The organism is Legionella bozemanae (genome assembly GCF_900450575.1).
GTDB classification, from domain to species: Bacteria; Pseudomonadota; Gammaproteobacteria; order Legionellales; family Legionellaceae; genus Legionella; species Legionella bozemanae.
In genome coordinates, this window is record NZ_UGGY01000001.1 from 1,962,465 (window position 1) to 2,077,807 (window position 115,343).

The following is a 115,343-nucleotide window of genomic DNA, read 5'->3' on the forward strand; positions in this document are numbered from 1 at the left end:
TTTTGTATTATTTATAACCGAAATGATGTTTATTTTATTGAAAAAATGAATACTCTAAATTTAGTTGCGTCTATTAATGAAAGAAAAGGAATGATTTTTATAGGATAATGATAAAAGCTGCTATGTAATATATTAGTACTACCCTGTTTCGTAGTTCTTCACCTCCGTTCTAAGATATTCTTAACCCAATTTTTTAATTTAATATAGTGTGAGCCTTCCCAATAAATTTTTTTACAGGACTGGCATTGCATGAAAGTTTGATAGTATTTTTTTGCTAGCTCAGGAATATCTTGAATAATTTTTAATTTATCTGCTTTTTTTAGTAACCCATTACACATGAGGCATCGAGTCAATGGTCTGCACTGTTTTGTTAACTGAAAGTGCATTAAAACCTCTTCCACTTGCTTTTTCGGATTGGTATTGTGCATCCAGCGACCATGGGTAATGCTTTTATTTTTTAAAATGCCGATATCACGTGTTAACACAATTCGGTGTTCTTTTTTACTTCTCTGGATGATGGTTTCATCGGTTAGATTGTTTTCATAAATCACATCAAATCCAAGTAAACGCAAATAACGGGCAAGTTTTCCAAGATGAACATCGAGAATAAAGCGAGGCGTTCTTAAAGGTTTCGGACGAAGTCGAATCAACTCACCCACATCAAAGGCTTCGAAAACAGGATATACGGAAATATAATCCTGATCGTGGACGAGATAATTAAAGTCAACTGATTTCCCATTAACTAAAATCACTTCAACTTCAGTATGTGGAACTCCAAGTGATTCGATTAGGTCTTTAATTGAAGTTTTTTGAGGGACGCTATGAGTAAAGCTCACTTTACGCCTCTCTGGAGGAATGAAATCATTTAACTCTTCATAAAAACGCAACTGTAAGGAGATCATGCTTTGATTCGATTGCTCGCTTCGTTTTAATTTATGGCATAAAAATTTGAAAAAGAAAAATGAACGTAAAATAAAGTTAATTTAGTTTATGGCTCAAGAAACTTAAAAAGATCTTTTTTATACATTTTTATCCTCAAATAAGTCATCAAAATATATATCTATAAACAACTAAAAATTTAACCATGGCGAGATCCAAATAGTGCTAGGCCCTGAGTACGAAACCAGTATTTATCTTCGCCAATAACATACTTTTTTAATTCAGGTATCGCTTGAATATCTGTGTAACCTGTTGTTACAAAATAACTTTTTCCCGTGAAATAATACTCCTTAGTAGCTCTTGATGGAGTAACGAGTATACGGCCATCAGGAACAATTTTGATTAGTTGCTCAATAAAGTGTGTTATATCCTTTTCTTTTTCTATTCCGTTCTCAACTCCTAAAAGATAAGGAACAAAAGCAGTGTCGAAAGCTTGCTTTTGATCGCTTACAAGTATCTTATCTACCGTACCCACATGAAATTGGATGTTTTTATCCAATTCAAAATTACTTTGTGCTTTGGATTGAATTGCACGTTGAACCAGCGACACCATGTAATGAATATAAGCGCGTCTTAATGAGTTAGGATGAATTATCCAGAATAAAAAATGAGCCCATTTTCCGCTCGATAAAGTCACTAACGGTGGATACCAACAGGTGAGCGCAGCAAATAACTCACCAATTGATGGCAAAGGATTTCCTTTGACATCGTATTCACGATAAAGGTAATACTTTTTAAATGCTTTCATCCATGCAATTGTAATGGGATCTTTATCATAGGCTGTAATTGACTTTGCACCTGCTAGCGCAAATAAAAAACTACTGTTCCCGTATCCAGGAATAACCAGGACATTTTTTCCTTCAATATCAGCTCGAATATCATATCGACTCTTTTGGTGTTCAGCCAAAGCAGATGATAAATAGCGCTCAGCTCCCATGGGGTATATTTGAACTTCTTTATTGTCTGAGAGTCTTGTGACGCGTCGGTCTAAAAGCCATTTTTTCTCTTGTTTGCTTAAAATGGTTTCGTAAGCTGACATAAAATTCCTAGGTTAATTCTCGTGGTTGTTTTAATCGCAATAACTTTATTGCTGTTTCTGGCAAGGCTGGCATCCTTAAAGTAAGGGTATTTCGTTTTGTGGTCCATTTTCTTCCTAGTTTCTGTGTAGGCCGCTCAATAAATACATGCAGAAACCAAGACAATAATAGAGCGCCACTAAAAACTAAAGCAAGTGCAGTCCAAATTTTAAAATTCATATCGAGCATCACTCGAAGAGCAACATAACCTGCAATACTATGCACGATATACAAAGGATAACTAATATCAGCTAAAAAATTAACTATGGGATTTGCCCTAAAAAAATGAGGGAATGTGTAGGCAAACATAAAAGTCAGCAAAGCAAAAGCATAACTCCAAGCCAATATTAAATTTTCTGAATATGGCCCAGTCCACCATGCGATACAAAACATGCCAAATAAAATACCTATTAAAAAATATCCTCTATCGGATGCAATTTTATGGCAGTATAAATAGTGGAATACTACGCCAATAAACATATAAATAATATAAGGTGATGACATCATATAAATTTCTGCCCAGATAAAAGCAGATAAATTTTTTATTGCCCACTCAGGGAGCATGTGCGCCATATAACAGGTCACTAGAAATAAAACCGCAGGAATTAAAAAAACCTTAAGCGAATCATCACGAAACCAAACAATTGATAACGCTACAATAAGATAAAATTTCATTTCTACTTCAAGAGTCCAGATAATTACATCTATATTTCTTGACTCAAGAATATCTCGAACTCCTGGAATATAGTGAATGAAGACTTCCTGAAAGGAATAAGGCCAAACTGATAAAAAATATTTTCCGCATACAAAAAGAGCTATTAAAGTGATACTAAATCCTATGATGTAGGTCGGAATAATGCGAAAAAGACGATTGACACAAAATCCTATGATATTTGTTCTTGAGAGTGAAAAAGGAATAACAAAACCACTGAGAATAAAAAACAAACCTACTCCATAAGCCCCCCAATCAAATAGCGGAAACAAGTTCAACCATACCACATAAATCGGTGTTGCATGTGATTCAGGAGATAGTAGTGGTGCATGAATCAGATGAGCAACAGAGTCCCTCTTATACCAAAAAGTACTTAAATAATGAGAAAGTACAACAAATAATGCTGCAAGACCTCGTAAAGTATTTGCAAATTCGATCTTGATATTAGCGTGTACGAGTTCACTCATAAGCGAAGACCTGAACACCCTTTTCTTAGACTATTAGCATAAACCATATTTTTATATTCACTCTTAGAATCTTTATTTAAATCAATAAAATGATTGTATCTCACCCTGCTTTACTTGACTATTATCCATTCGCATCCGAAATCAAGTTCAGTAAAATTTACTTTATTCAATAAATTTTTTAATAAAAATCAAAATGTTAAATCTATTTTTTGTCTATGGTCAATTTTTTGCCTAAAAAGCCAAATTTTTTATCAATTAGTGCTAAAATAATATGCAGGTAGTTCATAAAACGAGGAAGACATGAAATATAAAACCACAGTTCAAATGCAAGGTAACGGTTCTTTAGTGATGACCGATGGAACATTAGAGAAAAATGGAGATATGATTTTTGGATATCATGCACTTTTAGCCATTTGCAACGATCAAAGCAAAAAGCAACATACTTTTGAAAATGGTAAGCAATTTTTTGTAGAATCAATTGGTCGTTTACATTCAGAGAGGTTAAAAATAACCATTACCCCAGAGTTTGCTCAAGACGCAATTGCGGTGTTAAAAAAGGAATATCCAGGGTTAGAAGTAATAGGTGAGCAGCCCGATCTAAAACGTGGAGAAGGGTATGCTCCCTAGTTAACTGTTGTTATGCGAAGCTCGTGATGTTCATACCATCATGAGCTTTTTTTATGGTACATCCATAAGAGTATGGATCAAAAAATTTATTTAGCGATAATAGTTTACAAGTTAACAGAATAAATTCATTATCTTAAACCGATCATTTTAGTATTGATTAGGACCTACAATGCTAAATTAAACGTTTCTATTCATTTATATCGTTTATAAGCGAACATTGAAACTCAATTTAACCATTTTATTTAAGGAAAAATGTATGGCTAAAATTCTTTGTGTTCTTTATGAAGATCCAATTAAGGGATATCCCAAACACTATGCACGGGACACACTGCCAAAAATAGAACACTACCCTGATGGGCAAAATACCCCCACACCAAAACATCTTGATTTTAAACCAGGTACTTTACTTGGTTCTGTATCTGGTGAGTTAGGTTTACGTCACTTTCTTGAAGACCAGGGCCACCAATTTGTGGTCACTTCAGATAAAGAAGGTCCAAATTCAGTTTTTGAAAAAGAACTACCTGATGCTGATGTTGTTATTTCTCAACCTTTTTGGCCGGCGTATTTAACGTCTGAACGAATCGCCAAAGCAAAAAAATTGAAATTGGTAATTACGGCAGGTATTGGTTCTGATCATGTGGACTTGCAAGCAGCAAAAGAAAATAACATTACCGTGGCTGAAGTAACCTATTCAAACAGTATCAGTGTCGCTGAACATGTGGTCATGATGATCCTCTCTTTGGTACGTAATTATTTGCCTTCTAATCAATGGGTTATTCAAAAGGGATGGAATATTGCCGACTGCGTTGTGCGCTCCTACGATCTGGAAGGAATGACAGTAGGCTCTGTCGCGTGTGGGCGTATTGGCTTAGCCGTTATGAAGCGTTTAAAACCTTTTGATGTTAAGTTGCATTATACAGATCGTCATCGATTACCGGAAAAAACCGAAAAAGAGTTAGGGCTTATTTTCCATAATCATGTTGAATCTTTGGTGCAAGCATGTGACGTAGTGACCATTAACTGCCCTTTAACACCAGAAACTGAAAACTTATTTGACGAGCACTTGATTAATAAAATGAAACGCGGATCTTATTTAATCAATACTGCTCGAGGGAAAATATGTAATCGTGAGGCAGTGGTGAAAGCATGTGAAAATGGTCAACTTGCTGGTTATGCAGGGGATGTTTGGTTTCCACAACCCGCACCTCAAGACCATCCATGGCGAACAATGCCTCATCATGGGATGACCCCGCATGTTTCTGGAAGCTCTCTATCCGCACAAGCGCGGTATGCTGCGGGGACGCGTGAAATTTTGGAGTGTTGGTTGGAAGAACGCCCTATTCGTGATGTATATCTTATTGTTGATAAAGGTAGGTTTGCTGGAACTGGTGCACATTCATACACGGTAGAGAATGCAAATTTAGGTGTTGTAGAAGCGTAGATAACTTATAAATGAATATCGTTCACTTATTAAAGTGTTTAGTGAACGATATTTAAGCCCTGCTTACTGTGCTTTATGCATGACATTCAATCGAATTGCATTCATTATCATGGTGCTCAATAAATTTGGTAAAAATTAAATAAACACCATTGGTCCAACCAAATCCAATTTCATTCGTGGCATAACTGTATTTAATTTTATTATCGGTGCGAGTGCTTATTGTATTCACATCATATTTTTCAAAAATGGCGTGATTTCTTTGAAATCCTCTATTCACTGTATTAATAAATTTAGTAGCTATTTCCATTGCAAATCTTTTATAGCCATAGCGCTCAAGCCCAAAAACTGCAAAATACTGCAATGGAGCCCAACCAAAAGGAGCATCCCATTGCAAGCCGGAATTATTAATGCTTGTAACAATGCCACCTTTCATTAATAAATCCGGTATATGTTTCACTACAGCAGCAGCTTGTTCCTTAGAGGCAATTCCGGCCCACAAAGGATAAAAAGTAGTGGCAAAGGGATAATATTTTCGTCTTTTCTTTTTGAAGTCGTAATCTAAATAATAACCAGTTGATTCATCCCATAAATATTGATTTATATATTTAGCACGTTTTTCAGCTCGAGTTCGCCATTTCATGGCTTCGTTATCATTACCCAGGATTTTATAAATTTCTTGTGTATCACGTTCCATTTGATAGAGCAAAACATTTAAATCCACAGGTGCAAAGTCCAATATCCCGGCGCCAAATGGACCATATTTGGCTGTAATATCAAAACCTGATTCCCGAATCGTACGATCCGCAATATAAAAAAGAGGTGTTAATTTATTGTTTTGTTGGTCATAGAAAAGCGCTTTATTATAATCACTTATATCATGCGTTCTAAAATAGTTTATCACTTTTGCATAATAGACAGGTGATTCCTCGGGGGTTTGCCCTACTCCACCAGAATAATATCGTGATAAACCAATATGAGGAATTGCACGAGGTGGTGATGTCCAATGGTGATATAATTTTTCAATAGCTGGTAAAGTGGATTTTAGCCAAAGTTTATCAGGATCTTTGTTGTAATAGGCGAGTATCATCTCAGTTAAAACGGGAGGTTGTGTTCGTCCTAGATAATAAGTGCGATTGGCATTTAAAACGATCCCGTAATGAATAACCTCATAAATTAAGTTATCTACCATATTTTTTGCAAGATTTAACCGATTACTTTCGAGTAAACCTAATTCAATAAAAAAGCTATCCCAGGCATACATCTCATTAAATCGTCCGCCAGGTACTACATAGGGATAAGGCAAATAAAGTAATCCATGCTTTTTAATGTGAGTATAATTTGGGGGTAAATATTCAAAGTGAACTTTGTTGGCTAGTTTTATATTGTTTTCTTTAATTTTTTCAATTCGTTCTGATTCAGGGAGATATACAATAAATTCATCAGCTAATAATTTTGGATCAACTTTGGATTGAATCCAGTTGTCACGGGTCAATCGATCCCAGCTTTTATCAATATATTGGGTAACCTGCAAATTAACAGGATCTATGTGGCTGGAAAATGAACTTTGAGAAAAAATAACCAATATTATAAAAAAAATGTATATGAAAAAATTTTTTGGTGCTTTATGCAATTTTAATGTCCTTATTTTATTTCATTGTTATCGCAACTATTCTAAAGGAAATGGACTTATTCGAAAAATAAAGGAGTAGTGAATACCTGCTAATCCCTGTCAACTTGCCGTGTACATATAAAAATATGTTTTACACTAAAACTTATGAGTCCTTTCAAGAATTATTTAATTTGTTTTAAAAATATTTTTCACAAAAATCATATAAAACATCTATACTAAATTATGATTTTAACACTAACTATGGAAGGAAATATCATGTATAAAAAAATGGTACAGGCTGCTGCATTTGCAGTTACATTAGCACTCAGTCCAGTAGTTTTAGCGCATTCTGGAGAATGTAGGGAAGGACTGAAAAGCATGGTTGAGTCGTTAAAGCTTGATGAAAACCAAAAATCTAAAATAAAACCCATCTTAGAACAACTTAAAACAACAATGAAAAATAGTGCAGAACAAATGAGGGATTTAAGTAAACAAATCAATCAGCAAGCTGAATCAGCATCCATGGATCAATCAACAGTTGACAGTTTAGTTGATAAAAAAACAAAACTGATTGGGGATATGATTAAAGCTAAGATAACAGCAAAAAATCAAATTTATGCAGTCCTTAAACCAGAACAAAAAACAGAATTACAAAATAAAATGAAAAAAATGGAAGAAAAAATGGCAGAAAAATTTAAAAAATGTCATGAAGAATAATGATTTCAATCCAGGAGCAATTTTTATTGTTCCTGGATTTTCAATACAGCAGGTACTTCATGTTATTAAAAGAATATCTTCAGTGTGATGTGACTGAACTGGCAAAAAGAATCAAAACAGGGGTAATTAGCCCTGATGAAGCCATTAATTGTGCTCTGTCACGAATATATGAAGTCAACCCCTCTCTCAATGCAATTGTTACTGATTGTTCTGATTTCGCAAAAAAATGTCTGGCAAAACTTAGCGGTAACGAACCCTATTATGGCGTTCCTTTATTAATTAAGGACTTAGGGCATTCCATTACAGGAATCCGCAGTACTGAAGGATCACGCCTTTTTGCTGCTAATGTTGCTCCATTTACCAGTGATTTTGTGAGTAAAATGATTTCATTAGGTTTTGTACCTATTGCGAAAACAAATACGCCAGAACTGGGTCTTTCTTACGTTACTGAATCAGTTTTATTTGGTCCCTGCCGTAATCCTTATGATCCCAATAGAACCTCTGGTGGCTCTTCAGGTGGTTCAGCAGCTGCAGTTGCTGCAGGAATTACTCCTATTGCCACAGCAAGCGATGGAGGTGGTTCCATTAGAATCCCTGCTGCGTGTTGCGGCTTGTTTGGATTTAAACCGACCTCAGGCTTAACACCAACAGGTCCTTTGACCAATGAATTATGGTCTGGTTTAGCAGTAAATTTTGTCTTAACACGTTCTCTTAGAGATTCAGAAGTATTATTTAATCAATTAGCAGATCAATTCCGTGTGCGCCCTCTTCCCATTGATAAAAAGCCATTAAATATTCTTTGCTTAGAAGGAGTTTTTGCATCGGTACCTGTTGCAATGCCTTGCCTTGAAGCAGTAAACAAAGTTGAAAAATTATTAAAAAAAGTAGGCCATACAATTGAGAAGAAATATTTAGCGCTGGATCTTAATGCGATTGGCGATTGTGTAATTACTCTTATCGCAGCAAATACATATACAGCGATTAAACTCCAAGAAACTCAATTAGGAAGAAAAGCAACACGCGATGAGCTCGAACCAGTTACCTGGGAATTTTATCAACGTGGACACACTATCTCTTCTTATGAATACCTCATTGCAAAAAACAACTTATATCAACTGACACAACCATTACATCGCTTGCTAAATCAAAATGATGTAATATTAACTCCAGCTTTAGCTCAACTTCCTTTATTTATAAATGAATTAAGAACTGATGATGAATTTGAGAGTTATTTGCAGAAAAATGTAGCGTTTTCTCCATTTACTTCACTATTTAATCAAGCTGGCCTACCCGCAATGACTCTTCCTGTTATGATGCATAATCAACTTCCAGTATCAATACAATTAGGGGCTGCTCAAGGAAATGACTTGCTGCTATACTCCCTGGCAAAAGAACTGCACTCTATGCTACCTGATTTTAATCCTAACATCTTATCATAAATAATGAATTAACTATGCAAAAGAATCGAAATACCATCATCGAGTTTTATGATTCTCTACCTCATGATGTAGAAAAAATAATGAGAGAAGATCTTGTGGCATATGAGACTGCTCATGGAATCGATGTGAATTATAAACCGTTCTGTCTTGTTTTAAGGGGGGAAAATCAAGAGGTATGTGGTGTTCTGAATGCCTTTACTGCATTCGCCGAAATTTATATCGATGACATGTGGGTGCATCAACAACATCGCCATAAAGGCTATGGAAGGATGCTGCTGCAAACACTTGAAGAGCAATTTCAAGGAAAGGGTTTTAACAATATAAATTTGGTAACCAGTGCATTCCAAGCCCCTGGTTTTTATAAAAAATGCGGTTTTGAAATAGAATTTATCAGGGAAAATGTTAAAAATCCCAAACTTACAAAAACATTTTTTATTAAATATTTTAAAGATGAGATTCAAACACAAGGGATATTAGAAAAATAACCATTAAAACAATGAATCAAATATTCATTGTTTATAATTTTAAAGCCTCCATGAGGGAGGCTTTAAAAAATTCAATTGCTATTTGCGGAATTCGTTTGACATCGGATTATTTTTACTCATATTTTGAATGCCAAGGTCTTTAATAGCACCGCTTTTTTCAGGCATGCTACCTGCTTTTGGCATGCCGCTATCAGCAGTCATACTGGGTTTTGGTGCATTCTGATTTGTAGGCGCTTTAGCATGCATCATAGTTGGTTTTGCTGAAGCACTTTTAACCTCTGGTTTTCCCTTTGAAGCAGCAGATGCTTTGTTTGGTGCAGCTGCTTTAGCATTCTTTTTGACGCTTGCTTTTTTTACAGGTGATGACGCTTTCTTAGCAGCAGATGATGCTTTTTTTGCAACAGGTGACGCTTTTTTAGCAGAGGAAGCAGCTTTTTTAGCAGCAGTCTTCGCGGCAGTAGTTGCCTTTTTTATACTTTTTTTCATAGCAGATGAAGTTTCATTTATTGCTTTTTTAGTATTTTGCTCCATATGTCGAGGGACATTGAACCAATGATGCTCTAGAATACTGAACGTTTCTCTCATGTAATTTAAAGTCATATTACTATTTTGGAGAAATAACTCCATATTCCTTTCAAAAATATCTTCTGGTTTTTTTAAGCTTAATAAATCCATTGGCTTCATTAAGTTTTGCATCATTTTAACATTGAGTTCCATTAATTTTTGCATTGGAGCTTCAAAATTGTTAAACATTTTTTGCTCAAAAAATTCGTTTTTCATTAGCATCTCCTTATGTTGCATCGCACAATTCAAAGATAGTTATAATCAGTTGATTTGTCAAATAAAATTGATCCCTGCATTATCTGTTCTCATTTTTAATGTGTTTTTTTATTAGCATACAAAACTCAAAAGCAGAAAACTTATATGATTCAGGCTCGGTTAACAATAATATATTGATCCTTATGATTCATAAACAATATCGTATAGATTATTTGCGGTAAATATATTTTTTATAAAAAAGCAATAGCATAAATCCTGTTTTTTCAGGTAGGATGAATAGAGTTTTTATTGTAATTTTTTTCAAGGAGAGTATCGTGGGCAAACTTACTGTTGATGGAATGACCGCAGTTGAAAGAGCCAAAAAAGACCGGGCTGATGCTTTAAAAGCATTGACTTCCAAGCCATTTAACTTAAATGATGAGGAACAGCAAGCTGCACTTAAAAAATACATTAATGATTTCGAGTACAATGCAAATCTGATGTATCTTTTCCAAGGAATGAGTACTGGTTTAACAGCTTGGGGTGGCACCTGGCTTGCAGGATTTCTTTTACCAATTCCCGAATTTGCTAATTACTTTCTAAGTATGTTTCTTTATTGCGGCGCTGCTGGTTATATTCTTCAAAATTTCAGTCTTGCAGATTTCCATAACCAACTTGATGAAATGAAAGTTATTTACAACTGGTGCTTGAAAAAAAATCAACCAGAATATGATGGGACAACGGATAATACAGTAATACTCTCTAATCCTAATATCCAACGTATGATTAAATTGATGGCTCCATTATGCCCAACTGAATTTATGTTGGTATGGAAAAAAATAACTGCAGTAGAAGAAACTAAAAGCTCTATTTGGAGTGGTTTTTCCTATGCTTATTCTCTCTTCTCATCGCCTAAATCCGATGTTGATCTCAATCGTCTTCAAGATTTGAAAGCAAGTGTGGAACGACGAGAACTTGATGTAGGCGTGTATAAAGGTGTGGAAGGAGCAATTCGCTATTTTGCTACAGATGTTCATTTTAGGGAGCTTTTAATGGCAAAAGTAAAACAACCCGTCGAGCAAATACGAGACATGTTGCCGTCTGTGCTAAGTTTAGGACATTCCAAATCTGAGTAATTGCCACTATCATATATTCCCGGGTACTGCAAAGTAATCCGGGTTTTCTAATGAACAGCACATGCAAAAATGAATAGACGATTCCCTAAAATAATAGACTAACTAGAATTGATAAAAATCAATTCACATTTGCCTTATTTCTAAGTTTTCATGTGCACTTTGCTATTTAGAACACGATAAAATTTTTGCGGTAAACCTACTTCTTAAATAGAATCCCCGAGGCAATGTTTTGATTTTATTGCCATGAATATCATAACCATAACATAATGATTTTCCGCTTGCAGCCTTAGGTCTCACCTGTAAATACTCGCCTGATTGTGCATCAAGTGTTTCAAGATGCCCAGTACTGATTTGAAATGATAAATAATTCCAATCTTCTTCTAATATACATTCTTGTGCCTCATCAGGTGACCATAAAAACCCCTGTCCAACTCTTCTTTGTGGATAAGGAATATCGGTATCCCCTTCTATAGGAATCCATAAAATTCGTTTTAATTTGGCATAACACTGCGATGATTTCCATTGCTGCTGATGAATTGTAAGCAACGGAATTGAAGTAATAAATGTTGATTCTGCGGGTTTTCCTGATTTATTAAGAGGAAGTGTTTTTAACTCGATACCTAAATCCTGAAAATCAGGTAATGACTTGTTCTGGGCATCAGTGCCTAAGGCTAATTCGATCGCTTGACCAACCCATCCTTTTCGTTGGTTAGGATGAGCTGGAATGAGCAACCCAAGGATCAAACCTAATTGTGCAAAACTAAGACCTGCAATACTGGTACAGCGCTCGAGTAATTCAGCTTCAGTTTTCGGTGGCGGTCTGTTTTTTAACAGTGAAATCACCTTGTCCCTCTTTAATTTCAATTGCAAGTGGTTCAATAGGAGGTTTAATATTTGCTGCTTTAAACTGAGCCATAATAGCAAACAATACCTTAGACCGCACTTCAAAACGAGTATGCACTTGAACGTTAATGAAATATCGAGCTTCAAACTCAAGTAACGCTTCATCAATCTTTTTAAGGAAAACTTGAGCAGGTGGATCTGCAACGATTTCTGGAGTTGTAGCCAGAACATCCTGTATGAGTTGCTGCACCATAACCGCATCATCAGAGCGGCTAACCTTTATAGGAACAACTGTCCTAACAATACCATCCTGATGCGTCCAGTTAGTAAATGGTTTGTTAAAAGTTTCCGCGTTGGGGATTAATACTTCCATATTATCCCAGGAAGAAACTCTCATAGAGCGAATGCCAATATGGGCAACGCGTCCTTCATGCTCCCCAATGGTCACTAAATCACCTTCGCGTACCGGTCTTTCAACAAGCAGCATCAGACCTCCTACAACATTACTGGCAAAATCACGTAAACCAAATCCCATACCGACGGCAAGCCCTCCAATAATCATTGACATACCGCTAAAATCAAATCCAAGTACATGGAGAGAAACAAAACCGCCTAAAAGAACAATTGAATATTGACTAAAAACTGAAAGACTATTCCGTATCCCTACATCTTTAGCATTTTTAAATACCCAACGATAACAAAATTCACGCGTCCATTTAGAAGCCCAAACAAAAACTGCAAGTAAAATAAAAAACTCTATGGTACTTGTAACAGTAATATGGATACCTGGGATATTTACAACTGTATATTGCGCGAATTTACCTAAACTGATCATCACTAATGAATCGGAATACCAACCAAACAATTGGAAAAGAACATGAATACTTGCCAAAATTAGCAGGATTCTTAAAATCTTATCTAATGGCTTTAAAAAGACTTCTATCCATAACCATCCATTACGTAATGAAGAAATCATCAATTCAGAAAATAATTCCAGGGCATCGAACAATAAACCTCGGGCAAAAATATATCCTACAAGTACAAGGAGTACATAAGCCTGATATTGACTCATACTCCAGGCTAAACTAATAAATCCTAATAACCCAATTACTGCTGTTGTAAACAATGTTGTAGGAACTAGAATGACCAACAGGTAAATCGCATTTTTGACATATCCTTTTTTGCTCTTTAGCATGGGACGTAGAAGATAAGGAATAACATCTTTACTTTTCCATGCTACCAAAGAGACTGTTAAAATAAAGAGCATAAATAAGCGATTAAATATATCTTGAAGTAATATCGATAAAGGGAGTAAATGGCCAATAGTCATTAAAGCAGTAGTCCAGCCACCAAATAGTAATAGCCATTTTAAACGGTAATAAAGTTTGACGTCCTTACCTGATGAGTCGGTAATACGTTCTAGGAGCACCAAGCGTGCTATTAAGATTAAAACTCTAAAAGTAAACCATACTGCAATTAATTTGAAGAATAACTGATAATTAGAAAAAGAAATATGAGTTACATAAAGCAGCGCCCATAACATAGTCGCAATACAAAAATAAGGTAAGTTTCTTTGTATTAAAACAAGCGCTCCATCATATAAGTAACCTGTTAAACGTGATCGCTCTTTGTCCCGTCGCAATATTTTTAAGATACGACTTATCATAAAGAAAAAAATCGCAATAAAAGCAAATCCGCCCCATAAGATGACCATAGATAAAGGACTTAACCATAAATAGCTGTCATAAACCTTTAAGCTTAATGTCTTTATGTATTTATAGAACAAACCTGGAATGGCAGCTATTTTCTTGAGAATAATTGGCCAACTGCTAATACTGTAATCAGCAAGGGTTTGTCGAGAGGACATCAGCTTTTTGAGCTGGGCTTGATAGTCAGACAAGCTCTTGACTAGAAGTTGTTTTTGTATGTCCGCTTCTTTAAGTTGTTGTGCCAATGTTTTTTGTAATGAACTTATTGATCTCTTTAAACTTGGCGCTACAACAAGTTTGCTTTCATTGGTTAGAAAATTTTCAATTTCCCGAATATTTTTTTCAACTTTAGCGTATTGATTTAAAGCATCTTTATAAATATCTGTAATAAGCTGTAAGTTTTTTGTATCTGGATTTTTAAGATAAATAATATCTGCTTTAACTACAGTTTTTTGTATATTTAAAGCGCTTAAATGATTTTGAATTGCGGCAATATTTTGATTATTAATCAAAAGCATTGCTTCATGATCTGCTGCTGTAAGGGATATTGAAGACTTGGACCTTTTAAGCGGTTGTTGAATCGTAGTATTGCTTTCATAAAGTATATTTAAGCGTTTATTGAGCTGTTCTTTTAATAATTTAATCTGGACAAGTTTTTGTTCCAGCACAAAATTTGAATGCCACAACTCCAAGAGTTTTATTTCATCATTGAGAGAGGCTTGAAATTCCTTGGCAAGCTTTAGATTTTCAATTATGAGTTCAGTCGTTTGTTTGTTAATAATCAGCAAATTTTCCACTTTTTCTACTCGCTCAGGAATGGTTGTATTTTCCTTGACGATAGGCATTTGCTGAAGCTGTTTTAAACGTTGATTTAAACTGTTTTGCTCTTTATTTTGATGCTCGAGAAAGTTTTCCAAACTGACAATTTTAACACTTGTCATTGAAAGTATCGCTGACACTTGTTTCATTTTAGCACGAAACTCTTTCTCGCTTTTAAGCTGTATCGGCTGTTTTGCCTCCTGAATTGCGGCCGTTAGATGTGTTTTTTCTTGAGTTAAGTATTCAGTAAATGTAACCTGCTTTTTTACAGGAGCGGCTGTAACCAAGGAAGAGCAAAAAAGTAAAAAAAATAAAAGCATCCAAGATCTGCGATTTACAGACAATGCACCGCTTATTTTCTCAAAGAAAGAACCACCCCTGCGAATGGAGAGATCCTTTACCAAATTGGCCTTAGTGCCAACTGGAGAGTAAATCCTTGACTTCGCAGGAGCAGTCGGTTTTTTTACGAGGTTAGCAAGATTTCTACCTGGTTTTAATATGCTATTTAGTCTGAGTAGTTGGAGCAAGTCTTATTCCCAATTCATTTAATTGTGCGTTGCCCGTAGGCGATGGCGCACTCGTTAAAAGGCACGATGCTGTTTGAGTTTTAGGAAAAGCAATCACATCTCTAATTGACGTTGAATCCGTAAGTAGCATGGCTAAACGATCGATACCCAGGGCAATACCGCCATGTGGCGGTGCTCCATATTGTAAGGCATCTAACAAAAAGCCAAACTTTTCTTGAGCTTCTTGCTCATTAATTCCAAGTAACTCAAAAACTGCTTTCTGTAAATCAGATTGGTGAATACGTATGGATCCCCCACCAATTTCATAACCATTGATTACTATATCATAAGCTTTCGCCAATGTGAGTGTTGGATTAGCACGTAGATTCTCTGGTGATAGATCCTTTGGCGAAGTAAAGGGATGATGCATTGGATTTAATTTGTTGCTCTCATAATCCCTTTCGAACATTGGCCAATCAACAATCCATAATAATTCCCAACCCTCTTTAAGGAGTTTTCTATCATGTCCCAATTTTATTCTTAAGGCACCCATAGATTCATTAACGATATGATTTTTATCGGAGCCAAAGAAAATTACATCTCCCGTTTGTGCGCTTGTGCGCTGCAAAATTGCTTCTACTGCTTCTGTAGAGAGAAACTTCAAAATAGGTGATTGTAAACCCGCGACTCCTTCGTCAAGATTATTTACCTTAATGTAGGCAAGACCTTTAGCACCATAAATACCTACAAAACGACCATAATCATCCAAATCTTTTCTGCTGAGGTCACAACCACCAGGCAATCGCAAGGCGATCACTCTGGATTCTGAATCATTGGCAGCAGTAGAAAATACTTTAAAATCACATTCTTTGACTAAGTCAGCTACATCAATCAGCTCTAAAGGATTACGCAAATCGGGTTTATCACTACCAAATCGCTGCATAGCTTCAGCATAAGACATTCTACGTAACTTTTCGGGTAAATCTACATTAAGAATTTGTTTAAAGACTATTTTTAACAAACCCTCAATAAGACTTAAAATGTTTTCTTCATCAATAAAAGCCATTTCAATATCGAGTTGCGTAAACTCAGGCTGTCTATCAGCGCGTAAATCTTCATCACGAAAACAACGAACAATCTGATAATACTTGTCAAAACCCGAAATCATTAATAATTGTTTAAATAGCTGTGGTGACTGAGGCAAAGCATAAAATGATCCAGGATGCACTCTAGAAGGTACCAAATAGTCACGCGCTCCCTCTGGGGTTGCTTTTGTAAGCATCGGCGTTTCAATATCAAGAAAGTCATGCTGATTGAGATAATTTCGAATACAGCTATTCAACTGATGTCTTACAACTAATTTATACTTCATTGAAGGACGTCGTAAATCGATATAACGATATTTATAACGTAAGTCTTCGTTCACAACTTGGAAATCATCAGGCAAAAATGGTGGTGTAGGTGATTGGTTAAGAATTTCTAATTTAGAACCAACCACTTCAACTGTACCTGTAGCCATAGTTTCATTAATCATTCCATCAGGTCTTTTACGTACAATTCCAGTAATTCGAACAACAAACTCAGAACGTAATTTTTCCGCATCTGCAAAAGAGATTTTATTTTCCGGTTCATATACTACTTGCAATAGACCTGAACTATCACGAATATCAAGAAATATTACACCACCATGATCGCGACGATGATGTACCCAACCACATACAGTAACTTCTTTGCCTAAACTTGACTCATCTACACTCAAACAGTAGTGTGTACGCATATAAAAACCGCCTATTTAAATTTTACAGATTATTTGCTAATGCTGCCTCTGATAATGGCGGCATTACTCCTAAAGAAATTATAAATTTTAGTGCCTCATCAATACTCATATCTAACTCAATAACATCATTTCTGGGCAGCATTATAAGAAAACCTGATGTTGGATTAGGAGTAGTAGGTATAAATACAGATATCATTTCATCTTTTGTTTTATTATTAATTGCAGTATTTGCTGTACCTGTTTGAAAAGCAATAGTCCATAGCCCTTTACGGGGATACTCTATTAAAACTACCTTACGAAAGGCCTCACTGTTTGTAGATAATACTGCATTAATTACTTGTTTTACTGTTTTATAAATCGAGCGAACCAGAGGAATTCTGTCAAGAACAGATTCCCCCCACCCTACTAAACGTTGCCCCAAATAATTGGTAACAATTACGCCGGTAACGAGTAGAATGATGAGAGACAGGATAACCCCTATACCTGGAACATAATGCCCAATGAGTTGTTCAGGCTGATATGCCTTAGGGATTAAAGCCACGGTATTGTCGAGTAAGTCAATAATAAAGCGTAGTACGCCCATGGTTATAAGTATGGGTAACCATACTACCAATCCAGCGAGTAAGTAGCTTCTTAATGACATTGATTTCACTTGGTATCCCCATCTTTAGTAGTTTTTGATGAGGGAGTTTCTTTTGTTTTATCCGTTGAAACGTGAGTATCATTTTTTGCTGTTTCCTGGGGCTTGCTATTTTTATCTTTAAAATCAGTAACATACCAACCGCTACCTTTAAGTTGAAAACCAGCCGCAGAAATAAGCTTAATTACAGTGTTTTGGTAACATACAGGACACTGCTTTACAGGCTCATCACTGATTTTTTGCATTAAATCAAAATGATGATTACAACTTGTACATTGGTATTCATAAATTGGCATCGAAAACGACTCCATTAACTGCAGATAGTTTAATCTAACCCGTTATTATAGCTAACTCATGAAAGATGAACAATATGTATGCTCAGACAAAGACTGGCCGAAACCTCTGAATACAAATTACTAATTGCTTAAATTTTAATAAATATTTTTCGTCGGTATAGAAATGCGGCCACTAAAAAATTTAAGAAAAGGAATAGTAATGAATAAAATAGTCCTGTATTTTGTGGACTAAAGCCTCCAAATAAATATTCTGCAATTGCAACTCGCAAGACTTCTTGTGTTCCATTAGGCATAGGTACAACAAATAGGGATTGAATTTTCAGTAAAATAGCATGAAAAATAAAAATAAATAAAGCATTCATGCCAAAAATCTTAAATGGTAATGACCATTTTGTATAATCTAACACGTCAATAATAAAAAAACACAACCCAAAAACAATAAGTGAAAAACCACCACTCCATAATACAAAGGTGCTTGTCCATAAATTTTTATTAATTGGAAAATTATAACTCCATATCCATGCTAATAAGAGAGATAATATCCCTAGTGAAATCATGATGATACTTTTCTTTTGCTTACTGATTGATGTCAGCAAAAAATGTCCGGTTAATAGCCCAAATAGAGTCGTAGCAAGTGCTGGGATAGTACTTAATAGACCTTCAGGATCAAATGTTTTCATTAATAAATGTGCAGGAGAAAACAGCATCTGATCAACATAACCTGGCCAATTTCTTATCATGCTTAATTGATCAATACCAGGGACAGGAATTGGAACCTGAGTCAAAAGATACCAATAGCCTATAAGAATGCCAAAAAAAATAAAAATTTGTGTTTTAACGGATGTATGAAGATAAAGAAGAGCACAAATGAAATAACATAGAGCAATACGTTGTAGAATGCCATAAACCCGCATGGTTGATAAATTAAAAAGAACTGGGAACATATTGAGAAATATCCCAAACAATAATAAAAGAAAAGTACGCCTACAAATACTTCGATATAATAATGCCTTACTCTCTTCTTTTACATGTCTTTTCAAGCTAATGACTGTAGTGATTCCTACTATGAATAAAAATGCCGGGAACACTAAATCAGCTAAAGTACAACCATTCCATTCAGCATGCATCAATATAGGGTAGGAAATTCGAGTTCCCAGACTATTGACCAAAACCATTAATGCCATGGTCAATCCCCGAAAAACATCTAAAGATAATATACGGCTGGGTTCGGTTGAATTACTGCTCATAGAATCTTCTTTAAAAAACAAAGATCATATCAGGATCCTAAGTTGTCTTCAAACCACGCACTGGGACATCCATATGATACACGTAATGTTTAATGATTTGCTCTGCTTGCTCACAAGTTAAAGGCTTACTAATTGCACCCTCCATAAAATAATGCTGGCAATCGTATTTTACAACATCAGCCTCAAAACCAGTTAAGGCAATAATAGGAACATGGTATTGCGTATTTTTTTCTTTTTGACGTAACTGCTTTGCAACAACATAGCCTGAAGAATCTTCCAATCCGATATCCATCAGAACTAAATCATATTTTCCTGGATGAAATAATTTTATTGCACTATCAGCAGTATCTGCTATATCGACTTGGCAGTGTAATGCAGTCAATAGAGCTTTCTCCACGTTTTGCGCAATAACATTATCCTCTACCATGAGCACTGTGGGTAAATAACCCTCTTTTCGTAATGAATGCTCAATCTTTAGATTATTTTCTTCTAAAGCATCAACATGGGTTTCAAGTTCCTTATTTAAGGTTATATCATTTAAAATAACGATCAAACCAATTATTTCGTTATTGCTATTGTGCATGGGTACGCGAGACGAAAGGAAGTAAGAGGTCTTTCCTGAGCTATCCACAATCGGTTTTTCTGTTATATTATGCTGAGGAACGCCCGAAAAGATTACTTTCATATCATCTAATTTTATTTCTTCTATTCGTTCCTTATTCCAATGAACAAAACGTTCCATTTGCTCATAAGGAGTGCCTTTTAAATCATTGAGTGCATTTACACCTAATAATTTGATAAAGTTACTATTACATCCTTTTAGATTGCATTCAATGTCCACCCAATAAACAATATTGGGCATTGAATTGATAATTTCCATGTAATATTGATGTATGGAATCAATATCTTCTTGAGTCCTATTTTTGGTATGGGAAGGCATGCAAATGCTCCAAGAATTATTAATTTGCATGTAAATTATAGTACAGATTAATTGTTTTGATTTTGAGGTTGATGGATGAATAATTTTGTAGAGATCGATTTAAAAAAACCGATCCTCAAAATAGCAAGAACACGTTATAACTAACTAATAATCCATTCAATTTGCTGTTTCAAATCAATTGAAATTTCTGACAATTCTTCAAGATCATAATCCATATAGGGATTTTCAATGGCGTTATTATCTGCTTGATGTTGTATGATTTTTTTATCACGCTCTTGGTGTAACCATAAAATCTGTGGCTTAAATAAATGAATAATTCCTTCGACCCATCGGTCAAGCACTTGCCAATAAGGATCATCATTCAAAGTCATTTTATAACGCTTAAGTAAACGGGCACTATGTTCTGCGTTATACCAAATTTCCGAAGTTACCCAGCGATTGACCGTGAATAGGCGTATGGGTTGTCCTAGTTGATTCATTCCAATAGCTATTAAATGAGTCATCGGGTTATCAATATATTTATCCCAATCTGCTAAAGGCGCTGGTTTAATCGATTTAGGTATATGCTTATAACGTAAAAAACAATGGAAATGACCATGCTCTGTACTTTCATAATTTTCCCGATGGCAATGATAAAAATATTGAGCGCCAGTTTTATGGTCAATACGATCTCCGTGAGGATAATGGCTCATTCGTTCAAAATTTCGTTTCTTTTTTAAAGTGTAATGAAGAATGCTTTTACCCTTCTTTGTCATCATTAATTGCTGTGATTCCAAAACCTGTTTGGCATAATTTAAATAAATGTTTTTATGCCAATTACTCAGTTGGGGTAACATAAATTCTGAATGTATAGTCATATCTTTACTTCATAAAGGAAAGCAAAAAAGAAGAGGTAGTAAAAACTACCTCTTTCTAGAATCAAAGCTACAGATTAACTGCCAGAGCAACCGCCACAACCTTTGCAGCCTTTGCAGCCTTTACAACCATTGCAGCCTTTACATCCTTTACAACCATTGCAAGTACTTGTTGTAGTAGTAGATGCATCATCTGCATAAGCAACAGATACTACAGGAGCTGCTAATACAGTTAATAAAGCAGCTACAGCTATTGTTGATTTTTTCATAATTTAACTTCCTTGATAGTTAATGATTTTTTAACCCATTTAGATATTAGCAAAGAAATTTGGGTTTTTCTTCTTTTTTAAAAAAAAAGTTTGTTTTTCATGCTGAATACAGGAAATTATGACAGCTCCTTTTTTGAAACCAGTAAAAAAAACTTATCCAGCATTTTAGTACTTAAAATCCATTTTAAAAAGAGCATGAAATGCGCTGGAAAAGTTATAGGATATTTAGCCTTAGGTCTTTGAGATTCGATTGCATGAATCAATTTATGAGTCACTGCGTCTGTTTTTCGAGTAAAAACAGAGTCAGTTTTTTTCTGCTTAAAAGTTTTTAGCATCCGTTCATACTGCTTGCTAAAATAGCTACTTTGCATGTCGATATTATTTAAAGAATTATCAACACAATTATCGCGAAAACGACTTTCTATAGGACCTGGTTCTATAGTGATGACCTCAATGCCTGATGATTTCAATTCAAGTCTTAGCGTATCACTTATACCCTCCACTGCATATTTTGATGCATTATAGGCACCCCGAAAAGGCATACTGATAACACCCAGAATAGAACTTAGATTGATAATACGGCCATATCCTTGCTGACGCATGACTGGAATGACTAGATTAGTGAGCTCAACCAACCCAAAAACATTAGTTTCAAATTGAGCACGTAATACATCCCGAGAGATATCTTCCAAAGCTCCTGCTTGACCATATCCTGCATTATTAATTAAAACATCTAACCGCCCTTCTGTTTTAGCCAATACCTCGGCAAATGCATGTTGAATGGAAGATGAATCAGAAACATCCAGTTGAACTGCTTCTATTCCCTTATCTAATAGTTTTTGGACATCCTCTATTTTTCTACATGAACCAATGACTCTATGTCCTCTTTCCTTCAAAGAAAAGACAGCATCGAAGCCAATCCCACTGGAACATCCGGTAATTAAAATGATTTTTTCCTTCATAAACCCTATCCAAATTGCTCAGAAAAATTATTTATAATCTATAATTCTTAATGTAACAACATAATATGGGGTTGCATCATGGAAAAAACCAGCATTCGAAGCTATAAAATTCTCCCGACTATTATCCTATCTTCTGTATTACTTATAGGTTTTTTATACAGTAGTCTTGCTAAAGCCAATTCAGAGCCATCACCACCTCCTGGCCTGCAGCTTGCTTATTTTATTGGATATCATTCAGGTTCCTATTATGGAGCAGCTCCCTACTACTACCATCGCCACCACAGAAATGCTTATTGGACAGGCTGGAGATATATAGGCCATGGCTGTCGCAGCAGCTGTCTCATTGATCGTTGGAGTGGTCGCGCAATTAAGTGTAAAAGAATTTGTCGCTAATAAAAGAAATTAGAGCTCTTGCACAAGCTGTGAATTTTGCTAATGTGCAGAAAAAAAGTACAAGACCCTAATTATGCAAGAGTTCTAATTATTTAAAGCAGAATATTAAGCAAAATAATCAACCAGACCTTTAAGTATTTTCTTATTTTTTAAGGGTGTTATGCCTGCTTCATCTTCTATCGCAAGAGCTGTTTCTTCCTGAGAACTACTATTTTGTTGGGGGCTTTGATGAGCACTGCCATCAGAGTCAATGTGCACTTCAGATAAATTTAAACCTTGTTCTGCCATCATAGCCTGTAATTTTGGCAGCGATTGATCAATGATATCTCGTATTTGATGTGTATGGGTCGTTATATTTACTGAAGCTGAATCATTTATCACCTTAATGCTGATTTCTAATGGTCCTAAATCTTCAGGATTTATTTTAATTATTGCACTTTTCACCTCTTGCTGACCAAGCCAGATAATATGATCTGCAAACTGTTTTGACCATTCAGGTTTATCTATTTCCATTGGTATAGCCAAGGGCATAGACAGAGTTTTGGGTACGATGCCTAAATTAGACGCATGATTTTCCATGGGCACATTAATATGCATCGCATGAGTCAATATATTATCTAATGGATTATCTATTGGTAATGGGCTTAGCCCATCAATATTTTCGTTTATTGCAATAGGTAAAGGAACAGCTAATTCATTATCTTTTTGGCTCTCTAGTTCAATAGGGAGGTGTTGAAATAAAAGATTTTGGCTTGTTTCTTTTTCTCTTCCTTTATTTTCTGAATAACTGAGCTTGGATATCAATGATTCTTTTGATTCGATGCTCATTGGGTTGGATGCCTGACTTCTGGGATGTTTTTCATTGTTTTTAGCTGTTTCGAGAGGGTTTAATAATGTATTTTTTATTATTTGTTGTGAGTCAGAATGGTGCACAAGTACTGCATCATCTAGCAAACTATTTTTATCTCTGATTTCAGGCTCGGGCTGTTGTTCATCTTGGATCCACATATTTTCTAGAACATTTTGATCCTCAGTAGTTTGTACCCAAGTTTCGTTAATTTGTGCTGTCTTAAATGCACTTTTTTCTTCATTCTGTCCCACAATTACTCTATTTACCACATCAACCGAATTATATTCTTGCTCAGTATCTATCTGCTTTATTTTAACTTCATGCTGATAATATTGAGAATTAATCCAGGAAACAGCAACATTGTTTTCCATTTCACTTGATGATTGCTCTTCACTTTTTTCTTCTAAAGCTTCTGGTTCTAAATCCATTGTTGGATTAATGAGTTCTTCGTCAGGCTGTTGATTTTCATCGATGATTTGAGTTGAATTCTGTTCTGCTTCTTGAGGATTAGCCTTCTTGGTCACGACATGAGTTAATAAAGAAATAAAAACATTTGGATCTTTACCCTCAATAGTTAGCAAAGCATTTTGAGTATCATTTTGTGATTTTTCTACAGAATTCGTCAAAATTTCGCCATCTGGGATATTAGAGAAAAGGTCAACCACTCCTAATGGGTTTGCTATTACTTTACTCAAGTCAGTCATTCCAATTCTCCTTAATTTTGCTTATTGAAAAGCAATATCCGTACCAATTGATAATTATATGCTAAAACGCTTAAGTTTTTGTTAATATATTTTGCTTGAACGTAAAGCAATGTATGAGCCAATTTTCCCTCATTATAAATGGTGCTAACCTGCTTTTACTTAAATTTTAAGAGCAATTATCATGTCTTTTTTTCCTAAAAAATATACGCACAAATCAGTCTTGGATAAAATAGGAGAGGCTAAAAAGTTATTAGCCCACATAGAGAAAGAAAAAAAATCGGTTTTCCTTGAAATGCTTCAGCTTCGAATCGATGACTTTGAGTTAGCACTTAAGAAAAATCCAGATCCTGGCGAACAGCAACGACTATTAGAACAATATAACCGTTTTGCCCAAACCTTACATTTATGTTTGTCTCGTCCTACCCTCACAAATAGTTACATAAACAGTTATCATCATCAAAAGTATTATCCTGTGGGAATTAGTGAAGTAATCGAAGAGCCCATTCGGTATAAAATATCACTTGCTGCCGCTACCTTAGGAACAGCGCTCATTTTGGCATCCTGTATTACGTTTCCCTTTAATCCCTTAGTAAGTGTCATTTTGCTGCCAATTGGTATTTCGTTATTAGCCCCTGCAGTGGCCTCTTTATTAACTCCAGATCCTCTTAATACAGCACCTAAAAAACTTGAAGAAAAAATACTTTTTCAAACTGGTGCCAAGTTAATTGATCCTTCTTTATCTTTTGATGAAACGCAAAAGTATGATGGAGCGCTTCAATTAAGCGTAATCTAAAAAGTTATAACCTAATTTCATAAGAACTCATGGAATTTTCTTAAAATTGAGCTATCATTCAGTTTTTGATTTCCAGGAGCTCCTTATGAAAGTGGGTCGTGACAGCCTATCAACAAAATCACAATTACAGGTGGATGGGAAAACTTATCATTATTTCAGTCTTAAAGAAGCCGAACAAAAAAATTTTAAAGGAATCAGTCGTCTTCCTTACTCGCTTAAAGTTCTTTTTGAAAATTTATTACGTTTTGAGGATGACAACACGGTTACTACCAAAGACATTAAAGCAATTGCAGACTGGTTGCATAATAAAACGTCCCAACATGAAATTGCGTTTAGACCTGCACGCGTCCTGATGCAGGACTTTACTGGGGTTCCCGCTGTAGTGGATTTAGCAGCAATGCGTGCCGCGATTGTTAAAATGGGCGGCAATCCTGATAAAATTTCGCCATTGTCTCCTGTTGATCTGGTCATTGACCATTCCGTTATGGTTGATAAATTTGGTAGTAAAGATGCTTTAGCTGTAAACACAGAAATTGAAATGCAACGAAATAATGAGCGCTATGAGTTTTTACGCTGGGGGCAAAAGGCATTTGATAATTTCCAGGTTGTTCCACCTGGAACCGGTATTTGCCATCAAGTAAATCTTGAATACTTGGGAAAAACAGTATGGAGCAGTGCCGACGATGGAAGCTTATATGCATATCCCGATACTTTAGTAGGTACAGACTCTCATACAACCATGATTAATGGCTTGGGTGTATTGGGATGGGGAGTTGGTGGTATCGAAGCAGAGGCAGCCATGCTCGGACAACCTGTATCGATGTTAATTCCAGAGGTTATTGGATTCAAATTGCATGGAAAAATGAAAGAGGGCATTACTGCAACCGACCTGGTACTTACCGTAACACAGATGCTCAGAAAGAAAGGTGTAGTTGGCAAATTTGTTGAGTTTTATGGTCCTGGCTTGAGCGACTTGCCTCTTGCTGATCGAGCTACAATTTCTAATATGGCCCCAGAATATGGCGCTACATGCGGCTTTTTCCCAGTAGACAAAGAAACCATCCGCTATCTGGAGTTGACTGGACGTGACAAGCATACTATTGCGTTGGTTGAAGCTTACACTAAAGCGCAAGGCATGTGGTATGATAAAGATAGTGAAGATCCAGTATTTACCGATACTCTGGAACTTGATTTGAGTACTGTTGTCCCCTCATTAGCAGGACCTAAAAGACCACAAGATAAAGTAACGTTAAATACTTTGCCCGTAGAATTCAATTCTTTTCTTAAAGAAGCTGGAAAAGAACAGGAAAAAGATACTTCTTTCCCGGTTAAAAATCATGATTTCCAAATGAAACATGGCCATGTAGTAATTGCGGCTATTACCAGCTGTACTAATACATCAAATCCAAGTGTGCTTATGGCAGCAGGCTTGGTGGCTAAAAAAGCAATTGAAAAAGGACTACAGCGTAAGCCCTGGGTTAAATCTTCTTTAGCTCCTGGCTCTAAGGTGGTCACAGATTATCTCAAACAAGCTGGGCTGCAGTCTTATTTAGATCAGTTGGGTTTTAATTTAGTGGGCTATGGCTGTACTACCTGTATTGGTAATTCTGGTCCATTGCCTGATGCTATTTCTCACTCTGTCAGTGATAATGATCTTGTTGTTTCAGCCGTTTTATCAGGAAATCGTAATTTTGAAGGTCGTGTACATCCACAAGTCAGAGCAAACTGGCTGGCCTCTCCTCCTTTAGTTGTTGCCTACGCTTTATGCGGAACTACTACCATTGATTTAAGCAAGGATCCTCTAGGAAAGGATGATAAAGGTAATGATGTATATCTGAAAGATATTTGGCCTTCTAATGCTGAAATTGCTGCTGAAGTATCTAAAGTGACCGGGGGAATGTTCCGTAAAGAGTATTCTGAGGTTTTTCTTGGTGATGAGCATTGGCAAGCAATTAAAACTGGCAGTGGAAAAACTTATGAATGGGATGCACATTCAACATACATACAACATCCACCATTTTTTGATAATTTAAAAGCAAAGCCTGATTCAATTAAACCGATAAAACAAGCTTATATTTTGGCTTTATTTGGGGACTCAATTACCACGGATCATATTTCTCCAGCAGGCTCAATCAAAGCTAACTCTCCAGCAGGCTTGTATTTAAAATCCAAAGGGGTTGATGAAAAAGAATTTAACTCTTACGGCTCTCGTCGTGGTAACCATGAAGTGATGATGAGGGGAACTTTTGCTAACATTCGTATTCGTAATGAAATGACTCCTGGCCAAGAAGGCGGCATCACCCGTTACATCCCTTCAGGAGAAGTAATGCCTATTTATGATGCAGCAATGCTCTATCAGAAAAATCATCATGATCTTGTTGTGATTGCAGGCAAAGAATATGGTACAGGCTCCTCAAGAGATTGGGCGGCAAAAGGAACAAATTTGCTTGGCGTCAAAGCGGTACTTACTGAAAGTTTTGAACGCATTCACCGCTCTAATTTAATCGGTATGGGTGTTTTACCTTTGCAATTCTGTGATGGTATGACCCGTAAGACCCTGAATCTGAAGGGAGATGAGCGTATCAGTATTGACATCTCTGACTCTTTAAAACCCGGTTCAATGGTTCCAGTAACAATTGAGCGTACTGATGGTCAAGTAGAGCAGATTGAAGCATTATGCCGTATCGATACTGCTGATGAATTAGAATATTATAAAAATGGTGGTATTCTACAATACGTTCTCAGAAATCTGTGTGTTTGATATGATAATGATACGCTTTCAGTTGGACCTTTGGTCCAACTGCAGTGTCACCCAATTCGATCGTACCCATGATCTTCATCATTTGCTTGGGCCTAAAGCCCAACCTACTTTTTATTTAAATTCCATAAATGAAAATAGTACTGCGTATCCAAAGTTATTGGCGGTTTGCTTATACCGTATTTGTTAAGGATTAATCATGAATCAACCCAAAAAGGTTCTAAGTGTATTTTCTTTAGTAATGATTAATGTCATTGCTGTTGATAGCTTACGTACCCTTCCTATTAGTGCCAAACTCGGTCTTACATTAATCTCTTATTATGTTGTAGCAGCGTTTGCTTTTTTTATCCCTGTATCTTTAGTAGCAGCTGAATTAGCAACAGCTTATCCCGAAACAGGAGGCATTTACGTATGGGTTCGTGAAGCATTCGGTAAACGTGCCGCTTTTATCACTATATGGCTTCAGTGGATATATAATGTAGTTTGGTATCCTACCATACTTGCTTTTATCGCAGCCACCCTATCGTATTTAATCGCCCCAGAATTAGGAAATAATAAATATTATTTGTTAGGCACAGTGCTCATTCTGTTTTGGGTGTTTACACTACTTAATTGTTTCGGAATGAAAATATCAAGCATAGTCAGTACTATTGGAGCAACAGTAGGTACCATATTTCCCATGCTTTTCATTATTGTCTTAGCTGCACTTTGGATTATTCAGGGAAAGCCTATGATGGTTGGTTATCCCTCTACATGGTTACCTGACTTCAGCTCTTTAGGTAATTTATCACTTTTTGCAGTGGTATTATTTGGTCTACTCGGTATGGAAATGTCTGCGGTTCATGCCGAAGAGGTGAAAAACCCCAAACGTGATTATCCTAAGGCTCTGTTTTATTCAACGATTTTAGTTATATCCACACTCTCTTTAGGCTCATTAGCTATTGTAGTTGTAGTACCTAATGAAAGTTTAAGTGTTGTCTCTGGACTTATTGATGCCTATGCTGCTTTTTTTAAATCGTATAATATGTCCTGGATGACTTCGATCATCGCGATCCTAATTATTCTAGGTGGCCTAAGTGGCGTTTCTGCCTGGATTATTGGTCCGACAAAAGGATTGATGGTCTCAGCCCGCGATGGCTCCTTACCTGAAAAATTTGCATATACCAATAAATACGGAGCTCCAACAACCATTCTTTTTTCTCAAGCCATTATTTTTACAGTATTAAGCTCCGCTTTTATTTTATTGGATTCCATTAATGCAGCCTATTGGATGCTTAGTGATTTGTGCGCTCAAATGGCCTTATTAGTTTATCTTTTTATGTTCGCCGCAGCTATTAAATTAAGATATAGCAAACCGGATCAACCACGGGGTTACACAGTTCCAGGTGGAAATATAGTGATGTGGTTCTTATGTGCAATTGGCATTCTCTGTTGCCTTACCGCAATTATTATTGGTTTTGTACCGCCCACACAAATACCGATAGGGAATGTATTTATTTTTGAATCGTTTTTAATTGGTGGGTTAATATTATTTGTATTAATTCCTTGGTTTCTTGCTAAAAAACATTAAAGCTGTGAAATATTAATTTAGCCTGGGTGAAGCACAGCGAAACCCAGGCTACGCGTTGATTATGCAAACATCTCGATAACCGCTTGGTTCCACTGTTTGGGTTGTTCCAAATTAGATAAATGCCCTGCATTAGATAAAATAATCAGTTGACTATTTTTTGAGAGTGAATGCATATCAATGCTTTGTTGAGGGAAAATTACATTATCTAATTCACCTGTAATAATCAGAATAGGTAATTTTGTTGTTGCCAATATAGCTGAGGTAGAGTTACGGAGTGCCATCCCACGTAATGCAGATGCAATCGCACTTGATTTTTGTAACGTTAAAATATGATGGAGATAATCTTTAGTTTGTTGTGATGCATTAGACGAAAGTGCCTTAGACATAAATCCATTAATTAGGTTCTCTGTCCCATTTTCAAGTACATCAAGTGCCGTTTTTTCACGAGTAGCTTTTGTTTCCGGACTATCTGCTACGGCTTGGGTATTTGAAAGTACTAATCCTAGTGTTTGATTGGGGTATTTTTCTAAAAAGGCAAGTGCAATATATCCCCCCATTGATTCACCACCAATGATCGCCTTATCGATTTTTAAATAATCTAATAACTGTTTTACCTCATCAGCATATTCAGCCATAGAAATTGCTTTTCCATCCACACTTGAAGATTCACCAAATCCCCATAGGTCCAGAGTAATCACCCGAAAATGCTCTCTAAGCTCCTCTTGTTGGGGTTGCCATAATCGTTGATCGGTTGGGAATGCATGAATTAATATAAGGGGCTTTCCTTCACCTATATCATTATAAGAAATAAATTGCTTCGTATGTGGAAGTGCTATAGTGGATGCCAGTGCAGTATTACTAAAGCAGCAATATAAAGTAAAGATTAAAACGTAGAGGAAAGAGAATGCTTTATTCATTAATTACTCCATTAAATTAAGAACGTAACTTCGTGTTACACAACAATAGAGCGCAACAGAAATCAAGTTCACTGATTGAAGTTACGCCCTAACTGGGTTTTTGCTTAAATTAATCAGGCAAAGACATTAAACTTGCATTACCTCCTGCTGCAGTAGTATCCACAGTATAAGTTCGCTCGTGACAAAGTCGAACGAGATAGTTAGGCCCACCTGCTTTAGGGCCTGTGCCTGATAATTCTTCTCCACCAAAAGGTTGTAAACCAACAACAGCACCTATCATGTTGCGGTTTACATAACAGTTACCTGCATGAATATTTTTCCTGATATATTCCACTGTTTCATTAATACGACTATGGATACCTAGAGTTAGGCCATAACCGGTCTCATTAATTTGGTCAATAACTTTATCCAAATCCTTTCGTTTAAATTGAATTACATGCAATACGGGACCAAAGACCTCTTTTTCTAGCGCACTAATATGATTGATGGCAATCGCAGTTGGAGGCATAAAATATCCAGATTCCAATGATTCATCTAATGGGCATTGGTAAATAATCTCAAAACGCTTTTTCATATTATCCACATGATTTTTTAATGTGGATAAAGCCGCCTTGTCAATTACAGGCCCCACATCAGTCGCAAGCCAGCGTGGATCGCCTACGACCAATTCAGCCATAGCTCCTTTTAAAAGTGCTATAGTTCTTGGATAAACTTCTTCTTGGACAAATAATACGCGCAAAGCAGAACATCTTTGACCAGCACTACCGAAGGCCGAGTTCACCGCATCAACCACAACTTGTTCCAATAAAGCTGAAGAATCAACGATCATTGCATTTTGACCGCCCGTTTCAGCAATCAAGGGAATAATTTCCCCACCACGTGTTGCCAAGGTACGATTAATAAGATTCGCCGTATCTGTTGAACCAGTAAATAAAACTGCTTTGATTCTTTTATCAGCAACCAATGCAGCTCCGATTGTTTCACCGAGGCCAGGAAGTAATTGTATGGCTCCTACAGGAACCCCTGCCTGGTGCATTAACTTAACCGCATAGGCAGCAATGAGAGGCGTTTGTTCTGCAGGTTTTGCAATAACACAGTTGCCAGTTACCAATGCAGCAGCGACCTGACCTGTAAAAATTGCCAAAGGAAAATTCCAGGGGCTGATGCAAAGTATTGTACCTCGTGGGTGCAAACTCAGTTCATTTAATTCGCCTGTATAACCCGTTAAACGTAATGGAGCAGCCAAAATTTGCTGGGCTTGCACGGCATAATAACGGCAGAAATCAATTGCTTCACGCACTTCTGCTATGCAGTCATTCATGGTTTTACCTGCTTCAAGACAGGCTATGGTCATAAGTTCTGCTTGATTTTCCTCTAACGAATCAGCAAAGCGATTAAGGCATGCTGCTCTTTCTTTAACGGGCATGCCTGACCATACTGGGAAAGTTTTCTCAGCTTGTACCAATGCGTGTTCTACATCATCCAGTGATGCATTTTGGACTGATCCCACAATATTTTCAATTTGTTGTGGCGAATTAATCTGTTGTTTTTCACCCTTAAGTATTGGATTTCCTGCGATCATTGGCCCTGAAGCCCACTGCTGCAATTTGATTTGTCCCATTTTTTCTTGTAAATGAGCCCGCTCTGTGCGATCAGTAAAATCAAACCCCTTAGCATTTTTTCTATTGGGCTGAAAGATATCTTCAGGTAATGGAATATTTTGATTCATCTTATGTAATAAAGATTGGGCTTTTTCCACTGGGTCTTCAACTAATGCACTAATAGGTGCATTATCATCAACGATACGGTTTACAAATGAAGAGTTTGCTCCATTTTCCAGCAAACGACGTACTAAATAAGGAAGTAAATCCTCATGACTTCCCACGGGAGCATAGATACGGCAAGGAATACCATAGCGTGCTGCCGGTACTATCTGTTGATACAGCTCATTGCCCATTCCATGCAAACACTGAAACTCAAAATCACGATAATCCCCGGTAATATTTAAAATCATTGCTACAGAATAGGCATTATGAGTAGCAAATTGAGGATAAATTGCATCGGTCATGGTTAATATTTTTTTCGCGCACGCCTGAAAAGAAACATCTGTAAAAACTTTTCGGGTAAATACAGGATATTCTTTAAAGCCCTGCATTTGTGTTTTTTTAATTTCACTATCCCAATAGGCACCTTTAATCAAGCGCACCATAATTCGACGTTGCTTTTTTCTTGCCAGAGCAGCGACCCAATCCAATACATAAAAAGCTCTTTTTTGATAAGACTGAACTGCTAAACCAAAACCGTTCCATCCATCCAAACTTGCATCATTAAAAACATGCTCCATCACATCAAGTGATAACTCCAAGCGTTCAGATTCTTCAGCATCAACAGTTAAAGCAATTCCATAGTCCTTTGCTAAACGAGCAAGGGCGAGCAGCTTGGGCGGTAATTCTTCCATAACGCGCTCATGCTGGCTTTCATTATAACGTGGGTGTAAGGCAGAAAGCTTTATAGAGATACCGGCACGCTTATATACATCTGAATTTTTATCAGACTGCTTACCTATAGCATCAATTGCTTCTTTATATGCTTCAAAGTAACGCGACGCATCAATAGAGGTTAGCGCAGCTTCACCCAACATATCATAAGAAAAGCGATACCCTTGAGCTTCTTTCTTTTTAGCTCGATTTAACGCTTCATCTATAGTTCTTCCTTTGACAAATTGTTTGCTCATAATTCGCATCGCTTTATCAACCGCTGTTCTTACTACAGCTTCGCTACTGCGATTAACAAGCTTCATTAACGATTTAGCTAACGTTGTTTGAGCTTTTTCCGGAGTCAGTATTTTACCTGTGAGCATCAGTGCCCAAGTCGTTGCATTTACAAAAAATGAATCACTTTGGCCTATATGAGATTTCCAATCACCACCAGACAATTTATCTTTGATTAAATTATCTATTGTTGCACTGTCAGGAACTCGCAATAACGCTTCAGCCAAACACATGAGCGCAATCCCCTCATCGCTGGATAATGCATATTCAGTCAAAAATGAATCGATGCCTGTGCTTTTTTTTCGTTCAGCTCGCACAGATTCAACTAATTTTGTGGCACTATTCTTAATATCTATTAACTGCTGTTGCCCTAATGCGGCTTTATCACAAAGTTCTGTTATCAACGATAACTCATCAACACGATAGGCGTGATTAATAGCAGCTCTTATGCCTTCAGGTAATTGTATGATCTGCTTTTCCAGCATAGCATTCTCCGAAATCAAATCTATAACTATTCGTATCTATCCACCACATTTCAAAATCTTAATGAAAAAACAAATTTGAGTGCACATTGAACCAAAAATATCCTGAAAAAGCGCCACATAGATGACTATGTAAGCCTTTTTCAGCATGCTTTCGTTCAAAATGCGCCAAATAGGCTTTTCGGTGAACTGTGCTGAATAGTTACCTATTCTTTTTCCCCTTTCTCTCTTGAACACAAAGGAGTACAAGTCAATGCTGGGTTTAAAAGAGTTTAAAAACTAACAGCCAAGTATAATTTAGAGCCATATAAAATGGAATGAGGCATTCATTATTTTGCTATAGAATATGGCATCAATCGGCTGCAATCACAGAGATTATACCTAATTTCTAGCAATTTTTCTGTTTTTTATTTATTTTATTTAAATATTTTTTAAACCATATGTTTAATTATTAATTCACAAAACAGAACTAAATATAAACAATTAGGCTCATGATTTCACTAAATTTTTCCTAATATTCATTCAAGCCTCTGAATTGAATAATATTTTCCCCTATTGGCCAAATAAGCACCTTATAATTTTACAATTACATGAATTGTTAATATAATCACCATTTTTTTGAAGAACTATTAACGGCGATTTATATGAAGAAAGGAGAAGTATGAACACTCTATTAACTCTAATCTCAACCGTAATTTTAACCAGTAATATAACTTCCAGTGCGCCTTCTTTCGCAGCGAGAGCTGAAGCAGATATCAATACTAAGTTACAACATCTGAGTAATAAAGCACCGCAATTAAACAAGAATGTATTACGGCTCGCGTTAACTGCATATAACAATGCGAGCAAGAAAGGGGCTGTGAAAAAACCCGTCCTTACCGTAATAGATTATTCTTTACCATCAAACAAACAACGTATGTGGGTATTTGACCTACGTAGAGAGCGCCTTCTATATAATACCTTTGTTGCACATGGCAAAAATTCTGGTGTGAATAAAGCAAGTCATTTTTCTAACGTTCCTTCAAGTAAACAATCAAGCTTGGGGACCTATATTACGCAAGATACCTATATAGGGCACAAAGGATATTCACTTAACTTGCAGGGCTTAGATAAAGGATTTAATGACAATGCACTAAGTAGACGCGTGGTAATACATGGTGCATGGTATGTAGAGCCTAATTTTATCAAACAAGCCGGTCGTGCCGGGCTGTCTTGGGGTTGTCCTGCTATTGCTCAAACTTTGGCAAAGCCTGTAATTAATACGATTAAAAATGGCTCTGTAATTTTTGCCTATTTTCCCGATAAAAAGTTTTTATCTAAATCAAATTATTTAGTAGCATAAAAAAAGCCAGGGTTGAAACCCTGGCTTCGCAGTCATCCGTATAAGAACTTCCAGTTCTTATGATCATCCATGATAAATCATATCCTTATGATTACAATTCCGTTTGTTTGACTTATATCCATACAAGTCATGATTAAAATGTAGCAATAGAAAATAAGAAGCGCAAGGATATTTCAGGGTTCTTTGCCTTAATTTACTTCAGGCAGATCAAAAACACATTTATTAAATATATATTAAAAACAATGAGTTAATTTAACTTGCTGAAATTGACGTCAAAAAAACGGCTATTGTCTTTAGCTGAATTGAGAAATATCTTACAAGAAATCGAGCAAAAAAAGTGAGATAACCTAGCATTAAAATACAAATCCGAGAATTTCCGGGATTAATTCGCAAGCAATTTGCTTTAAAACAAACCAGATACAGGCTATAATGCTTTTTTTTATTTCGTTATAGTCGCAAGATGAACAGCATAAAGAACAAATTTGAATTATTTAGTCATTTAGCAAAAGACATCAAAACTGAAACGGCACAACATTTATCAACACCTGATTTAATAAAGATTTCTATGACTTCAAAAGAATATAGAACATTCTTTAAGCCCATGCTGGATGTCCGAAAATTGTTACACCATGTGGTGCGTGGTGAACATGCTGCGGTTAAAATGATGCTAGAAAAAGATATCAATTTACTCTTTAAAAAAGGTCGGATAACAGATTGCTCGGGGCGAACCTTTGAACATATCAGTAGTTTTGAATATGCGCTTTGGGCATTGGATAAACATATGTGGACAATGATGCTTGATTGCGTACCTCAAAACGAAGCGGGTAAAAAAGTATTAGCACAATTGCTCTCCCAATACCACAAAGTAAATAAAGAGGGGGTTACTTATAAGCTTAATGGAAAAACAATCACTGAGAAACACTTTGATTTCGAAAATACCCTCATCAAAGAGCTACAAATACAAGTTGATTCTATAAAGGTGCCTGGAGATAAGGATTGGGATGCTATTAACAAGCAGTGGAGAGAAGGTGTTGGCGGCGCCCAAAAGCAGCTTCCTATGCATGTTGTTTATGAATATTGCTCTGATGAGCCTTTTTATCACATTCCACAACCTCCCGCTTCACAACTCAAACCATCAAAACAATGGCTTACCTCCCCGCGGCCCAAACCATCAAAACAATTTTATAATACGATAACTAAAAAGTATGAAAATTGGTTCGATGTGGATTCAAAATTAGGTGTTGATTTTGCACTATATAAAGGGTCAGGAACCGGGGGGCCAGTATCTAACTACTTAGGGTGGGAAGATGCCTCATTCATGGGGATCCTGTTGGTAATCAACGAGCTAGAGGCTGTAAAGGGGTTACATGAAGCAAGAACAACCGAATTTATCCATCTCGAATCACAACTTAAAGAACCGATGATCGCAAATAATCAACCCCAAACAAGTTTAATTTATTTGATGTCATTTTGATAAAATCTGCTCTTCTCAAAAATTAAATGAAAAAGTTGATACATTAATTTAAGGTTATCTCAAAAAAATTTACTGAATATCCTTAAATAACCAGAGTAATCACTATGTTTGGTTATAAATACTTGATTATGTCAGAAGATATGGTAGTTTATTCAGCATCTAGATCACGCTTTAGAGCAATATGATGGACAAACAACCGTTAACTGCAGCAAAAAAAGATAAGTTACAAGTTATAGATTGGCTTATTGAACATTTCCCAAATGCTTTTTTTAAAAAAGGAAATCAGATTAAACCCCTAAAAATTGGAATATTTGATGATATTATCGATTTTTACGAACGACTAGACTCCCCTCCCTTCAGCAAAAAATCATTGCGAGAAGCATTAAGTTATTATAGTGCATCACCAGCATATCTAAATTGTCAAAAAGAAAACGCAGCACGAATCGATATCTACGGTAATGAAGTGGATACAGTAACGCAAGAACAAGCTAAATATGCTCATCAACGTTACTTAGAACGTTATAACAAAAAGAAAAGTTCGGAAAAAAATAATAACAGCCTGGGTGACGCGTAGCGAAAACCCCGGCTCCTGCGCTACAGCCAATACACTATAGCAGCAATGGTACTGTCTATCGATTGAACTTTACTACTGTAAAGCCATTAAGTAATTAACTCTAACGTCAGATCCTAACGAAGCCTTCCTCAAAAAAGGATTATAATCCATTCCTTCCAAATCAATTAAGTTGAAATCCCAGGGACGAGCCATGGCAAGCAGCTCACTGGGTTTAATAAATTTTTTATAGTCATGTGTTTGTCTGGGTAATAAATTCAGTACATATTCTGCGGCAATAATCGCCGTAGCATAGGCTTTAATCGTTCGACTGATTGTTGATACAAATAAAAAACCTTGTGGTTTGAGTAACCGTCTGCAATGTTCAAAAACCAACTCAGGATTTTCTACATGCTCCAACATTTCCATACAGGTAATTACATCAAAACTTTTATCTTTATATGCTTCAATCGAAGTACATAAATAGTTAATCTTCAGATGATTTATATTTGCATGCTCCTGCGCTACGGAAATTGCTTCGGACTCTGCGTCTATTCCGGTAACTTTTGCTCCTGACCTTGCCATAGATTCACAAAGAATACCGCCACCACAGCCAACATCTAAAACCTTTAGATCGGTTAACTCAACATGCTGCTTAATAAAATCAAGTCGTGTTTCATTAATGTCATGAAGCGTTTTCAGAGGTCCTTCAGTGTCCCACCATAAATTAGCGTGCTGTGCAAATTTATTAATTTCTTGAGGATTAACAGTTGATTCAATATTACTCATCTTGATAATAAGTCCAGAGGTTTAAAAAAATTGATAACGTGCTGATTGGTGATAAAGCTTATATTATAAGGATGTTCCGCAATAAGTCCTATAGGTAATTTATCTTGTGCAACAGTTTCTGCAATTTTACCTAATAATATGAGCTGAATAGTCGGTTTTATTACAGCCAATTGCTCCAAAAGGCTTTGCATAAAAGGTTTCCATTGACGTGCATGATAAGGAACTTTGCCCTCACTATAAACTAACGAAGCATTGAGCAGCAAAATACCTTTATTCATCATCCCTTCAAATAATTGTCGTGCTGTTTGTACTAAAGTACTTTTATCCACTAATGCAATATTGGCTTGTGACGTATCGGAGTCCAAATCACCACGTGCAACAAGTAACATTTTAATCCAATTACGTAAGGAAGTCGCTCTATTAACTTCTTTGCTTAATCCATTTAAACCCCATAAATTACCGACCGAGTTATCCCAAAAAGCATATCCATTCGCTGACTCCTTGCGTGGGTAAGGCGATTCACCTAATAAAATATATTGAGTTTTTGTTAACGGTAAACTAAAAGCTGCAAATAACCGTTCCTTCCCTGGCAACCAATATCTGTCGTTCATTAACTGATGTAAATAGTCTTGATCCATCGTTTTTAATGCTTTGATTAGAATTTCTTTCCAATCAGAATGACAATTATTTAAAAAGGAATAATGATCCATTTTTATACTCGATAAAGAAAATTCTAATGACACTTCCACTCTGTCCCCTTTTTTCTTATAATGCACTTAATTTACACAAATATATGGAAATTGATGAGCACTAGTGTAAATAACAAAGATAACTTGACCAGTGATGCAATACATAATCGTAACTGCTATGCTTATTTTCTTCAATTAAAACCTGTACTTCATACTCACAGCCAATTTCTCACGAAACTTCTGCCGGAATTTGCCAGATTACACACTGTAATAGGACAAGAATATGATGAAAACTACCCTTATGGGAATTTATATTCGTCTTGTATCGCAGCTTTGGAAGAATTTATTGATACGAATCCAACAGAAAAAATTAAGGATTTGGATGATTTAGTCCTGGCTATTTACCATAATGACAACAAGATCCTTGAGGAGTCTTCAGCATGGATCAATGATATTGACTCGGAGATACGTCCTCGACAATCAAATACCACAAAAAAAATTCAAAATAAAATAAAAGATACCAAAAGAAATGTTAATCGATATTCTCCAAATAACTCAGGAGGTCTTTATCGTCGTCTTTATTCTTTATTTACAAATAATTTTAAACCTCAATATGAAACGAATCTGCCAACAATAAAAAATTTTTCTTATAAAAAAAGTTCAGATGCAACAGAATATCGTTTTAGCACGCAAGCCCAACGCCATAATGGACGAACTCGTATAAGCCCCTTATTCAAACGGTGGTTACAAATCAATGCTGAAAAATGCACTCCCAATCAAAACATATGCCATATCTATTTTAATAATCTGGCATTAGATCGAAGCGATTATGATATTGCTGGATCCAAAGAAAGAGATTTGACTCTAGAGCTTCATAAACTTGAAAACGATCCAAGCTTTAAAACGCTTGTTATTACTCTTCCCGCTAATGAAGGGTTAATGGAATCATCTGACTATGAAATAACACACAATCGACTATCTCCTCGTTCTGTATTTAATGAATTTCTCGATATAGCACGAGAGAAAGCAGATAAAAAAGTCATTTCTGATTTCAGAATTAGCCCCAAAGCAAGAAAATTATTATTTGGACCTGAAAATGAAGAGGTAATCCTAAAAAAATTACTTATGAAGAGTTTTCAGGCACAAAGGCTTGCTAACAAACGATTCATTTCTTCTGCAGAAAAACAAGCGGTCTGGGTACACTTCATAAAATATGAACTGACCAATTACATCCTTGAAACAATAAAACCCAAAAGCTTTAATTTTTCGTGCAAAGATGCAATAGATCGCGGCGCTCTCTCTTCTACTTATTATAACTTGATAAAATCCTTTAACTTAGAACAGCCAATAAATAAAGAAGAGTTTGAACGCTCTCTTGATGCACCAGCCGCCAATGTCAAAGGGAGGGGCATGAATTTTCATCGAAAAATCATCTGGAATGCATTAAACACTTATATCAATGCAAATTATTCTCAATTAATTACTAATGAGAAAAAATCATGGTTAATTTATTGGCGCGATATGAATTGTCCTAAGATACGGACAGAAAAGCTTCTTAAATTCAGACTCAAACAAACCATACAACAATTTCACGCATTACCAAAAGAAAAGAACGACCTCAAAACAACAGGGCTGCACTTGTTAGATATTGTGAAAGAACTTCAGACCCAAAAGACCGGTGGTAAAAGACTTCTACTGGAAGTGGTTTCACGTACATCCGAACTCATACATACATCATCCGAAGAGTCGATTGAAAAATATAGTAGACTGGCCAAAGAATTAAAAGTTAATCATCCCTCCTTATATGTCATCGCCGGCATCATGGAAGTATTATTAGGCATTATACTTTATCTTCCGTCACTTGGTTACTCGGAAAAGCTAATTGATCATGGAACTGCCACAACTAACACAGGCTTTTTTTCTTATCGTAGAACAGAATTGAGCAACAAAATGCTCCATTTTGTATCAGTTTCGACATTCCTTGAAGTCTAAAAAGTATTTTTTATGACCTAATACTTGCAACCCCGGATAGACAAGCTGCATACAGCAAATTGTTTTAAATAACTCCACAGGAACAAATTTTTTACTTGCTTATTGATAGTTTTGTGGTTAAAAATAGAATTTACAGGGAGATTCTTAAACACAGGGAGCAAGTGTTATGTCTACTAATGAGCAAGAACTTGATGTAATTATAAAGAATGAAACAAATCCTTCTACTACAAATAGAGTGGTTGTGGAAAAAGCTTTATCGCAGATGAATTTTTCTGATGCAGCAAAACAATTATTATTAGACCCCGATTCATCTAAAACTGATCTTGATAGTTTGCAAAGCATTGCTTTAACTCAAGAGCATTTATCACAAGTCAAAAAAAGTTTAGGCGCTATAGTTGATAGTTTACAAGATAATCCAAGTCTCATTTCGCGTGCCGCCGCGTTCTGGGGTGAGTTGCCCCTTTGGCAAAGAATCGTAGGTGGTGTTGCCATATCAGGACCAACTTTAATCATAGGGGCTGCAGCTCATATTGGGTTTCTAGTAACGATTAGTGGCGTAAGCGTTTTAGCATACACGACAAGCGGTATTGTACTGGACGACCATCATTACCATACCAAAAATATTGCTCAAAAATTAAAAGAGGGAATTTTTGGAGTTGCAGAAATTCTTGAACTGACTATTGGAGCATTAGATTCAATTCGTAAAAAATTAGCCACTGAAATAGATAAATTTAAAGAGGAAAATGAAAAGCTAGCTAAAAATATTACACGGCTTAATGAAGAAGTTGAAACGTTAAGCACACAGGTGGAAGTTTATATTGAAACTGAAAAATTACTTCGAAAGAATAAGGAAGATCTCGAAAAAATTGCCTCATCGCTTAAGCTCGATTTGGAAAAGCAAAGTGTGCAATTTGAAGCCAATCAAAAAGAGCTTGAAAAAGTTCGAGATTTACACTCAAGAAGCTTATTGTTATTGTCTCAAAAAACCGCTGAGTTATCCGAAGTTAGAAAATCCATGGGAGCCGAAGTAGAGAAGGCAAAAAGCATTGCCAGCACATTAGAAGGCACTGTAAAGGTGCTCACCAGCGCAGCAATTAGCGACTCCAGTCAACGACAAGCTTTTCATGAAAAATTAGATGCTTTTTTAATGGATAAAACAACTAGTTTTGACCAAGTAGCAGAACGTATTAGTAAAGCAGAGTCTGAGCTTTCGGAAGTAAAATCTGAATTAAAAGCCAGTACAGAGCGATTTAATAAGTTATTAGAACTTCAGGAAAAACAACTCCAACGTTTGCAAAGCCTTGATCGGCGTGTGGATATCAGTGTCCATCCAGAATTACATCCAACTAAAAGCGAGGATCCGGTAAAACATGAAGGATTACTTAGTAAATTCGGGATAATGGCTATATGGCCAATAAATAACTCAGCACCTAAACAAAATCCACAATCAGCCCCAATACCTTAAATAATAAATTTTGAACTTCAATTCCTCCGAGTTTAAACACTCGGAGGATAAGATCGCTAATCTGAGCATATTCCAATCTGTTTTTTTCTTCTTAGTACAACTTGGATCATGCATTGTGAAGTACATTAATTTCAGCTATTCTGTATTTTTAGTTATAAGTCCATATGCCAGACGTGATTAAACCATACAATAAACTGATAAATATAATAAAAAACAATCAGGAAACAATGGTGAAGCAACTTCACCAGCTTTGTGAGATTAATTCTGGCACAAACAATTTGGCAGGATTAGCCCAAATTGCTAATCTATTACAAATTGCCTATAAGCCTATAGCTGATACAACCCAGAGAAAAAAACTAAACCCCTTATCTGTTATTGATATATCCGGTAATACAATGGTGCAAAACTGTGGGGATGCCCTATTCATTAGAAAACGACCACACTTGAAACGACGAGTTTTGCTTTGTGGACATATGGATACGGTTTATGCAGAAGATAATCCATTTCAAAAATTAAAGTACATCAATGATAATTGTATTAACGGACCTGGGGTTACCGATATGAAAGGTGGTCTTATTGTGATGTTGCAAGCCTTATCCGTTTTTGAGGAAAGCGACGTTGCAGCTGAGCTGGGTTGGGATGTTTTAATTAATGCCGATGAAGAAATCGGTTCACCTGCATCCAGCATGCTTTTCGATGAGTTGGCCGCGAATTATCAAGCAGCTTTAGTTTATGAGCCGGCAATGACACCAAGCGGTACTTTAGCTAAAAACCGCAAAGGCAGTGGCAAATTGACGCTTATTGCCACAGGAAAAGCAGCCCATGCAGGACGAGATTTTTCAGAGGGACGAAATGCAATTTCTTACTTAGCTGAAGCAGTATGTGCTGTACATGCCCTTAATGGGAAACGTGATGGAGTGACAATTAATGTAGGAAAAATTGCGGGTGGTGAGGCGCTCAATGTGGTTCCGGACAAAGCAGTAGCACAGGTTGATATCCGAATTAGCCTACCTGAAGATGAATTTTGGGTACGATCGGAACTGGATAAAATCATTTGCCAATTAAAACGTCAAGGTTATTCTTTGAATGTCCATGGTGTTTTTGGCAGGCCAGTAAAGCGTGTATGCTCGCGCACAGAACGCCTATTTCATCGTATTCAACATTTGGGACAAGAACTTGGTTTATCAATAGACTGGAAAGATAGTGGCGGCTGTTGTGATGGAAATAATTTGGCCCAGCATGGTTTACCAGTTATAGATACCCTTGGAGTCAGAGGTGGTAATATTCATAGCGCGGAGGAATATATAGTACTCAATAGTTTGTCTGAACGTGCATCACTCAGCACCCTACTTTTGCTTGACCTAGCTCAAGGTGGCCTAGAGGATCTAAAAAATGATGTTATTTCGTAGTGCTCGCAATACAGATTTAGATGCTATTCATCATTTGGCTGAGGAAAGTGGCGTAGGAATAACAACGCTTTCTAAAGATAAAAAAATATTAGCAAAACGACTTCATTGGTCGACTGATTCATTTCATAAAAACGTAGAAAGAGCCAATAATGAATATTATTTATTTGTTTTAGAAAATCCCAAGAATAAAAAAATAATAGGCGTTTCAGGAATTGAATCATGTACTGGATATGAGAGTCCTTTTTATTCTTATAAAATCTCCAAACGTACCCGAATTTGTCGCTCATTGGATATACGTAGTGATTATGAGGTTTTAAGTCTGGTAAATGATAATCAGGGGCGAAGTGAAATCTGCACTCTTTTTTTAGAGCCTAAGTATAGAAAACATAAAAATGGTTTATTACTTTCTAAAGCCCGTTTCCTTTTTATCGCCCAACATCCTAAGCGTTTTGCTTCGACAGTAATTGCTGAAATGCGCGGAATCTCAGATAAAAATGGTATATCACCTTTTTGGGAAAATGTAGGAAGCCATTTTTTTCATATGTCTTTTGCAGAAGCTGATCGGCTGACACTGACAACTGACAAACAGTTTATAGCAGACTTAATGCCTCGTAACCCTATATATATTAAATTGCTGTCTCTTCAAGCCCAAGCAGCGATTGGTCAACCTCATCCTTCGACGCAAACAGCCATGAACATTTTATTAAAAGAAGGATTTCGGTATAACAAGTATGTGGATATTTTTGATGCAGGTCCTACGCTTGAAGTACCTCGCCTAAAAATCAAAACCATAGAGTTAAGCCACGTTGTAACGATTAAAAATATTAGCGATGAAGTAAGTAGTACCAGTTACTTATTAGCAAATACTCAATTGGATTTTCGAGCAACAATTAATAGCGCTTTAGTTAATAAAGAAAAAAGCACGTGTATTATCAGTAAAAAGACAGCCAATCTTTTGCAAGTCACATGCGGAGATCAACTGCGTGTTGCTCCTTTACAACTTGATGTAGGAGAATTGCATGACTAAATCACCGGTAATCCAGGGTAAAGGACAATACATTAATGGCCAATGGGTAAAAGGAAATGGGACCATTTTAGAATCCATAAATCCTGGTTATGGCACGTTACTTTGGCAAGGCATGAATGCCACAGAACAGGAAGTTTCTGCTGCATACCGTGCCGCGCGACAAGCACTTTTCTCGTGGTCCTCACTTGATTTTGAGCTACGTGCAAATTATACCCAAAAGTTTGCCCAACAAATTGAAAAGAATCGTGACCAATTGGCATACTTAATTGCTTTGGAAACAGGAAAACCATTATGGGAAGCACAGACCGAAGTTAATGCAGTTATAGGGAAAATTAATTTATCAATTCAAGCTTATCATGAAAGAACTTGGCCAAAAATAACTCAAACGACTGAAGCAAATACCTGCCTTCGCTTTAAACCTCATGGGGTTATAGTCATTCTTGGTGCATTTAATTTTCCAGCTCATTTAAGCAATGGACATATAGTTCCTGCTCTGCTGGCAGGAAATACCGTTCTTTATAAACCAAGTGAACATGCACCTGCAGTAGCAGAATTGATGATGCAGTGTTGGCATGAGAGTGGCGTACCTTCTGGGGTAATCAATTGCTTGCAAGGCGATGCTGCCTGTGGGACGGCATTACTGACACAAGACATTCAAGGTGTATATTTCACAGGAAGCTATGCGACCGGTTTGCGCATTCACCAACATTTTAGTAATAAACCGGAAGTAATTTTAGCTCTTGAAATGGGAGGAAATAACCCTTTAGTCATCGATGAAGTCGCTGATCTTAACGCAGCTGTTTATCATACCCTACTGTCTACTTTGATTACTGCGGGTCAACGCTGTACGTGCGCACGACGTGTCATCATTCCTGACTCACAGCAAGGTGATGAGTTCTTAAATCGTTTCATCCAAACATGCTCGTCAATTAAGATCGCACCTTTTGATCAAAAACCAGAACCCTTTATGGGGCCAGTTATTAGTTATGAACAAGCCCATAAGCATATTCATAACCAAAAAAAACTGATTGATTTGGGCGGTGTTTCCTTATTACCCATGAATTTAATTGCTGAGCGTACAGGCTTGTTATCACCAGGCATTATTGACATGACACACGTTAAAAATCCTCCAGATGAGGAAATTTTCGCACCCTTGGTACAGATATATCGTTATAGTCACTTTGAGCAAGCAATCACTCTGGCCAACCAAACCCGCTATGGTTTGGTTGCAGGTTTATTAAGTAATAATGAGCAACATTACCACCAATTTTATCACCATGTTCGAGCTGGATTAATTAATTGGAATAGGCCTACTACTGGCGCAGCCAGCAGCCTTCCTTTTGGTGGGGTCGGATTAAGTGGAAATCATAGGCCGAGCGCTTATTTTGCTGCGGATTATTGCGCTTATCCAGTAGCCAGTATGGAGCAACCTTCTTTAACGATGCCAGAACACATTTTGCCAGGTATTGTATTGAAATAATTCTATTAGATGCTTCACTGCTCTGGATCGAGCGTATGGTGCCCATATGCAGTAGGTAAATATAAGACGGAAGATTAAAATGAACGTTTATGAATTAAACATGGATGGCCTAGTTGGCCCTACTCATAATTATGCAGGACTTGCACCTGGTAATATTGCATCTTCTTATAATGCCTTAGCAGCTTCTAATCCCCAAGCGGCTGCCTTGCAAGGATTAGATAAAATGCGCTTGCTTCATAAAATGGGGCTAAAGCAGGGTTTACTTCCACCCCACCAACGCCCTAATCTTAAATTACTTCATCAACTCGGTTTTTGTGGTACGCCTAAAGAGCAAATTAATAAAGCCTTTAAAACAGCCCCAGAACTTCTTGGGGCTTGCTATTCAGCATCCAGTATGTGGTCAGCCAATGCTGCTACTGTTTCCCCTAGCACCGATACGCACGATCATAAAGTCCACTTTACTGCTGCCAATCTTGTAAGTAATTTGCACCGACACCATGAAGCTGATTTTTCAAAAAAAATACTGGAATTTATATTCGCAAATCCAGCTTATTTTCATCATCATCCTATTTTGCCTCGGTCAATTATTACAGGCGATGAAGGTGCTGCAAATCACAGTCGTCTTTGTCAAAAACACAGTCAACCTGGAATTCATCTTTTTGTCTATGGGAAAAAAGCTTTCGGGAGAGGTCAAACTCACCTCGGGCCAATCAAATATCCGGCCCGACAGACTCGAGAAGCATCCGAAGCAATAGTTCGTCAACATCAACTCTCAGAAAACCAAGTTGTATTTGCTTGCCAAAACCCTCTCGCTATTGATCAAGGGGTTTTTCATAATGATGTTATATCTGTAGCCAATGAATCAGTTTTTTTAGTTCATGAGCAAGCCTTTTATCAACAAAACTCTGTGCTTAAAGAATTAAACGAAAAAGCCTCCTTTTCTTTAAATATTATTCAAATTTCACAAAAAGAGCTTAGTATCGTCGATGCAGTTGAAACGTATCTTTTTAATTCACAAATTATCAGTTTAACCAGTCAAAACTCTATGATGCTCATTGCTCCTTTTGAGTGTCAAAATAACCCTCGTGTTCAGATGTGTATTGAACGAATACTTTCTGATGAATCCAATCCAATTAATTCAGTCTATTTCCTTGATCTGAAACAAAGCATGTGCAATGGCGGTGGCCCTGCATGCTTGAGATTGCGTGTTCCCTTAAATAACGAAGAATTGCAAGCAATGCATCAAGACGTATTAATAGATGATGAACTATTAAGCATTTTAGAAAAGTGGGTATTAAAGCACTATCGTACTGAGTTAGTTGCGGCAGACTTAGCTGATCCTCAGTTAATTGAAGAAAGTTTTTCTGCGTTGGATGAGTTAACTCAAATTTTAAAACTTGGATCAATTTATCCTTTCCAATTAGAGATGACACGCTAAAATGTGGAAAACAAAGTTAGGAAAATGCATCTATACCTCTCCCGCGGGTTATAAAGTATATCAAAATGCGTGTTATCGTTGGTTAACCTTGGGTAGTAATGCGCTACAAACTGTTATTAACCGTCATAAGCCTCAGAAACCCGTTTTATACTATCTTCCAGCCCTCACATTAATGGCCCGTAATTATCCTGGAACTATTTGTATGTTAGGATTAGGTGGTGCAGGAATTGCATTAATGCTAAAGGACTCTCCTTTAGTTGCTGTAGACAATAGCGAAGAGGTCATTGAAATAGCGAAACGTTTTTTTATCATAGACCGCTTAAAAAATTTAACAATTATCCATGAAAATGCGATGGATTATGTACAAAAATGTGAAACAAACTTCACTCATCTCATTGTTGATCTATATAACGCGAATCATTTTCCTCCGGAATGTGCTAATGCTCATTTTTTTGTCTTATGCAAAAGAATAATAACTGAAGATGGATTTTTGGCTATAAATTTAGCCAATGTAAAAGAACAATATCCAATTTTTCAATTAGTCAAAAATCAATTTAACCATACCCTGGTTATTCCAGTAAGAAACAGCGCCAACATGATTGTTTTTGCTTCAAAAAACAAAAGTAAAGAACTGTTTATGAATAAAATAAAGGAAACAGGAGCATTTAAGCGAATTATTTGGGTTGATTCCTGGGGTTATGTTGGAGATTATAAACAAGGTATTTGGCAGCGATTGGCAACATATTTTAGGAAAAATAAGGATATTAAATAGCAACCATCAGAAATGGATTGCGCGATCTTTTTCAAATCCTAAAATATTATAGGTTTCCAAATCAAATATTGATTTTTGTAACACCCTTCTAATCTGTGTTATAAATGTCGTAAAAAATAAAGGCAGAGAATTTTTCTATTTGTAGTACAACTTTTAATATCTACCACGACCATCCAAACAGATTGAAGTTCTATCCACTGGTAACCCAATTAGGGCAAATAAAAATCATATTGATTATTTATAGTCTATACTGATTATATATCAACTTTATTGCATTAAAGGAATCCAAAACATATCCAATCGATTTCACAGACTTGAATGTCTTGAAGTATTCGACAGATAACAACTATCGATGGAGGTTGACATGCCGAAAATTAAAGTGACGGAATTAGAAGATTTAGAAAGAATCTTTAAAAATAAATTAGATGAACTTAACACAGCTCCAACAAATAGTCATACCGGAATGAGCAAGTGCATTATTAATAAGCTTATTCATGATTTAGGCAACCTTGTTATCATTGCAAAAGCCAGTAATCTTTCAGAGATGCCTATGGCTGGAAATATGTATCAAAATGTAAAATCTCTCAGTGAGAAACTAGAGTTTAATGATCCAGAAATACTAAAGTTTTTAAATAATACAGAGTTCTCAAAAATTTCCCCTCCCTCTTCGGAAAGGTTTGATGATGAAGTTGAATTTTCTGGTGAAGAAGATGAGTTGTGTTTAAAAGCAAAAGCATTATGCTTAAAAAGTAAAAAAGAAGATTCGGATGAAGAGGATATTTTTGAATGGGATGAAGAGGATACAGAGGATAAACCATTTACCCCCTGATACCTAGACTACAAAATAATTGCAGTATTCCAAGATGATACTTCAGCAGTAAATTCATTGATCGCGTTCATTTCTTTAGTAGGTTTAAATAAACCATAAGCTGTTATACCCCCTGCTACTACACTTAATGCCGTACTTGAAGAAGCAACAGCTAGTGCAGCTGAGTAACCACTTAGAAGTCCGGCAAAAAATGCGCCTGGGCCTGTCCACCAACTACATGCAACTCCAATTGTAAATCCAATTAAGGCGGTTACAGTGAGTACAGTTGCTGCTGCAGCAACCGAAAGTACTGCATGAAGCACATCAGGATGTTGTCCCTCCAAAATAACTTTACAATTATTTGTAAAATCTTCGATTGCATGCACTTTATGCAATGGGGTGACACTGGAGTTATTAGTATCCACAAATATAACTCTCGATAATTTGATTAGCTCTTGATTGATTAAAAGTTTTTTGCTATCTGGTAATTCTTTTAAACTCTCTAGCAACCTGGCGCTCGCTTCGCTCCAAAGAGAATATTGTTTTCCTTTGCACAGTTGGGTAATTATAGAAAATAGCTCCTTTACATGATCTCCACTTTTTGCCGAAGTACTAATAAAGTGAACAATCTCTTTTGATTTAATTTTCTTAAGTGCATCCAAACTTGCTTTCGGCGAGTCTGATTTTGTCCCAACACAGATAATAGGAACATTGGGAGCAAATTCACGAAACTCTTGAATACTTTTATTAATTTCTTGATCATTAATTTCCTCAGTCAAATCAATACAAAATATGCCTACATCCGCTCCTTTATAAAATACAGAACTCATCCCTTGAAATCGCTCATCCCCTGCTGTATCCCATAAGATCACTATATTATCGGAAGCAATTTCTCGAGTTAAAAAATCAGCACCTACAGTAGTACGTGGTTCATATTGAAACTCAAATTCTTCCTGTAACGCAATTCGACGATTAAGCTGAGTTTTACCACTTTTGTATTTGCCAAAAAAAACTACCTTGTATCGCATGAGAAACCTCAAAAATTATTGGTTTGGTATTTAATCGGATCAACAAATTTCCTTGTTTCGATTTGTAAATAAGCTAGAAAATTCAATAAGCTGTTTGTTTACTTTGAAGGATAAAAAACTACATAAGGGTGATTGTTGCCTGAGGCTATTTGCCTCAAGCAATAATTTGACTTAAATTTCCATTAAGTCTTTTTCTTTTTCGGCTAATAATGCATCTATTTCCAGGATGTATTTATCAGTCAATTTTTGAATGACTTCAGTTGCCCTACGCTCATCATCTTCAGAAATAGTCTTATCTTTAACCAATTCTTTTAATTGATTATTTGCATCTCTTCTGATGTTACGAATAGAAACCTTTCCTTGTTCGCCTTCATTACGGACGACTTTGATTAACTCCTTTCTGCGTTCTTCAGTTAATGGAGGCATAGGAACGCGAATTGCAGTACCTGCTGTAGCAGGATTCAAACCCAAATCAGAATTTAAAATTGCCTTCTCTATAGCTGATACTAGCGATTTTTCCCAAGGAGTTACTAAGATTGTTCGCGAGTCACTGGCAGTAATATTAGCAACTTGATTTAATGGAGTCATGGTTCCATAATAATCAACTTGTACATGATCCAGTAAACCAACATTTGCTCTTCCTGTACGAATTTTTGTTAGATCCGTCTGTAATGATTCAACGCTTTTTTTCATTCGCTTTTCTGAATCTTGCTTAATCTCATTAATCATGATTAGCTCCGACTATAGTTCCTACGCGTTCCCCAGATACAATTCTTCTCAATGCATTAGGTGCCGTCATATCAAAAACCTGCAAAGGCATACCTTGATCTTGACAAAGACATATTGCAGTTGAGTCCATTACTTCCAAGCCTTGAGTTAACACTTCAATATAAGTCAAATAATCATAACGTTTGGCATTAGGATTTTTAAAGGGATCTTCCGAGTAAACACCATCTACTTTAGTTGCTTTTAAAACTACATCAGCTCCTATTTCAATAGCTCTTAAACAAGCAGCCGTATCAGTAGTGAAAAACGGATTTCCCGTTCCTGCTGCAAAAATTACAACCTGTCCAGTTCGCAAGTGTGTGATTGCTTTACGTCGATGATAAGGATCAACTACACCAAGCATAGGAATGGCTGACATAATACGTGCAGGCATATCAATGCGCTCCAAAGCATCTCGTACTGCCAAAGCATTCATTACTGTAGCCAGCATACCCATATGGTCACCAGTTACACGCCCTACTCCTGCTTGAGAAAGCGCCTTGCCACGAAATAAATTACCACCACCTAAAACGAGGCCAACTTCAACGCCCATCTTGATTAATTCGGCTATATCCCTGGCCAATGTGTCCAAGACCGAGGGATCAATACCAAATTGTGACTTGCCCATAAGGGCTTCGCCACTATATTTTAATAAAATACGTTTATATTTTAATGGGTGACTTTCATTCATCATGTACGAACCTGAGCCATCACTTCTTCAACAAAGTTATCTTCTTTTTTCTCTATTCCTTCACCAACTTCATAACGGATAAAAGATAGAACTTCAGTATTCTTTTCTTTTAAAAGTTGTCCTACTTTGATATCAGGATTTTTGACAAATGGTTGGCCCAATAAGCTCACTTCATCAATAAATTTATTGATTCGACCTTCAATCATTTTATCGATAATTTCTTGTGGTTTGCCACTTTCTTTTGCCTGAGCGGTAAAAATTTCACGCTCATTTTCAATTGCTTCCGCAGATACTTGATCCTTGCTTACTACAATTGGTTTACTTGCAGCAATATGCATTGCGATGTCTTTAGCAAGCTCTTCATCACCAGTTTTGAGTGCGACCATAACGCCGATTCGTGAGCCATGTAAGTAACAACCAATTACTCCAGTATCACAATGCATGCGTTCCAGACGTCGTAGTTTAATATTTTCACCAATTTTCGCCACTAATTCTTGACGTGCTTGTTCTACGGTACTTCCAGAAGAAAGGGCAATAGCTGACAATGCTTCAATTGTAGTAGCCGAACTGTTTAATGCAGCTTCTGCAACTTTATTGGCAAAGTTAGTAAAGTTCTCATCACGAGCAACAAAATCTGTTTCACTATTAATTTCGAGCATCACCGCACTACGTCCATCGATAGAACGTGCAATAACGATTACGCCCTCAGCAGCAACACGATCTGCTTTTTTATCGGCTTTTGCCTGACCTGCTTTACGCATTTCAATGATTGCAGCCTCTATATCACCATTGGTTGCTATTAGAAACTTTTTACATTCCATCATGCCAGCGCCGGTACGCTCACGTAACTGCATGACTAAACTCGCACTAATTGACATTTCATTTCTCCGTATAGCAAAAAGGGGGCAAATTAAGGTGTTCAGACACCTGAGCCCCCTATATTATAAATTTTAATTATTCCCCAGATTTTTCTGTATCACTGGTTTGTTCAACTACTTCTACAAATTCAGCATCAGATGAAGATCCTACGCCAACCGTGTTACTGCCTTTGGCATCTAAAATTGCATCAGCGACACAACGAACATAAATATCAACTGCTCTCATAGAATCATCATTACCAGGAATAATGTAATCAATATTTCTCGGGCTATTGTTGGTATCAACAACACCAATAACAGGAATTCTTAATCGATGAGCTTCTTCAACAGCAATGTGCTCGAAGCCAACATCAACAACAAACAGAGCATCAGGTAAACCACCCATGTTTTCAATACCGCCTAAACCTCTTTCCAATTTCTCTAGTTCACGCGTCAGCATTAGTGCTTCTTTTTTAATCATTCCATTAAACAGTCCCTTTTCTTGCATTTCTTTTAACTCTTTTAAACGAAAAATAGACTGGCGTACTGTTTTATAGTTGGTCAACATACCACCTAACCAACGATGATCAACATAAGGCATGCCACAACGTTTCGCATGTTCACGAATACTGTCTTGTGCTGCCCTTTTGGTACCTACAAATAGAATTTTTGCTTTGTTTGATGCCAATCTGCCAACATAGTTCACTACGTCATTCAGCATCACCATCGTTTTTTCAAGATTGATAATATGGATTTTGTTACGAGATCCAAAAATATACTCACCCATTTCAGGATTCCAAAACCTTGTTCTGTGTCCAAAATGAGCACCTGCTTCGAGTAATTCACGCATACTTATATTCATTATTTATCTCCAGGGTTAGTCCTCCACGCTTCCCATACGAAACCCTTCAGGGACCCTATCGTATGTGTCGAAACGTGTGTGTATTTAAAGCGCGACCTTTATACCATATTAAACGAAATTCATCAATCGAATTTAGCACCAAATCATTTTTTTTATATTGTGCTAAGCTTTTTTTAAGGGCTCTCGATTAATTTATCAGAAGTCTATAAGAACTGGCTTTTTATGTGCGGTAATTTATTGAAACCAAAATAAAGAAAAAAAATGTATCAATATAATCCAAACTTACATGTAAAAATCTGGTTAAGCAATAATCCAAATGTATTTATGAATTTGGAAAATCAAATTCGTCTTATCGAAATGCGGGAAAAAAACCCTAACGACACGATTCATTTGGTATATGACTCTAAATTGCTCACATCGAGCGCAGTAAATACGCTTCATGAATTTTGTAAAGAACATCAAATTATTTCCATTAATGCACATACAATTGATACATTACTCCAATCAGATAATGAAAGAAAATTATACAATTTTTATAAAGAAGAAATTGACAATTTAAAAACTGGCGGGAATTTGGCTGTTGCAAGTGATATTTTAAGATGGCTCTCACCAATATTTGAAAAAGGTACTTATACAGACTTTGATTTTCCAATTGATACATCTGCTCTTCCCAAATTCATTACAACTGAAATGCCTATATTACTTAATATTGGCAGTTTAAAAATGGGTAAAAAAGAATTCATACTGGCAAATAATGACTTTGTAGCGATTATAGACGCAATCGCTGCCAAAAAAGAAATCGAGCGGGTGCAAAGCGGACTTATCGCCAGATTAACTCATTATGATACCGATTTTATTGAGCGAACTGAAACTGAATTAAATGAAGACAGCTTTATAAATCGTCATCTTTTAAAATTTATGAAAAATCGTTCTGAATCACTTTATATAGCAAAATCCAAAGAAATTACTCCACCTGATACATCCGATTCTTCCTTAAAAATTAGAGCATACATTATTGAGGTAATGACGGATAAAAACAAATTTTTAAATTTTAACAAAATCACGCCTCAAGAAACGCATGACGAGGTAATAAAGAGATTGAGAAAAGAGCTTCATGCGCAGCTAAACCTAGTAAAATATCTTTTTTTTAGCAAAGAATATTTTTTAATTAAACGTATTCTGGAAAAAAATGATGATAAGTTTTTAACTTATTTAATGAAAAAAGAATGCGATCTTTATCTTAAATCAATCGTTGTATGCACAACAGGGCCAATACAAATATCGAATGCATTATTCAATGGCTATGTGGTAGATACAGATAAATTTATTCGAGAAATTCAACCACTTTCTTTTAATCATTATGGATTGCAAAAGGCCTTTCGCTCACAAAACTCTATACCCTTACATGAGAACGTATTGGGAATGCTCAAATTTCTTGGGGTTAACGAAGGTGAATTAAATGACTCTTCATGGTTGGATTCTGGAAAAAAATTACAGGCTTCACGAACAAAACTACTGGCTACACGTCAAAAGGAACTTGCGATAAGTTTGCCTCTTTCTTTTTTCACAATAAAAAATGATATGGAAAAATACATCCGAGAAATGACAAAAACTCCTTATCGATCTTTTTCAGATGAAAAACATACACTAACCGGAGATCTTGAGCTTATATTAAGTTGTTTTAACCAAAAAAATGAATTTAATATTCTCCAATTTAAAAAGATCTTGCATAACATCCATCCTCATGATGTATATACCCAAAAATTAATCGAAGATCTCGAAAATCTCTGCCATGAGGCAATCATTTTTAGCCTTGCAAAAAATAAAAAAATAAAACTAGGTCTTTCCTCCTATCAATTGACTCAATCCGATCCCATTTGGGCGCAAGAATCCGATTGATTACTCAATGCAGAAGATATGGCAAAATAATTCGGGGAGCGGCCTATTTCACAAAATATACAGCGTATGCAAGGACAAAATTCAGAGAACCCCTATGCAAAAAAGGGTTCCGCCTTATATTAAACTGTTGTGTGAATGGTTACTAAGATGTAAATATTAGCTATTATGGACAATTCATAGGATAGTATCCCTGATTATTTTCTCTTTTTATACTATCATCCATAATGCCATCTAATCTCACAGCGGATTCTAAATATTTGTCAGCGAGTTTTTCCATTTCGGCATAAGCTTCTTCTGCCGGTTTTAAAAAATCATTATAAATATCTTTCAGCGAGCTATTTTTCACGATGAGCTGGGTAGATAATTGGCTGAATTTATCCTTCGCCTTAGCAAGCAGTTTTTCAACTCTTATCATTTGAACATCAAGATTATAAGTCGTATTTGCCTTTGCTGCTGCAATTTTTTGTTGTACATTCTCCTTCAGAGGATCATATTGCTCAGCCGCTTGAGGATGATTATATTTTTTAAGCTCTGTAACAGTACTGTTAATTTTTTGAAACATGCCTTCTAATTCTTTTATCATGACAAGAGATGAATTAACGTTTGTCATCAATGGTGATTCTAATTGGTCTCTATCTGCCTTATCTGGAAAAAAGCTTGAATGAAATTCTTCTTTGTCTATTACATGAGGCATTAACTCTTTTAATTTTACAAGCAAAACCTGAGTTTGTCCTATTTGATCCGATAAGCTGGGTAAAAGACATGGCACGGTTTCCAAATAAAATTTAGTTGCTTTCTCTTTTTGGATTTGTCGTAGTTGCATTCTCTGATATTCTGACTGTGAAAATAGACCAGGTCTTTGATCATTTTTTTCAATAGGTTTTTCTTGTACTTTTTCTTGTTTCTTTTCGTTGGGGAAAAGTCGCCACTGTTCAATTAAATTATCTAAATACGTGTCAGCTAAAACTGGCTCCTCGGTCTCCATGATAAGATTCATCTGTAACGCTAATAACTTATATAAACTCTCGCATAGTTCGTCTTTATCTTTTAAACTGTTTGCTTCTAATTTCATTTCTTTAAGAGAGCAACGAAAATCATTAATAAGATTGATTAAATGATCTACTTCCTTAACGTCACTCATATTGGTTCTACGAGTTAAATTTCGACAAATCATTGTTTTGACTTCGATTGAAGCGTTTGGTGATTGAAGTAACGACTCAAGCTCTTTACTATCCATTAGCTCGATTAAAGGTTGATAAATTTTTGAAATCATCAAATATTTTTCTTTTATATCCGCTTGATGCCATAATGTATCAGCTTGCATAACTAAATTTTGCAGTATCTTCTTCTTTTCTTCATTTGTTAGCTTCAGCCCATCTAAAAGATCACACTTAATTTCCAGGGATATATTTTTTGCGTTGAAAAACAAATGAGCCAACGGCATTGACTGAGAATTTTTGATCTGATTCACAACGTCTTGGCATAATTGCTCTAATTTGGCTGACTCACCTAAAAACTCAAAGCTAACTTGCTCGAATTTATCTTTATAAATGTCTTTCATTTTGTCTAAAAAAACATCATGAAAAATACTCGCGGCTTCTAAAATTTTAATGCATTCGGCTGTATCCATATTTTTTTCTTTGTCAGCCAACAAATTCATCGTTGCCAACATTGGAGATACAATGTATACCAAATGAGTACTTGTATTACCACGGGAAAAATAAAATTTATTAAATGAAAAAACCGCTTTAGCAAAAAAATGTTTTGCTTCATTATATTCCTTGTCTCTCACATTTTCTTGAGTGAGCAAATAATAGGCTATTTCAAGATAGCCATATGCGGAAAGAAGGTTTTCATTCTCTTTATCACTATTTTCTTTATAAATTTTATAAAATGGTACGGAGCCAGAATAGAGAGAGAAATGACCATTAAAAATGGTTTCAAATCCGCTGTGGTTATATTTTGTTAAAAAATTGTCTCGAAATTCCGGAGTGTCAGCATCTTCGGAATCCATATAAGGAGCATATATTTGTGGTGTAACTATTCGTGTAATCATTTGCCCCAATAAACTTATATCGTCAATTTTAAATTTAGAATTTTTTTTATCTGGGCATTGGATAGATAACACATAACGAGCTGACACGCCGGTATCGGTACTTAAAATTTTTTCAATCTTTATGTTTTTCACATCATTAATAATTTCTTTTAATTCATTTAAATCTTTTTCATTTAATATATGATAGCTTTCCAAGTAATTAATTAAGCTGGAGCGGCTAAAGTCTTTATCTACATTCAAACTACTTTTACTTAAGGAAAGCTGATAAAAATCTCCAAGAAGCACTGCCTCAAATAAAAAATTCGCTTTTAAAATCAGCCCGTCTTTGCTATCAAATGCTCTGCTAGCATCCGCTAATAATCCTCGTCGATCTACTTTTCTTGTCACTTCTCGCATGGTTGTTAGTTGAGTAGATGGGACATATCCAGAATTTGAATTTACGATATTTTTAATAAAATCAATTTCGAAGAATTGATTTGCTGGTGATGAGCTTGCTTGTTTATCTTTTCTTTCTTCACGTTTAATGTACATAGTTTATATTTTCTTTATCATTGATGTGGTGAAATTATAGCACAACCGAACAAAATAAAATCATAATTCATGACATAATACTGCGTTTATTTATTCCTTAGTCTATACTAGATCTGTTCATCAATGATGATATATGACAGGAAAGTTAGTTTAATATTATGAGGAATGGATAATGAGTAAAAAACTTCTTTGGTTATCAATAATTGCATTCGTACTAACCTTTGGTCAACTAAGTTATGCTTGTATCGGTGACTCGAAACATTGTGATTCCCATCATCGATTTGACAGGTTAGCACAAGAGCTTAATCTCAATGCGGATCAAAAAGCTAAACTTAAAGCATATCGAGAAAAAGCTAGAGCCTCTCTCAAAGAAAGCTATGCTCAACTTAGATTACTGCGCAAACAAATAAATTCCTTATTAAAAGCTGAGAAAATTGATGAAGCAAAACTTGATGCTTTAATAGAAAAAGTAAATAGAATAAGAAGTTCTATGTTAAAAACAAGAATAATAATACAACATCAAATGTTTGCACTTTTAAACGATAAGCAAAAAGCTAAATTTCTCGAATTAAAAGAAAAATGGTTTCTAGATCATGACTAATTTCGGCCTCAATGTCTGGCTTTAATGATTACTATATTAGCATGTAATATTATAGCCTGGAGTTACAAAACACCAGACTATAATTAGTTTTCCATTAACACATTGAATGCTCTTATTACTTACGTGTAGCAACTGCTTTAAAATTTATAGTTACTTCGTCTTTTATTTCACTTGTACTCGACCAATCGCCTTGTCCAATACCAAAATCCAACCGTTTTACTGTAGTTTTTCCTTCGACAAGCAGATGATTTTTAGGTGACTCTACTGCAGTAAAGGTAAGTGTTACAGGGACCGACTTATTTTTTATAGTTAATGTTCCAATGGCCTCATAATTTTTATCATCCTTTTTAGTGAATTTAGACGACTTAAATTCCGCTTTTGGAAACTCCTTAGCATTAAACCAGTCCGGGCCAAGTAATATTGAACTTATTTCTGCATATGAAGTAGTCAGCGAATTCATGTTCACTACTACGTCAACAGTACTGTCTTGATAATGCTCGGGATCTGCGGCTATTGTGGCGGTAAATTCTTTAAAAGACCCAGTAACAGGAGCATTATTTTGCGTTGCTGTAAAGCTTATACTACTTTCATTAGGAACAAGTGTCCATTCAGGTAAAGAAGCCGCATTTGCATAGATACCATTCAAGAAAAATAGAAAGAATAAGTACTTAATTATTTTCATGGAAACATTCTCCTTAATATATCATCCTTGTTTATAAAGTGATGCTTTAAAGCAGCAGCCGTATGCAGACAGATTGCTGCAATCAGTGCATAACCTAACCATTCATGAACCCATTCAAATAAAACCCTGTTACTTTCGTCAGGGGTTACAAGATTAGGTAAGGTAAATAAACCAAAAAATGAAGCAGGCAATCCTGCAGCAGAAGTAATTAACCAGCCTGTAATTGGCATTGCAAACATAAACACATAAAATGCCCAGTGCATACTACGTGCAGCAATTTTTTCCAGCCAAGGTAATGCCAATTCAGGTTGTTCATTACTCAATCGCCAAATGATTCTAAAGATCGCCAAAAAAAGGACTAAAAAACCATACTCTTTATGCCATCCATAGAATTTCAGTCGCTCTGCACTCCATGGTAAAGACACCATATACAAACCGAGGATCAACAATCCAATAATTAATAAAGCAATTATCCAATGAAGTATTATAGTAACAATACCAAAATGGGTTGAACTATTTTTGATTTGCATAAAATATCCTATTTTTTACCTTGCCCCTGTTCTTTATCTTGTTTTTTATTCTGATCGAGATAAGCTTCAGCTCCAATAGAAATATTTACTTTATCGCTTATTGAAGGCAAGAATGCATTGATTCCGAAATCAGAGCGATTTATAGAACCTGTGGCTGTAAAACCAATTGACATTTTATTACTAATTAGATTCATTCCCACTTTATTTAAGGTAACCTGCAACACTACTGGCTTACTTACTCCGCGTAACGTTAAAATACCCCCAACTATTGCTTTATTATCACCCTGTGGCGTTACTTTATTGCTAACAAAGGTTGCTGTAGGATAATGTTCGGCATCAAAAAACAAATTACTTTTTAGATGTTTATCCAACTCAGGAATACCCGTAATCATATCCTTAACATCAATTGTCGCATTGACTTTACTTTGACTTGGATTGTCTTTATCAAGAACCAACTGTCCCGTTGCATACCATTTTCCATATTGAGTTGTAAACCCCAAGTGGTCAGCACTCCATAATACATAAGTATGATTTTTATCCAGAGTATACGTTTCCGGGGCAGCATGTACTGGAGCAGAAAAAGCAACTGCAATAAGCAATGACGAAAGCCAGCCTCCTAGAATTTGCTTCATGATTAATTTCCTTATTTTTAATATCAGGTTACAACAGTTGTATATTAAATTTTTACTCAGGTTTGAGGCTGCCGCCAACAATTCGATCACATAGCCCTTTAGGTAACAAAATAAAAGCATCTTTTTGTTTGTCTTTAGTAGCAGAAGACGCGCATGAAGCAGTAGCCGTAGCACAGTCATTCATGCCTTTTTTAGCAATTCCGTAACATTTTTCAGTTGCAGCAGTAGTACCATCATCTGCTGCTGAACTTCCAGTTGCAACAAGAACAAAAAAAGCAGTCATTACTGATTGCATCAACTTATCTCGTGTAATCATTTGCTTTCCCTTACATTAAATGAATTCTTCTTTAAAATACAATAGAGTTACTCAAACAACAAGTGATAAGCTAAAAACCAATATTAATTGCTTAGTCAAAGAAAAAATCAATCGCTGAAAGGTCACTTGCAAATGGTACTTTTGCCAAAAGAGGAGAAGTAAGTTTCTGGCTTAACGTAGCAATATTAGCTGATAATTCTTGCATATTTGGATCAATACAATTGGCAATCCATCCGGCACACTGAATATTGTTTGCATGCAAAACGGTTTCTGTCAGCAAGGCATGATTAATACAGCCTAATTTCATTCCAACGACTAGAATCACAGGTATCTTGGTAATCTGCAGAAAATCAATCCAGGTTTCATGGTCATTCAAGGGAACCATTAATCCTCCAGCACCTTCAATAAACAATTTTTCTATTCCATCTAATTGCAAATTAAGGCAATATTTTGCAATTTCGGTAATAGATAAACAAACCCCTTCGCGATGTGCAGCAATATGGGGTGAGACAGGCAGCTTAAATCGCCAAGGATTTATTACATCCAAACTGATATTATTTTTTTGTAAATTTTGTGCATCACTGCTAACCAGCTTATTTTCTATTTCCATGCATCCACTTGCTACCGGTTTAATTGCCACTGCTGATGAAAAGTAATTTATTAAGCATGACGTTATGTAGGTTTTACCACAATCAGTATCGGTACCCGTGATAAAAAAACGCTTCATCTAATGAATCCTCGTAGTTCTTCAATAAATAAACCCATATGAGATAAAAATGGCATGTGTGCTGCTCGTTTAAACAATACATAATTAAATTCGGGATAGGATAGTTTCATAGAATTCATCGTCTTAATCGGAACGATGGGATCAAGCCTCCCAAAGATAAAACATGAAGGTTTATCAAACTGTTTTAATTTCTCACGTAAATCCCAAGTTTCTAAAATTTTAAGACCTGATTCTAAGCCTTCTTGCGATGGAAGCTTATCAGGCAGATGGTGCTGTTTATCATTATCGGATAATCCATTAAGCTCCAAAAATTCTTTTAGAGTTGCATGAGGTTTTTCCGATAGATTTTTATAAAACCTTTTAAAAACATCTAGTGAGACGCCTGGCCACGGATCAGAGTTTAAAAATCGCGGTGATGAAGTAACGTTAACAAGGTAATCTACTCTGCCGGGTTCCTCTACTGCCAAACGCATGGCATACAATCCACCCATAGACCAACCGATTAACGCAAATTGATGAGGCAATTGAGCCATCAAAAGCTCTTTAAAAGAATCCCAATCCATGATTGAACTGTGGCCAAATCCAGGTAAATCTACCAATATCAGCTGATAATCCATAGAAAGTTTAGATACTAACGGTAACCAGATCTGACTATCAAATCCCCATCCATGAAAGAAAATAAGAGGGAATCCTTTTCCATAACTATGGATGTTTATCTTCATAAATTACACTTAACTTATCAAATAACTCACGAATTTGTTCGTGAGTATGATTATAATTCAAAATGACACGCAACCCCGACGCTTTGATGCTCACTGTAGGCTTTCTTATCGCACAACAACTAAAACCGCGTTTTTTTAACTCGCGGGCATAATATAGAGCCAAATGCGGACATCCTAATTGAAGCTGTTGAATTGGACTAATTGAGTCAGTCCAATTTAGTGGGGATTGTGTAATATAAGATCTGAATAAAGCAATCAATTGTGTTAATTTCAATCGTCGCTCTTCAGCATTTACCACAAATTCCAAAGTATTCAATAAGCCATAACTTAAAGCCGGACTTATAGCAGTTGAATAAATAACAGAACGCCCCGCTTGTAATAATGCATTAATCCAGTCTGCTTTTCCTGCAACAAGCGCGCCTTGAGCCGCATAAGCTTTTCCTAATGGAATAATTCGTAATGGTACTTCATTTTGGGTTAATCCATGATAGGCTATTGCTCCTTTCCCCTGGCTGCCTAAAACTCCAAAAGAATGAGCCTCGTCTACAATCAGCGCACTTTGACTTGCATTGCAAAGAGAAAAGAGTTCTGCTAATGGAGCCAATTGGCCACTCATACTAAAAATACCTTCGGTGATTAAAGCCGAGCTTTCAAAAAAATGTGGGGTTAGCTTACGATTTAAGTCATCTAAATTATTATGCAAATAACGTGTATAGTTTACCTGTGACAAAGCCAAACCATCATAAATTGAAGCATGTATTTCTTTATCAATAAAACAATGAACGTTTAATTTGCCAAGTAATGCTGTAACCGCAAGGTTTGCTGCATAGCCTGAAGAAAATAAAATACAGTCATCTACACCTAATAAATTGGCAAATGCTTCTTCAACAGCACGATGATTGGCGTGATAACCACTCAGCAGCATAGATGCACCACTCCCGCTAGGGAACAAGGCATATCCACGTTGATATCCTTCAGAAATACGTTTATCTCGAGTTAGAGATAAATAGTCATTGCTGTCAAAATGAATTAAAGATGAATTTTCAGCTGTCACAAATCTATTTCTTAATATGCCTTCTTGTGCCAGCTGATTCGTATAATCTCTAATTTTATTGCTTAGAGGCATTTAGGCCATCTCAGTTAAACCAAGTTTGTCAAAAAGAACCTCATCCTTATCCCGCTGTGGGTTCTCTTCCGTTAAAAGTTTATCACCTAACCACGCAGAGTTTGCTCCAGCATAGAAACATAAAGCTTGTAATTCATCACTCATTCCGACTCTGCCGGCTGATAGTCGAATCATACTTTGTGGCATTAATATTCGTGCGGTTGCAATGGTTCTAACTAATTCAATCCCTTCAACTTCTGCTGCTTTTGCAAGAGGAGTTCCTTCAACTGGGATTAGACGATTAATAGGGACACTTTCTGGAGGCGATTCCATATTACTCAAAGTATATAAAAATTCAATACGATCTTCCCGTGTTTCGCCAAGGCCTAATATACCACCACAGCAGACGCTAATTCCCGCATTTCGTACATGTTCTATCGTGTCAAGACGATCGCTGAATTTGCGTGTTGTAACTACTTTTTCATAATAGGAAGGCGATGTGTCTATATTATGATTATAATAATCCAAGCCAGCTTCTTTTAAAGAAACGGCTTGTTCTTGATTCAGCATCCCTAACGTCATACAGGTTTCTAATCCTAATGCCTTAACTCCCTGGATCATTTCTTTCAACTCACCCATGACCTTATCGGGGGGGCAACGCCACGCAGCTCCCATACAAAATCGTTGCGCCCCACCCTCTTTGGCTTCCTTGGCACGTTTCAAGACATCCGCTACAGACATCAATTTTTCTTTTTCAACATGAGTCTTATAATGACCGCTTTGCGAACAATAACCACAATCTTCAGGACAAGCCCCTGTTTTAATACTTAGTAAAGAAGCGAATTGCAAAGAATTTGGTTGATGATTTGCTCTATGCACCGTAGCCGCTTGATGCAATAAATCATTAAAAGGTTGTTCATAAATTGCTGTAATTTCAGAAACAGACCAATGTTTCTTAGCTTGAGTCACAACAGTATCTCCTAATTTAAGATGTTAAAAAGTAGCCTAATTGTTCTAAAGAAAATTAGATACATTTTTATAAATCCACGTTTTATTTAATTAACGGACATGATAAAGTGCCCTTCCATCTTGTCAACCAAAATTTTTAAAATGGTCAACACACACCAATTAATCAGTCGGGATTTGAAACATTTTTGGCATCCCTGTACACAAATGAAAGACTTTGAAACATGCCCTCCCTTGATTATTGAAAAAGCTCAAGGAAGTTATCTTTATACCAATAAAGGTCCCTTAATTGATGCTATTTCCAGCTGGTGGTGTAAATCATTAGGCCATGGCCATCCTGCAGTTATTGCAGCGATAAAAAATCAGTTGGATTGCTTTGAACATGTCATTACAGCAAATACTACGCACCCAGCTCTTGTTGAGTTGGCAGAAGAGTTAGCTAAAATTACTAAAAAACAACACGTTTTTTTTGCCAGTGATGGCTCCAGTGCTGTTGAAATTGCGATGAAATTGGCAATCCATGCCAATCAAATTAAGGGTACAGAGAAAAATCAGTTTATTGCTCTTAAAAATGGATACCATGGGGAAACACTCGGTACAATGAGTGTTAGTGATTTGGGGCTGTATAAAGCGCCATATACATCATTTGGTCTGACCTGTCATTACATACAAAATATTCCTTACATTTCCGGCAAAGAAGATTCTTTATGGCACAATTGTGATTCATATTGGTCCACTGTTGAAAAAGAATTAGAAGCAATCAGTGATAAAGTCTGTGCAATTATTATTGAGCCCTTGCTTCAAGGAGCAGGAGGAATGTTGTGTTACAGTCCTGATTTTCTTAAAAGGTTATCATCCTGGGCTCAAAGTAAAAATATTTACCTTATTGCCGATGAAATAATGACAGGAATGGGTCGAACAGGTAAATGGTTAGCTTCTAATCATGCAGAAGTTGAACCTGATCTTATTTGTTTATCCAAAGGATTAACTTCTGGCTCTGTTCCTCTAAGTTGTGTGATGATTGACAACTCTATTTTTGATCTCTTTTATGCCGATTATGCAACGGGAAAATCCTTCTTACATTCACATACCTATAGCGGAAACCCGCTGGCGGTCAGCGCTGCATTAGCAACCATTCGCGCTATGCATCAAGAAAAAATAATTGAACACGCACAAAATCTAGGTGAATACATGCTTTCTGCTTTAACTGAGGTTGCACAACTTTCAGGCAAATTAAGCAATATTCGCGGAATTGGAGCAGTGGTAGCCGCCGATCTAGAAGATACAGGAAAACAGCGAATAGGCAATAAAGTTTATCAGCACGCATTAAACCATGGGGCCTTAATTAGACCAATAGGAAATACGCTTTATTGGCTTCCTCCATTAAACACAGATTATGAGGTAATTGGGAAATTAGCGGAAATAACACTACACTCTATAAAGGGAGCTTATGTAATAATGCCTTAAATCATGCGAAAAATATTCAGCAACATGACATTTTTTGTCTACAAGCGATTCAAGTTATTCTGGATATTTTTTACCATTTTTTTACTGATTATCTTTTCTTACATTACCTGGCATAATAACGTTAAAAACTCTTCTACTTTGGTTACTGAAGTAAGCAAGAAACTCGCATATGACCTTGATAACTTTATTAATAATACTCTTCGGGATTTGCACCAAATTCCTTCCTATCAGAAGGAAAACCTGACATGTAAAGATAACTTTCTTCCTTTCCTTCAATATATAACTATCAATCAGGCACAACTTTCTGGTTTGGCAATTCGCGATAAAAAACATCAGATTATATGCTCTACCTTGCCTCATAATCAGACTTTTCTCTTAGGTCATAATATACAGCAGACAGCTATAGGGCCATTAGAAATACCAATGTTTAACCATCCAATTTTTACGATCCAAAAAAAAATTGGTGATTATCAGGTAGAAATAATTATTATGACATCAACACTTGAAAAGATACTGAATGTCTCAGAAAGTAGTCAGCACATAATCACCTTATATGACACCAATCAAAAAAAGGAAATTATCCGAATAGGGAAAATCAAAGAAGCTTCCTGGATAGATAAATTGTTTCTTGACTCACCCTTTTCCTTTAAAAAAATATTTGCTACAACAAAATTAAATAGCCTTAATGGTGTTTTACTTACAGTTACAGAACCTGATCAAGCTATAATTAGCAATCTTTGGCATAACCAAATCTTGGTTATGCTTTATGTTTTAGTATTTTCAATTTTATTATATTTTTTAATTAGGAATCTATTTAACAAATATTATTCTTTGCATGGAGCAATGAAGCAAGCTATTAGGAGCGGGCAATTTTATCCCGTTTATCAACCATTATTTGATACAAAAAATAATGTCTATTCAGGTGCTGAGGTTCTTTTAAGATGGCAGGATAATCAAGATGAAATCATTATGCCCGATCTTTTTATAGAAGAAGCGGAAAATACCGGCTTAATTGTTCCAATAACATTACAAATTATTGAAACAGCATTTAAAGAAGCTAAGAATATCTTAAGGACTAAACCTACCTTCTATTTATCATTTAACATTTGTGCATTACATTTTACTGATGATAATTTTTTTCCTCAGTTTTATAAACTCGTGCGACACTATTCTATTTCACGCAGACAAATATTATTAGAAGTAACAGAACGCTACCTACTCGATATGAATAATGAAATTTATATAGACAGAATGCAAGAGCTCAGAGACGCGGGATATTCATTAGCTATAGACGATTATGGGACAGGACACTCGAGTATCAGCTACCTGCAATACTATCCTTTTAATTACCTTAAAATCGATAAAATATTTATTCATGCGATAGGCACAAAAGCCATCACCGAAACATTAAACGACGCAATCATTCATTTAGCAAAAAAAATTAATTTAGCTATTATTGCAGAAGGTGTAGAAACAAAAGAGCAACTAGATTATTTATTACAAAACGAAGTTCAATTTCTTCAAGGCTGGTATTTTTCAAAAGCCCTACATATTGAACAATTAATTGAATTGCTTAAGGGGAAAAAAAATGAATAAGTACATAGGATGTTGTTCTTTGCTTGTTCTAGGTATTTCGTTTTCAAGTTTTGCTCAACCACTAGTAAATCTAGAAGGTAATTATTGGCAGTGCTCAACAGGTGATATAACCCATACAAAATGGGATGCACAAAGTGCTTATCAAAAAATGGCTTTAAATCTTTCTTATGCTGCATGTAAAAAAGGCAGCAAGGCACCAGCCACCTGCAAAGTATCCAAAGCAAGTTGTATCAAATTCGTTAATGGTGTAAATGTTATGCCCATGTGGCGATGTACTGCTTTTGATAGAGAAGCATTGCGCTGGAGAAGCAATCTCTATCCAAATCGTGAAGATGCAGCATTGGCTGCTCTGGCATATTGTAAACACAAAAGTCCTGTTCCTTATACGTGTTCCATTAATGTAGTAACATGCATTAATAAAAATGAGATTTAAAAATATGGCTTATTGCGTTGGGTTAACAGGTGATATAGCAAGTGGAAAAACTACAGTTGCTGAACTTTTTTCAGGACTAGGTGTTGATGTAATTCATGCTGATAAAATATCAAGAGAAATTACTCAAAAAAATAAAGCCGCATATAAAAAAATTGTAGCGCATTATGGTCTTAAAGTCCTTAAAGATGATGGAGAACTGAATCGTAACAAACTAAGAGAAATAATATTTTCGAATCATGAAGAGCGAGACTGGCTTGAACGCCTCTTACATCCACTCATCCGTAAAGAGATTAAAAAACAAGTTGATGCAAGTAAAACTCCTTATTGCATGGTAGAAATACCTTTGCTGATTACAAAAGAAGCCTACCCTTATATCAATCAAATTTTGCTTATTCGTGCGCCAACGGAAATACAAATATCGCGATTAATGCAGCGTGATCAATGCAGTAAAGAACAAGCGCAGGCTATTTTATCCATTCAGCCTAATACTCATCTGCGTTTAGAAAATGCAGATGATATAATTGTTAATGATATGGAAATTGTTGAATTAACCAGGAGAGTAAATGATTTACATTCTAAATATCTTCGAGAATCCCAAAATTTATAATAGATTTTTTTACTTCATAACGGTTGAGCGGGGAATTTTGGCTTTTCTACAAGGAATTTAGCGATAATGAAATTGATCACCTTAAACTTATGGGGAGGCCACTTAAGAAACCCCTTATTAAACTTTATCGATAAATATCAGGATGTTGATATATTTTGTTTACAAGAAGTATATTGCAATGCTCATCAAGCTGTAACTGAAGAAGATAGAGAACTTAGTCTGAATATTTTTTCTGATTTACAACAACTCCTTCCTAATCATTTCCCTATTTTCAAACCTGCCGTTGAAAATATTTATGGAATTGCGATGCTATTGAAAAGTAATATCGATATCTTAGGCGAGGGAGATATAAATATCCATCAAAAACAACATTATCCGGGAATAGGATTAAATCATCCTAGAGATTTACAATGGGTGGAATGTGAAATTAACAAAAAAACTTACTCTGTTCTTAATGTTCATGGACTCTGGAATGGGCAAGGTAAAAAAGATACCCCAGAAAGAATCAATCAGTCCCAACGTATCCGTCATTTTATGGATACCATCAATACGCCTAAAATATTATGTGGTGATTTTAACTTAAGACCTGACACCGAAAGCATGAACATTATTGAGCAAGGAATGAATAATTTGATAAAAATTAACAACATTAGCTCAACAAGAACCCGTTACTATAAAAAAGAAGAAAAATTTGCAGATTATATCCTAACCTCACCAGATATAGTTGTTAATGAATTCGCTGTTCTGAGTGATGAAGTCTCAGATCATGCTCCATTATACCTTGATTTCAATTAAATTCAGAAACCTCGCACCTCTTGCAAATAATTAAGTAGGCCGTGCTAAGCGTAGCGCGGCCCAGCATGGTTTCTTAGAACTCCGTTGCAAGGCTTCGCAAGCTTATTAGCAGTCTGCATAATCATGATATATATTAAAGCAATACAGTTACTGCTTCACAAGTTCGTTACATAGTAAATAATCCTGCACCATTGTAATGACTTCACGATTTGCTTCTGGGAAATGCTCCGGATTTAGTTCGTGCTGATAAACCCATTTCATAGCCAATTGTCCTTCCAAACATAAAGGGTCCCCAACATATTGACTGACAAGAAAAATAATTAATTTTACCGATTTATCAGAGTATTGATGTTTTACTTCACCGAGTAATTTATAATGTCGAACTTCTATTCCAATTTCTTCTTTGATTTCTCGAATCAATGCAGATTCCGAAGATTCATTTACTTCCAATTTACCGCCAGGAAATTCCCAACATCCTCCATGAGGAAGATGCAAAGGACGTTGGGTAATTAAGATACGTTGTTGCTCATCAATAATAACTGCTACGGCAACTGAGATGTTCACGCCAAGCTTCCATGACAGGCTTTATACTTTTTACCTGAACCACACGGGCAAGGATCATTTCGACCAATTTTTTTCTCGTGTCGTCTGTATGTTTGAGTCGCTGCCTCCTCATCCTGTTCATCAGCATAATTGCCGTGTTGCAAGCTCATCTTACTAACTTGCTCAGCGCGTCGTTGCTCTTCAATTGCATTAACATCTTCTTCTGTTTGAATTTCTACTGAAGAAACTAAACGAACAACATCATACTTTAAATTATCAAGCATAGAGGTAAACAAAGTGAAAGCTTCTTTTTTATACTCTTGCTTTGGATCTTTTTGCGCGTAACCGCGCAAATGGATTCCTTGACGCAATTGATCCATTGCCGCCAGGTGTTCTCGCCATTGATTGTCCAAAGTTTGCAAAACCACGGATTTTTCAAACTGCGACATCGTAGCTCTACCCGCTTGCTGGACTTTTTCATCATATTTCCGTGCAGCAAGATCAAGAATTTTTTCTTTAATTTGTTCTGGCTGAATATGATGATCCTCTTCAATCCACTCGAGCACAGGGGCTTTAAGTTTGAATTCATCAGCCAAAATATCACTTAAAGATTTTGGATCCCACTGATCTTCCAAACTTTGGGGAGGAATATAAGTATCAACAAGATTCGATATCACTTCCTCCCGCATTATATTTAACATTTCCTCAGTATCCGTCATTTCCATGATCGAAGCGCGTTGAGTATAAATGACTTGTCTTTGATCATTAGCTACGTTGTCATAATCCAAAAGCTGCTTTCGTACATCAAAATGATGTCCTTCAAGCTTACGTTGAGCATTCTCAATTGCTTTGGTTACCAAACTGTGCTCAATAGGCTCTCCAGGTTTCATTCCTAAACGGCGCATCATCGATGCAACACGTTCAGACGCAAATATACGCATTAAATTATCTTCAAGAGATAAGTAGAAGCGACTGCTTCCCACATCTCCCTGACGGCCCGAACGTCCTCGTAGCTGATTATCAATTCGACGGGACTCATGACGTTCCGAACCGATAATTCTCAATCCACCGGCTGCAATGACTTCATCGTGACGTTTTTGCCACAACTGTTTTGCCGCTTCTATTTCTTCAGCACTCGCATTTTCACCTAATTGAGCCAAATCCGCAGATAAACTTCCACCCAGAACAATATCAGTTCCCCGACCTGCCATATTTGTAGCAATAGTTACCGTACCAGGCCGGCCTGCTTCAGCAATAATTTGCGCTTCCTTTTCATGAAATTTGGCATTAAGTACTTGATGTTTAACGTTTTCTTTTTTAAGAAGTTGACTTAAAAACTCAGATGCTTCAATCGAAACAGTACCCACAAGAACAGGTTGCTTGCGAGCAATACACTCACGAATATCTTCTATAACTGCTTGAAATTTATCCTTTTGAGTTAAATAAACCAGATCAGCCTCATCTTTTCGTACCATAGGTTTATTTGTAGGAATTACTACAACATCAAGATTATAAATTTGCTGCAACTCATAAGCTTCTGTATCCGCTGTCCCAGTCATTCCTGATAATTTATTATACATTCGGAAGAAATTCTGGAATGTTATTGAAGCAAGAGTTTGGTTTTCATTTTGAATAGAAACCCCTTCCTTGGCCTCAACAGCTTGATGCAATCCTTCAGACCATCTTCGACCAGGCATTGTTCGACCAGTATGCTCATCGACGATAATAACTTGTCCATCCTTAACAATATAATCCACATCACGATGGAACATAGCATGCGCCTTTAATGCTGCATTCACATGATGCATGAGCATAATGTTGCTGGCATGATATAAACTTTCACCCTGATCCAGCAGTTTTGCTTTAACCAATAATTCTTCTATATGTTGATGACCTGCATCAGTAAGATGCGCCTGTTTTTGCTTTTCATCGATAGTATAATCCCCTTCACCACCCTCTTCTTCTTGTTTCTTCAAATGAGGAATTAAGGAATTAATTTTAATGTAAAGTTCAGAGCTGTCTTCTGCTGCACCAGAAATAATCAGAGGAGTACGGGCTTCATCAATAAGAATTGAATCCACTTCGTCCACGATGGCAAAGTTCAACTCTCTTTGCACCTTATCTTCAAGGCTAAATGCCATATTATCACGCAAATAATCAAAACCATATTCGTTGTTTGTTCCATAAACGATATCACAACGATAAGCTTCCTGTTTTGCAGCATGCGCCATATCAGGAAAAATCACACCCACAGTCAACCCCAAAAATTCAAATATAGGGCTCATCCATTGGCTATCACGTTTGGCAAGATAATCATTCACAGTAACAACATGCACACCACGTCCAGTAATAGCATTCAAATATGCGGGTAGAGTTGCTACCAATGTTTTACCTTCCCCTGTACGCATTTCAGCAATATTACCTTCATGCAAAACCATTCCACCTATTAATTGCACATCGAAATGACGCAAACCCAAAGTACGTACGGATACTTCTCTTACTGTAGCAAAAGCCTCTGCTAACATTTCATCAAGGCTTTCTCCTTCTGCAAAACGTGCTTTAAAATGCTGGGTTTTTGCAGCTAACTCGGCATCAGTTAATGCTTGCATTTGAGGCTCAAATGCATTAATTGCCACTACTGCCTTTTCCATACGCCGCAAAGTGCGCTCATTTCGGCTTCCAAACATTTTCTTAATCAACGTATTCAGCATGGCCTACATAATCCTCTGGAGATTTCAAATAACAAATTGGTTAATGTACTAAAATTTGGGGGAAAATACTATGAATACCTTTTAATTTAAGTGAATCTTCATGAGATAACTAAGTGAAAAAAGAGGTTTCTGACAAATCAGACAACTCAAATATTATTTTCCGCAATTTCCTCTCATATTATACAATATTTTGGAAGTGAGTTGCTGAATAGATTACTCAATTTCGCAATATTGATATCGAAATTGCAAACAAGCAACAAAGGTTATTTCATCTGGAGTTTATAAAGTCTCTGCATATAATTCCAGCTCTTGCAAATATTCACTTAATTCCTGCAATAAAAAACTATTTTTAGTTTGCAAAACGAGCATCAACTTTTTTTTCCATTGACTTGCTCCAGGTAATCCAAAAGCTAAATTAAATATAGGCTTAATCAGTAAACTAAGGGAAACCCCTTTATTATATTCTTCGAATAAATAATTCAAATAGAGATTAAAGACTTGGCTCCGAGTTTTCATTTGAGCTTCAGGATAGAGTGCTTGATGTATCACTGCGATTTGGAAAGGATTATCACATGCCAAACGACCAAGCATCACTCCTTCAACATGGCGCAGATGCTCTTTAATTTCTTTTACATTCAATATATTACCATTGAGCACTACTGGAATATTAGGAATTTCCTCTTTAAGGCGATAAACATAGTCGTAGTTAACAGGGGGAATTGTTCGATTTTGTTTGGGGTTTAAACCGCTTAGCCAAGCTTTGCGTGCATGAACAATAATTTTTTGTGCTCCAGCCTCAAGTAATTGATGTACAAAATCACTAAAGAACTTATAACTGTCTTGATGATCTATGCCTATTCTGGTTTTTGCAGTAATAGGTGTTGTCGTTACTTGCCGCATGGCTTGAATACACGCCGCAACGTGTTTTGGCTCTTTCATTAAACACGCACCAAAACGTCCTGCCTGGACTTTATCACTAGGACAACCAAGATTAATATTTACCTCATCAAATCCTTCTTGTTCTGCATGTAGAGCACAATGTGCTAATGCATCAGGATCTGATCCTCCAAGCTGAAGTGCTATTGGATGTTCTTTTATATTAAACTGCAAAGAGCGCAAAGGGTTATTTTGTATCGCTCCAGTGGTTTGCATTTCTGTATAAACAAGTGCATGCGGCGCCAAAATACGCATAAAAATTCGAAAATGACTGTAGGTCCAATCAATCATGGGAGCAATGGACAAAGGTGAAAGCAGGTTATTTGACACTATTATTGTTTCAATTAAAAAGAGACAATTATAACCTGAACTAAAAAATTGTGTACAAAAAATGTAGCCTGTTTCCAGCACATACCCGTCACGCTAAGAATAGTTACGTGTTTCATTTTACTCAATTGGCAAGTAACTCTGTCATCCCCGCGGAGAGGATCCATTTTTGTATTGGCAATGTATTCAATTCATGAATGGATTCCTGCCTTCGAGGAATGACAAGGCAGCTTTTCTGCTTCGCTTGATAGCTATGCTCTGTACTGGCTACTCTAGATTTATTCTTGATTTACTGCATTCATTGCTTGGATAAGTAATTGCAGTCGTGTTCGACCCTGATAAAAATTGATATCCAACTTATATGCTGCATGCAGATATTTAACTCTATAGTTTGGCCAAAATTTCAAATCGACATTAAAAGCGATCGCATCTACTTGCTGGTTGCCTTGTGTGGTCATCAAAGTCATTTTTAAATGATTTTTTCCTACTATACGTTGATCTAATACTTCGAAAACATTATCAAAAACAGGTTCAACGAATTGCTGCCCCCATGGTCCTGCTTGTTGTATTAATTGAGCGATTTCAAGGCTAAACTCTTCCGGTTGTAATGGACCATCGGTAAGTAATTCTCCTTCACATTGAGAAAAATCAATATGTTTGTTCACTTCAAAAATTAATGCTTCACGGAAGGCTTCAAGAGCGTTTGGATGAATGCTCAGGCCCGCTGCCATAGCATGACCACCAAATTTGCAGATAAGCCCCGGATGATCCTTATCTATTGCTGCCAATACATCGCGAATATTTAAATCTGGAACCGAACGGGCAGAACCTTTCAATTCATCATCGCTCACTTCAGCAAAAGCAATAACAGGTCGATGATAACGCTCTTTCATCCGCCCTGCTAAAATTCCAATGACTCCTTGATGCCATGTTTTATCAAAAAGACATAATGCAATAGGTAAACGATTACTATTATAATCAGTACTAAGCGCAAGTTTTTCCAGTGCAAGCATTGCCTGCTCTTTCATTTCCGTTTCAATTTGCTTTCTTTCTTCGTTTAATTCGTCTAATTGCTGACAATAATTTCTAGCTTGTTCCTGATCTGCAGTAATTAAACATTCTATACCCAAAGCCATATCGTCCAATCGCCCCGCAGCATTGAGTCTTGGTGCAATAGCAAATCCCAAATCAGACTCCCTTAGTCGTTCACACTCACGTCCGGATACTTCAACCAAAGCTTTTATACCTACGCGACAAAGGCCTTGCCGTATTCTTGCCAGGCCTTGATTCACCATAATACGGTTATTTTGATCCAGTCCCACAACATCAGCTACAGTGCCCAAAGCAACTAAATCCAAAAAACTTGCCATATTGGGTTCAACGATATTCATCTCACGAAACCAATTCGTATTTACCAAATGTCGACGTAAAGCAAGCATGACATAAAAAATCACGCCAACTCCAGCAATCGATTTACTGGGAAAGTTGCAGTCCGATTGGTTTGGATTCACTATAGCACACGCGTTAGGAAGCGTTTCGGCGGGTAAGTGATGATCAGTGATTAAAACATCAATATTTAATTGATTGGCCTTTTCTACGCCTTCAATACTCGCAATCCCATTATCTACAGTAATTATCAGTCTGGGTTTCCACTTGCTTGCTACTTCAACTATTTGTGGTGTTAACCCATAACCAAACTCAAAACGGTTAGGGACTAAATAATCGATAAATTGAGCCCCCATAGCGCGTAAAGCAGTTATAGCAAGTGCAGTGGATGTTGCACCATCTGCATCAAAATCACCAATAACCAAAATCCTATGTTGTTCACGTAATGCTGTCTCCAAGCGTGTGCATGCTTTATCTATTCCTTTTAAGCTATCAAAAGGTAATAAAGTCTGGAGTTGTTTATCCAATTGAGAGGGTTCAGTAATTCCTCTGTTTGCGAATATTCGCCTTAGTACATCAGGCATGTTAGGTAAATTGAGCGTGTGTATTGGTTGAGGACGTTGTTTAATAAGCATGTATTAGTTTTCTCCACAAACGGACGTACCAGCTGTTAGCACTCGTAGAGTAAGCCAGATTATTCCAATACCAATGAACAGACATTTCTTTTAATTCTTCTTGATGTTGTTCACTGAGCATAGAAAATTCGCTGAGCAATAAAATCTGATAATCCTTAAGCGTTATTGCTGAGTTATATAAGGTAACTTGAGTACTGCATATTTGTGCTAATGAATAAAAATGCTCATCAACACAAATATTGATTGGTATTTTATCCTTAAGTGTCGCATCACCCCAGACCCATAATCCATTAGCCAAGGACTGATTGGGTTTGGATGCAAAAAGCATTTGGCTTTCAGTAATAAATTTTTGCCAATGCATCGTCTTATCGAGTTGAGTTAATTCGGGCATTAATGATTGATGCAACAAGCGGTAAGGAGGTTTTGCATTTACAGATAAATTTTTATGATTACTTAGTAACCATGTTTCCTCATCATGATAGTAAAGAGCGGTACCCTCTTCTGCCAGATACTGCGAAAATAAATCAAACCATAATTTAGACTCATGTTGTTCAAGTTGCAGATTCTTGCCCAAAGCTACAACCATTGCATCATTATGTGTTGCCTCCCAATGAACTGGAGTCAAGACAAGCCATTTTCCTTCTAAACGGTGATGCTTCTTTAGCAAATCAGCAACAGGCGGATTTTCAGGATTGTAGCCAAGATTCAGCAAAAAATTGAGCAATGCATTCCCTTCTGAATTGAGTGACTTGGCTCTTTCGGGAATGGAACTACACTCTGAGTCAATCACAACACGCATGTTTGTTCAGCCTTAATCAATCCATCTCTGCGAAATAATGATTTTAAATTTCTTAATGCCTGCCGTATGCGATCTTTATTTTCAATTAAACCGAAACGAACATAACCATCACCTTGTTGGCCAAAACCTATTCCTGGCGATACAGCAATATGAGCTTCTTTTAATAAATATTTACTGAACTCAAGGGAGCCCATGGGTTGATAATGAGAAGGAAGAGGTGCCCAAACGAACATCGTTGCTTTGGGTCGAGTAACCTCCCAGCCAATCTCATTTAAACCATCACAAAGGATATTACGTCTTTTTTCATAAAGCGTCCTAATCTCCTGTACACACTCATCTGGACCATCTAATGCAGCAATTGCTGCAACTTGGATTGGTGTGAATGTACCGTAATCTAAATAAGATTTAATCCGAGTAAGTGCTGCAACCAACTCTTCATTTCCACAAGCAAAACCAACACGCCAACCTGGCATATTATACGATTTAGACATTGAATAAGTTTCAATTGCTACATCAGTAGCTCCTGGCACTTGAAGTATTGATGGAGCCTTATATCCATCAAATACAATATCAGCATATGCCAAGTCATGGATAACCCAAATTTCATGTTTTCTTGCCAACTCAACAACTTGTTCAAAAAAAGAATAGTCTACGCAATGGGTACTTGGATTTGCAGGAAAATTAATTACCAACGCTTTCGGTTTAGGCCAGCTGCGATTAATTGTATCTTCTACAGAAGCTAAAAATTGAGTTTCATTGATAAGGGGAATTTGTTTTACATTAGCACCAGCAATAATAAATCCATACGTATGAATAGGATAAGCTGGATCAGGAACTAAAATTGTATCCCCAGGTCCGCTTATAGCTAATGCCAGATGTGCCAACCCCTCTTTTGATCCTATGGTAGCTAATATTTGTGTTTCACTATTTAACTGTACCTCATAGTTACGTTGATACCAGGAAGCCATAGCTCTTCTTAGTCTTGGGATTCCTTTGGACATAGAATATCGATGAGTATCCGGTCTTTGAACTGCTTCAATCAACTTATTGACAATATGTGGCGGTGTTGGTTGATCTGGATTTCCCATACCGAAATCAATTATATCTTCTCCCCGTGCTCGCGCTTCTGTTTTTAATTGGGTTAACGTGTTAAAAACATAAGGGGGCAAGCGATTTATACGCGGAAATTGACTCATAATATTGACCTCTGTAGTATACTTACAACCACGTATCATTCATTGAAACATTCTAAACCATGAATATCAATTTAGAATCAGCAGAACCACATGTAGTGCAAGCTTATAGTGATAACAAAATTCAGATTAATTCTATTGTCTATGAAAGCAGTTTAATTGTTTCTAAAACAGAAATCATTAGTGATCTGTCAATTAAAGACATTCATGAAATTGACGAACACTACATGAGCTTATTAGCGCAATTTAAACCGGAAATTATCATCATTGGTCATGAACATACCGGAAAACTCCTACCCCTGTCAATTATGAAGCAGCTTGCAGAGCAACGAATAGGTATCGAATGCATGTCTATAGGTGCAGCATGCCGAACTTACAATGTTTTATTAAACGAACATCGTGCTGTTGTTGCAGGATTTATATTTAAATAAGTAGTCTGGGTGAGACACAGTGACTCAGGTTGCGGCTTCGCCTGCACTCAGGCTACATTACTGGATTTATCTTTAAATAACAATCGATATTTGCCTGGAGTACAATGAACTGCATCTTGACCACTTCTCTGCCTACGCCCCGCGGCTTGTCCGCGGGAAATAGAAGATGCAGGTGCAACGCAAATTAAACCTGTCTTCTCGCTTCAAGTACATTAGGGATTTGCTCTAATTTCGTCAGTAATCGGGAGAGACTACTTAGGCCATCAACATCTACAGTTAAAGTAATATAAGCCATATTTTCATGTTTATTACTCTGGGTTTGCAACGCATACACATGTGCTTTTTCATTAGCAAGTAACGACGTGACATCCTTTAGAAGTTCAGAGCGATCAAAAGCCTTGATTAAAATATCCACTACATAATTTTCACGTGTTGCACTTCCCCAAGTAACCTGCAAAAAGCGTTGCTTTTGTCTTTCATTCGCATGAATAATATTAGGACAATCTTGACGATGTACTGAGACGCCACGACCTATAGTAATGTAACCAATAACAGGATCACCGGGGACAGGTTGACAGCATCTTGCCATAAAGGTTAATAAATTACCCACTCCCTCAATACGTAAATCACTTCCAGTAATTTCTGGTTTCGCCTGTGGTCTGACAAATCGCTCAAGATTGAGCTCTGAAGTAGTTGGTGGAGTGAGCTTGCTAATAATTTGGCCTATTTTAATATCGCCACGGCCAAGATTTGCATAAAGATCATCAAGTTTTTTAAAATGTAGTGCAACTGCAGCTTCATTCAGTTTATCGGATTTTATTCCTAAAGATTTTAATTCTTTATCTAATAGCTCGCGACCATCTTGAATGTTTCGATCATAATCTTGCATTTTAAACCAGTGTAATACTTTGGCTTTAGCACGAGATGTTTTGAGATAATTTAAGTGGGGGTTAATCCAGTCACGGGAGGGTTTACTTTCTTTTCCAGCTAAAACCTCTACCCTATCTCCAGTTTTTAATTGATAAGTTAGTGGTACGATATGACCATTTATACGTGCACCACGACATCGATGTCCAAGATCACTATGTACGTGATAAGCAAAGTCCAAAGGAGTTACACCATGGGGTAAATCGAGGACATCCCCATCTGGCGTAAAAACATAAACCCTGTCTTCGAGAAATTCAGTAGTTGTACTTTCAGGCACACCTTTATTACTCGCCATTTCACGATGCCAAGCCAATACATCCCGTAACCATTCGATTTTACGCTCATGGCTTTGTTTTTGTTTGAAACCGCCTTCCTTATATTTCCAATGGGCGGCAACTCCCATTTCAGCCAAATCGTGCATATGAAATGTTCTAATTTGCACCTCAAAAACCCTACCTTCCGGCCCTTTGACCGCAGTATGCAATGATTGATATCCATTAGCTTTGGGATTAATAATATAATCATCAAATTCAGCAGGAATTTGTTTCCAAAGTGTATGTACCATACCTAAGACTTCATAGCATTGGGGCTGAGTATCAACAAGAACACGTACTGCAGTAGCATCATATATTTCATCGAGTGACACATTCTTGCGGGTCATTTTTTTATAGATACTATGGATGTGCTTTGAACGTCCATAAACGGCAAAGTGATCTATCCCACTTGCTTTAATCTGTTCATTCAACTGAGCAACAATCGCATTAACAAAATTGTCCCGTTCTAAGCGTTTTGCTTTCAGGCCCTTGGCTATCGCTTTATATTCTTCAGGATGTAAATGGCGAAAAGCCAAATCCTCCATTTCCCATTTAATGGCCCCTATCCCTAATCTGTTAGCCAACGGAGCATAAATTTCCATCGCTTCAGTAGCCAGTTGCTTGCGTAATTCTTCAGATAAATGCCCTGCAGTTCTTAAAACACATAGGCGTTCGGCAAGTTTAATCAATACAACACGAACATCATCCACCATAGCCAACAACATTTTACGAAGATTATCAATTTGTTGTTTATTTTGTGGGTATTTATTTAATCCCTGAAAACTGTGCATCGCGCTCATGCGCTCTATGCCTTTGACTAATTTCGCAATATTGGGGCCTAATTGCTCCGCAACATCATCAATGGATAAATCAGCATAGTGTACGTTTTCAAAAATAATTGCCGCAGCAAGCGTTTCCTGATCCACCTCAAGATCTGCAAGTAAATCAGCCATAGATAAACCTTGTTGCAAACAAGATTGGCCAGTTTCTGTAGCATGATCTTGTCCTGCAAGCTGACTTAAAGTGCATGCACCACGAATGAGTTCAAGATTATCTAAATAACCCTTTGCGCCTAGTTGATGGAGCCACAAATCAACATCAATGCTTCCATCTTCACATAATGGAATAGTATCTTTTACTCGAACCATGAGCTTTATCCTTTTTCAAACAACGCAATCGACTCAACGTGGGCAGTGTGAGGAAACATGTCCATTACTCCTGCCTTTATTAATGTATAGCCTTTTTGATTAACCAAAATATCTGTATCACGAGCTAATGTTATGGGATTACATGATACATAAACAATACGCTCTGGGTTTAGTGCATCAATTTGTTTCACAATTTCCAGGGCACCTGAGCGAGGAGGATCAATTAGTACTTTGTTGCAAGATTGCTGAACCAACTTCTTGACTTCATTCACATCATCCAAGTTTGCAGCATAAAAATCCACATTCTGAATAAAATTCAGTGTCGCATTCATGTATGCTCTCTCAACCATGGTTTTACTGCCTTCCACCCCAAGTACTTTGGCGCAAAATTTAGCCATTGGGAGTGAAAAATTACCCAGCCCACAGAATAAGTCTAGCACTATATCTGTACTTTTTAAGTCCATTAGCTGCATGGCTTGTGATACCATAGAGCGATTCAATGCAGAATTAACTTGGGTAAAATCTGTTGGATGAAACAAAAAGGTAATTTGATAATCTGGCAATTTATAAGAGATATACTCACTTGATTTAGGGGGGTAAAAACAAAATACAGTATCAGGAGAACCTGGCTGCAGAAAAATTTTATATTGATATTTTTCAGCAAATTCTTTGATTTTTAGTTCATCCTCATGATTTAAGGAGGTTAAGTTTCTGAAAATAAGAGCAATCTCATCGTCTCCTGCTGCAACTTCAATTTGTGCAATACAATGCTTGTCTTGCATTGAGTCAATCAATTGCCTTAATGGTATGATATCAGCATCAAGTTTTGCATTTAAAACCGGACATTGGGTGATCTCGGTAATGTAGCGGGGATTACTGCGTTCTCTAAACCCAACCATGGCGCTTTGTTTTTTCTCCACATAGCGTACGCTTAATCGAGCTTTATTCCTGTAATTCCAGTACCCGGCAATTAAAGGCGGCAACACGATTTGCGGTTGAGTATGGCCATATCGTAACAATAAATCCAATAATTGATCTTGTTTAAAATGAATTTGCTCTTCTTCACTTACATGCTGTAATGAACAGCCGCCACACATTGAATAATGAGGACACTTCGGCTCCACCCGTATAGAAGACGGCTCAAGAACTTTAAGCAAGAGCCCCTCATCAAAATCTTTTTTTATCCTAGTATATTGAAACTCAATTCGTTCACCAGGCAAAGCACCTTGGACAAAAGTAGCTTTACCATGAATACGCGCGATCCCTTTTCCATCATGGCTTAAATTATCAATTTGAGCAGTTTGCGTCATAGGATTTGGTTTTGATTTTGCTCTTCTCATGAAAATGTTCTCAACAAATAAATCATTTAATTAACTTCAATTAGTGTAGCAATCGTTGTGAGAAAGATTGCATTTTTCAAGATGTTAGAGAGTACCACAGACGATTTATATTTGTCATGGTAATTTGTCACGACAATACCCATGATGAACAAATTAATTACATACATCCCTATATTTTTACTAGAACGACGAATATTAGCAATCGTCTGTTCCAACCACCTCCTCAAATGCTAATTCAAAACGATAAGAACCTCATACTCATTATTTTTGGTTAATTTTACAGCAGCTATAAAATGAGCTTATTTATCAAGTAATTCATAATACTATACACAATGTTATCCACAGATTTTGTGAATAACACCTATCATTGTCTCATCAATGCAAAAATAATAATTTCGCTCTGTATAAGGGGGTTATAGTAATTTTTTACATAAAAATAAAAATAAAAATAGGATTTGTAAAAAAGGTTATCCACAGGAAGGAAAGTTAGGGGATTCACAGAATTGGTCGTATATGATAACAAAGAAAAACTTAAAAAACAGTCTTGACAGAATATTTTTATAAAAATTTTTTAAATTGATTTTTATTTTAATGCGACAATATTTTTTTCAGCACAATTGCATCTTCAATATTATTCTCTTCTACGTAATATGCTGGTTTAATTTCTATTTGTTTAAAGCCCACACTATGATACAGATGCAAGGCTGCCTGATTGCTGGGTCTTACTTCAAGAATCACATGATCAATATACTGCGACGCAGTTAATGAAGTAAGTACTTGTTGCAAAAATTGCCGTCCATAACCTTGTGATTGGAACAGTTTAGCAATACAGAAATTTAAAATATGACAGCAATTATTGCTGTGTCTAGAAATAATATAACCACAAATCATTAGGCTATTTTCTTTATTTATTTCAAATACTCGACAATCATATCCTACTCGAACGCAATCTCTTAAGATATCTCTATCCCAAGGGGCAATATGTACGTCCTTCTCAATTGCATAAACACTATCAATATCTGATTCAGTCATACGTCGAATATTAAAAGTCATTTGCTACTCCTAACAAATAAACGTAGGCAGGGTGCAGCGAAGCGGAACCCCGGGTAGATATGCCTTTAATTTCCCCGGGGTTCCGCTTCGCTGCACCCAGCCACGTATTACCTGACTATTCAGTACTTTTTTTCTTTTTTGGCAAATAAAGATCAGTAATTGTTCCTTCAAATGCCTCTGCTGCTTGAGCAATAGTTTCAGAAAGCGTTGGATGAGGGTGTATGGTCAAAGCAATATCTTCAACATCACAACACATTTCAATAGCTAAAGCTGTTTCAGCGATTAAATCACCAGCATTAATGCCAACAATCCCTGCACCTAATATTCGATTGGTATCTGGACAGAATAATAATTTAGTCATTCCTTCTTCCCGTCCCATACTGAGCGCTCGGCCACTAGCTGCCCAGGGAAAAGTCGCTTTTTCATAACGAATATTTTTCTCTTTAGCTTCTTTTTCAGTTAAACCTGCCCAAGCAAGCTCCGGATCGGTATAGGCCACGCTGGCAATACATTTAGGATCAAAGTAATGTTTTTTACCCGCAATAACTTCTGCAGCAACTTTCCCCTCTGGAATTGCTTTGTGCGCAAGCATTGGCTGCCCAACTACGTCACCAATAGCAAAAATATGTGCCACATTTGTTCTTTGTTGATTATCTACTTTAATGAAACCACGATCATCTACTTTTATGCCTGCTTTTTCTGCATCAATTACACCACCATTAGGTTTTCTTCCAACTGAAACAAGAACTTGTTGAAAGCAAAGAGGCTTATCTGTTGCATGTTCACCTTCCATAGAAACATAGATGCCATCTTTTTTTGCTTCCATAGCCGTTACTTTAGTTTTTAAAAGGAATTTGACGCCTTTTTTCTGCATGCGCTTTTGCAAAACATTTACCAAATCAAAATCGGCACCTGGAATCAGTTGATCCATAAATTCAACAACAGTTACATCAACGCCTAAAGATGAATAAACAGTGGCCATTTCCAGACCAATAATTCCACCACCTAGAACCAATAAACTGCCTTTGATATCAGCAAGCTCTAAAGCACCTGTTGAGCTAAAAATACGTTTATCCTCAGGGATAAAAGGTAAATTAATCGATTCAGAACCTACGGCAATAATTGCATTTTCAAATTCAACTTCTACGGAACCATCTTTAGTAGCCACAGTCACTTGATGCGTGCCTGAGAACTTACCTACTCCTGTAACCACTTCAACTTTGCGTTGCTTTGATAAAGCGTTCAAACCGCCTGTTAATTTGGAAACCACGGAGTTTTTCCATGCAACGATTTTTTTATTATCCAGCTTAGGTTTGCCAAAACTAACACCTTGCTCAGACATTTCATGAGCTTCCTCAACAACTTTAGCAATATGCAATAATGCCTTAGAAGGAATGCAACCTACATTTAAGCAAACACCTCCTAGTGAGTCATAACGCTCTACCAATACAACTTTTTTTCCCAAATCTGCTGCTCTAAATGCTGCTGTGTATCCACCAGGGCCACTTCCTAATACAACGACATCTGTCTTAATTTTATTAGCCATTACAAGCCTCTTTTATTTTAGATATTATAAAAAATTAGAGTAAAATTCGTCTTATATCACTTAAACACTCACAAATAAAACGAGTAAAGCGTGCCGCTTCTGCACCGTCTATCACTCGATGATCATAGGATAAGGATAAAGGCAACATAAGTCTTGGTTGAAATGTACCATTTTCATAAACAGGTTTTATTTCCGAGCGAGATAATCCAAGGATGGCCACTTCAGGGCTATTCACTATTGGTGTAAACGCAGTGCCGCCAATCCCGCCTAAACTGGAAATTGTAAAACATCCTCCTGCCATATCTACGGGCATTAAACCTTTATCTCGAGCCTTAGTACTTAACCGTGTCATTTCTGTTGCAATTTCAGCAACACTTAACTTGTCAACATTTCTAATTACTGGAACTACCAAACCGTTCGGTGTTTCTACTGCAATACCTATATTGCAATATTTCTTGTAAATAAGATTGGTGCTCGTAGCATCTAAAGATGCATTAAATTGTGGGAATGCTTTTAACGCTTTACTCACTACGGCACAAACGAATGCAAGCAAGGTGAGCTTATATCCCTTTTCTTTAGCATGCTCTGCTTCAGACTTTCTAAATGCCTCGACATCAGTAATATCTGCTGCATCAAATTGAGTGACATGAGGGATTGTTATCCATGAACGATGAACATTAACACCAGTAAGTTTTTTAATTTTATTAAGAGGTTTGGTTTCAATTTCACCAAACTGAGTAAAATCAATTGTTGGATTAGGTGGAATACCGAAAGATCCTTGCCCCGATTGCTCACTTAAACGGGTTTTCACATAAGTTTGTACGTCTTCTTTAGTAATACGATCCTTACGGCCCGTACCTTTAACCCCTGCCAAGTTTACACCTAACTCTCGAGCTAGACGTCTTACAGCAGGGCCTGCAGCAATAACCTTTGAAGATTCCGTATCAGCTAGAACAGGTTGGGGTGAAATCTGTTCGCTCTTGTTTTCTGGTTCTACTGAACTTGATGTTTCAGGAGCACTTACTGGTTCTTGTTCCACAGAGGCTGTTTCGCTTTTTTCAGCTTTTGCTCCATTTTCTATAGCAGCTAAAAGGATCACATCGCCTTCAGATACCTTATCACCTACTTTAAGGTTCAGCTTAGTGATTTTACCTGCAATTGGGGAAGGAATTTCCATGCTGGCTTTATCTGATTCCAAGGTAATAAGCGGTGTATCGATTTCGACTTGCTCTCCTACCTGAACCATAACTTCAATTACATCAACTTGGGTTGCACCACCAATATCAGGAATTTTAACCTCTTTTATACTTTCTGATTTATTTTCCTGCGCAACTTTAGCTTTATTTTCCTCTTTATTTTCAGGTTCTTTTTTAGCCGCTTGAGTTTTATTTTCTTTTTCAGTGTCTGACTTTTTTTCAACCGTAGCAAAAAGAATCACATCGCCTTCAGATACTTTATCCCCTACTTTGATATTCAGTTTGGTGATCTTTCCTGCAACTGGGGAAGGAATTTCCATACTGGCTTTATCTGACTCCAAAGTAATGAGCGGTGTATCGATTTCAATCTGGTCTCCTACCTGGACCATTACTTCAATCACATCAACCTGAGTCGCTCCACCAATATCAGGAATCTTAACTTCTATTTCATTTGACATGTCTTTCCTCAAAAGATTACTCAGTACATTCAAGTCATGATTGTAATGGAAACACATTTAAATGCATGTTGCTTGTTCCATTACAATTACAGATGAAATTACTAAGCCTACTATATACTTTCTAATGATTAACCGGATTCAGTTTATCAGGATCAATGTTATAGCGCTTTATTGCATCCACAACTTTGGATTTATCAATACTTCCTTCCACAACTAAAGCATTTAATGCCGCCAAAACTATAAATTTAGCATCTACTTCAAAGAAATGGCGTAAACGTTCCCGTGTATCGCTTCTTCCATAACCATCGGTACCCAAAGTTACATAGTGATTAGGTACGAAAGGTCTAATTTGATCTGCATATATTCGTAAATAATCAGTTGCAGCAATTACAGGCCCAGGTCTGCCTTTTAATTGTGTAGCGACATAGCTTTTTTGTTCTTTTTCTTGAGGGTGCATTGCATTATAGCGCTCTACAGCCAACCCATCCCTTCTTAATTCATTAAAGCTTGTCACACTCCAAATATCTGCAGTGACAGAATAATCTTCTTTTAACATTTGGGCTGCTTTGATGACTTCACGCAGTATGGTTCCACTTCCCATTAACTGGACGTGTTGTTTGGGTTTTTTCTTACTTTCTTGCAATAAATACATTCCTTTAATGATACCTTCTTCAGCTCCCTCTGGCATATCCGGATGCATGTAGTTTTCATTCATTACGGTAATGTAATAAAAAATATTTTCCTGTTTTTCATACATGCGGTACAAACCATTTTGGATGATCACAGCAAGCTCATAAGCATAAGTCGGATCATAAGAGATACAATTTGGAATTGTTGAAGCATATAAATGGCTATGTCCATCTTGATGTTGTAATCCTTCGCCCGCAAGGGTTGTGCGCCCGGCAGTTCCACCTAATAGGAAACCTCGGGCCTGCATATCCCCTGCAGCCCATGCCAAATCACCAATACGCTGAAATCCAAACATTGAATAGTAAATATAAAATGGGATCATGGCCAATTTATTTGAACTGTATGAGGTTGCTGCTGCAATCCATGAACAAAAAGCTCCTGCTTCATTAATTCCTTCCTCAAGAATTTGTCCGTCTTTAGCTTCGCGATAAAACATGACTTGTTCATGATCTACAGGTGTATACAGCTGACCTACTGGAGAATAAATACCGATTTGCCTGAATAAACCTTCCATTCCAAACGTTCTGCACTCATCAGGAACGATTGGAACGATACGCTCACTGATCTCCTTATTTTTCAGTAATACTGAAAGAATACGTACAAAAGCCATTGTAGTAGAAATTTCACGATCGCCTAATCCCTTAGTAACTGACGAGAAATCAGCCAAATCAGGAACTTTAAGAGGTTCTGTTTCTGTAGAACGTGCTGGTAAATAGCCACCCAACATTTCTCTTTGCTTTTTAATATAGTTTATTTCAGGACTATCATCTGCCGGTTTATAAAACGGGATCTCTGCAATTTGATCGTCACTGATAGGAATGCTGAATCTGTCTCTAAATGCCTTCAATTGCTCTACAGTCATTTTCTTTTGCTGGTGGGTGATATTTTGTCCCTCACCAGCAGCTCCCATTCCATAACCTTTGATTGTTTTTGCCAAAATAACAGTTGGAGAACCTTTATGCTCTACAGCCTTAGCATAAGCAGCATACACTTTTTGAGAATCATGGCCGCCTCTATTCAATCTCCAGATTTCTTCGTCTGTGTAATTTTCAACCATTTTCTTTAATTCTGGATATTGATTAAAGAAATGTTGTCTCACATAAGCCCCATCATTTGCTTTGTAAGCTTGATAGTCGCCATCAACACATTCTTCCATACGCTTTTGCAGCCAGCCATCTTTATCGCGTGCAAGCAGTGGATCCCATCGCCCACCCCAAATAACTTTTATTACATTCCAGCCAGCACCACGGAATAAACCTTCAAGTTCTTGAATAATTTTACCATTACCACGAACAGGTCCATCAAGCCGCTGCAAATTACAATTCACAACAAAAATAAGATTATCAAGCTTCTCTCGCGCAGCAATGCTTAAAGCACCGACTGACTCAACCTCATCCATCTCACCATCCCCAAGAAAAGCCCATACTTTTCTATCATCCGCTTTGATGAGTTCCCTATTTTCTAAATATTTTAAAAATCGTGCTTGATAAATGGCTTGCAATGGCCCTAATCCCATAGATACTGTAGGAAATTGCCAAAACTCACTCATTAACCAAGGATGGGGATATGAAGATAAACCATCCACTTCGACTTCTTGTCGGAATTTATTTAATTGCTCTTCAGTAAGCCGCCCCTCAAGGAAGGCACGTGCATAAATACCAGGAGAAGAATGGCCTTGAATGTAGATTAGATCCCCGCCATGTTCACCCTGAGGACCTTTAAAAAAGTAATTAAACCCTGTTTCATATAAAGTAGACGAAGAAGCATAAGATGCAATATGACCACCAAGTTCGGGAGCATATTTCCCTGCCCGCAACACCATTGCCACAGCATTCCAGCGAATCAAGGCACTAATACGCTTACCAAGGCCTTCATCAGGTGGCATTTGCTTTTCTTCATGTGGTTTAATCGTATTCCTATAAGGTGTATTAATTGAACTGGTTAAATTAACCCCTTCTGCATTTGCTTTATTGAGAAGCTGTTTTAAAAGAAAAGCCCCTCGCTGCGGACCATCATTGATTAATACAGCTTGCAGGGCATCCAGCCATTCACGCGTCTCTATAGGATCCAAATCTAAATTAGTTTCATTTGCCATGAAAGTGTTCCCCGAAATCTATTAAACACAGTAAGGTACAGCCTGTAATTTTGTTGGAATTACACCCGTGCAACCTTTCTTACAAATTGCGAAATCTGATAAGCAATCGCATGTTACTTTGCGGCATTGTAGTGGATCGCGGTAAGAATTCAACTCACGCATCACCTTTTTACCCTCAACTCTTTTTTCATGCACATATTTTGTAAAGTTTTTTTCTGCAACTCTTTGTGATATATAAGAACAATTGAAACAATTATTAATACAATTTTGTCTACAAAACTCAAAATGCTGCTCACAAGTTATATTGCATTGCGCCGATGCCTGTCCTTTAAGTGCATTTTGTTGTAATCCCTGACAACCACAAAGTCCTAATATTATAGTGCAATAAATCAGACGCAAAAAAGAATTCATATTGGTCGTATCCGCAATAAATGATTATGTAGATTAAGTACTTCAGTCCAATACTAAGGTCTGTAGACAATTCTACTCTTTTGGCCAATGCGATTAGTGTGCTGATGTACTCACATACTGTATGCATGTTGCGTTTCGATGCTCTAAAATCACACTACATTGGCTTAATCTAGCAATTGGCAACAGTCCCTAAGCTTAATTCATAAATCAAAACTACAGCCAAGTAATTAATGTAAATAAAGCAATAAGAACCAGCATAACAATAATTGCATGTTCAACCAAACTTTCTGCTACAGGCATAGGAATTTCTTCTACTTCATTTGTTTTAACCGCTAGCAATCCGCATACACGCAACATGTCATCATTCATATCTGGTTTTGCAAGAAAGAAACTGGTAAACGAGGAAAAACCGCGTTGAAAATTTCCTACAAGTAAAAAAAGTAATACGGTTAATCGAGCAGGTATCCATTCAAGTAAATCGGTTATTTCATTTGCCTGCTCACTAACGTAATTAACATCCCGGCATAAAGTGATTAAACGATAAGCTAAGGCTCCAATGGGACCAGCAATGATATACCAAAATACAAGAGAAAATAATTGTCTATTGACTAAAACAAAATAGTCTCCCACGAGTTCCTGATTGGTCCTAGTATCAGATTGTACTATTGGATAAAAGACATCTTGAGGCCCTAGGCAATAAAAGAAAATTAGGATACTTAAAAGAAATCCTATCAAGCCAAACACCAGATGATGCAACAATAAGTAAATTATCGATACAAGAAGTACAATAGGAATTATTATTAAGACCAAAAGCACCCAGGGGTTAGTAAAAAAACTGTGTTTATTGGTACTCATTTTTATTTTTTGACAGTAATCAAAAAACCAATAAAAACGTTGGTAAGAAACAGAGTGAATCAAAAAACGCTCGCTCAATAAGCACAATAATATAACTAATAATTTCATTATTTAATCCTTACGCATTTTATCAGAGAATGCTATGGGGGTTGGGTATTTCAATACAACAAAATATGATGAAACAATAAATGTTAAAATGGTAGTTGCTTGAATTAAATTGGATGCTTTATCCGAAATAAGTTCCGTACTTAAAGCAATACTGGCAACAAGTAAAGAGAACTCGCTTGCTTGTCCTAAACGAATACCAACCTCTTTTGCCACATGCTTTTTTTCACCCGATTTACCAAGAAGCAAATAAAATAGAACCGGTTTAAATAATAAAACTAAAAGAGATAAAATAAGAGCAGGAATAAGCACTTGTTGTGCTAAACCAAAATTAAAGGTCGCTCCGATTGAAAAGAAAAACATCACCAGAAAAAAATCTCTTAGAGGTTTTAGGCTCTCAGCAATAAAAAGAGAAATAGGACTTGCTGCCAGAGCTACGCCAGCTAGAAAAGCACCAATATCTTCTGAAAGACCTATTTTTTGTGCAAGAACAGACATCCCCAGACACCAACCAATTGATAACAGAAATACATATTCTTGAGTTCTATCAAAACGAGCGAGTAATCGGATCAAAACATATTTCTCAATTGTAAAAGCAAAAAGAATCAATGCAGGTAAATTAATACCCACTAAAATGATATCATCGAACGAAAAACCGCCTGTTTGTTGTGCTCCATGAATTAAGATCAGTACGATGATTGCAATAACGTCCTGCATTAATAGCACGCTAATCATTACTTCACCAGTATGTTGGTGATGCAAGATGGTTGTCGGTAATAATTTCAAACCAATAATGGTACTTGAAAACATCATGGCACAACCCACAATCCATGACTCAGTCACACTTAAGCCAAAAAGCCGGCTAATCCAATATGCAGTCACAGCAAAAAGAACTGAACTAACCAAAGCAATCCATGTAACTTTCTTTAACATATGGACAAGATTTTGGGGTTGTAAATGCAGTCCGAGTAGAAACAATAGGAAGACTATTCCAACATCCCCAATTTGCTTGACAATAGTCACATCAGATACGAGCCTTAATCCCCATGGTCCAAAAACGGCACCAAGAAGAATATAAGCAACCAGCAAAGACTGTTTGGTATAAAGAACCAAGGTTGAAAGAAATGCAGCGCCTGCGAAGATTAAAAATATTGTATAAAATACAGAGCTTTCATGCATTGATTGAGTACCTCAATATTAAATATAACCAACCTTATTTTGAAAATTGCAACTCTAATAAAGCACAATGAAATAAGAATATTGAATTCAAAAACGGACTTATATTACGCTTCATAAGACTACAATTTTATTAGAATCTATTTACAATTCTACCCTCTTGGCCAAAACAGCGAACCGTCAATAGACCCTAACATTTTAATTCTAATGTTTTGAAAATTTGCCCCAACAATTTTATCCATTAATCCATGAATTGGCTATCAATAATTCCATAACAGCTTAAATTAAAACGGAAAAAGATCCTCTCACTCCATTAAGAGCTAATTTACGCTTCAAACTATCGGCCATATTTTTTGAACCAAATGGCCCTACTCTCACAACATAATGTTGCTTATAGTGCTCAATATATACTGGAGATGGAGTAATACGAGTTAATTTTTCTTTTAAACGTGTTGCCGAGGCTTCCGTGGTAAAAGCACCCGCCTGCAGATAATAATGTGCTTTTCCAGCAGGTCCCATTAACGTTTCAATTTCAACACGGGCTGTTCCTTTTGGAAATACACCAAGTTTTAAAGCTGCAGCATAGGATAAGTCGATAATTCTATTGGAATGAAATGGACCGCGATCGTTTACTTTAACGATCGCAACCTTTCCATTGTCCAAGTTTTTAACTTTTACATAAGTCGGTAAAGGTAAAGTTTTATGTGCAGCAGACATTACATACATGTTGTAAGGCTCACCACTGGAAGTTCTTTGTTTGTGGAATTTTGTTCCATACCAGGAAGCAATACCTCTTGCTTTATACCCTGATGAGCTTCGCATCACTTGATATGAGCGTCCATCAACAGAATATTCTGATATGTTACCATATCGACTTAAAGGCTCTTTGGACGGCACAGGCTCTTTAAAACTAATGTTTCTCAATTTAGCGGGGGCACCATCTTGACGCTGAGTATATCGATTTGTTTTATTTTTATAACGATTATATATTGAATTATTCGTACTTTGAGTTACTTGTCGTGTAGACTTTTTTGTTCCCGGTGCTGAAGAATCAAAAGACTGATTTGTAGTTTGGCACCCTGTTAATAAAATTGTCACGGCAATAAGTATCTTTCGCATAGTTTCCAGTTTGAATAATTGTTTTCTGGTTAATATACAGAAATATCACCTAATTTCGAAGATTTATTTTAACTTGAAAAAAATTTCATTATTTTTCATCTGCTATTTTGTTGCTGACAAAAGGCTGTGTTACTATATCCACATTTTTTGCAATAGGACTAAATAACAACATGACAAGAACAACGTCTATTTTATTAACTACACTGTTTATCATTACTTTATTTGTACAATCTACCAATTCTATGGCAGATGAAGGTTCGTTACCTAATAAACCTATTGCAGACCTTGAAAGACCTTCTCCAACAGTGACAAATAAACCTTTAGTTACTCCTGCGCCTCCAATTCTTAATGCGAAAGCGTACATATTGATTGATGTAAACAGCGGCAAAATCATTGCAGAAAAGAACAGCGAAGAACGTTTACCTCCTGCCAGTTTAACTAAGATGATGACTTTATATGTGATATCGAATGCACTACATCATGAACAAATTCACCTTACAGATAATGTACGAGTGAGCCGTGATGCATGGAAAATAGGTGGTTCACGTATGTTCATCAAAGAAGGGCAACAAGTTCCTGTAGAAGACTTGCTTAAGGGAATCATTGTTGACTCAGGAAATGATGCCTGTGTTGCCATGGCAGAACATATTGGCGGAACTGAAAACTCATTCACTGATCTTATGAATCAACAAGCTCAAAACCTTGGAATGAAAAACAGCCATTTTACTGATAGCACTGGTTTACCCGACCCTAATTTATATACTACAGCAAAAGACTTAGCGATTCTTGGTAGAGCATTAATTATTGACTTCCCACAATATTATGACTGGTATAAACAAAAATGGTTTACCTATAATGGTATTCGCCAACCTAACAGAAATCGCTTGCTATGGCGTGATAATCAAGTGGATGGTATAAAAACTGGCCATACAAACGAAGCAGGATTCTGTCTGGTATCTTCTGCAAAACGTGACAATATGCGTTTACTTGCTGTGGTCCTCGGCGAACCAAGTGATTCTTCCCGTGCAGATGATAGTGAAAAATTACTCAATTATGGTTTCAGATTTTTTGAAACCCACCAGCTTTACAAGTCAGGCCAGTCCATTTCAGAACTTCCTCTTTATAAAGGACAGGTTGATAAAGTAAGTGTAGGCCTAAATGAAGATCAATATATCACCATTCCCACTGGCCAATATCAACGCCTTAATATTTCCACTAAAATTCCTTCCTTCGTCGAGGCACCAATCAAGAAAGGTGATAAGATAGGCGATTTAGTGGTTCAATTTGATAATAATGTCGTATCAACTCGCCCACTATATGCCTTACAAGATGTTGAGTCAGGTGGTTTTTATACACGAACCAAAGACTCTATACGTTTGGCCTTTAAACGCTGGTTCGGCTCCTAATACTTAATAGGATTTAAGGATGACAAAAACGACTTTAATCGAATTTCCCTGTTTTTTTCCTATAAAAATAATAGGAACTAATTCGCCCGTTTTTCTTGAGGAAATCAGACAAATTGCTGTCACTCACTTTCCTGATATTAAGGAAGATGCACTGACTCATAAAATGAGTAAAGACTCTAATTATTTAGCAATAACAGTCACTGTTTTTGCTGAAAATCAAGACATGCTTGACGTATTTTATAGAGCCATTACACAGCATCCAGAAGTAAAAATGGTTCTATAATGAAAATACAACAGCTAGGTATTCAAAACTACAATGATGTTTGGCTGCTAATGAAGCAATTTACACAAAAACGTGAAGCAACTACTCAAGATGAACTTTGGCTTTTAGAGCATTTTCCAGTCTATACTCAGGGACAGGCGGGAAAACCTGAACACATACTCAACCCTGCTTCCATACCCGTGGTGCAATCTGATCGCGGAGGGCAAGTGACCTATCATGGACCAGGCCAGCTTATTGCATATGTTTTAATGGATATCAAAAGAAAAAATTTAGGAATAAGAACATTAGTTAGTAAATTAGAACAGATATTAATATCCGTTCTTGCACAATATCAAATAGATGCTTCTATTCGTTGTGGTGCACCTGGGGTATACGTAAATGAACAAAAAATAGCATCAATAGGCTTAAGAGTAAAAAATGGGTGTACCTATCACGGAATTGCGCTTAATGTCGATATGGACTTAAAACCTTTTTCAGGAATAAATCCCTGTGGATTTGCAAAAATGGAAATGACTCAAATAAGCCATTTTGTTCCTGACGTACAAATGGATTCAGTCAATCAGCATTTTGTGCAATATTTTCTACAACAATTTTTTTCCTGAAAAATATGAACTTGTTCGTAGACTATGTACAGCCCCTTACTAACTGGTTGCAACAAAACCCTCACTGGTCTTTATTCATCACATTTCTTATTTCCTTAACTGAATCCCTGGCAATTGTGGGCAGCATTGTACCAGGTAGTGTTACAATGACTGCTATAGGAATACTTGCTGGCTCAGGGATTATGCGTATTGATCTTACGCTATTAGCAGCAATTTTAGGTGCGGTTGCTGGCGATAGTCTAAGTTATCTCCTTGGCTATTATTATAGTGATCGATTGCTTGAAATTTGGCCGTTTAGTAAATATCCCAAATGGATACAATATGGCAAAGATTTTTTTGAAACCCATGGCGGAAAAAGTGTATTAATTGGTCGTTTTGTTGGCCCCTTACGCTCAATTATTCCAGTCATTGCTGGAATAATGCATATGCAACAATGGCGCTTTTTTGTAGCAAATGTTATATCTGCAATCGGCTGGTCTATTTTGTATATAATGCCTGGTGTAGTAATAGGAGCAGCCAGTCATGAGCTATCCACAGAAAGTGCGACACGTTTATTTTTATTAATCCTTATTTTTCTTGCAGGAATTTGGTTATTTAGTTTATTTATAAAATGGCTAATTAGATTATTAAGCTCCTTTTTAAAAACATATCTACATAATTTTTGGTTAAAACTAAAAAATAACTCACTTTTAGTTTATGTATATGATGCGTTTACACCGCAAGATGAAGCAAATCATTATCATACTGCTTCTATTGTACTCATAGCAGTGCTTTGCCTGCTTTTTTTTCTTATCCTTTTAGGATTAACAGTTGCGACTCAATTCCTTACTCTGATTAATCTTCCAACTAATTTACTTTTACAAAGTTTTAATACCCCAATACTAAGAGTATTTTTTATCTGCTGCACTCAATTAACATCAACAATAACGATACTCACTCTTTTTATTATTTGTTGTTTCTGGTTTATTTATAATAAAAATAGAATAGCGGTTATACATTTATGCAGCTTGCTTTTTTTTAGTAGCTTTATAGCGCTATCACTTAGCTATCTTGTTAATAGTCCTAGACCCCCGGGACTGTTGGTAATGATGCCAGGTTCTTCTTTTCCTGCAATTAACCTGCTGATTGCAACTGCATTATACGGCTTTATTTTGTTTTATATAAATAGTACCTACACATTATTTACAGGTACGCTTAAGTCTATTGTATTTACAATTCTTAGCTTTAGTGGTCTAGGCTCTCTCTATTTAGGGGATCATTGGTTCACAGATATTTTAGCATCCTATCTTTTAGGCACGACAATTTGTTTAATTCATTGCTTGAATTATAGAAAATCAAATATTCCTAGCAAAAAAATAGCACGTTCATCGTTAATAATTCTTCTGCTTTTTATCAGTATCTTTTTATCTTCATTAATAGCTACATATTTTAATTTTAAAACTTTATCTTATAACCATACCCCCTACTATAAAAAATTTACTTTGAGCGAAAAAGCATGGTGGGAGCAGGAAACACCCATTCTCCCAATTTATCAATTTAGCAGAATAGGAAAAAGAATTGGTTTCTTAAATCTTCAATTCGCCGGAGACTTAGATATATTACAAAACAGCCTGGAAGAAAATGGATGGCATTCACATGAAGATTCATTTTTTACCAACTTGCTGATGCGAATGAATCAACAACCTAACAGCATTAAGCTCCCCTTATTTACCCAATTATATGAAAATAAAGCACCTGTGCTTATTATGACTTATACGGATCAACAAACTAAACTAACGCTTGAATTAAGGGTTTGGGAGTCAAATTATAATTTGTTAAACTTAAACAAACCATTATGGATAGGGAGCATTCATCCATCGAATCGTGCGAACAAACAAAAAAATAATCTGGGTTATTTTCCAAATTTAATTAATCCATTGGATTATATGTTTAGAGCGGAACATCCTTTTGCAATCAAACAGATTAAACTTCCAGATACGATGATTAAGACAACAATATATCCAACCCAACCGTACCTAACCCTCATTAAAGAAAAAAATGAAACGCTTACACCTTTTACTAAGTAATAACCAGTTTTTATTAAACCTGTAAATCACCTCAATTATCTAAAGTATGTTTTAATTCAATTTAAAATTAGTTTGCTCATTAATTGTTTCATATGCTTACGTTGTTAACTTATAACGCTCTCTAAAACTACTAAAAAATATAGGTTTGGCATCAAGAGCTTTCCGGGAAATCTGATGTATTTCTTCTAATATCGCCAGAGCTCTATCTGGATGCTTTTTTGCATATAGTACTTTATCGTATATTTTCTTCATATGACCGGGTATTTCCTTATCTACTCCATCAACTTTAATCTTTGATTTGCTTCCCCATATGCCTAACTCCCATGGGGTAGCTTGTATTAATGATTTGACAAAAAAACACTGATGGTATTAATATTAGCGCATAAAAATTAAGCAATTATTATGTCTTTAATATACTCACTCTGAACTTAAATTGCCCGATAATTGGTCTTTTGGAAATATGTCCATTGGTTATGGGACTATCAAACCATATTCAGGTTAACCATTATATGTACATATATAAATAACTGTTATAACTACAGAGTTTTAAAATAAACCATTTAATTTTGAGAGTATGCTCAAATGTACACACTGGGAAAATTAATCCAAACTCTTTTTCCATTAATTGCTCTAGTACTCTTTATTATTGGAACTAAAAGAAACGCTATTCATTACATCATTTCATCACTTTGGCTTAGCCTTATAGCTGCACTCATACATTTTCAATTCTCTGGAAATCAAATTTTTGGAACGTATTTTGACTATCTTAATGCAGGAATATATTCATTTAATGTACTTATATTGGTACTTTCCTTAACACATGTCATGTCACATTTGAGTATTAGTGGTCCAGCCTTCAAATATACCAGCACATTGATTAATGCATTTTTAGTCGTAGGAGCATGTATTGTTATTAGCAATCTGTGGATTAATGCTTTTTTTATAGAGAACAAGATGGAGGGGACGCCCATAATGCAAGTAGCTCTCTTTGACAAGCCTGAGTATTGTGAGAGTAAGTATATTTTTTATAAAGTGGATCAAGACAGTTCAGTAACCTATCTTTGTCCCAATTACTATGGTTTATTACCCTCCATAGGACATTTAGCGACAAGCCCAGATTTCATTACAACACAATTATCATTACCTGTAAAAAAACAAATTCTATTGAAACAAAAAAATAAGAGTTAAATGTAATAAAAACTACTCAAGCTAATGAATTTGTTTTTATTATTGCACTAGGAAGTTAAATTGTTCTTTGGATTAATATTTGATAAGATTTCAACAACTCATCACTATAATATTTATATGAAACAGTTACTTGCCTTTATCATAATGATTTTAAATTTTAATTGCTATGCTATGGCACCCAAGCTCAATTGGGATCAGGCTGTTGATCGAGCAATAAAACGCTATGGATTACGAGTTGAACCTCAGCTTAAATCTTATTTCTCCAAGGCTGGAGTAAGCTATCCTCCAAGTGATATCGCTTTACTTGCTTTTAAATCAGAAAGAAAAATTGAACTCTGGGCTAAAAATTCCAATAAAGCTTGGAAACATATCCATGACTATTCTTTAACCGGATTTAGTGGTCGGTTAGGACCTAAGTTACGTGAAAATGACAAACAAATTCCTGAAGGGGTTTATAGACTGGTTAATTTTAATCCTTTCAGCAGTATGCATTTATCAATGATGATTAATTATCCCAACAATTTCGATAGACAAAAAGGCTACCAAGATGGGAGAAGAAATCTAGGTAATAATATTTTTATTCATGGAAAAAACTTATCTGTAGGCTGTTTGGCTGTAGGCGATCTTGCTATAGATCAGCTTTTTATTTTAGCACGTCGTGTTGGCCTAAGTAATATTCAGGTAATTATCGCACCCAATGATCTGCGTAAGAGCAAACCGTCTACCTCTACTTTTGCTCAACCTAGATGGCTTCCTGAATTATATAAAAACATTGCAGAATCACTGAAGCCATTCAGTAAGAGTAACTATACAGCTTAACCATCAGTATTGTAGTAATGTAGCCTGGGTGCAGCGCAGCGAAACCCGGGTTTTAATAACTCCAAGATCCCCGGGTTTCGCTGCGCTGCACCCAGGCTACAAGCTATTTTTAATCTCAATTATTCTTTAGGCAAAGAAGCTAAAAACTCAGTAACCTCTTTAGGCGTTAATTCGTAATACTGTCCACGTGACAAATATCTTGGCATAGCTAATACGCCATAACGAATACGAATCAATCGACTAACCTCCAAACCCTGTGATTCCCATAAGCGTCGTACTTCCCTATTACGCCCCTCATTTAAAGTAACATGATACCAAGAGTTCGTGCCCTCTCCGCCACGAAACTCCAAACGAGTAAATTTAGCAATCCCATCTTCTAATTCAACACCCTTTTGAAGATTATTTAAAGCTTCAGGACTAATTTGACCATGAACTCTAACCGCGTACTCTCTTTCTAATCCATATTTTGGATGCATTAATTGATTGGCTAAATCACCATTATTGGTAAAGATAAGTAAACCTGAGGTATTCAAATCCAGACGCCCTACCTGCACCCAGCGCCCTTGACGTAAATGAGGTAGATGATCAAAAACTGTTTTTTCAAATTTAGGATCATGGCGGCTTGAGATTTCACCTACAGGTTTGTGATAAAGTAGAATGCGTACATTTTGCCTTACTTTAAGTGGATTAGGGATTAGTTTCCCTTTCACTGTAATTTTATCTTCGGCACTTGCTGAATCACCTATTTTTACAGGTTTCCCATTAACCTGAACCCAACCATTTTCTATCCAACGCTCCATTTCACGTCGAGAACCAAGGCCAGCCTGGCTTAGTATTTTTTGTAACCTTTCGCTGCTCATTCAGTAATATACTCTTCATTAGGATTATGTAAGGTCAATGCTTCCGCAACCTCGGGTAAGGTTGGAAGTTCATTTAAGTATTTTAAATTAAAATAATTTAAAAATTCTCGTGTAGTGGTATATACAGCGGGTTTACCCGCAACATTTTTATAACCAGAAATACGAATCCATTCTCTTTCCAACAATGTCTTTATTATTTGACTGCTTACTGCCACACCACGTATCTCTTCTATATCTGCTCGTGTCACAGGTTGCTTATAAGCAATAATGGCTAAAGTTTCAAGTAAAGCACGAGAATATTTAGCTGGTTTTTCAATTTGCATGCGTGCAATCCAGTTACTATATTTTTTCTTAGTCTGTATGATAAAGCCAGTTGCAACCTGAACAACCTCAAATGATCGAGATACAAAGTCCTCTTTTAAGTCATTAATAATAATTCCTAAATGCTCTTTAGTAGGTCTTTGCCATTCATCAAAAACCTCTAATAGCCTCTCTAAAGAGATTGGTTCGTTAGAACTTAAAAGTACTGCCTCAACTATGTTTTTTAGTTCTTTTTCGTCCATCTTATGCTGCTCGTAAATGTATTGGCGAAAATGCTTCATTTTGGGTAATTACAATGAGCGATTGTCGTGCTAGTTCTAAAATAGCCAACAGGGAAACAACTAACCCAATTCGCCCCTCTTTAATAGAAAATAATTGATTAAATTCCAAAACATTGTGCTCCTGGAGTAGTAACAAAATGTTACTCATGCGCTCACGCACAGACAATGCTTCCCGTGAGACCTGATGATGGCTTGTGTGTTCCTCTCGTTGCAATAATGATTCCATAGCTTCAACTAGATCCTCAAGAGTAACTTCAGGATGAACTATTATTCGCTCAAACTCAGAAGGAATTACTTGAATAATAAAATGATCTCGTTCTTGCCGAGGAAGTGCATCAAGCAATTCCGCTGCAATTTTAATTTGCTCATACGCTTGCAGTTTCCGTACAAGACTCATACGAGGATCTTCTTCCTCATCTTCTTCATTTCCAGCAGGAGACGGTAATAACAGCCGCGATTTAATTTCTGCAAGCATTGCAGCCATCAATAAATAATCAGCAGCTAATTCCAAACGTCTACATTCCATCAATTGAATGTAGTGTAAATATTGCTTGGTGATGCTTACAATCGGAATATCCAATATATCAATATTCTGTTTGCGAATGAGATATAAAAGCAAATCGAGCGGCCCGCTAAAGGAGTCTAATAGCACCTCAAGTGCATCTGGAGGAATAAATAAATCATCTGGAAACTCTGTAAGCTCCTTACCATCAACTACTGCTTTTACTTCCGATTTGCTTGATAATTCAATATCCATGCTAATAACTCATTCTTATTAGGTTCTTCACAGATATACCTTCAAAGATCGAACACACATTTAGAAACATCATGGGGATAAAATAAAGTAAAACCCGGATGATACAATGTTTCATCCAGGTTTGTTTTTCTAAAGATACCCATATTAATAATCGAGTCCCATAACCTCTCGGACTGTACTCAAATTTTTACAAGCCACTTCTCGTGCCGACTCGCTTCCTTCAGAAACAATTCGTTTTACTGAACTTAAATCAGATTCATATTCAGCAATTGATTCCTGAATGGGTTGTAACTCTTTATTAATCGCATCGACAACCGGTCTTTTACATTCAATGCACCCAATTCCAGCAGTACGACACCCTTTTTGTACCCAATCTCTAACTTCATCATTTGAGTAAATTTTATGGAATTGCCAAACCGGGCATTTTTCTGGTTCACCAGGATCAGTTCGTTTGATACGAGCAGGATCAGTTGGCATTGTCAATACCTTCTTCTCAACCTGCTCAGGAGGTTCTCTGAGCATAATAGTATTATGATAAGACTTAGACATCTTTTGTCCGTCAAGACCAGGCATTTTTGCAGTTTCTGTAAGTAATGGATAAGGTTCAGGTAGAATAATTTTACCGCTACCCTCTATGTAACCTAATAGACGCTCTTTATCACCGATGGACAAATTAGGTTGATCTTCTAAAAGAGCTTGTGCTGTTTTAATCGCTTCGTGATTTCCATGCTCCTGAAACTGTCGACGTAATTCACTATAATATTTACCGTTCTTTTTCCCCATTTTCTTAATTGCTTCGGCTGCTAATTCCTCAAAATTAGGCTCCTTGCCATAAATATGATTAAACCTGCGTGCAATTTCTCTGGTAAGTTCAATATGCGATACCTGATCTTCACCAACAGGAACATAATCGGCATGATAAATCAGTACATCAGCGCTTTGTAAAAGAGGATAGCCTAAAAAACCATACGTCGATAAATCTTTTTCTTTCAATTTTTCTTGCTGATCTTTGAAACTAGGTACTCGCTCTAACCATCCCAAAGGAGTAATCATAGATAAAAGTAAGTGCAGTTCCGCATGTTCAGGAACCCAGGATTGAATAAATATTCGAGACAAGCCAGGATTAACCCCACAAGCAAGCCAATCCACAATCATATCCCACAGATGTTTTTCTATAAAGCCAGGTTCATCATATTGTGTTGTTAAACCATGCCAATCAGCTGCAAAAAAGAAGCAATCATATTGATGTTGTAATTTAATCCAATTTTTTATTACACCATGATAGTGTCCAAGATGTAATCTGCCACTAACTCTCATTCCAGAAACAACTCGTTTATTGGAACTAAATAATGCTGACATCAATATCCTCTTTATAAAATTAATTAATTAGACCTCTTTGGGGACTCGCTGCAGAGAGAGAAGGGTACACGCCAGTACATGAGGATTCGAGCATCACCGTATCGACGAAACAATTCTCTTCTGCAGTAGAGTCTCAAAAGAGATCTATTTACCTAAAGGGTTCAGGATCACCTTTACCCTCTCTTATTATCACTGGATAATCACCAGTTAAATCGACTACTGTTGTAGGCTCTTGCCCACAATGGCCACCATCAATAACCAAATCAATCTGCTCTCCCAAAATATCGCGAATCGCTTCAGGTTCGCTCAATGGAGCCTTAGCACCAGGAAGAATTAAAGTAGTACTCATTAAAGGCGCTTCAAGACATTCCAACAATGCTAGTGTAATATTATTATCTGGAACACGTAATCCCAGAGTTTTTCTTTTTGGATGCAACATTAAACGAGGTACTTCATGTGTTGCATTAAGAATAAAAGTATAAGCCCCAGGTGTGAATGCTTTCAATAATCGGAATATAGGATTAGATACTCTCGCATAAGTACCAAGCTGAGATAAATCTCGACAGACAAGAGTCATATTATGATTTTTGTCCAATTGCCGTAATCGCCTGATACGCTCAAGTGCCGCTTTATTACCTAATCCACAACCCAGGGCATAACCTGAGTCTGTAGGATAAACAATTAATCCACCTTCCTCAATAATATTCACCGCTTTCCTCAACAAACGAGCTTGCGGATTATCAGGATGTAATGCAAAAAACTGACTCATAAAGTCCCCTGTTAGATGTTCCATTCATGCCAAATAGGTGTACAGTTTACTGGCAGCCGTTTTTGACTTCCGAGGTTTACACGCGAAACAAAATCACCATGATAATCTGAACCAGAAGAAGCTAACAAATGAAATCTTAGGCATGTAGCAGCCATTTCATTCACTTCAGTTACTGTCATTTCACCTGAAACCACTTCTATTCCTACTCCACCAGTCTCTTTAAATTCGTTAATTAACTCATGCAATTTAGAACGCGTCAATCCGTATTTAAGTGGATGAGCGATAACTGCCTGACCATCTGCAGCAATAATACCCTCTACTGCTTCCTGAATACTAATCCAGGGGGTAGGAACATAGGCAAATTTACCTCTACCTAGAAATCGTTTAAATGCCGTACTAAGATCATGAGCTTTACCTTCATTAACAAGAAGCTGCGCAAAATGAGGTCTTCCCACTCGCTCATGGCCCGCTAATTCGCATGCTTTTAAATAAGCATCTGAAATACCGAGTGAAGCTAATGCCACTCCTATTTGCTGAGCACGTGCTACCCTGCTTTGGTTTTGTCGTTCAATCAGTTCAAGAAGGCCTACAGTATGATTAATTTGGTAACCTAGAATGTGTAACTCGTGTTTTTTCCATCGGACGCTAAGCTCGATACCATTAATTATTTTTATCGATGTTAATGAAGCCGCTTGTAATAATTCAGGATAGCCTGCGACGGTATCATGATCTGTAAGCGACAGACACCTAATTTTTTGGTTTTGTGCTTTTTGTATTAATTCTGTTGGACTTAATGCCCCATCAGAAAAATAGCTATGGCAATGAAGGTCGATCATGAATTAATGTTAATATCAAAAAAGATGATTGTAGCATAAATCTTGCAGAAGATGAGCTTTCTGCACTATTCTTGTGTGCTTATACATCCTGGTACAGTCAAAAAATATAATAATACTATACTCATAATATATATACTTTATTGAGGAAAACCAAAAGATAATGATTCATAATGTTCATCATGTTAAATTATGTCGAAAGTCAATTGCAGCGCGAAATAACAAACAAGCTGATTTTCTTGATGCAATTGATCGCTCTGACATAACCTTTGCTGTTGGCCCTGCTGGAACAGGGAAAACTTATTTGGCTGTTTCTAAAGCCATACAATGTTTTGAAAAAGGTGAAGTCCAAAGATTAATTTTTGTAAGGCCAGCAGTTGAAGCTGGAGAAAAATTAGGGTTTCTTCCAGGAGATTTAGTTGAAAAAGTCCTTCCTTATTTAAGACCCATTTATGATGCACTCTATGAAATGATAGGTTTTAAAGAAACACAAAAATTGATTCAAACAGATATTATCGAAGTTTTGCCCTTAGCATTCATGCGTGGCAGAACTTTAAATGAGGCATTTATCATTCTTGATGAAGCACAAAACACAACCATTATGCAAATGAAAATGTTTTTAACGCGTATAGGTTTTGGTTCAAAAGCTGTAGTCACCGGAGATATGACCCAAGTTGATTTGCCAAAAGGTATTGATTCCGGACTCGCCCATGCAGTAGGATTATTCAAAAAAATACCGGAAATTAGTATTCATACGTTTACAAGTCGTGAAGTAGTGCGACATCCGTTAGTATCTAAAATTGTTGATTGCTATGATAATGCATCAACAGGAAAAAAATAAATGAGTTATTATATCGATATTCAAAATGCAACTGATGAGCCACTCCCTGTTAGTGAAGAAGAATTAACACATTTGGCCTCATTGGCTTTAAGGGATTATCAAAAAGAAGCTGAACTCACTGTTCGTTTGGTTACGGCAGAAGAAATGATCCACTTAAACTATACATACAGAAAGCAAAATAAAACAACCAATGTATTGGCATTTCCCAGTGCTTTACCGCCTGAAATTCAATTGGAATGCCCGCTATTAGGCGATGTTATTATTTGTCCGCAAGTCTTGTTAGAAGAAAGCAAGCAACTTAAAAAAACTTTAGAATCGCATTGGGCATTGATTTTGATTCATGGAATCTTGCATTTATTGGGCTATGATCATATTAAAGATGATGAAGCAGTCATAATGCAAGCTATTGAAATTAAATTATTAGCTGAACTTGGATTTTCTAATCCTTATGACGCAGAGGGTAATGAACTTGAATAAAGAGGAAGATAGTAGTAAGTGGTTCGCTCGCTTTAAACAGTTTTTGCAAGGAGAACCACAAAATCAAGAGGAGCTTGTAAGTTTATTAAGAGACGCTCAAATTCGTTCTCTTATCAGTGCTGAAACTTTAGCAATGATTGAAGGGGCAATTTCTTTCTCCAAAATGCGTGTTCGCGACATCATGTTGCCCAAAAATCAGATGGTTTGCATCAAACAAGACGATGAATTCGGCGATATTATTAAAACAGTAACCCAAACAGGCCATTCAAGATTCCCGGTAATTGCTGGTGACTCCGATGAGGTCATTGGGATATTGCATGCAAAAGATTTATTACGCTATCAATCTACTAACCTTGACACCTTTGATTTGCTGGATATTTGTCGTCAAGTTACTTTTGTTCCTGAAAGTAGACGCTTAGACAGCTTACTCAGTGAGTTCCGCAGTAACAAAAATCACATGGCCATAGTTGTAGACGAATATGGTGAAGTTTCAGGCTTTGTAACTATTGAAGACATTATCGAACAGATAATTGGCGACATTGAAGATGAATTTGATATCGATGAAGACGCCTACATTAAAGTACATGAAGACGGGCACTATATTGTTAAAGCCCATATGCCCATTGATGAATTCAATGAGCAACTTAAAGCAGATTTTAGTGATGAATTTTATGATACAATAGGTGGTATTGTAATGAATAGTTTTGGTCGTTTACCTTCACGAGGGGAAACCATTACGATTGATTCTTTTGAGTTTAGGATTATTAATGCAGATGCTAGAAGAATCAAGTTAATGGAATGTATTGATAAACGCAAGGCATAATAAAGTATGAATGGTAATATTCTCATAATTGATGACGATATAGAATTGACCGATTTACTAACCCAATATCTGGAACCAGAGGGTTTCCATGCTATTTGTGTGCATGATGGTGAAAGCGGGGTGAAAAAAGCCTTAAATCAGACTTTTGATGCAATTATTCTTGATGTCATGTTACCTAAACTAAACGTTTTTGAGGTATTAAAGGCTATTCGTGAACATCTGGAAACTCCCGTCCTCATGTTAACTGCTCGGGGCGATGATATCGATCGTATTGTAGGTCTGGAAATAGGTGCAGACGATTATTTACCTAAACCATGTAATCCACGTGAACTGGTAGCTCGTTTACGGGCAATTTTAAGACGTACTCAAAAAATTCCCACATCAAGACCTATCATCGAACAACATAATATTGTAGTTGACTGTTCCAAGCGTCATGTAACTATGGCCGGAAATTATCTTGAACTCACAAATGCTGAGTTCAATATTTTAGAGATGCTTATTAAATCACCAGGACAAGCATTTTCAAAAGAAGAACTTACCGAATATGCTCTTGGCAGAAAATACACTGCATATGATCGTAGTATCGATGTTCATATCAGTAACTTAAGAAATAAATTAGGTGATAACCCTCAAGGTGAACCTATAGTTAAGACTGTTCGCGGATTTGGATATATGTTTAATGCGTAGTTTGTATTGGAAAATTTTTATTTCATTTTGGTTAGCTACAATACTTATCATTTTCACTACCGCCTGGGTAATCAGTCATATTGTACAAAAATCATCATTACCTGCCCAAGAACAATTATTTATGGACAGTTACGCAAATGCCGCGGTTGCAACTTATGAATCAGGAAGACAAACTGCACTATTAAAATGGCTGAATAAAATTGGTATTTCGCGCCATATGTCAATTTATTTATTAACCAGTACTGGTGAAATTATTGGAACCCAGGCTGCACCAGCAAATGTGAAAAAAGTTGCAGAAAATCTGCTCCAGGATCAGTTGAGTGAAGGTATTTTAAAATCAGGGAAACTTATTGTTAGTCATGAAATTTTATCCACTTCAGGAAAATTTTACCGGCTTGCTGCAGTGAGTGAAAAACCTATCTATCATTTTGTCGGGGTTCCCTGGGCTGGCCTAGCGATTCGTCTCGTTTTAGCAACATTTATTAGCGGTCTTATCTGTTATTTATTATCACGATACTTAACCCAACCCTTGCGCTCTTTGGGAATGGCAGCCAAATCAATTGCTACTGGAAAGTTAAATACACGTGTTGGTCGTTTAAGAGGACATTACAATGACGAAATAGCTCAATTAAGTCATGAATTTGATCGTATGGCAGAGCAACTGGAAACATTAGTCAACTCAAAAGAAAGATTGTTACAAGATATTTCACATGAATTACGTTCCCCTCTCGCTCGCTTGCAAATTGCTATTGAATTAGGGCGCAATAAAACACTTCATTTGGCAGATACTGAGTTTAATCGCATGGAGCTTGAATGCTCCAGGTTAAATGCTTTAATCACTGAGGTACTGGAATTTGCTCGCTTGGAAAAATCAACAACTGATCTTAATTTAAACGAAATTGACCTTTCTGTTCTTTTATTCGATGTCATTAACGATGCCAATTATGAAGTTGGAGAAGAAACGCCTCGTGTTAAAGCAGGAATAATTGAACCGTGCTGCTTATTAATCGATGAACGCCTGATTCACAGAGCAATAGAAAATGTAGTGCGCAATGCACTCCATTACTCACCTGCCAGCGAACAAATTATTGTTTCATTAAAATATGATGAAACTAAAGAACATGTATATATTGATATCAGTGATAAAGGTCCAGGCGTACCTGAAAGTCAACTAGAAAGAATATTTAATCCATTTTATCGTGTAGACACATCAAGAACAAAAAAAACGGGTGGGTATGGTTTAGGGTTAGCCATCGCTTTTCGTGCAATTCAATTACATCATGGTGAAATTACGGCTTTAAATAATCCTGATGGAGGATTGCTTGTACGAATCATTCTTCATTCAGCACCTCAAATCAAAAATAAAGCATCTGAATTGAATTCAGTTATGGATGCATTAACTACATAATATCTCATATGAAGTGGAACTGTTTTTCTCTGTCTAATTAAGGTACAATATGCCGGGTAATAGAAGCATTAGGATCACTTTTATATGACCATAGCCCAGAAATTAGATAAAGCAAGTGGTGTCTTTTTCTTCACTGGCTTTTTGCTTTCAAAGCTCCAGTATATCCCTTTCCCGCTCGCATCAGCTATTTTCAGATTCGTTTCATTAGGAATCTATTCACTTGCATATCTCTCTTGGCTTACAGCGTCTCTTCTCCACCCAGATCATCCAGTGAATTACCGCAAATGGTACGGTTTTGCGCAAATTAAAGAACAATTCCTGTTGTCCTCATTTGTAGGATTAACTGCGACAATAATCAGTGTTGCTGCCGTTTTTATACCTGCTCTATTTCCTCCAGCAGCATGGCTTTTCCTGATTGGTAATGCAATATGGGCAATTGGAGAATATCATAAATTTAAAAATCCGCCGAAAGATGATGCGAACTACTCATCGGCGCGACAAAAAAGTTACGTATCTTATGCGGTGACATCAACCTCTATAAGTCTGGTCGCAGCAGTTGCAGCTACCCTTATATTTTTCTTTCCGCCCATGGCAATACCAATTACTATTTTTTCTCTGATTATTTGTGCAGGACTTGGTGCATTGGCATTTGAATTTTGGCTAAATTGCACTTTTGGAAATCATAAACCAGACCAAACTCCAGAAAGTTACACAGAGATGGGCGATAGCTTAGGTCCTTCAATTTCAGAAGAGCCTTCTAACTCACCAGAACCAGGTTACTTCAACTGTTTATTTCCCAAATCAACAAAAAAATCCTCTACCTCTAATACTATTGAATTGTCAGATATTCTAGATATTAAAGAAAATCAAGAGGAGCATAGTCTTCAGAGCAAGACTCTTTTATAATTGACTCCCTTCAGTTTTAATTGAGCTTCATTATGGATCAAACAATTGCGAAAATGATTTCAAATGCACATAAGGCACTTGCCAATTCTTACTCACCCTACTCTAAATTTAGCGTAGCCTGTTGTATTTGTACCGATAAAGATAATTTATATACAGGTGTCAATGTAGAAAACAGCTCTTATGGTTTGGCAGTGTGTGCAGAAACCTCAGCAATTTCTGCCATGGTGTCTGCAGGCGAGCAACGTATTAAAAGTATGGTTGTACTGGCAGGAACAAATTTATTATGTTCGCCTTGTGGGGCATGCAGGCAAAGAATTTATGAATTTTCAACACCTGATACCGTGATCCATCTATGTGATAAAAATTCAATATTACATAGCGTAAAGATTAATGGACTATTGCCCTTGGCTTTTAAATTTGATTTTAACCCGTAGGGTCTGTTTACATTTCGCAAGCTTGAGCCCAAATGCCCAGACTTTCCGTGCACTGAAGTGCGGAAAATCAGGACAGTTTGACCAAAACAGAAGAAATGGAAACAGCCTCTAATTAATAGGAAGATTTTTATGACAGATACTGCACCAAAGCAGAGTTATGCCCATTTAGCAGCAAATTATATTAAAAAATTATATCCTTCATTTAAACCAACCATAGGTGTGGTATTAGGATCAGGTTTAGGTAAATTTGCTGAGGAATTACAAGATTCGATTCGAATCAGTTATGAAGAACTGCCTGGATTTCCCAAAATAACTGTTCAAGGTCACGGTGGTAATTTAATTTTTGGGTATTGGAATAATGTAGGTGTTGTATGTTTACAAGGTCGAGCCCATACATATGAAGGTTTGGAAAATTATGAAACAGTTAAAACCTATATTCGTACTTTAAAACTCTTAGGATGCGATTATTTCATTGCCACTAATGCATCAGGCTCCTTAAGAGAGGATGTTGGTCCAGGTGAATTGATGCTTATTTCCGATCATATTAATTTGCAGCCCAGTAATCCTCTAATTGGCCCTAACGATGATAAGTTTGGTCCAAGATTTTATCCTTTAGACAACGCTTATGATAAAGAAATGCGTTTTGACTTATTATCCATTGCTGCAAAAAACTCAATCCGACTTACAGAAGGGGTTTATATCTCTGTACTCGGCCCGCATTATGAAACAGCTGCTGAAATCAGAGCATTTAAACTTTGGGGAGCAGATGCTGTAGGGATGTCTACGGTTCCAGAAGTATTGGTGGCAAATCATTGTGGTATGCATGTAGCAGTTATTGCTATGATTACCAACTATGCTACAGGCCTTTCAAAAACAGCCCACAGCCATGAATCGGTGATTGCGATGGCAGAAAGTGCCTCAGAAAAACTTAATTTCATTCTAAAACAGTACATTGCGAGTTTAAAATGAGTTTAGAAACCCATTTTAATGAAGTTATGGAAGCATTGCTTGGCGGTTACTCTAAGAATACCATTACCACCAAGCAACTGATTCACTCCATTGATCTTACCCTCTTGGATGAATGCGCGACCATTGAATCACTGAACCAATTAAAATACAGTGCAAATCAAAACCAGGTTGCTGCACTATGTGTTTATCTGCAGCATCTCGATCAATTCTCTTCGCAAAATACCATTGACTTAGCTACAGTGATTAATTTTCCGCAAGGAATTGAAGAGGTGGCTGATTCAATTGCATCTATAGAAAAAGCGATTCAATTGGGTGCTGCAGAAATTGACTATGTCTTTCCTTATCCTCTTTATCTAAAGGAACAAAAGCAAAAGGCTTTAAATCAATGTGAGGCTATTGCGCAATTATGCAAACAGCAAAAACTTGTTTTAAAAATTATTTTAGAAACGGGTTCTTTTCCTGATATGGAAACCATTTACAATGCAAGCAAAGAGTTAATTGAATTAGGATGCGATTTCATTAAAACCTCAACAGGTAAAATCCAAGCAGGAGCATCTTTATCGGCGGTATTTGCAATATTATGCGCTATTCAAGATACAAACACATATTGTGGGATCAAGATTTCAGGAGGCATTAGAAAACCACAGCACGCTTATAATTATGCACGACTCGCAGAGTTAATGCTTGACAAGCAAATTAATAAGAGCTGGTTTCGAATCGGTGCCAGCAGTTTATTGGAAGAACTGTTAAAAATAAATTAATTCTCGGTTATACTGCGCAAGGCCGCAAAATTAATGTTAATGTGACCCGGATAATTCCCTATTTGCTGAACGATACTATCTAACTAATAGGTCTATTATTTTCGGTCATGTTCCTAACTGGAGTTTAAGCCCTATGAATCGAAAAAACTTATTTAAGTCCGTTTTAGTATTACTTTTTAGTTTTATTTTATTCAGCTGTAATAAAGCATTACCTCCTGGTGAATATGATTCAGCTGAAGTAGGTAAAGTTAAAAAAGTCATTCCAGGCACAATTATTTCAAAGCGACCTGTAAATTTGCGTCGAAACATGAGCAATATTACTAAAAACACAAATAATAGTTTTGAGGATAATGGCTACAGTCAATCGCGTGGTGTTGAGTATGTGATTCGATTAAATTCAGGCGGAATTATTTCTGTAGTTCAGGCGGAAGATCTCAAGCTAAAAACAAAGCAAAAAATTCTCGTAATCTATGGAAAAAACACACGTGTAGTTGCAGATAATGGTAGCGATGCCTATTAAAACCCGAACGCTACAGAGTGTACTAACAATTTCCTTAGTACTCCTACATACCGCGACTTATTCCTGAGCGATCCACGCGAAATTTAACCCTCCTACGTGCCGTGCATAAAGCGCAGTACGTAGGACTTTGAGTATAGTTTATTTAAAAACATAAAAATGACATTCAAGTTTCGCAAGGATCTCTCCGGACTTGTTCGCGGTATCCGTAATCTTAATTATCTAAATAATTTCTTTATAAGATAACGCCATTCTGAATTTAATTTTCAATGAGATTCCTCATCATTACTTTTAACTTGCAAGTTTAGCTTAATTCTCTTATAGAAAAAAACATTGTGTTGATTTTAGGAGTAGAGCTTATACTACCCTATAAAATGGCCAACCACATCAAGGCGCCATAATACACACTAACAATAAACGCTTTAAAACACTCTTCAGGTATTCTTTTACTAATTAACCTTTGTTGGTACATCAAGACGATTCCTGCCATAAACCAAAAAATATAAAACCATAAACTTATTTGATTCACCAGCGCCCAACATAACCACAAACTATGAAATAAACTTTGTAACACACCAATAATCATTCGATCGTAACTAGCAAAATAAATTGCAGTAGATTTCACACCAATGCGCAAATCATCTGCTTTATCGGCCATGGCATACATTGTGTCGTAAACAAGAATCCAGGAAAAATTGATTAAAAATAATAAAAAAAACTCACCATTTAAAGGAAGATCTGATGCAACATAAGCCATAGGAATTCCCATGGAGAACGCTAACCCAAGGATCAGTTGGGGAGCATCTAGAAAACGCTTACAAAAAGGATATAAAAAAGAAATAAATAATGCGATTAATCCAAAATAAAAACAATTTCGGGGTAACTGAACTAATATAAATAATGCAGCGAAAAGCAAGATTATTAATAAAAGAAAGGCTTCGGGCAAAGTAACTTCGCCAGAAGTTAATGGCCTTAATTTAGTGCGTGCGACATGTTTATCGATATTCCGATCTGCTATATCATTTATCACACAGCCTGCGGCTCGCATAAGTACAGTGCCACATAAAAAAAGGATAAAAAGCCTAAGTGTCGGCACGCCTTTATTTGCTAACCATAAAGCCCATGCTGTTGGAAACCAAAGCAATAAAATTCCCACAGGCTTATCAAAACGCATCAGCCGCCAATATGCATTCCATTTCATGAAGTAATACCCTCAAGTTCAGGGAACATAATTTCAGCTAAATAAAATGACTCCTTTTCCTGAAATAAAAACTCTGCAAGCCGAACCCAAAGTACGCCATCTACAAAACCCAAGTTTCTTTTTACCCAATAGTATTCCAAACACTGTTGATCAATTGGATAATTGATTGACTGGACACGATACACTTTATCTTCTTTAAAGATTAAATTTTTTATTGACTCATTTTCCAAACGGCCAAAAAAAGCAGGATCAAGATCATAACATTTTTTGGGAATAATGCTTCGAGCATACCAATAAGCAACATTGTGGCTTTTCATAACAATTTCGCGTTGAAAAACCAGCTTATCTTGAATTTGTAAAAAATTTTTATTCCACCAGTCCGTATTCGTCCAACATTGGGAAATCAGCTCAACTTGCGCATCACCTTTAATTTGGTGCAGTTTATCAGTCAATGAATCCTGATAATTAAGCCACTCTGTGAGTTGCTCAGAACTTTGTGCACTTATTGTAAAAATAGAATGAGTATCAATAGGCATGGATTTTAGTACATTACAAAATATATTCAGCAAGATCTTACAAAATTAACGCATCAGCGACAAGTTATTGCTAATTCTTATTCTACCAAGTCGATTTAATATGATAATAACCTGCTCATGGGTATTTTTATTAATTAAAATAAAACGTCCATTACTAATTGCTTGTCCTGGGTAAGTTGAGAATACAATCTGATTTGTGGAGCTTGCACCCTCCCAATTCAGATCCCAACAAGGATGACTCCATTGCCAGCGATAAATCGGTTCAATTTTATTTGTTTTTTTATTTAAAAAATTTAAAATCATACCATTTGACCAACTGGATGAAGCATCTAGAGGTGCAAGAGATACAGAGCTGCCAAGGATAATAGCCTGGAGTTTGGCATACTGTATTACAGTCCGCAATTCATCAATGAGTACTTTTTGCTCATTTTTTCTTATAAAATAAGTATATGAGCCAATACCAACTATTGATAAACTTAAAAACAATGCCATGGTTATCAATAATTCAAGCAGCGTAAACCCTTTTACTTTCATAAATAAAACTTATTTCCTAGTTACTTCCTGTTTGCGAGTTGCGAAATAAAATATCACAGTTTTATAAAATTACTAGAATTTCGTTACAATTCACTAGATTGAATTGCAAAGCCTTGATTTTTGCGTACTGAAGCGCAGCATACATAAAGGTATGGGAACATAAAAACGCAGAAAATCAAGACATTGCGGCTAAGATAACGGAGTTGTAAATAAACTCTACATACCAAAAGAAAAAGATTCCTCTAATTCTAAATCATCGTAATTGTCCTCACAGAAGATTCCATCAATAACTGTTTGCATAGGTTCACTTCCTCTGCTTAATGAACGAAGCAATCGAGGATGAGCTTTAGAATCCTTATGCAATAAACCTAATATGCGTAAACTTTGGGTAAAAGATAAATCCCAACGTGCAAAATACTCTTCTTTGTATATGTTTTTATTGCCTCTATTAAGCAACTCAAGTAATTGAACAAATGCTTCATATACCTTCTCACTGGGATTTTTTTTCAGTTCTTTTAATAAATTAATTGCAATATGAAAAATTACATGTGTTTCATTGTGAATTTTTGCAAAATGATTTAAACATGCAAAAGGTGTTTTCAATGAAAAAGAATGACGAGCAAAATCAAAGATTTTTTTGTCGGTACTGTCAGTGAATAATTCTTGTGATAATTTTAAAAGCACAGGATATACAGCAAGTAAAATCTTATGATGCTCATTCCCAATGGATGTAGATGAAGTATGTGGCATTATTTCATTGCCAAAAAAAGTTAGAGGACTCTCATCCTGTTTAGGACTTTTGGGCGAAGTTGCAGTTGTACTAAAGTAAAGGTTCCGCAGCTCTTCAGCTTGTTGTATTAGCTCCGTTCGATTAGGTACAGTAGACTCCTCAATAAGTCGATATACTATTTCAAACCAGCGCCTATCCCCTCGATAACAACAGTAAGAAAGTAATTCACCCAAAGAACTAAAAGTCGTATACATAAATTCTTCATTTTCATATTCTTCGGAGTCATTTTTTCGATACCGCATGTTCAAATAGTTGTTTGTCTCCTCGTAGCCTGCATCGATCATTTGTTTTCTAGTCTCTTCTCCTACTGTGAATGACGAACTTGATACATTATCGACATTGATCACGATGGATTGACATGCATATTTTCTCAACTTCAAGCGATCTTTTTCCCAACCGCTCGCCGGATCACTAACACCAGTTAGCAATCTATAAATCCAGTTTAATACAACATTTTCTCTATAAACCCTGTCCATAACCCGATCTATTGCCTTACGTTCAGGCCCATCATCAAACTTAACAGCCAATACTTTTAAGTTATTACCATATTCAGATTCAAGCAAGGTTGAATGGTCATCAGAAAAAGGCTCGGTGGGAAGATTATTTAATATACCGCCATCATTATGTTCTTCTCCATCAATAAGCGTTGATCTATAGACTATGGGAAAACTTGCAGATGTTTTAACTGCCTCACTTACCTCAAACGCTGGTGAGTGTAAAAAGGAAAAATATCGAGTTGTGCCCTGACGTTTATTTGTTGCTGTAACTACTAGCTCTTTTCCAATTCCACAACCAGGACATTTTTGCCGAATTGCTTCTAAAGTAGCAAAAGTAATTTTACCCTGTGGGTATGGGATTTGATATTCGGTAACAATTTGATTCAATTTATAAGCAATTGCATAATCAAGCGC

At 36.5% G+C, this 115,343-nt stretch carries 105 protein-coding genes (1 of these 105 only partly in view); 45 read left to right on the top strand and 60 right to left on the bottom strand.

Features of this window, described 5'->3' with window-relative positions; translation table 11 throughout:
• Positions 1–158: 158 nt before the first annotated feature.
• The 3 genes from DY223_RS08525 to DY223_RS08535 form a co-directional block, all read right to left on the bottom strand.
• Positions 159–902, bottom strand: coding sequence for a Mut7-C RNAse domain-containing protein (locus tag DY223_RS08525; RefSeq protein WP_082642456.1), 744 nt, complete (start codon positions 900–902; stop codon positions 159–161).
• Positions 903–1,078: 176 nt separating this feature from the next.
• Positions 1,079–1,978, bottom strand: a complete 900-nt coding sequence (locus DY223_RS08530) for a hypothetical protein (RefSeq protein ID WP_058459884.1) — start codon at positions 1,976–1,978, stop codon at positions 1,079–1,081.
• 7 nt (positions 1,979–1,985) lie between these two features.
• The gene (locus DY223_RS08535; RefSeq protein WP_064115080.1) at positions 1,986–3,194 is read right to left on the bottom strand and encodes an acyltransferase family protein; all 1,209 of its coding nucleotides are present in this window, start codon (positions 3,192–3,194) and stop codon (positions 1,986–1,988) included.
• A 300-nt stretch (positions 3,195–3,494) separates the two neighbouring features.
• On the opposite strand from DY223_RS08535, the gene DY223_RS08540 reads away from it, so the two are divergent.
• Both DY223_RS08540 and DY223_RS08545 read left to right on the top strand, forming a co-directional pair.
• Positions 3,495–3,821 carry a hypothetical protein gene (locus DY223_RS08540; RefSeq protein WP_058459883.1) on the top strand — a complete coding sequence of 109 codons (327 nt, stop codon included), beginning with the start codon at positions 3,495–3,497 and terminating at the stop codon, positions 3,819–3,821.
• Between the two features lie 256 nt (positions 3,822–4,077).
• Positions 4,078–5,262 (top strand): NAD-dependent formate dehydrogenase, encoded by a 1,185-nt coding sequence (locus DY223_RS08545; protein ID WP_058459882.1) that lies wholly within the window; start codon positions 4,078–4,080, stop codon positions 5,260–5,262.
• Between the two features lie 73 nt (positions 5,263–5,335).
• On the opposite strand, the gene DY223_RS08550 is transcribed toward DY223_RS08545, so the two are convergent.
• On the bottom strand, positions 5,336–6,892 hold the full coding sequence (locus DY223_RS08550; RefSeq protein WP_058459881.1) for a trehalase family glycosidase: 1,557 nt from the start codon (positions 6,890–6,892) through the stop codon (positions 5,336–5,338).
• 255 nt (positions 6,893–7,147) lie between these two features.
• On the opposite strand from DY223_RS08550, the gene DY223_RS08555 reads away from it, so the two are divergent.
• The 3 genes from DY223_RS08555 to DY223_RS08565 are packed head-to-tail and all read left to right on the top strand — an operon-like array spanning position 7,148 to position 9,512.
• A complete protein-coding gene (locus tag DY223_RS08555) occupies positions 7,148–7,588 on the top strand; it encodes a Spy/CpxP family protein refolding chaperone (RefSeq protein WP_058459880.1) in 441 nt (146 codons plus the stop codon).
• Between the two features lie 59 nt (positions 7,589–7,647).
• Positions 7,648–9,027 (top strand): amidase, encoded by a 1,380-nt coding sequence (locus DY223_RS08560; RefSeq protein WP_058459996.1) that lies wholly within the window; start codon positions 7,648–7,650, stop codon positions 9,025–9,027.
• A 14-nt stretch (positions 9,028–9,041) separates the two neighbouring features.
• Complete coding sequence (locus tag DY223_RS08565; protein ID WP_058459879.1) at positions 9,042–9,512, top strand: GNAT family N-acetyltransferase; 471 nt, start codon at positions 9,042–9,044, stop codon at positions 9,510–9,512.
• 78 nt (positions 9,513–9,590) lie between these two features.
• Here DY223_RS08565 and DY223_RS08570 read toward each other — a convergent pair whose 3' ends face one another.
• Positions 9,591–10,292 (bottom strand): hypothetical protein, encoded by a 702-nt coding sequence (locus tag DY223_RS08570; RefSeq protein WP_058459878.1) that lies wholly within the window; start codon positions 10,290–10,292, stop codon positions 9,591–9,593.
• Positions 10,293–10,606: 314 nt separating this feature from the next.
• Here DY223_RS08570 and DY223_RS08575 point away from each other — a divergent pair, with 314 nt between their 5' ends.
• Entirely contained in the window at positions 10,607–11,407 is an 801-nt protein-coding gene (locus DY223_RS08575) for a hypothetical protein (protein ID WP_058459877.1), read from the top strand.
• Between the two features lie 162 nt (positions 11,408–11,569).
• Here DY223_RS08575 and mutH read toward each other — a convergent pair whose 3' ends face one another.
• The 10 genes from mutH to DY223_RS08625 all read right to left on the bottom strand — a co-directional run bounded on the left by mutH (position 11,570) and on the right by DY223_RS08625 (position 22,269).
• Positions 11,570–12,250, bottom strand: coding sequence for a DNA mismatch repair endonuclease MutH (mutH, locus tag DY223_RS08580; RefSeq protein ID WP_058459876.1), 681 nt, complete (start codon positions 12,248–12,250; stop codon positions 11,570–11,572).
• Positions 12,210–15,098 carry a mechanosensitive ion channel domain-containing protein gene (locus tag DY223_RS08585; protein ID WP_235810534.1) on the bottom strand — a complete coding sequence of 963 codons (2,889 nt, stop codon included), beginning with the start codon at positions 15,096–15,098 and terminating at the stop codon, positions 12,210–12,212. The genes mutH and DY223_RS08585 overlap by 41 nt, the downstream gene beginning before the upstream one ends.
• A 181-nt stretch (positions 15,099–15,279) precedes the next feature.
• Positions 15,280–17,061, bottom strand: a complete 1,782-nt coding sequence (aspS, locus tag DY223_RS08590; RefSeq protein ID WP_058459874.1) for an aspartate--tRNA ligase — start codon at positions 17,059–17,061, stop codon at positions 15,280–15,282.
• A gap of 22 nt (positions 17,062–17,083) precedes the next feature.
• On the bottom strand, positions 17,084–17,713 hold the full coding sequence (locus DY223_RS08595; RefSeq protein ID WP_082642455.1) for a DUF502 domain-containing protein: 630 nt from the start codon (positions 17,711–17,713) through the stop codon (positions 17,084–17,086).
• The gene (locus DY223_RS08600) at positions 17,710–17,997 is read right to left on the bottom strand and encodes an FmdB family zinc ribbon protein (RefSeq protein ID WP_058459873.1); all 288 of its coding nucleotides are present in this window, start codon (positions 17,995–17,997) and stop codon (positions 17,710–17,712) included. The genes DY223_RS08595 and DY223_RS08600 overlap by 4 nt, the downstream gene beginning before the upstream one ends.
• 128 nt (positions 17,998–18,125) lie before the next feature.
• A complete protein-coding gene (locus DY223_RS08605) occupies positions 18,126–19,244 on the bottom strand; it encodes an acyltransferase family protein (RefSeq protein ID WP_058459872.1) in 1,119 nt (372 codons plus the stop codon).
• Between the two features lie 37 nt (positions 19,245–19,281).
• A complete protein-coding gene (locus DY223_RS08610) occupies positions 19,282–20,184 on the bottom strand; it encodes a response regulator (protein WP_058459871.1) in 903 nt (300 codons plus the stop codon).
• Between the two features lie 140 nt (positions 20,185–20,324).
• Positions 20,325–21,041: a DUF6969 family protein gene (locus tag DY223_RS08615; RefSeq protein WP_058459870.1), complete on the bottom strand. Its 717-nt coding sequence runs from the start codon at positions 21,039–21,041 to the stop codon at positions 20,325–20,327.
• Positions 21,042–21,115: 74 nt separating this feature from the next.
• Positions 21,116–21,307: a hypothetical protein gene (locus tag DY223_RS08620; protein ID WP_058459869.1), complete on the bottom strand. Its 192-nt coding sequence runs from the start codon at positions 21,305–21,307 to the stop codon at positions 21,116–21,118.
• Positions 21,308–21,423: 116 nt separating this feature from the next.
• Positions 21,424–22,269, bottom strand: coding sequence for an SDR family NAD(P)-dependent oxidoreductase (locus DY223_RS08625; RefSeq protein WP_058459868.1), 846 nt, complete (start codon positions 22,267–22,269; stop codon positions 21,424–21,426).
• Positions 22,270–22,347: 78 nt separating this feature from the next.
• Here DY223_RS08625 and DY223_RS08630 point away from each other — a divergent pair, with 78 nt between their 5' ends.
• Positions 22,348–22,662 carry a hypothetical protein gene (locus tag DY223_RS08630; RefSeq protein WP_058459867.1) on the top strand — a complete coding sequence of 105 codons (315 nt, stop codon included), beginning with the start codon at positions 22,348–22,350 and terminating at the stop codon, positions 22,660–22,662.
• Between the two features lie 105 nt (positions 22,663–22,767).
• Here the strand turns inward: DY223_RS08630 and DY223_RS08635 are convergent, their stop codons facing one another.
• Positions 22,768–24,216: a flagellar hook-length control protein FliK gene (locus DY223_RS08635; RefSeq protein ID WP_058459866.1), complete on the bottom strand. Its 1,449-nt coding sequence runs from the start codon at positions 24,214–24,216 to the stop codon at positions 22,768–22,770.
• A 181-nt stretch (positions 24,217–24,397) separates the two neighbouring features.
• On the opposite strand from DY223_RS08635, the gene DY223_RS08640 reads away from it, so the two are divergent.
• From DY223_RS08640 to DY223_RS08650, 3 genes are all read left to right on the top strand, one after another.
• Positions 24,398–25,009, top strand: coding sequence for a lpg1689 family Dot/Icm T4SS effector (locus DY223_RS08640; RefSeq protein ID WP_058459865.1), 612 nt, complete (start codon positions 24,398–24,400; stop codon positions 25,007–25,009).
• 85 nt (positions 25,010–25,094) lie between these two features.
• Positions 25,095–27,770 carry an aconitate hydratase AcnA gene (gene acnA, locus DY223_RS08645; RefSeq protein ID WP_058459864.1) on the top strand — a complete coding sequence of 892 codons (2,676 nt, stop codon included), beginning with the start codon at positions 25,095–25,097 and terminating at the stop codon, positions 27,768–27,770.
• 196 nt (positions 27,771–27,966) lie between these two features.
• Positions 27,967–29,337, top strand: coding sequence for an APC family permease (locus DY223_RS08650; protein WP_058459863.1), 1,371 nt, complete (start codon positions 27,967–27,969; stop codon positions 29,335–29,337).
• Positions 29,338–29,396: 59 nt separating this feature from the next.
• Here the strand turns inward: DY223_RS08650 and DY223_RS08655 are convergent, their stop codons facing one another.
• Positions 29,397–30,254 (bottom strand): alpha/beta fold hydrolase, encoded by an 858-nt coding sequence (locus DY223_RS08655; protein ID WP_058459862.1) that lies wholly within the window; start codon positions 30,252–30,254, stop codon positions 29,397–29,399.
• Positions 30,255–30,363: 109 nt separating this feature from the next.
• Positions 30,364–33,510 (bottom strand): bifunctional proline dehydrogenase/L-glutamate gamma-semialdehyde dehydrogenase PutA, encoded by a 3,147-nt coding sequence (putA, locus tag DY223_RS08660; RefSeq protein WP_058459861.1) that lies wholly within the window; start codon positions 33,508–33,510, stop codon positions 30,364–30,366.
• 658 nt (positions 33,511–34,168) lie between these two features.
• On the opposite strand from putA, the gene DY223_RS08665 reads away from it, so the two are divergent.
• The 3 genes from DY223_RS08665 (at position 34,169) to DY223_RS08675 (ending at position 36,897) form a co-directional block, all read left to right on the top strand.
• The gene (locus tag DY223_RS08665) at positions 34,169–34,849 is read left to right on the top strand and encodes a murein L,D-transpeptidase catalytic domain family protein (RefSeq protein WP_058459860.1); all 681 of its coding nucleotides are present in this window, start codon (positions 34,169–34,171) and stop codon (positions 34,847–34,849) included.
• 460 nt (positions 34,850–35,309) lie between these two features.
• Positions 35,310–36,323 carry a hypothetical protein gene (locus tag DY223_RS08670; protein ID WP_082642454.1) on the top strand — a complete coding sequence of 338 codons (1,014 nt, stop codon included), beginning with the start codon at positions 35,310–35,312 and terminating at the stop codon, positions 36,321–36,323.
• A 184-nt stretch (positions 36,324–36,507) separates the two neighbouring features.
• Positions 36,508–36,897: a ProQ/FINO family protein gene (locus DY223_RS08675; RefSeq protein WP_058459859.1), complete on the top strand. Its 390-nt coding sequence runs from the start codon at positions 36,508–36,510 to the stop codon at positions 36,895–36,897.
• Positions 36,898–36,969: 72 nt separating this feature from the next.
• Here the strand turns inward: DY223_RS08675 and ubiG are convergent, their stop codons facing one another.
• Both ubiG and DY223_RS08685 read right to left on the bottom strand, forming a co-directional pair.
• The gene (gene ubiG, locus DY223_RS08680) at positions 36,970–37,662 is read right to left on the bottom strand and encodes a bifunctional 2-polyprenyl-6-hydroxyphenol methylase/3-demethylubiquinol 3-O-methyltransferase UbiG (protein WP_058459858.1); all 693 of its coding nucleotides are present in this window, start codon (positions 37,660–37,662) and stop codon (positions 36,970–36,972) included.
• Entirely contained in the window at positions 37,659–38,372 is a 714-nt protein-coding gene (locus DY223_RS08685) for a uracil-DNA glycosylase family protein (protein WP_174223931.1), read from the bottom strand. The genes ubiG and DY223_RS08685 overlap by 4 nt, the downstream gene beginning before the upstream one ends.
• A gap of 93 nt (positions 38,373–38,465) precedes the next feature.
• On the opposite strand from DY223_RS08685, the gene DY223_RS08690 reads away from it, so the two are divergent.
• From DY223_RS08690 to DY223_RS08725, 8 genes are all read left to right on the top strand, one after another.
• Entirely contained in the window at positions 38,466–40,343 is a 1,878-nt protein-coding gene (locus DY223_RS08690) for a hypothetical protein (RefSeq protein WP_058459856.1), read from the top strand.
• Positions 40,344–40,509: 166 nt separating this feature from the next.
• Entirely contained in the window at positions 40,510–41,808 is a 1,299-nt protein-coding gene (locus DY223_RS08695) for a LegC2/C7 family Dot/Icm T4SS effector (RefSeq protein ID WP_058459855.1), read from the top strand.
• Between the two features lie 164 nt (positions 41,809–41,972).
• Positions 41,973–43,217: a hydrolase gene (locus DY223_RS08700; protein WP_374930662.1), complete on the top strand. Its 1,245-nt coding sequence runs from the start codon at positions 41,973–41,975 to the stop codon at positions 43,215–43,217.
• The gene (locus DY223_RS08705) at positions 43,201–44,244 is read left to right on the top strand and encodes an arginine N-succinyltransferase (RefSeq protein ID WP_058459853.1); all 1,044 of its coding nucleotides are present in this window, start codon (positions 43,201–43,203) and stop codon (positions 44,242–44,244) included. The genes DY223_RS08700 and DY223_RS08705 overlap by 17 nt, the downstream gene beginning before the upstream one ends.
• Positions 44,237–45,724 (top strand): succinylglutamate-semialdehyde dehydrogenase, encoded by a 1,488-nt coding sequence (gene astD, locus DY223_RS08710; protein ID WP_058459852.1) that lies wholly within the window; start codon positions 44,237–44,239, stop codon positions 45,722–45,724. The genes DY223_RS08705 and astD overlap by 8 nt, the downstream gene beginning before the upstream one ends.
• Positions 45,725–45,803: 79 nt before the next feature.
• Positions 45,804–47,162 (top strand): N-succinylarginine dihydrolase, encoded by a 1,359-nt coding sequence (astB, locus tag DY223_RS08715; RefSeq protein WP_058459851.1) that lies wholly within the window; start codon positions 45,804–45,806, stop codon positions 47,160–47,162.
• A gap of 1 nt (position 47,163) precedes the next feature.
• The gene (locus tag DY223_RS08720) at positions 47,164–47,934 is read left to right on the top strand and encodes a spermidine synthase (RefSeq protein WP_058459850.1); all 771 of its coding nucleotides are present in this window, start codon (positions 47,164–47,166) and stop codon (positions 47,932–47,934) included.
• Between the two features lie 364 nt (positions 47,935–48,298).
• On the top strand, positions 48,299–48,763 hold the full coding sequence (locus DY223_RS08725) for a hypothetical protein (protein WP_058459849.1): 465 nt from the start codon (positions 48,299–48,301) through the stop codon (positions 48,761–48,763).
• Positions 48,764–48,771: 8 nt separating this feature from the next.
• On the opposite strand, the gene DY223_RS08730 is transcribed toward DY223_RS08725, so the two are convergent.
• From DY223_RS08730 to rpsB, 5 genes are all read right to left on the bottom strand, one after another.
• Complete coding sequence (locus DY223_RS08730; protein ID WP_058459848.1) at positions 48,772–49,770, bottom strand: Rab family GTPase; 999 nt, start codon at positions 49,768–49,770, stop codon at positions 48,772–48,774.
• A gap of 171 nt (positions 49,771–49,941) precedes the next feature.
• On the bottom strand, positions 49,942–50,499 hold the full coding sequence (frr, locus tag DY223_RS08735; RefSeq protein WP_058459847.1) for a ribosome recycling factor: 558 nt from the start codon (positions 50,497–50,499) through the stop codon (positions 49,942–49,944).
• On the bottom strand, positions 50,492–51,229 hold the full coding sequence (gene pyrH / locus DY223_RS08740) for a UMP kinase (protein WP_058459846.1): 738 nt from the start codon (positions 51,227–51,229) through the stop codon (positions 50,492–50,494). The genes frr and pyrH overlap by 8 nt, the downstream gene beginning before the upstream one ends.
• Complete coding sequence (tsf, locus tag DY223_RS08745; protein ID WP_058459845.1) at positions 51,226–52,104, bottom strand: translation elongation factor Ts; 879 nt, start codon at positions 52,102–52,104, stop codon at positions 51,226–51,228. Before tsf ends, pyrH begins: the two co-directional genes overlap by 4 nt.
• A 76-nt stretch (positions 52,105–52,180) precedes the next feature.
• Positions 52,181–52,948, bottom strand: a complete 768-nt coding sequence (gene rpsB / locus DY223_RS08750) for a 30S ribosomal protein S2 (protein WP_115684303.1) — start codon at positions 52,946–52,948, stop codon at positions 52,181–52,183.
• 258 nt (positions 52,949–53,206) lie between these two features.
• Here rpsB and DY223_RS08755 point away from each other — a divergent pair, with 258 nt between their 5' ends.
• Positions 53,207–54,844, top strand: a complete 1,638-nt coding sequence (locus DY223_RS08755) for a glycosyltransferase family 88 protein (RefSeq protein WP_058459843.1) — start codon at positions 53,207–53,209, stop codon at positions 54,842–54,844.
• Between the two features lie 163 nt (positions 54,845–55,007).
• Here DY223_RS08755 and DY223_RS08760 read toward each other — a convergent pair whose 3' ends face one another.
• Complete coding sequence (locus tag DY223_RS08760; RefSeq protein ID WP_058459842.1) at positions 55,008–57,431, bottom strand: hypothetical protein; 2,424 nt, start codon at positions 57,429–57,431, stop codon at positions 55,008–55,010.
• Positions 57,432–57,603: 172 nt separating this feature from the next.
• On the opposite strand from DY223_RS08760, the gene DY223_RS08765 reads away from it, so the two are divergent.
• Positions 57,604–58,032: a Spy/CpxP family protein refolding chaperone gene (locus DY223_RS08765; protein WP_058459841.1), complete on the top strand. Its 429-nt coding sequence runs from the start codon at positions 57,604–57,606 to the stop codon at positions 58,030–58,032.
• Between the two features lie 115 nt (positions 58,033–58,147).
• On the opposite strand, the gene DY223_RS08770 is transcribed toward DY223_RS08765, so the two are convergent.
• The 8 genes from DY223_RS08770 to bioB all read right to left on the bottom strand — a co-directional run bounded on the left by DY223_RS08770 (position 58,148) and on the right by bioB (position 63,715).
• Complete coding sequence (locus DY223_RS08770) at positions 58,148–58,714, bottom strand: YceI family protein (RefSeq protein WP_058459840.1); 567 nt, start codon at positions 58,712–58,714, stop codon at positions 58,148–58,150.
• Positions 58,711–59,244: a cytochrome b gene (locus DY223_RS08775; protein ID WP_058459839.1), complete on the bottom strand. Its 534-nt coding sequence runs from the start codon at positions 59,242–59,244 to the stop codon at positions 58,711–58,713. Before DY223_RS08775 ends, DY223_RS08770 begins: the two co-directional genes overlap by 4 nt.
• 8 nt (positions 59,245–59,252) lie before the next feature.
• Complete coding sequence (locus tag DY223_RS08780; protein WP_058459838.1) at positions 59,253–59,876, bottom strand: YceI family protein; 624 nt, start codon at positions 59,874–59,876, stop codon at positions 59,253–59,255.
• A gap of 52 nt (positions 59,877–59,928) precedes the next feature.
• Positions 59,929–60,192 carry a BufA1 family periplasmic bufferin-type metallophore gene (locus DY223_RS08785; protein ID WP_058459837.1) on the bottom strand — a complete coding sequence of 88 codons (264 nt, stop codon included), beginning with the start codon at positions 60,190–60,192 and terminating at the stop codon, positions 59,929–59,931.
• Between the two features lie 91 nt (positions 60,193–60,283).
• A complete protein-coding gene (gene bioD / locus DY223_RS08790; RefSeq protein ID WP_058459836.1) occupies positions 60,284–60,919 on the bottom strand; it encodes a dethiobiotin synthase in 636 nt (211 codons plus the stop codon).
• A complete protein-coding gene (locus DY223_RS08795) occupies positions 60,916–61,641 on the bottom strand; it encodes an alpha/beta fold hydrolase (protein ID WP_058459835.1) in 726 nt (241 codons plus the stop codon). Before DY223_RS08795 ends, bioD begins: the two co-directional genes overlap by 4 nt.
• Positions 61,622–62,767, bottom strand: coding sequence for an aminotransferase class I/II-fold pyridoxal phosphate-dependent enzyme (locus DY223_RS08800; RefSeq protein WP_058459834.1), 1,146 nt, complete (start codon positions 62,765–62,767; stop codon positions 61,622–61,624). The genes DY223_RS08795 and DY223_RS08800 overlap by 20 nt, the downstream gene beginning before the upstream one ends.
• A complete protein-coding gene (gene bioB / locus DY223_RS08805; protein ID WP_058459833.1) occupies positions 62,768–63,715 on the bottom strand; it encodes a biotin synthase BioB in 948 nt (315 codons plus the stop codon).
• 141 nt (positions 63,716–63,856) lie between these two features.
• Here bioB and bioA point away from each other — a divergent pair, with 141 nt between their 5' ends.
• The 5 genes from bioA (at position 63,857) to DY223_RS08830 (ending at position 68,610) form a co-directional block, all read left to right on the top strand.
• Positions 63,857–65,179, top strand: coding sequence for an adenosylmethionine--8-amino-7-oxononanoate transaminase (gene bioA / locus DY223_RS08810; protein WP_058459832.1), 1,323 nt, complete (start codon positions 63,857–63,859; stop codon positions 65,177–65,179).
• A 3-nt stretch (positions 65,180–65,182) separates the two neighbouring features.
• The gene (locus DY223_RS08815; protein ID WP_058459831.1) at positions 65,183–66,775 is read left to right on the top strand and encodes an EAL domain-containing protein; all 1,593 of its coding nucleotides are present in this window, start codon (positions 65,183–65,185) and stop codon (positions 66,773–66,775) included.
• Positions 66,768–67,208: a hypothetical protein gene (locus DY223_RS08820; protein ID WP_058459830.1), complete on the top strand. Its 441-nt coding sequence runs from the start codon at positions 66,768–66,770 to the stop codon at positions 67,206–67,208. The genes DY223_RS08815 and DY223_RS08820 overlap by 8 nt, the downstream gene beginning before the upstream one ends.
• Positions 67,209–67,212: 4 nt before the next feature.
• Positions 67,213–67,815 carry a dephospho-CoA kinase gene (coaE, locus tag DY223_RS08825; protein ID WP_058459829.1) on the top strand — a complete coding sequence of 201 codons (603 nt, stop codon included), beginning with the start codon at positions 67,213–67,215 and terminating at the stop codon, positions 67,813–67,815.
• 66 nt (positions 67,816–67,881) lie between these two features.
• Positions 67,882–68,610, top strand: a complete 729-nt coding sequence (locus DY223_RS08830) for an endonuclease/exonuclease/phosphatase family protein (protein WP_058459828.1) — start codon at positions 67,882–67,884, stop codon at positions 68,608–68,610.
• 147 nt (positions 68,611–68,757) lie between these two features.
• Here the strand turns inward: DY223_RS08830 and mutT are convergent, their stop codons facing one another.
• The 6 genes from mutT to alaC all read right to left on the bottom strand — a co-directional run bounded on the left by mutT (position 68,758) and on the right by alaC (position 77,143).
• A complete protein-coding gene (gene mutT / locus DY223_RS08835) occupies positions 68,758–69,174 on the bottom strand; it encodes an 8-oxo-dGTP diphosphatase MutT (RefSeq protein ID WP_058459827.1) in 417 nt (138 codons plus the stop codon).
• Positions 69,171–71,864: a preprotein translocase subunit SecA gene (gene secA, locus DY223_RS08840; RefSeq protein ID WP_058459826.1), complete on the bottom strand. Its 2,694-nt coding sequence runs from the start codon at positions 71,862–71,864 to the stop codon at positions 69,171–69,173. The genes mutT and secA overlap by 4 nt, the downstream gene beginning before the upstream one ends.
• A 279-nt stretch (positions 71,865–72,143) precedes the next feature.
• Complete coding sequence (gene dusA / locus DY223_RS08845; protein ID WP_082642465.1) at positions 72,144–73,130, bottom strand: tRNA dihydrouridine(20/20a) synthase DusA; 987 nt, start codon at positions 73,128–73,130, stop codon at positions 72,144–72,146.
• Between the two features lie 275 nt (positions 73,131–73,405).
• Positions 73,406–75,148 (bottom strand): single-stranded-DNA-specific exonuclease RecJ, encoded by a 1,743-nt coding sequence (gene recJ / locus DY223_RS08850; protein WP_058459825.1) that lies wholly within the window; start codon positions 75,146–75,148, stop codon positions 73,406–73,408.
• Positions 75,138–75,947 (bottom strand): hypothetical protein, encoded by an 810-nt coding sequence (locus DY223_RS08855; protein ID WP_058459824.1) that lies wholly within the window; start codon positions 75,945–75,947, stop codon positions 75,138–75,140. Before DY223_RS08855 ends, recJ begins: the two co-directional genes overlap by 11 nt.
• Entirely contained in the window at positions 75,935–77,143 is a 1,209-nt protein-coding gene (gene alaC / locus DY223_RS08860) for an alanine transaminase (protein WP_058459823.1), read from the bottom strand. Before alaC ends, DY223_RS08855 begins: the two co-directional genes overlap by 13 nt.
• Before the next feature lie 59 nt (positions 77,144–77,202).
• Between alaC and DY223_RS08865 the strand changes: the two genes are divergently transcribed.
• Entirely contained in the window at positions 77,203–77,571 is a 369-nt protein-coding gene (locus DY223_RS08865) for an Mth938-like domain-containing protein (RefSeq protein ID WP_058459822.1), read from the top strand.
• 184 nt (positions 77,572–77,755) lie between these two features.
• On the opposite strand, the gene relA is transcribed toward DY223_RS08865, so the two are convergent.
• The 9 genes from relA to DY223_RS08915 form a co-directional block, all read right to left on the bottom strand.
• Complete coding sequence (gene relA / locus DY223_RS08870; protein WP_058459821.1) at positions 77,756–79,960, bottom strand: GTP diphosphokinase; 2,205 nt, start codon at positions 79,958–79,960, stop codon at positions 77,756–77,758.
• Positions 79,961–79,965: 5 nt separating this feature from the next.
• Positions 79,966–81,300 carry a 23S rRNA (uracil(1939)-C(5))-methyltransferase RlmD gene (rlmD, locus tag DY223_RS08875; protein ID WP_058459820.1) on the bottom strand — a complete coding sequence of 445 codons (1,335 nt, stop codon included), beginning with the start codon at positions 81,298–81,300 and terminating at the stop codon, positions 79,966–79,968.
• Positions 81,301–81,888: 588 nt separating this feature from the next.
• Positions 81,889–82,353, bottom strand: coding sequence for a ribosomal protein S18-alanine N-acetyltransferase (rimI, locus tag DY223_RS08880; RefSeq protein ID WP_064115079.1), 465 nt, complete (start codon positions 82,351–82,353; stop codon positions 81,889–81,891).
• 115 nt (positions 82,354–82,468) lie between these two features.
• The gene (lpdA, locus tag DY223_RS08885) at positions 82,469–83,899 is read right to left on the bottom strand and encodes a dihydrolipoyl dehydrogenase (RefSeq protein ID WP_058459819.1); all 1,431 of its coding nucleotides are present in this window, start codon (positions 83,897–83,899) and stop codon (positions 82,469–82,471) included.
• A gap of 34 nt (positions 83,900–83,933) precedes the next feature.
• A complete protein-coding gene (aceF, locus tag DY223_RS08890) occupies positions 83,934–85,553 on the bottom strand; it encodes a dihydrolipoyllysine-residue acetyltransferase (RefSeq protein WP_058459818.1) in 1,620 nt (539 codons plus the stop codon).
• Positions 85,554–85,674: 121 nt separating this feature from the next.
• Positions 85,675–88,338, bottom strand: a complete 2,664-nt coding sequence (aceE, locus tag DY223_RS08895; protein WP_058459817.1) for a pyruvate dehydrogenase (acetyl-transferring), homodimeric type — start codon at positions 88,336–88,338, stop codon at positions 85,675–85,677.
• Between the two features lie 624 nt (positions 88,339–88,962).
• Complete coding sequence (locus DY223_RS08905) at positions 88,963–89,712, bottom strand: regulatory signaling modulator protein AmpE (protein WP_058459815.1); 750 nt, start codon at positions 89,710–89,712, stop codon at positions 88,963–88,965.
• Positions 89,713–89,715: 3 nt separating this feature from the next.
• The gene (locus tag DY223_RS08910; protein WP_058459814.1) at positions 89,716–90,888 is read right to left on the bottom strand and encodes a cation:proton antiporter; all 1,173 of its coding nucleotides are present in this window, start codon (positions 90,886–90,888) and stop codon (positions 89,716–89,718) included.
• A gap of 276 nt (positions 90,889–91,164) precedes the next feature.
• Positions 91,165–92,004, bottom strand: coding sequence for a septal ring lytic transglycosylase RlpA family protein (locus DY223_RS08915; protein ID WP_058459813.1), 840 nt, complete (start codon positions 92,002–92,004; stop codon positions 91,165–91,167).
• Positions 92,005–92,174: 170 nt separating this feature from the next.
• On the opposite strand from DY223_RS08915, the gene DY223_RS08920 reads away from it, so the two are divergent.
• From DY223_RS08920 to DY223_RS08935, 4 genes are read left to right on the top strand one after another with little or no spacing between them, the layout of a single operon-like run.
• Positions 92,175–93,410, top strand: a complete 1,236-nt coding sequence (locus DY223_RS08920; protein WP_058459812.1) for a D-alanyl-D-alanine carboxypeptidase family protein — start codon at positions 92,175–92,177, stop codon at positions 93,408–93,410.
• 19 nt (positions 93,411–93,429) lie between these two features.
• The gene (locus tag DY223_RS08925) at positions 93,430–93,693 is read left to right on the top strand and encodes an HP0495 family protein (protein WP_058459811.1); all 264 of its coding nucleotides are present in this window, start codon (positions 93,430–93,432) and stop codon (positions 93,691–93,693) included.
• Positions 93,693–94,295: a lipoyl(octanoyl) transferase LipB gene (gene lipB / locus DY223_RS08930; RefSeq protein ID WP_058459810.1), complete on the top strand. Its 603-nt coding sequence runs from the start codon at positions 93,693–93,695 to the stop codon at positions 94,293–94,295. Before DY223_RS08925 ends, lipB begins: the two co-directional genes overlap by 1 nt.
• 5 nt (positions 94,296–94,300) lie before the next feature.
• Positions 94,301–96,361, top strand: coding sequence for a bifunctional DedA family/phosphatase PAP2 family protein (locus DY223_RS08935; RefSeq protein WP_058459809.1), 2,061 nt, complete (start codon positions 94,301–94,303; stop codon positions 96,359–96,361).
• 96 nt (positions 96,362–96,457) lie between these two features.
• On the opposite strand, the gene DY223_RS19115 is transcribed toward DY223_RS08935, so the two are convergent.
• The gene (locus DY223_RS19115; protein WP_154669236.1) at positions 96,458–96,613 is read right to left on the bottom strand and encodes a hypothetical protein; all 156 of its coding nucleotides are present in this window, start codon (positions 96,611–96,613) and stop codon (positions 96,458–96,460) included.
• Between the two features lie 330 nt (positions 96,614–96,943).
• Here DY223_RS19115 and DY223_RS08940 point away from each other — a divergent pair, with 330 nt between their 5' ends.
• Together DY223_RS08940 and DY223_RS08945 are read left to right on the top strand one after the other, a co-directional pair.
• Complete coding sequence (locus tag DY223_RS08940; protein WP_058459808.1) at positions 96,944–97,549, top strand: hypothetical protein; 606 nt, start codon at positions 96,944–96,946, stop codon at positions 97,547–97,549.
• A 117-nt stretch (positions 97,550–97,666) separates the two neighbouring features.
• A complete protein-coding gene (locus DY223_RS08945; protein WP_174223903.1) occupies positions 97,667–98,368 on the top strand; it encodes a L,D-transpeptidase family protein in 702 nt (233 codons plus the stop codon).
• Positions 98,369–98,487: 119 nt separating this feature from the next.
• Here DY223_RS08945 and rluB read toward each other — a convergent pair whose 3' ends face one another.
• From rluB to DY223_RS08975, 6 genes are all read right to left on the bottom strand, one after another.
• Complete coding sequence (gene rluB, locus DY223_RS08950) at positions 98,488–99,228, bottom strand: 23S rRNA pseudouridine(2605) synthase RluB (RefSeq protein WP_058459807.1); 741 nt, start codon at positions 99,226–99,228, stop codon at positions 98,488–98,490.
• Positions 99,225–99,791: an SMC-Scp complex subunit ScpB gene (gene scpB, locus DY223_RS08955; protein ID WP_058459806.1), complete on the bottom strand. Its 567-nt coding sequence runs from the start codon at positions 99,789–99,791 to the stop codon at positions 99,225–99,227. Before scpB ends, rluB begins: the two co-directional genes overlap by 4 nt.
• 1 nt (position 99,792) lies before the next feature.
• Positions 99,793–100,587, bottom strand: a complete 795-nt coding sequence (locus DY223_RS08960; protein WP_058459805.1) for a segregation and condensation protein A — start codon at positions 100,585–100,587, stop codon at positions 99,793–99,795.
• A 144-nt stretch (positions 100,588–100,731) separates the two neighbouring features.
• Entirely contained in the window at positions 100,732–101,946 is a 1,215-nt protein-coding gene (locus DY223_RS08965; RefSeq protein ID WP_058459804.1) for a tryptophan--tRNA ligase, read from the bottom strand.
• Between the two features lie 148 nt (positions 101,947–102,094).
• Positions 102,095–102,715 carry an L-threonylcarbamoyladenylate synthase gene (locus DY223_RS08970; RefSeq protein WP_058459803.1) on the bottom strand — a complete coding sequence of 207 codons (621 nt, stop codon included), beginning with the start codon at positions 102,713–102,715 and terminating at the stop codon, positions 102,095–102,097.
• A gap of 11 nt (positions 102,716–102,726) precedes the next feature.
• Positions 102,727–103,551, bottom strand: coding sequence for a PHP domain-containing protein (locus DY223_RS08975; protein WP_058459802.1), 825 nt, complete (start codon positions 103,549–103,551; stop codon positions 102,727–102,729).
• Positions 103,552–103,711: 160 nt separating this feature from the next.
• Here DY223_RS08975 and DY223_RS08980 point away from each other — a divergent pair, with 160 nt between their 5' ends.
• The 10 genes from DY223_RS08980 (at position 103,712) to DY223_RS09025 (ending at position 111,374) form a co-directional block, all read left to right on the top strand.
• On the top strand, positions 103,712–104,389 hold the full coding sequence (locus DY223_RS08980) for a PhoH family protein (protein WP_082642451.1): 678 nt from the start codon (positions 103,712–103,714) through the stop codon (positions 104,387–104,389).
• On the top strand, positions 104,390–104,866 hold the full coding sequence (gene ybeY, locus DY223_RS08985) for an rRNA maturation RNase YbeY (RefSeq protein ID WP_058459801.1): 477 nt from the start codon (positions 104,390–104,392) through the stop codon (positions 104,864–104,866).
• Positions 104,853–105,689, top strand: coding sequence for an HlyC/CorC family transporter (locus DY223_RS08990; RefSeq protein ID WP_235810532.1), 837 nt, complete (start codon positions 104,853–104,855; stop codon positions 105,687–105,689). The genes ybeY and DY223_RS08990 overlap by 14 nt, the downstream gene beginning before the upstream one ends.
• Before the next feature lie 6 nt (positions 105,690–105,695).
• Positions 105,696–106,376: a two-component system response regulator CpxR gene (gene cpxR / locus DY223_RS08995; RefSeq protein ID WP_115684306.1), complete on the top strand. Its 681-nt coding sequence runs from the start codon at positions 105,696–105,698 to the stop codon at positions 106,374–106,376.
• Positions 106,369–107,784 (top strand): two-component system sensor histidine kinase CpxA, encoded by a 1,416-nt coding sequence (gene cpxA, locus DY223_RS09000; RefSeq protein WP_058459799.1) that lies wholly within the window; start codon positions 106,369–106,371, stop codon positions 107,782–107,784. Before cpxR ends, cpxA begins: the two co-directional genes overlap by 8 nt.
• Positions 107,785–107,868: 84 nt before the next feature.
• Complete coding sequence (locus tag DY223_RS09005) at positions 107,869–108,690, top strand: hypothetical protein (RefSeq protein ID WP_058459798.1); 822 nt, start codon at positions 107,869–107,871, stop codon at positions 108,688–108,690.
• A 32-nt stretch (positions 108,691–108,722) separates the two neighbouring features.
• The gene (gene cdd, locus DY223_RS09010) at positions 108,723–109,124 is read left to right on the top strand and encodes a cytidine deaminase (protein WP_058459797.1); all 402 of its coding nucleotides are present in this window, start codon (positions 108,723–108,725) and stop codon (positions 109,122–109,124) included.
• A gap of 129 nt (positions 109,125–109,253) precedes the next feature.
• Positions 109,254–110,093 carry a purine-nucleoside phosphorylase gene (locus tag DY223_RS09015; protein WP_058459796.1) on the top strand — a complete coding sequence of 280 codons (840 nt, stop codon included), beginning with the start codon at positions 109,254–109,256 and terminating at the stop codon, positions 110,091–110,093.
• A complete protein-coding gene (gene deoC / locus DY223_RS09020) occupies positions 110,090–110,854 on the top strand; it encodes a deoxyribose-phosphate aldolase (RefSeq protein WP_058459795.1) in 765 nt (254 codons plus the stop codon). Before DY223_RS09015 ends, deoC begins: the two co-directional genes overlap by 4 nt.
• Positions 110,855–110,987: 133 nt before the next feature.
• On the top strand, positions 110,988–111,374 hold the full coding sequence (locus DY223_RS09025; RefSeq protein WP_058459794.1) for a hypothetical protein: 387 nt from the start codon (positions 110,988–110,990) through the stop codon (positions 111,372–111,374).
• Positions 111,375–111,738: 364 nt separating this feature from the next.
• Here the strand turns inward: DY223_RS09025 and ubiA are convergent, their stop codons facing one another.
• The 4 genes from ubiA to vpdC all read right to left on the bottom strand — a co-directional run.
• A complete protein-coding gene (gene ubiA / locus DY223_RS09030) occupies positions 111,739–112,572 on the bottom strand; it encodes a 4-hydroxybenzoate octaprenyltransferase (protein ID WP_082642450.1) in 834 nt (277 codons plus the stop codon).
• Positions 112,569–113,108 (bottom strand): chorismate--pyruvate lyase family protein, encoded by a 540-nt coding sequence (locus tag DY223_RS09035; RefSeq protein WP_058459793.1) that lies wholly within the window; start codon positions 113,106–113,108, stop codon positions 112,569–112,571. The genes ubiA and DY223_RS09035 overlap by 4 nt, the downstream gene beginning before the upstream one ends.
• A gap of 45 nt (positions 113,109–113,153) precedes the next feature.
• Entirely contained in the window at positions 113,154–113,642 is a 489-nt protein-coding gene (locus DY223_RS09040; protein WP_058459792.1) for a GspH/FimT family pseudopilin, read from the bottom strand.
• 216 nt (positions 113,643–113,858) lie between these two features.
• Positions 113,859–115,343 carry the 3' portion of a Dot/Icm T4SS effector VpdC gene (gene vpdC / locus DY223_RS09045; RefSeq protein ID WP_058459791.1) on the bottom strand. It continues 1,164 nt past the right edge of the window, so only the last 1,485 of its 2,649 coding nucleotides appear in the window; the start codon falls outside the window, past its right edge; the stop codon is at positions 113,859–113,861.

What these genes read in the sequence shown, in the direction of transcription:
- DY223_RS08785 (WP_058459837.1), bottom strand. Translation starts at nt 60,192, where the DNA reads ATGATTACACGAGATAAGTTGATGCAATCAGTAATGACTGCTTTTTTT.
- DY223_RS08695 (WP_058459855.1), top strand. Translation starts at nt 40,510, where the DNA reads ATGTCTACTAATGAGCAAGAACTTGATGTAATTATAAAGAATGAAACA.
- scpB (WP_058459806.1), bottom strand. Translation starts at nt 99,791, where the DNA reads ATGGACGAAAAAGAACTAAAAAACATAGTTGAGGCAGTACTTTTAAGT.
- DY223_RS08540 (WP_058459883.1), top strand. Translation starts at nt 3,495, where the DNA reads ATGAAATATAAAACCACAGTTCAAATGCAAGGTAACGGTTCTTTAGTG.
- tsf (WP_058459845.1), bottom strand. Translation starts at nt 52,104, where the DNA reads ATGTCAATTAGTGCGAGTTTAGTCATGCAGTTACGTGAGCGTACCGGC.
- DY223_RS08665 (WP_058459860.1), top strand. Translation starts at nt 34,169, where the DNA reads ATGAACACTCTATTAACTCTAATCTCAACCGTAATTTTAACCAGTAAT.
- DY223_RS09040 (WP_058459792.1), bottom strand. Translation starts at nt 113,642, where the DNA reads ATGAAAGTAAAAGGGTTTACGCTGCTTGAATTATTGATAACCATGGCA.
- DY223_RS08795 (WP_058459835.1), bottom strand. Translation starts at nt 61,641, where the DNA reads ATGAAGATAAACATCCATAGTTATGGAAAAGGATTCCCTCTTATTTTC.
- DY223_RS08605 (WP_058459872.1), bottom strand. Translation starts at nt 19,244, where the DNA reads ATGAGCAGTAATTCAACCGAACCCAGCCGTATATTATCTTTAGATGTT.
- DY223_RS08525 (WP_082642456.1), bottom strand. Translation starts at nt 902, where the DNA reads ATGATCTCCTTACAGTTGCGTTTTTATGAAGAGTTAAATGATTTCATT.
- DY223_RS08685 (WP_174223931.1), bottom strand. Translation starts at nt 38,372, where the DNA reads ATGGATCATTATTCCTTTTTAAATAATTGTCATTCTGATTGGAAAGAA.
- DY223_RS08820 (WP_058459830.1), top strand. Translation starts at nt 66,768, where the DNA reads ATGAATAAGTACATAGGATGTTGTTCTTTGCTTGTTCTAGGTATTTCG.
- DY223_RS08920 (WP_058459812.1), top strand. Translation starts at nt 92,175, where the DNA reads ATGACAAGAACAACGTCTATTTTATTAACTACACTGTTTATCATTACT.
- DY223_RS08720 (WP_058459850.1), top strand. Translation starts at nt 47,164, where the DNA reads ATGTGGAAAACAAAGTTAGGAAAATGCATCTATACCTCTCCCGCGGGT.
- DY223_RS08555 (WP_058459880.1), top strand. Translation starts at nt 7,148, where the DNA reads ATGTATAAAAAAATGGTACAGGCTGCTGCATTTGCAGTTACATTAGCA.
- pyrH (WP_058459846.1), bottom strand. Translation starts at nt 51,229, where the DNA reads ATGATGAATGAAAGTCACCCATTAAAATATAAACGTATTTTATTAAAA.
- astB (WP_058459851.1), top strand. Translation starts at nt 45,804, where the DNA reads ATGAACGTTTATGAATTAAACATGGATGGCCTAGTTGGCCCTACTCAT.
- bioD (WP_058459836.1), bottom strand. Translation starts at nt 60,919, where the DNA reads ATGAAGCGTTTTTTTATCACGGGTACCGATACTGATTGTGGTAAAACC.
- DY223_RS08620 (WP_058459869.1), bottom strand. Translation starts at nt 21,307, where the DNA reads ATGAAAAAATCAACAATAGCTGTAGCTGCTTTATTAACTGTATTAGCA.
- lpdA (WP_058459819.1), bottom strand. Translation starts at nt 83,899, where the DNA reads ATGGCTAATAAAATTAAGACAGATGTCGTTGTATTAGGAAGTGGCCCT.
- DY223_RS08905 (WP_058459815.1), bottom strand. Translation starts at nt 89,712, where the DNA reads ATGAAATTATTAGTTATATTATTGTGCTTATTGAGCGAGCGTTTTTTG.
- frr (WP_058459847.1), bottom strand. Translation starts at nt 50,499, where the DNA reads ATGATTAATGAGATTAAGCAAGATTCAGAAAAGCGAATGAAAAAAAGC.
- DY223_RS09005 (WP_058459798.1), top strand. Translation starts at nt 107,869, where the DNA reads ATGACCATAGCCCAGAAATTAGATAAAGCAAGTGGTGTCTTTTTCTTC.
- DY223_RS08855 (WP_058459824.1), bottom strand. Translation starts at nt 75,947, where the DNA reads ATGCGTGTTGTGATTGACTCAGAGTGTAGTTCCATTCCCGAAAGAGCC.
- DY223_RS08925 (WP_058459811.1), top strand. Translation starts at nt 93,430, where the DNA reads ATGACAAAAACGACTTTAATCGAATTTCCCTGTTTTTTTCCTATAAAA.
- DY223_RS08915 (WP_058459813.1), bottom strand. Translation starts at nt 92,004, where the DNA reads ATGCGAAAGATACTTATTGCCGTGACAATTTTATTAACAGGGTGCCAA.
- aceF (WP_058459818.1), bottom strand. Translation starts at nt 85,553, where the DNA reads ATGTCAAATGAAATAGAAGTTAAGATTCCTGATATTGGTGGAGCGACT.
- DY223_RS08940 (WP_058459808.1), top strand. Translation starts at nt 96,944, where the DNA reads ATGTACACACTGGGAAAATTAATCCAAACTCTTTTTCCATTAATTGCT.
- DY223_RS08690 (WP_058459856.1), top strand. Translation starts at nt 38,466, where the DNA reads ATGAGCACTAGTGTAAATAACAAAGATAACTTGACCAGTGATGCAATA.
- acnA (WP_058459864.1), top strand. Translation starts at nt 25,095, where the DNA reads ATGAAAGTGGGTCGTGACAGCCTATCAACAAAATCACAATTACAGGTG.
- DY223_RS08640 (WP_058459865.1), top strand. Translation starts at nt 24,398, where the DNA reads ATGTCTTTTTTTCCTAAAAAATATACGCACAAATCAGTCTTGGATAAA.
- DY223_RS08610 (WP_058459871.1), bottom strand. Translation starts at nt 20,184, where the DNA reads ATGCCTTCCCATACCAAAAATAGGACTCAAGAAGATATTGATTCCATA.
- DY223_RS08865 (WP_058459822.1), top strand. Translation starts at nt 77,203, where the DNA reads ATGAATATCAATTTAGAATCAGCAGAACCACATGTAGTGCAAGCTTAT.
- DY223_RS08650 (WP_058459863.1), top strand. Translation starts at nt 27,967, where the DNA reads ATGAATCAACCCAAAAAGGTTCTAAGTGTATTTTCTTTAGTAATGATT.
- DY223_RS08815 (WP_058459831.1), top strand. Translation starts at nt 65,183, where the DNA reads ATGCGAAAAATATTCAGCAACATGACATTTTTTGTCTACAAGCGATTC.
- lipB (WP_058459810.1), top strand. Translation starts at nt 93,693, where the DNA reads ATGAAAATACAACAGCTAGGTATTCAAAACTACAATGATGTTTGGCTG.
- recJ (WP_058459825.1), bottom strand. Translation starts at nt 75,148, where the DNA reads ATGCTTATTAAACAACGTCCTCAACCAATACACACGCTCAATTTACCT.
- cdd (WP_058459797.1), top strand. Translation starts at nt 108,723, where the DNA reads ATGGATCAAACAATTGCGAAAATGATTTCAAATGCACATAAGGCACTT.
- rlmD (WP_058459820.1), bottom strand. Translation starts at nt 81,300, where the DNA reads ATGAGAAGAGCAAAATCAAAACCAAATCCTATGACGCAAACTGCTCAA.
- DY223_RS08980 (WP_082642451.1), top strand. Translation starts at nt 103,712, where the DNA reads ATGATTCATAATGTTCATCATGTTAAATTATGTCGAAAGTCAATTGCA.
- DY223_RS08755 (WP_058459843.1), top strand. Translation starts at nt 53,207, where the DNA reads ATGTATCAATATAATCCAAACTTACATGTAAAAATCTGGTTAAGCAAT.
- DY223_RS08675 (WP_058459859.1), top strand. Translation starts at nt 36,508, where the DNA reads ATGGACAAACAACCGTTAACTGCAGCAAAAAAAGATAAGTTACAAGTT.
- DY223_RS08655 (WP_058459862.1), bottom strand. Translation starts at nt 30,254, where the DNA reads ATGAATAAAGCATTCTCTTTCCTCTACGTTTTAATCTTTACTTTATAT.
- DY223_RS08970 (WP_058459803.1), bottom strand. Translation starts at nt 102,715, where the DNA reads ATGAGTCAGTTTTTTGCATTACATCCTGATAATCCGCAAGCTCGTTTG.
- DY223_RS08585 (WP_235810534.1), bottom strand. Translation starts at nt 15,098, where the DNA reads ATGCTTTTATTTTTTTTACTTTTTTGCTCTTCCTTGGTTACAGCCGCT.
- DY223_RS08965 (WP_058459804.1), bottom strand. Translation starts at nt 101,946, where the DNA reads ATGTCAGCATTATTTAGTTCCAATAAACGAGTTGTTTCTGGAATGAGA.
- DY223_RS08600 (WP_058459873.1), bottom strand. Translation starts at nt 17,997, where the DNA reads ATGCCAATTTATGAATACCAATGTACAAGTTGTAATCATCATTTTGAT.
- rluB (WP_058459807.1), bottom strand. Translation starts at nt 99,228, where the DNA reads ATGAGCAGCGAAAGGTTACAAAAAATACTAAGCCAGGCTGGCCTTGGT.
- DY223_RS08630 (WP_058459867.1), top strand. Translation starts at nt 22,348, where the DNA reads ATGGAAAAAACCAGCATTCGAAGCTATAAAATTCTCCCGACTATTATC.
- coaE (WP_058459829.1), top strand. Translation starts at nt 67,213, where the DNA reads ATGGCTTATTGCGTTGGGTTAACAGGTGATATAGCAAGTGGAAAAACT.
- DY223_RS08765 (WP_058459841.1), top strand. Translation starts at nt 57,604, where the DNA reads ATGAGTAAAAAACTTCTTTGGTTATCAATAATTGCATTCGTACTAACC.
- DY223_RS08705 (WP_058459853.1), top strand. Translation starts at nt 43,201, where the DNA reads ATGATGTTATTTCGTAGTGCTCGCAATACAGATTTAGATGCTATTCAT.
- DY223_RS08780 (WP_058459838.1), bottom strand. Translation starts at nt 59,876, where the DNA reads ATGAAGCAAATTCTAGGAGGCTGGCTTTCGTCATTGCTTATTGCAGTT.
- DY223_RS08975 (WP_058459802.1), bottom strand. Translation starts at nt 103,551, where the DNA reads ATGATCGACCTTCATTGCCATAGCTATTTTTCTGATGGGGCATTAAGT.
- DY223_RS08700 (WP_374930662.1), top strand. Translation starts at nt 41,973, where the DNA reads ATGCCAGACGTGATTAAACCATACAATAAACTGATAAATATAATAAAA.
- DY223_RS09025 (WP_058459794.1), top strand. Translation starts at nt 110,988, where the DNA reads ATGAATCGAAAAAACTTATTTAAGTCCGTTTTAGTATTACTTTTTAGT.
- putA (WP_058459861.1), bottom strand. Translation starts at nt 33,510, where the DNA reads ATGCTGGAAAAGCAGATCATACAATTACCTGAAGGCATAAGAGCTGCT.
- DY223_RS08625 (WP_058459868.1), bottom strand. Translation starts at nt 22,269, where the DNA reads ATGAAGGAAAAAATCATTTTAATTACCGGATGTTCCAGTGGGATTGGC.
- DY223_RS09015 (WP_058459796.1), top strand. Translation starts at nt 109,254, where the DNA reads ATGACAGATACTGCACCAAAGCAGAGTTATGCCCATTTAGCAGCAAAT.
- DY223_RS08730 (WP_058459848.1), bottom strand. Translation starts at nt 49,770, where the DNA reads ATGCGATACAAGGTAGTTTTTTTTGGCAAATACAAAAGTGGTAAAACT.
- secA (WP_058459826.1), bottom strand. Translation starts at nt 71,864, where the DNA reads ATGCTGAATACGTTGATTAAGAAAATGTTTGGAAGCCGAAATGAGCGC.
- DY223_RS08570 (WP_058459878.1), bottom strand. Translation starts at nt 10,292, where the DNA reads ATGAAAAACGAATTTTTTGAGCAAAAAATGTTTAACAATTTTGAAGCT.
- DY223_RS08775 (WP_058459839.1), bottom strand. Translation starts at nt 59,244, where the DNA reads ATGCAAATCAAAAATAGTTCAACCCATTTTGGTATTGTTACTATAATA.
- DY223_RS08560 (WP_058459996.1), top strand. Translation starts at nt 7,648, where the DNA reads ATGTTATTAAAAGAATATCTTCAGTGTGATGTGACTGAACTGGCAAAA.
- cpxR (WP_115684306.1), top strand. Translation starts at nt 105,696, where the DNA reads ATGAATGGTAATATTCTCATAATTGATGACGATATAGAATTGACCGAT.
- ubiG (WP_058459858.1), bottom strand. Translation starts at nt 37,662, where the DNA reads ATGAGTAATATTGAATCAACTGTTAATCCTCAAGAAATTAATAAATTT.
- aceE (WP_058459817.1), bottom strand. Translation starts at nt 88,338, where the DNA reads ATGGCAAATGAAACTAATTTAGATTTGGATCCTATAGAGACGCGTGAA.
- bioA (WP_058459832.1), top strand. Translation starts at nt 63,857, where the DNA reads ATGGTCAACACACACCAATTAATCAGTCGGGATTTGAAACATTTTTGG.
- DY223_RS08935 (WP_058459809.1), top strand. Translation starts at nt 94,301, where the DNA reads ATGAACTTGTTCGTAGACTATGTACAGCCCCTTACTAACTGGTTGCAA.
- DY223_RS08535 (WP_064115080.1), bottom strand. Translation starts at nt 3,194, where the DNA reads ATGAGTGAACTCGTACACGCTAATATCAAGATCGAATTTGCAAATACT.
- DY223_RS08615 (WP_058459870.1), bottom strand. Translation starts at nt 21,041, where the DNA reads ATGACTATACATTCAGAATTTATGTTACCCCAACTGAGTAATTGGCAT.
- ubiA (WP_082642450.1), bottom strand. Translation starts at nt 112,572, where the DNA reads ATGAAATGGAATGCATATTGGCGGCTGATGCGTTTTGATAAGCCTGTG.
- ybeY (WP_058459801.1), top strand. Translation starts at nt 104,390, where the DNA reads ATGAGTTATTATATCGATATTCAAAATGCAACTGATGAGCCACTCCCT.
- DY223_RS09035 (WP_058459793.1), bottom strand. Translation starts at nt 113,108, where the DNA reads ATGCCTATTGATACTCATTCTATTTTTACAATAAGTGCACAAAGTTCT.
- DY223_RS08910 (WP_058459814.1), bottom strand. Translation starts at nt 90,888, where the DNA reads ATGCATGAAAGCTCTGTATTTTATACAATATTTTTAATCTTCGCAGGC.
- rimI (WP_064115079.1), bottom strand. Translation starts at nt 82,353, where the DNA reads ATGACTTTTAATATTCGACGTATGACTGAATCAGATATTGATAGTGTT.
- DY223_RS08530 (WP_058459884.1), bottom strand. Translation starts at nt 1,978, where the DNA reads ATGTCAGCTTACGAAACCATTTTAAGCAAACAAGAGAAAAAATGGCTT.
- deoC (WP_058459795.1), top strand. Translation starts at nt 110,090, where the DNA reads ATGAGTTTAGAAACCCATTTTAATGAAGTTATGGAAGCATTGCTTGGC.
- DY223_RS08770 (WP_058459840.1), bottom strand. Translation starts at nt 58,714, where the DNA reads ATGAAAATAATTAAGTACTTATTCTTTCTATTTTTCTTGAATGGTATC.
- DY223_RS08545 (WP_058459882.1), top strand. Translation starts at nt 4,078, where the DNA reads ATGGCTAAAATTCTTTGTGTTCTTTATGAAGATCCAATTAAGGGATAT.
- DY223_RS19115 (WP_154669236.1), bottom strand. Translation starts at nt 96,613, where the DNA reads ATGAAGAAAATATACGATAAAGTACTATATGCAAAAAAGCATCCAGAT.
- DY223_RS08960 (WP_058459805.1), bottom strand. Translation starts at nt 100,587, where the DNA reads ATGGATATTGAATTATCAAGCAAATCGGAAGTAAAAGCAGTAGTTGAT.
- DY223_RS08800 (WP_058459834.1), bottom strand. Translation starts at nt 62,767, where the DNA reads ATGCCTCTAAGCAATAAAATTAGAGATTATACGAATCAGCTGGCACAA.
- DY223_RS08760 (WP_058459842.1), bottom strand. Translation starts at nt 57,431, where the DNA reads ATGTACATTAAACGTGAAGAAAGAAAAGATAAACAAGCAAGCTCATCA.
- relA (WP_058459821.1), bottom strand. Translation starts at nt 79,960, where the DNA reads ATGGTTCGAGTAAAAGATACTATTCCATTATGTGAAGATGGAAGCATT.
- astD (WP_058459852.1), top strand. Translation starts at nt 44,237, where the DNA reads ATGACTAAATCACCGGTAATCCAGGGTAAAGGACAATACATTAATGGC.
- DY223_RS08635 (WP_058459866.1), bottom strand. Translation starts at nt 24,216, where the DNA reads ATGACTGACTTGAGTAAAGTAATAGCAAACCCATTAGGAGTGGTTGAC.
- alaC (WP_058459823.1), bottom strand. Translation starts at nt 77,143, where the DNA reads ATGAGTCAATTTCCGCGTATAAATCGCTTGCCCCCTTATGTTTTTAAC.
- DY223_RS08565 (WP_058459879.1), top strand. Translation starts at nt 9,042, where the DNA reads ATGCAAAAGAATCGAAATACCATCATCGAGTTTTATGATTCTCTACCT.
- aspS (WP_058459874.1), bottom strand. Translation starts at nt 17,061, where the DNA reads ATGCGTACACACTACTGTTTGAGTGTAGATGAGTCAAGTTTAGGCAAA.
- DY223_RS08670 (WP_082642454.1), top strand. Translation starts at nt 35,310, where the DNA reads ATGAACAGCATAAAGAACAAATTTGAATTATTTAGTCATTTAGCAAAA.
- DY223_RS08830 (WP_058459828.1), top strand. Translation starts at nt 67,882, where the DNA reads ATGAAATTGATCACCTTAAACTTATGGGGAGGCCACTTAAGAAACCCC.
- DY223_RS08990 (WP_235810532.1), top strand. Translation starts at nt 104,853, where the DNA reads ATGAACTTGAATAAAGAGGAAGATAGTAGTAAGTGGTTCGCTCGCTTT.
- DY223_RS08725 (WP_058459849.1), top strand. Translation starts at nt 48,299, where the DNA reads ATGCCGAAAATTAAAGTGACGGAATTAGAAGATTTAGAAAGAATCTTT.
- DY223_RS08945 (WP_174223903.1), top strand. Translation starts at nt 97,667, where the DNA reads ATGAAACAGTTACTTGCCTTTATCATAATGATTTTAAATTTTAATTGC.
- cpxA (WP_058459799.1), top strand. Translation starts at nt 106,369, where the DNA reads ATGCGTAGTTTGTATTGGAAAATTTTTATTTCATTTTGGTTAGCTACA.